The 111393-nt window shown below is 65.9% G+C and carries 109 protein-coding genes and 1 pseudogene (1 of these 110 only partly in view); 59 read left to right on the top strand and 51 right to left on the bottom strand.

Features of this window, described 5'->3' with window-relative positions:
• Positions 1-358 precede the first annotated feature (358 nt).
• The 6 genes from M4J40_RS08055 to M4J40_RS08030 all read left to right on the top strand — a co-directional run bounded on the left by M4J40_RS08055 (position 359) and on the right by M4J40_RS08030 (position 7462).
• Positions 359-1120, top strand: a complete 762-nt coding sequence (locus M4J40_RS08055; protein ID WP_251753513.1) for a DeoR family transcriptional regulator — start codon at positions 359-361, stop codon at positions 1118-1120.
• A 30-nt stretch (positions 1121-1150) separates the two neighbouring features.
• On the top strand, positions 1151-2650 hold the full coding sequence (gene fucK / locus M4J40_RS08050) for an L-fuculokinase (protein WP_251753511.1): 1500 nt from the start codon (positions 1151-1153) through the stop codon (positions 2648-2650).
• A gap of 192 nt (positions 2651-2842) precedes the next feature.
• Entirely contained in the window at positions 2843-3832 is a 990-nt protein-coding gene (locus M4J40_RS08045; protein ID WP_251753509.1) for a substrate-binding domain-containing protein, read from the top strand.
• A gap of 144 nt (positions 3833-3976) precedes the next feature.
• Positions 3977-5482: a sugar ABC transporter ATP-binding protein gene (locus M4J40_RS08040; protein WP_405030728.1), complete on the top strand. Its 1506-nt coding sequence runs from the start codon at positions 3977-3979 to the stop codon at positions 5480-5482.
• Positions 5475-6470: an ABC transporter permease gene (locus M4J40_RS08035; protein WP_251753505.1), complete on the top strand. Its 996-nt coding sequence runs from the start codon at positions 5475-5477 to the stop codon at positions 6468-6470. The genes M4J40_RS08040 and M4J40_RS08035 overlap by 8 nt, the downstream gene beginning before the upstream one ends.
• The gene (locus M4J40_RS08030; protein ID WP_405030727.1) at positions 6467-7462 is read left to right on the top strand and encodes an ABC transporter permease; all 996 of its coding nucleotides are present in this window, start codon (positions 6467-6469) and stop codon (positions 7460-7462) included. Before M4J40_RS08035 ends, M4J40_RS08030 begins: the two co-directional genes overlap by 4 nt.
• Positions 7463-7516: 54 nt before the next feature.
• Here M4J40_RS08030 and M4J40_RS08025 read toward each other — a convergent pair whose 3' ends face one another.
• Both M4J40_RS08025 and M4J40_RS08020 read right to left on the bottom strand, forming a co-directional pair.
• A complete protein-coding gene (locus tag M4J40_RS08025) occupies positions 7517-10633 on the bottom strand; it encodes an efflux RND transporter permease subunit (protein WP_251754243.1) in 3117 nt (1038 codons plus the stop codon).
• On the bottom strand, positions 10633-11877 hold the full coding sequence (locus tag M4J40_RS08020) for an efflux RND transporter periplasmic adaptor subunit (RefSeq protein ID WP_251753503.1): 1245 nt from the start codon (positions 11875-11877) through the stop codon (positions 10633-10635). Before M4J40_RS08020 ends, M4J40_RS08025 begins: the two co-directional genes overlap by 1 nt.
• Before the next feature lie 582 nt (positions 11878-12459).
• On the opposite strand from M4J40_RS08020, the gene M4J40_RS08015 reads away from it, so the two are divergent.
• Positions 12460-12744 (top strand): HlyU family transcriptional regulator, encoded by a 285-nt coding sequence (locus M4J40_RS08015; protein ID WP_251753501.1) that lies wholly within the window; start codon positions 12460-12462, stop codon positions 12742-12744.
• 58 nt (positions 12745-12802) lie between these two features.
• Here the strand turns inward: M4J40_RS08015 and M4J40_RS08010 are convergent, their stop codons facing one another.
• Positions 12803-13453, bottom strand: coding sequence for a CGNR zinc finger domain-containing protein (locus tag M4J40_RS08010; protein WP_251753499.1), 651 nt, complete (start codon positions 13451-13453; stop codon positions 12803-12805).
• A 97-nt stretch (positions 13454-13550) separates the two neighbouring features.
• Here M4J40_RS08010 and M4J40_RS08005 point away from each other — a divergent pair, with 97 nt between their 5' ends.
• Together M4J40_RS08005 and M4J40_RS08000 are read left to right on the top strand one after the other, a co-directional pair.
• Positions 13551-14363, top strand: a complete 813-nt coding sequence (locus tag M4J40_RS08005) for a DUF2066 domain-containing protein (RefSeq protein ID WP_251753497.1) — start codon at positions 13551-13553, stop codon at positions 14361-14363.
• A 73-nt stretch (positions 14364-14436) separates the two neighbouring features.
• The gene (locus M4J40_RS08000) at positions 14437-14820 is read left to right on the top strand and encodes an acyl-CoA thioesterase (protein ID WP_251729992.1); all 384 of its coding nucleotides are present in this window, start codon (positions 14437-14439) and stop codon (positions 14818-14820) included.
• 59 nt (positions 14821-14879) lie between these two features.
• Here the strand turns inward: M4J40_RS08000 and M4J40_RS07995 are convergent, their stop codons facing one another.
• Together M4J40_RS07995 and M4J40_RS07990 are read right to left on the bottom strand one after the other, a co-directional pair.
• Positions 14880-15608, bottom strand: coding sequence for an SIMPL domain-containing protein (locus tag M4J40_RS07995; RefSeq protein WP_251753495.1), 729 nt, complete (start codon positions 15606-15608; stop codon positions 14880-14882).
• Positions 15609-15810: 202 nt separating this feature from the next.
• Positions 15811-16605, bottom strand: a complete 795-nt coding sequence (locus M4J40_RS07990) for an SDR family NAD(P)-dependent oxidoreductase (protein WP_251753494.1) — start codon at positions 16603-16605, stop codon at positions 15811-15813.
• A gap of 95 nt (positions 16606-16700) precedes the next feature.
• Between M4J40_RS07990 and M4J40_RS07985 the strand changes: the two genes are divergently transcribed.
• Positions 16701-17612 carry a LysR family transcriptional regulator gene (locus M4J40_RS07985; protein WP_251753492.1) on the top strand — a complete coding sequence of 304 codons (912 nt, stop codon included), beginning with the start codon at positions 16701-16703 and terminating at the stop codon, positions 17610-17612.
• A gap of 7 nt (positions 17613-17619) precedes the next feature.
• Here M4J40_RS07985 and M4J40_RS07980 read toward each other — a convergent pair whose 3' ends face one another.
• Positions 17620-17991, bottom strand: a complete 372-nt coding sequence (locus M4J40_RS07980; RefSeq protein WP_251753490.1) for a hypothetical protein — start codon at positions 17989-17991, stop codon at positions 17620-17622.
• Between the two features lie 265 nt (positions 17992-18256).
• On the opposite strand from M4J40_RS07980, the gene M4J40_RS07975 reads away from it, so the two are divergent.
• Complete coding sequence (locus M4J40_RS07975; RefSeq protein ID WP_251753488.1) at positions 18257-18823, top strand: cytochrome b; 567 nt, start codon at positions 18257-18259, stop codon at positions 18821-18823.
• Positions 18824-18904: 81 nt separating this feature from the next.
• Here M4J40_RS07975 and M4J40_RS07970 read toward each other — a convergent pair whose 3' ends face one another.
• From M4J40_RS07970 to M4J40_RS07940, 7 genes are all read right to left on the bottom strand, one after another.
• The gene (locus M4J40_RS07970; protein WP_251753487.1) at positions 18905-19741 is read right to left on the bottom strand and encodes a carbohydrate ABC transporter permease; all 837 of its coding nucleotides are present in this window, start codon (positions 19739-19741) and stop codon (positions 18905-18907) included.
• The gene (locus tag M4J40_RS07965) at positions 19738-20631 is read right to left on the bottom strand and encodes a carbohydrate ABC transporter permease (RefSeq protein WP_251753485.1); all 894 of its coding nucleotides are present in this window, start codon (positions 20629-20631) and stop codon (positions 19738-19740) included. The genes M4J40_RS07970 and M4J40_RS07965 overlap by 4 nt, the downstream gene beginning before the upstream one ends.
• 69 nt (positions 20632-20700) lie before the next feature.
• Positions 20701-21972, bottom strand: coding sequence for an ABC transporter substrate-binding protein (locus tag M4J40_RS07960; protein WP_251753484.1), 1272 nt, complete (start codon positions 21970-21972; stop codon positions 20701-20703).
• On the bottom strand, positions 21969-23129 hold the full coding sequence (locus M4J40_RS07955; protein WP_251753483.1) for an ABC transporter ATP-binding protein: 1161 nt from the start codon (positions 23127-23129) through the stop codon (positions 21969-21971). Before M4J40_RS07955 ends, M4J40_RS07960 begins: the two co-directional genes overlap by 4 nt.
• On the bottom strand, positions 23126-23899 hold the full coding sequence (locus M4J40_RS07950) for a DeoR/GlpR family DNA-binding transcription regulator (RefSeq protein WP_251753482.1): 774 nt from the start codon (positions 23897-23899) through the stop codon (positions 23126-23128). The genes M4J40_RS07955 and M4J40_RS07950 overlap by 4 nt, the downstream gene beginning before the upstream one ends.
• A gap of 175 nt (positions 23900-24074) precedes the next feature.
• Positions 24075-25148: a DUF2336 domain-containing protein gene (locus M4J40_RS07945; RefSeq protein ID WP_251753481.1), complete on the bottom strand. Its 1074-nt coding sequence runs from the start codon at positions 25146-25148 to the stop codon at positions 24075-24077.
• A 348-nt stretch (positions 25149-25496) separates the two neighbouring features.
• A complete protein-coding gene (locus M4J40_RS07940) occupies positions 25497-26213 on the bottom strand; it encodes a S24 family peptidase (protein WP_251753480.1) in 717 nt (238 codons plus the stop codon).
• Positions 26214-26334: 121 nt separating this feature from the next.
• Here M4J40_RS07940 and M4J40_RS07935 point away from each other — a divergent pair, with 121 nt between their 5' ends.
• From M4J40_RS07935 to M4J40_RS07920, 4 genes are all read left to right on the top strand, one after another.
• Positions 26335-26532 carry a hypothetical protein gene (locus tag M4J40_RS07935; protein WP_251753479.1) on the top strand — a complete coding sequence of 66 codons (198 nt, stop codon included), beginning with the start codon at positions 26335-26337 and terminating at the stop codon, positions 26530-26532.
• A 132-nt stretch (positions 26533-26664) separates the two neighbouring features.
• Entirely contained in the window at positions 26665-27102 is a 438-nt protein-coding gene (locus M4J40_RS07930) for a DUF669 domain-containing protein (protein ID WP_251753478.1), read from the top strand.
• A 52-nt stretch (positions 27103-27154) separates the two neighbouring features.
• A complete protein-coding gene (locus tag M4J40_RS07925; RefSeq protein WP_251753477.1) occupies positions 27155-27361 on the top strand; it encodes a hypothetical protein in 207 nt (68 codons plus the stop codon).
• Positions 27358-27870 carry a helix-turn-helix domain-containing protein gene (locus M4J40_RS07920; RefSeq protein WP_251753476.1) on the top strand — a complete coding sequence of 171 codons (513 nt, stop codon included), beginning with the start codon at positions 27358-27360 and terminating at the stop codon, positions 27868-27870. The genes M4J40_RS07925 and M4J40_RS07920 overlap by 4 nt, the downstream gene beginning before the upstream one ends.
• 10 nt (positions 27871-27880) lie before the next feature.
• On the opposite strand, the gene M4J40_RS07915 is transcribed toward M4J40_RS07920, so the two are convergent.
• The gene (locus M4J40_RS07915) at positions 27881-28180 is read right to left on the bottom strand and encodes a hypothetical protein (RefSeq protein WP_251753474.1); all 300 of its coding nucleotides are present in this window, start codon (positions 28178-28180) and stop codon (positions 27881-27883) included.
• A gap of 147 nt (positions 28181-28327) precedes the next feature.
• Here M4J40_RS07915 and M4J40_RS07910 point away from each other — a divergent pair, with 147 nt between their 5' ends.
• Both M4J40_RS07910 and M4J40_RS07905 read left to right on the top strand, forming a co-directional pair.
• Entirely contained in the window at positions 28328-28660 is a 333-nt protein-coding gene (locus M4J40_RS07910; RefSeq protein ID WP_251753473.1) for a DUF6511 domain-containing protein, read from the top strand.
• Positions 28661-28662: 2 nt separating this feature from the next.
• The gene (locus tag M4J40_RS07905; RefSeq protein ID WP_251753471.1) at positions 28663-30939 is read left to right on the top strand and encodes a bifunctional DNA primase/polymerase; all 2277 of its coding nucleotides are present in this window, start codon (positions 28663-28665) and stop codon (positions 30937-30939) included.
• A 5-nt stretch (positions 30940-30944) separates the two neighbouring features.
• Here M4J40_RS07905 and M4J40_RS07900 read toward each other — a convergent pair whose 3' ends face one another.
• On the bottom strand, positions 30945-31829 hold the full coding sequence (locus tag M4J40_RS07900; protein WP_251753469.1) for a type II toxin-antitoxin system death-on-curing family toxin: 885 nt from the start codon (positions 31827-31829) through the stop codon (positions 30945-30947).
• A gap of 229 nt (positions 31830-32058) precedes the next feature.
• Between M4J40_RS07900 and M4J40_RS07895 the strand changes: the two genes are divergently transcribed.
• Positions 32059-32193, top strand: a complete 135-nt coding sequence (locus M4J40_RS07895) for a type II toxin-antitoxin system PemK/MazF family toxin (protein WP_251753467.1) — start codon at positions 32059-32061, stop codon at positions 32191-32193.
• A 2-nt stretch (positions 32194-32195) separates the two neighbouring features.
• On the opposite strand, the gene M4J40_RS07890 is transcribed toward M4J40_RS07895, so the two are convergent.
• Positions 32196-32411: an AbrB/MazE/SpoVT family DNA-binding domain-containing protein gene (locus M4J40_RS07890; RefSeq protein ID WP_251753466.1), complete on the bottom strand. Its 216-nt coding sequence runs from the start codon at positions 32409-32411 to the stop codon at positions 32196-32198.
• A 305-nt stretch (positions 32412-32716) separates the two neighbouring features.
• Positions 32717-33073, bottom strand: coding sequence for a helix-turn-helix transcriptional regulator (locus M4J40_RS07885; protein WP_251753464.1), 357 nt, complete (start codon positions 33071-33073; stop codon positions 32717-32719).
• 45 nt (positions 33074-33118) lie between these two features.
• On the opposite strand from M4J40_RS07885, the gene M4J40_RS07880 reads away from it, so the two are divergent.
• The 4 genes from M4J40_RS07880 (at position 33119) to M4J40_RS07865 (ending at position 36801) form a co-directional block, all read left to right on the top strand.
• The gene (locus M4J40_RS07880) at positions 33119-33922 is read left to right on the top strand and encodes an alpha/beta fold hydrolase (RefSeq protein WP_251753462.1); all 804 of its coding nucleotides are present in this window, start codon (positions 33119-33121) and stop codon (positions 33920-33922) included.
• Between the two features lie 46 nt (positions 33923-33968).
• Positions 33969-34355, top strand: a complete 387-nt coding sequence (locus M4J40_RS07875) for a cupin domain-containing protein (RefSeq protein ID WP_251753460.1) — start codon at positions 33969-33971, stop codon at positions 34353-34355.
• A gap of 418 nt (positions 34356-34773) precedes the next feature.
• Positions 34774-35394, top strand: a complete 621-nt coding sequence (locus M4J40_RS07870) for an AAA family ATPase (RefSeq protein ID WP_251753459.1) — start codon at positions 34774-34776, stop codon at positions 35392-35394.
• Positions 35395-35865: 471 nt separating this feature from the next.
• Entirely contained in the window at positions 35866-36801 is a 936-nt protein-coding gene (locus tag M4J40_RS07865; protein ID WP_251753457.1) for an alpha/beta fold hydrolase, read from the top strand.
• Between the two features lie 56 nt (positions 36802-36857).
• Here the strand turns inward: M4J40_RS07865 and M4J40_RS07860 are convergent, their stop codons facing one another.
• On the bottom strand, positions 36858-37604 hold the full coding sequence (locus M4J40_RS07860) for a prephenate dehydrogenase (protein WP_251753455.1): 747 nt from the start codon (positions 37602-37604) through the stop codon (positions 36858-36860).
• A 210-nt stretch (positions 37605-37814) separates the two neighbouring features.
• Complete coding sequence (locus tag M4J40_RS07855) at positions 37815-38621, bottom strand: glycoside hydrolase family 25 protein (protein ID WP_251753453.1); 807 nt, start codon at positions 38619-38621, stop codon at positions 37815-37817.
• A gap of 148 nt (positions 38622-38769) precedes the next feature.
• On the opposite strand from M4J40_RS07855, the gene M4J40_RS07850 reads away from it, so the two are divergent.
• Entirely contained in the window at positions 38770-39066 is a 297-nt protein-coding gene (locus M4J40_RS07850; protein ID WP_251753451.1) for an addiction module antidote protein, read from the top strand.
• An 18-nt stretch (positions 39067-39084) separates the two neighbouring features.
• Here M4J40_RS07850 and M4J40_RS07845 read toward each other — a convergent pair whose 3' ends face one another.
• Together M4J40_RS07845 and M4J40_RS07840 are read right to left on the bottom strand one after the other, a co-directional pair.
• Positions 39085-39990, bottom strand: a complete 906-nt coding sequence (locus M4J40_RS07845; protein WP_251753450.1) for a hypothetical protein — start codon at positions 39988-39990, stop codon at positions 39085-39087.
• A 1-nt stretch (position 39991) separates the two neighbouring features.
• On the bottom strand, positions 39992-40768 hold the full coding sequence (locus tag M4J40_RS07840) for an SDR family NAD(P)-dependent oxidoreductase (protein ID WP_251753447.1): 777 nt from the start codon (positions 40766-40768) through the stop codon (positions 39992-39994).
• A gap of 155 nt (positions 40769-40923) precedes the next feature.
• On the opposite strand from M4J40_RS07840, the gene M4J40_RS07835 reads away from it, so the two are divergent.
• Complete coding sequence (locus tag M4J40_RS07835; protein ID WP_251753445.1) at positions 40924-41775, top strand: class I SAM-dependent methyltransferase; 852 nt, start codon at positions 40924-40926, stop codon at positions 41773-41775.
• Positions 41776-41858: 83 nt separating this feature from the next.
• On the opposite strand, the gene M4J40_RS07830 is transcribed toward M4J40_RS07835, so the two are convergent.
• Positions 41859-42014 carry a DUF3563 domain-containing protein gene (locus tag M4J40_RS07830; protein ID WP_251753443.1) on the bottom strand — a complete coding sequence of 52 codons (156 nt, stop codon included), beginning with the start codon at positions 42012-42014 and terminating at the stop codon, positions 41859-41861.
• Between the two features lie 715 nt (positions 42015-42729).
• Here M4J40_RS07830 and M4J40_RS07825 point away from each other — a divergent pair.
• Positions 42730-44151 (top strand): diguanylate cyclase domain-containing protein, encoded by a 1422-nt coding sequence (locus M4J40_RS07825; RefSeq protein WP_251753441.1) that lies wholly within the window; start codon positions 42730-42732, stop codon positions 44149-44151.
• Between the two features lie 75 nt (positions 44152-44226).
• On the opposite strand, the gene M4J40_RS07820 is transcribed toward M4J40_RS07825, so the two are convergent.
• Complete coding sequence (locus M4J40_RS07820; protein ID WP_251730029.1) at positions 44227-44385, bottom strand: DUF3563 domain-containing protein; 159 nt, start codon at positions 44383-44385, stop codon at positions 44227-44229.
• A gap of 151 nt (positions 44386-44536) precedes the next feature.
• Positions 44537-45424 carry an AraC family transcriptional regulator gene (locus tag M4J40_RS07815; RefSeq protein ID WP_251753439.1) on the bottom strand — a complete coding sequence of 296 codons (888 nt, stop codon included), beginning with the start codon at positions 45422-45424 and terminating at the stop codon, positions 44537-44539.
• Here M4J40_RS07815 and M4J40_RS07810 point away from each other — a divergent pair.
• The 9 genes from M4J40_RS07810 to M4J40_RS07770 all read left to right on the top strand — a co-directional run bounded on the left by M4J40_RS07810 (position 45423) and on the right by M4J40_RS07770 (position 54774).
• Complete coding sequence (locus M4J40_RS07810) at positions 45423-45830, top strand: DUF2000 family protein (RefSeq protein WP_251753437.1); 408 nt, start codon at positions 45423-45425, stop codon at positions 45828-45830. The two genes, M4J40_RS07815 and M4J40_RS07810, sit on opposite strands and share 2 nt — an antisense overlap.
• Before the next feature lie 99 nt (positions 45831-45929).
• Positions 45930-46199 (top strand): hypothetical protein, encoded by a 270-nt coding sequence (locus M4J40_RS07805; RefSeq protein ID WP_251753435.1) that lies wholly within the window; start codon positions 45930-45932, stop codon positions 46197-46199.
• Between the two features lie 409 nt (positions 46200-46608).
• Entirely contained in the window at positions 46609-47571 is a 963-nt protein-coding gene (locus tag M4J40_RS07800) for a hypothetical protein (RefSeq protein WP_251753433.1), read from the top strand.
• 164 nt (positions 47572-47735) lie between these two features.
• Positions 47736-49040 (top strand): J domain-containing protein, encoded by a 1305-nt coding sequence (locus M4J40_RS07795; protein ID WP_251753432.1) that lies wholly within the window; start codon positions 47736-47738, stop codon positions 49038-49040.
• A gap of 104 nt (positions 49041-49144) precedes the next feature.
• Entirely contained in the window at positions 49145-49558 is a 414-nt protein-coding gene (locus tag M4J40_RS07790) for an MbcA/ParS/Xre antitoxin family protein (RefSeq protein WP_405030726.1), read from the top strand.
• On the top strand, positions 49558-50268 hold the full coding sequence (locus M4J40_RS07785) for an RES family NAD+ phosphorylase (RefSeq protein ID WP_257235149.1): 711 nt from the start codon (positions 49558-49560) through the stop codon (positions 50266-50268). Before M4J40_RS07790 ends, M4J40_RS07785 begins: the two co-directional genes overlap by 1 nt.
• Positions 50269-50503: 235 nt before the next feature.
• Complete coding sequence (locus M4J40_RS07780; protein WP_251753429.1) at positions 50504-52465, top strand: S1C family serine protease; 1962 nt, start codon at positions 50504-50506, stop codon at positions 52463-52465.
• 73 nt (positions 52466-52538) lie between these two features.
• Positions 52539-53867 (top strand): S1C family serine protease, encoded by a 1329-nt coding sequence (locus M4J40_RS07775; RefSeq protein ID WP_251753428.1) that lies wholly within the window; start codon positions 52539-52541, stop codon positions 53865-53867.
• A gap of 70 nt (positions 53868-53937) precedes the next feature.
• On the top strand, positions 53938-54774 hold the full coding sequence (locus M4J40_RS07770; protein WP_251753427.1) for a DUF3626 domain-containing protein: 837 nt from the start codon (positions 53938-53940) through the stop codon (positions 54772-54774).
• Positions 54775-54796: 22 nt separating this feature from the next.
• On the opposite strand, the gene M4J40_RS07765 is transcribed toward M4J40_RS07770, so the two are convergent.
• The 7 genes from M4J40_RS07765 to M4J40_RS07735 all read right to left on the bottom strand — a co-directional run bounded on the left by M4J40_RS07765 (position 54797) and on the right by M4J40_RS07735 (position 61278).
• Entirely contained in the window at positions 54797-55183 is a 387-nt protein-coding gene (locus tag M4J40_RS07765) for a nuclear transport factor 2 family protein (protein WP_251753426.1), read from the bottom strand.
• A gap of 275 nt (positions 55184-55458) precedes the next feature.
• Positions 55459-56091, bottom strand: a complete 633-nt coding sequence (locus tag M4J40_RS07760; RefSeq protein WP_251753424.1) for a LysE family translocator — start codon at positions 56089-56091, stop codon at positions 55459-55461.
• Between the two features lie 144 nt (positions 56092-56235).
• Positions 56236-57252, bottom strand: coding sequence for a biotin synthase BioB (gene bioB, locus M4J40_RS07755; protein ID WP_251753423.1), 1017 nt, complete (start codon positions 57250-57252; stop codon positions 56236-56238).
• Positions 57249-57848 (bottom strand): biotin transporter BioY, encoded by a 600-nt coding sequence (locus M4J40_RS07750; RefSeq protein ID WP_405030725.1) that lies wholly within the window; start codon positions 57846-57848, stop codon positions 57249-57251. The genes bioB and M4J40_RS07750 overlap by 4 nt, the downstream gene beginning before the upstream one ends.
• A 133-nt stretch (positions 57849-57981) precedes the next feature.
• Complete coding sequence (locus tag M4J40_RS07745) at positions 57982-58608, bottom strand: GntR family transcriptional regulator (RefSeq protein WP_251753421.1); 627 nt, start codon at positions 58606-58608, stop codon at positions 57982-57984.
• A 506-nt stretch (positions 58609-59114) separates the two neighbouring features.
• Positions 59115-59627 carry a DUF1543 domain-containing protein gene (locus M4J40_RS07740; protein WP_251753419.1) on the bottom strand — a complete coding sequence of 171 codons (513 nt, stop codon included), beginning with the start codon at positions 59625-59627 and terminating at the stop codon, positions 59115-59117.
• An 82-nt stretch (positions 59628-59709) separates the two neighbouring features.
• Positions 59710-61278, bottom strand: coding sequence for a methyl-accepting chemotaxis protein (locus tag M4J40_RS07735; RefSeq protein WP_251753417.1), 1569 nt, complete (start codon positions 61276-61278; stop codon positions 59710-59712).
• 421 nt (positions 61279-61699) lie between these two features.
• Here M4J40_RS07735 and M4J40_RS07730 point away from each other — a divergent pair, with 421 nt between their 5' ends.
• Positions 61700-63793 carry a methyl-accepting chemotaxis protein gene (locus M4J40_RS07730; RefSeq protein WP_251753415.1) on the top strand — a complete coding sequence of 698 codons (2094 nt, stop codon included), beginning with the start codon at positions 61700-61702 and terminating at the stop codon, positions 63791-63793.
• 11 nt (positions 63794-63804) lie between these two features.
• Here the strand turns inward: M4J40_RS07730 and M4J40_RS07725 are convergent, their stop codons facing one another.
• The 4 genes from M4J40_RS07725 to M4J40_RS07710 all read right to left on the bottom strand — a co-directional run bounded on the left by M4J40_RS07725 (position 63805) and on the right by M4J40_RS07710 (position 67020).
• Positions 63805-65091, bottom strand: a complete 1287-nt coding sequence (locus tag M4J40_RS07725; protein ID WP_251753413.1) for a ferric reductase-like transmembrane domain-containing protein — start codon at positions 65089-65091, stop codon at positions 63805-63807.
• A 247-nt stretch (positions 65092-65338) separates the two neighbouring features.
• The gene (locus M4J40_RS07720) at positions 65339-65785 is read right to left on the bottom strand and encodes a cyclophilin-like fold protein (protein ID WP_251753411.1); all 447 of its coding nucleotides are present in this window, start codon (positions 65783-65785) and stop codon (positions 65339-65341) included.
• Positions 65786-66184: a cupin domain-containing protein gene (locus tag M4J40_RS07715; protein WP_251753410.1), complete on the bottom strand. Its 399-nt coding sequence runs from the start codon at positions 66182-66184 to the stop codon at positions 65786-65788.
• Positions 66185-66267: 83 nt separating this feature from the next.
• The gene (locus M4J40_RS07710) at positions 66268-67020 is read right to left on the bottom strand and encodes an SDR family oxidoreductase (protein WP_251753408.1); all 753 of its coding nucleotides are present in this window, start codon (positions 67018-67020) and stop codon (positions 66268-66270) included.
• A 206-nt stretch (positions 67021-67226) separates the two neighbouring features.
• Between M4J40_RS07710 and M4J40_RS07705 the strand changes: the two genes are divergently transcribed.
• The 3 genes from M4J40_RS07705 (at position 67227) to M4J40_RS07695 (ending at position 71262) form a co-directional block, all read left to right on the top strand.
• The gene (locus M4J40_RS07705) at positions 67227-68120 is read left to right on the top strand and encodes a LysR family transcriptional regulator (protein ID WP_251753406.1); all 894 of its coding nucleotides are present in this window, start codon (positions 67227-67229) and stop codon (positions 68118-68120) included.
• A gap of 165 nt (positions 68121-68285) precedes the next feature.
• Positions 68286-70316 (top strand): autotransporter outer membrane beta-barrel domain-containing protein, encoded by a 2031-nt coding sequence (locus M4J40_RS07700; protein WP_251753405.1) that lies wholly within the window; start codon positions 68286-68288, stop codon positions 70314-70316.
• Between the two features lie 217 nt (positions 70317-70533).
• Entirely contained in the window at positions 70534-71262 is a 729-nt protein-coding gene (locus M4J40_RS07695) for an autoinducer binding domain-containing protein (protein WP_251753402.1), read from the top strand.
• A 271-nt stretch (positions 71263-71533) separates the two neighbouring features.
• On the opposite strand, the gene M4J40_RS07690 is transcribed toward M4J40_RS07695, so the two are convergent.
• On the bottom strand, positions 71534-72424 hold the full coding sequence (locus M4J40_RS07690; RefSeq protein WP_251753400.1) for a LysR family transcriptional regulator ArgP: 891 nt from the start codon (positions 72422-72424) through the stop codon (positions 71534-71536).
• A gap of 81 nt (positions 72425-72505) precedes the next feature.
• Positions 72506-73132 (bottom strand): TetR/AcrR family transcriptional regulator, encoded by a 627-nt coding sequence (locus tag M4J40_RS07685; protein ID WP_405030724.1) that lies wholly within the window; start codon positions 73130-73132, stop codon positions 72506-72508.
• A 66-nt stretch (positions 73133-73198) separates the two neighbouring features.
• On the opposite strand from M4J40_RS07685, the gene M4J40_RS07680 reads away from it, so the two are divergent.
• Positions 73199-74368 (top strand): serine hydrolase, encoded by a 1170-nt coding sequence (locus M4J40_RS07680; RefSeq protein WP_251753398.1) that lies wholly within the window; start codon positions 73199-73201, stop codon positions 74366-74368.
• A 152-nt stretch (positions 74369-74520) separates the two neighbouring features.
• Here M4J40_RS07680 and M4J40_RS07675 read toward each other — a convergent pair whose 3' ends face one another.
• Positions 74521-75375, bottom strand: coding sequence for a universal stress protein (locus tag M4J40_RS07675; RefSeq protein ID WP_251753397.1), 855 nt, complete (start codon positions 75373-75375; stop codon positions 74521-74523).
• Positions 75376-75598: 223 nt separating this feature from the next.
• Between M4J40_RS07675 and M4J40_RS07670 the strand changes: the two genes are divergently transcribed.
• Complete coding sequence (locus M4J40_RS07670; RefSeq protein WP_251754240.1) at positions 75599-76177, top strand: LysE/ArgO family amino acid transporter; 579 nt, start codon at positions 75599-75601, stop codon at positions 76175-76177.
• Between the two features lie 6 nt (positions 76178-76183).
• On the opposite strand, the gene M4J40_RS07665 is transcribed toward M4J40_RS07670, so the two are convergent.
• Complete coding sequence (locus M4J40_RS07665) at positions 76184-77014, bottom strand: AraC family transcriptional regulator (RefSeq protein WP_251753394.1); 831 nt, start codon at positions 77012-77014, stop codon at positions 76184-76186.
• A gap of 379 nt (positions 77015-77393) precedes the next feature.
• Here M4J40_RS07665 and M4J40_RS07660 point away from each other — a divergent pair, with 379 nt between their 5' ends.
• Both M4J40_RS07660 and M4J40_RS07655 read left to right on the top strand, forming a co-directional pair.
• On the top strand, positions 77394-80279 hold the full coding sequence (locus tag M4J40_RS07660) for an autotransporter domain-containing protein (protein WP_251753392.1): 2886 nt from the start codon (positions 77394-77396) through the stop codon (positions 80277-80279).
• A gap of 172 nt (positions 80280-80451) precedes the next feature.
• A complete protein-coding gene (locus M4J40_RS07655; RefSeq protein ID WP_251753390.1) occupies positions 80452-81096 on the top strand; it encodes an invasion associated locus B family protein in 645 nt (214 codons plus the stop codon).
• A 57-nt stretch (positions 81097-81153) separates the two neighbouring features.
• On the opposite strand, the gene M4J40_RS07650 is transcribed toward M4J40_RS07655, so the two are convergent.
• The 3 genes from M4J40_RS07650 to M4J40_RS07640 all read right to left on the bottom strand — a co-directional run bounded on the left by M4J40_RS07650 (position 81154) and on the right by M4J40_RS07640 (position 83896).
• Positions 81154-81387 (bottom strand): hypothetical protein, encoded by a 234-nt coding sequence (locus M4J40_RS07650; RefSeq protein ID WP_251753388.1) that lies wholly within the window; start codon positions 81385-81387, stop codon positions 81154-81156.
• Complete coding sequence (locus tag M4J40_RS07645) at positions 81384-82790, bottom strand: MFS transporter (RefSeq protein WP_251753386.1); 1407 nt, start codon at positions 82788-82790, stop codon at positions 81384-81386. Before M4J40_RS07645 ends, M4J40_RS07650 begins: the two co-directional genes overlap by 4 nt.
• Before the next feature lie 185 nt (positions 82791-82975).
• Positions 82976-83896 carry a dihydrodipicolinate synthase family protein gene (locus tag M4J40_RS07640; RefSeq protein WP_251753385.1) on the bottom strand — a complete coding sequence of 307 codons (921 nt, stop codon included), beginning with the start codon at positions 83894-83896 and terminating at the stop codon, positions 82976-82978.
• 151 nt (positions 83897-84047) lie between these two features.
• Between M4J40_RS07640 and M4J40_RS07635 the strand changes: the two genes are divergently transcribed.
• The 4 genes from M4J40_RS07635 (at position 84048) to M4J40_RS07620 (ending at position 87511) form a co-directional block, all read left to right on the top strand.
• Positions 84048-85085 (top strand): substrate-binding domain-containing protein, encoded by a 1038-nt coding sequence (locus M4J40_RS07635; protein ID WP_251753384.1) that lies wholly within the window; start codon positions 84048-84050, stop codon positions 85083-85085.
• 169 nt (positions 85086-85254) lie between these two features.
• Positions 85255-85485, top strand: coding sequence for a tautomerase family protein (locus M4J40_RS07630; RefSeq protein ID WP_251753383.1), 231 nt, complete (start codon positions 85255-85257; stop codon positions 85483-85485).
• Between the two features lie 132 nt (positions 85486-85617).
• Positions 85618-86433 carry an APH(3')-I family aminoglycoside O-phosphotransferase gene (locus M4J40_RS07625; protein WP_251753382.1) on the top strand — a complete coding sequence of 272 codons (816 nt, stop codon included), beginning with the start codon at positions 85618-85620 and terminating at the stop codon, positions 86431-86433.
• A gap of 412 nt (positions 86434-86845) precedes the next feature.
• A complete protein-coding gene (locus tag M4J40_RS07620; protein WP_251753381.1) occupies positions 86846-87511 on the top strand; it encodes a spermidine synthase in 666 nt (221 codons plus the stop codon).
• Positions 87512-87516: 5 nt separating this feature from the next.
• On the opposite strand, the gene M4J40_RS07615 is transcribed toward M4J40_RS07620, so the two are convergent.
• Both M4J40_RS07615 and M4J40_RS07610 read right to left on the bottom strand, forming a co-directional pair.
• The gene (locus M4J40_RS07615; protein WP_251753380.1) at positions 87517-87744 is read right to left on the bottom strand and encodes a hypothetical protein; all 228 of its coding nucleotides are present in this window, start codon (positions 87742-87744) and stop codon (positions 87517-87519) included.
• A gap of 178 nt (positions 87745-87922) precedes the next feature.
• The gene (locus M4J40_RS07610; protein ID WP_251753379.1) at positions 87923-88300 is read right to left on the bottom strand and encodes a hypothetical protein; all 378 of its coding nucleotides are present in this window, start codon (positions 88298-88300) and stop codon (positions 87923-87925) included.
• A gap of 175 nt (positions 88301-88475) precedes the next feature.
• On the opposite strand from M4J40_RS07610, the gene M4J40_RS07605 reads away from it, so the two are divergent.
• From M4J40_RS07605 to M4J40_RS07585, 5 genes are all read left to right on the top strand, one after another.
• The gene (locus tag M4J40_RS07605; RefSeq protein WP_251753377.1) at positions 88476-88808 is read left to right on the top strand and encodes a hypothetical protein; all 333 of its coding nucleotides are present in this window, start codon (positions 88476-88478) and stop codon (positions 88806-88808) included.
• 114 nt (positions 88809-88922) lie between these two features.
• The gene (locus tag M4J40_RS07600) at positions 88923-89492 is read left to right on the top strand and encodes an effector binding domain-containing protein (protein WP_251753375.1); all 570 of its coding nucleotides are present in this window, start codon (positions 88923-88925) and stop codon (positions 89490-89492) included.
• Positions 89493-89578: 86 nt separating this feature from the next.
• On the top strand, positions 89579-90601 hold the full coding sequence (locus M4J40_RS07595; protein WP_251753373.1) for an ATP-binding cassette domain-containing protein: 1023 nt from the start codon (positions 89579-89581) through the stop codon (positions 90599-90601).
• A 3-nt stretch (positions 90602-90604) separates the two neighbouring features.
• The gene (locus M4J40_RS07590; protein WP_251753371.1) at positions 90605-91393 is read left to right on the top strand and encodes an ABC-2 family transporter protein; all 789 of its coding nucleotides are present in this window, start codon (positions 90605-90607) and stop codon (positions 91391-91393) included.
• Between the two features lie 3 nt (positions 91394-91396).
• Positions 91397-92194: an ABC transporter permease gene (locus M4J40_RS07585; RefSeq protein ID WP_251753369.1), complete on the top strand. Its 798-nt coding sequence runs from the start codon at positions 91397-91399 to the stop codon at positions 92192-92194.
• Between the two features lie 15 nt (positions 92195-92209).
• Here M4J40_RS07585 and M4J40_RS07580 read toward each other — a convergent pair whose 3' ends face one another.
• On the bottom strand, positions 92210-92740 hold the full coding sequence (locus tag M4J40_RS07580) for an AAA family ATPase (protein WP_251753367.1): 531 nt from the start codon (positions 92738-92740) through the stop codon (positions 92210-92212).
• 156 nt (positions 92741-92896) lie between these two features.
• Between M4J40_RS07580 and M4J40_RS07575 the strand changes: the two genes are divergently transcribed.
• Positions 92897-94099: an MFS transporter gene (locus tag M4J40_RS07575; RefSeq protein ID WP_251753365.1), complete on the top strand. Its 1203-nt coding sequence runs from the start codon at positions 92897-92899 to the stop codon at positions 94097-94099.
• Here M4J40_RS07575 and M4J40_RS07570 read toward each other — a convergent pair whose 3' ends face one another.
• Both M4J40_RS07570 and M4J40_RS07565 read right to left on the bottom strand, forming a co-directional pair.
• On the bottom strand, positions 94100-94951 hold the full coding sequence (locus M4J40_RS07570; RefSeq protein ID WP_251753363.1) for an aminoglycoside phosphotransferase family protein: 852 nt from the start codon (positions 94949-94951) through the stop codon (positions 94100-94102). It lies immediately after the preceding gene.
• An 81-nt stretch (positions 94952-95032) separates the two neighbouring features.
• Entirely contained in the window at positions 95033-95950 is a 918-nt protein-coding gene (locus M4J40_RS07565) for a LysR family transcriptional regulator (RefSeq protein WP_251753361.1), read from the bottom strand.
• Positions 95951-96075: 125 nt separating this feature from the next.
• On the opposite strand from M4J40_RS07565, the pseudogene M4J40_RS07560 reads away from it, so the two are divergent.
• The 3 genes and pseudogenes from M4J40_RS07560 to M4J40_RS07550 all read left to right on the top strand — a co-directional run.
• Positions 96076-96711: pseudogene (locus tag M4J40_RS07560) on the top strand (NADPH-dependent F420 reductase); the annotation flags it as partial.
• A 217-nt stretch (positions 96712-96928) separates the two neighbouring features.
• On the top strand, positions 96929-97495 hold the full coding sequence (locus M4J40_RS07555; protein WP_251753358.1) for an ester cyclase: 567 nt from the start codon (positions 96929-96931) through the stop codon (positions 97493-97495).
• A gap of 165 nt (positions 97496-97660) precedes the next feature.
• The gene (locus M4J40_RS07550; RefSeq protein WP_251753356.1) at positions 97661-98338 is read left to right on the top strand and encodes a type 1 glutamine amidotransferase domain-containing protein; all 678 of its coding nucleotides are present in this window, start codon (positions 97661-97663) and stop codon (positions 98336-98338) included.
• 286 nt (positions 98339-98624) lie between these two features.
• Here the strand turns inward: M4J40_RS07550 and M4J40_RS07545 are convergent, their stop codons facing one another.
• Positions 98625-99152 (bottom strand): GNAT family N-acetyltransferase, encoded by a 528-nt coding sequence (locus M4J40_RS07545; protein ID WP_251753355.1) that lies wholly within the window; start codon positions 99150-99152, stop codon positions 98625-98627.
• 160 nt (positions 99153-99312) lie between these two features.
• Between M4J40_RS07545 and hsdR the strand changes: the two genes are divergently transcribed.
• The 3 genes from hsdR to M4J40_RS07530 are packed head-to-tail and all read left to right on the top strand — an operon-like array spanning position 99313 to position 104873.
• Entirely contained in the window at positions 99313-101688 is a 2376-nt protein-coding gene (gene hsdR, locus M4J40_RS07540; protein ID WP_251753352.1) for an EcoAI/FtnUII family type I restriction enzme subunit R, read from the top strand.
• A gap of 12 nt (positions 101689-101700) precedes the next feature.
• On the top strand, positions 101701-103170 hold the full coding sequence (locus tag M4J40_RS07535) for a class I SAM-dependent DNA methyltransferase (protein WP_251753351.1): 1470 nt from the start codon (positions 101701-101703) through the stop codon (positions 103168-103170).
• Complete coding sequence (locus tag M4J40_RS07530; protein ID WP_251753350.1) at positions 103167-104873, top strand: restriction endonuclease subunit S; 1707 nt, start codon at positions 103167-103169, stop codon at positions 104871-104873. The genes M4J40_RS07535 and M4J40_RS07530 overlap by 4 nt, the downstream gene beginning before the upstream one ends.
• Positions 104874-104974: 101 nt before the next feature.
• On the opposite strand, the gene M4J40_RS22520 is transcribed toward M4J40_RS07530, so the two are convergent.
• The 3 genes from M4J40_RS22520 to M4J40_RS07505 form a co-directional block, all read right to left on the bottom strand.
• Complete coding sequence (locus M4J40_RS22520; RefSeq protein WP_311134080.1) at positions 104975-106645, bottom strand: methyl-accepting chemotaxis protein; 1671 nt, start codon at positions 106643-106645, stop codon at positions 104975-104977.
• A 559-nt stretch (positions 106646-107204) separates the two neighbouring features.
• A complete protein-coding gene (locus tag M4J40_RS07510) occupies positions 107205-108230 on the bottom strand; it encodes a LacI family DNA-binding transcriptional regulator (protein WP_251753349.1) in 1026 nt (341 codons plus the stop codon).
• Positions 108231-108868: 638 nt separating this feature from the next.
• On the bottom strand, positions 108869-110281 hold the full coding sequence (locus M4J40_RS07505; protein WP_251753348.1) for an L-fucose/L-arabinose isomerase family protein: 1413 nt from the start codon (positions 110279-110281) through the stop codon (positions 108869-108871).
• A 559-nt stretch (positions 110282-110840) separates the two neighbouring features.
• Between M4J40_RS07505 and M4J40_RS07500 the strand changes: the two genes are divergently transcribed.
• Positions 110841-111393, top strand: the 5' portion of a protein-coding gene (locus M4J40_RS07500) for an AAA family ATPase (protein WP_251753347.1). 839 nt of this gene lie beyond the right edge of the window; the window shows 553 of its 1392 coding nt (coding positions 1-553); the start codon lies at positions 110841-110843; its stop codon lies off the right edge, out of view.

Raw genomic sequence — 111393 nt, 5'->3', positions numbered from 1 at the left:
TTACGGGGGCGGTCGAGCTGTTCGGGTCTAGTGCCCGTTTATGCCCGTTTGGTTCCGTATATGCCCCCTTTAGCACGCGACATATCGGTCTACAATAGGTAGTCCGGTCATCTGCGGTCACGATGGAGGCTGCATTGCAGCAAGGCGGAACTGTCAGGGAAAGCCTATAGCTGTGTTTGTAATTTGCTGATTTTATGGTATTTTCTATATCGATCGCGCCGGTTGATCGATCTGGTCGCGACGAAAGTCTCATCGAAGGGAGAAAAAAACAAGTGCGCTCCCACGACTCTTGGCCTAAAAGGAGACGACCGAATATGACTGTTTATGTTTGGTTTTGCTGGATTGAAGGGTTCGTATCGTGCTCTTTGGCCGCCTGAGGGAAATCGTCAATCGCGTCGACCATCTGGGGTCGGTGGTCGTCACCGATCTTGCCGAGCAGTTCGACGTGTCGGTGGAGACCATCCGCCGCGATTTGCGGACGCTCGAAGAGTCCGGCTATCTGCGCCGCACCCACGGGGGCGCCGTGTCGCTGCTGGAGACCGGGGTCGAGGCGCTGGCTTTCGGGTCGCGCAAGCAGGAAAACCTTGGCGCCAAGAAGGTCATCGCCCAGTCGGCGGTCAAGCTGATCCGCGACGGCGACGTTCTGATGATGGATCAGAGTTCGAGCGCCTGGTACCTGGCGCAGTCCCTGCCGGACATCAACCTGACCATCATCACCAACTCCGTGCGGATCGTCTTCGACTTCGTCCAGCGGCCGAAGATCAAGGTCATCTCCGTCGGTGGCGAGTATTTCGAAAGGTACGGCGCCTTCCTCGGCGCGATCACCATCAGCAACATTCTCGGCTTTCACGCCGACATCTGCTTCCACTCCTGCGCCGCCTTCCAGGAGGGCGAGGGAGCCTGGGACAACAACGAGCTCAACGCCGCGGTCAAGAAGGCGATGCTCCGCCGCAGCAAGAGCAACGTGCTGCTCTGCGACAAGAGCAAGTTCAACCACACCGGCTTCGCCCTGGTGAACCCGGTCGACCGCATCGATTGCATGATTACCGAGGAGGGGGTGACGGGCGAGGTTCGCCGCGGCGCCGACTCCCCGCGCAAGGAACCGCGGCGCGGGCTCTAGGCCCCTGCCGATCGAGTGGAAACAAGGTCGGTGACGGAGCGCCACGGTGGCGGTCCGGTCGCCGGCTCGCTGATGGCACATGCTGCCGCAGGTGCCGCCAGCGTCAGACCCGGTGAGATCATGTCACAGGATGTCGTCATCGTTCTGGATTGCGGAAGCACCAACCTGAGGGCCATGGCGGTCGACGGGCAAGGCCGCATCGTCGCCCGGTCCAGCGAGAAGAGCGGCACCGAGCCCGATCCGGAGCAAAAGGACTGGCACTACTGGCCCTTCGAGGGGCTCTACGATAAATTGTGCCGCTGCGCGCGCGACGTCGCCTCCCAGATCGATGTCGCCTCGGTGCGCGCCCTCACCGTCACCACCTTCGGCGGCGACGGCAGCTTCCTCGATGCCGACGGGCGCATGCTGTTCCCGGTCATCAGCTGGAAATGCACGCGGACGCTGGAATCGCAGCGGCACATGAACCGCTACATCGATCCCGATCTCGTCGTGCAGATCAGCGGTGTCGGCCATTTCTCCTTCAACACGCTGAACAAGTTCATCTGGTTCCGCGAGCACCGGCCCGACCTGTTCGACACGGCGAAGCACTTCGTCTTCGTGAGCTCGCTGTTCACCCATCGGCTGACCGGACGGCTTACCAACGACGCCACGCTGGTCGGCACCTCCCAGATGACCGATCTGAAGAGGCAGGATTTCAGCGACGTCATTCTCTCCGCCGTCGGCGTGGACCGGTCGTTGTTCCCGGCGCTGGTCTTTCCCGGCGAGGTCATCGGGCCGCTCCTGGCGGACGCCGCCGATGCGCTGGGCCTGCCGGCGGGCGTTCCGGTCGTCTCGGCCGGGCACGACACGCAGTTCGCCATCTTCGGGGCCGGCGCGGCGCCCAACCGTCCGGTCCTGTCGTCGGGCACCTGGGAGATCCTGATGGCCCGGTGCGCCAGCATCGCCATCCCGCCGACGGGCGCCATCGACGACGCCTTCACCTGCGAATGGGACGTGCTGAGGGGGCACTACAATCCGGGCTTCCAGTATGTCGCCTCGGCCGTCATCGAGTGGATCGGCCGCAACATGTACGGGGAGCTTTCCGGCAGCGCCAAATACGAGGCCATGATCGCCGAGGCCAAGGCCTCGCCGGCCGACTGCCGCGGCGTCACCATCGACCCGGACATGCTGGTCGGCAAGGGCGCCATCGCCAACCTGTCGCTGGATGTCGACCGGGGAACCCTGTTCCGGGCGACGCTGGTCGGCCTGGCGGGGCGGCTCAAGCACGGGCTCGGGGTGCTGGAGACGGTCGGCGGCTTCAAGGCGGACGAGCTGACGCTGGTCGGCGGAGGTACGCGCAACCAGCTCTGGACGCAGATCAAGGCCGATACGCTCGGCATTCCGGTTCGCACGCTGGAAGAGCCGGAGATCACCGTGCTCGGCGCCGCGATGTTCGCCCTGAAGGGCGCCGGCATCTACGCGTCGGCGGAGGAGGCGCGCGAGGCGTTCCGGCTCGACTGCCGCTACACGCAGCCGGGCGCGCCTGCATAGGGTGCCGGTGGCGGGGAGGGATTGGAGCAACCTGCCAGTGGTTTCAAGATGTGTTTGCCCGTCGGTCGGGTCGTTATCGGGAGGCTTTCGTATTCGTTCGCATATCTATCCGGCCGATGGGGAAAAAGAAGCGTCGCGTTTCGCTTCTGAGGGTCTGGAACAGGCTGATAAACATAAAAGATGGAGGAAAACATGAAAAAGAGTTTTCTGCTTCTTGCCGCCAGCGCCATCGCTACTCTTGGCATGACGTTCACGGCCAGTGCCGAGGGCGCGACGATCGGTGTCGTCGTCAAGATCGGCGGCATTCCCTGGTTCAACGCCATGGAGGATGGCATCAAGAAGCGGGCGGCCGAGCTCGGCGTCGAGGCCGAGATGATCGGTCCGGTCTCGGCCGATCCTGCCTTGCAGGTGCAGGCCATCGAAGATCTCATCGCCAAGGGGGTGAAGGTCATCGGCGTGGTGCCGAATGACGAATCCGCGCTCGAGCCCGTGCTGAAGAAGGCGCGGGACGCCGGCATCAAGGTGATCGCCCACGAAGGGCCGAACCTCAACAACGTCGACTGGGACTTCGAGCTCGCGTCGACCAAGGGTCTGGGCGAGGCCCATGCCAAGCTCCTGGCCAAGACGATCGGCGACACCGGCAAGTATGCCGTCTACGTCGGCTCGCTGACGGTGCCGCTGCACAACGCCTGGGCCGATGCCGCCATCGCCTGGCTGAAGGCGGAAAAGCCCGGAATCCAGATGATCGGCGAACGCTACGGCGTCGGCGAGAACGTCGATGCCGCCCGGTCGACGGCGCTCGACCTGATCGCTGCCAATCCGGACCTGACGGGCTTCCTGGCGTTCGGCAGCCAGGGGCCGATCGGCGCCGCCCGCGCCGTCGAGGAGCGCCGCAAGATCGGCGACATCGCCGTGGTCGGCATCTTCTCGCCCGGCCAGGGGCAGAAGCTGGTCCATGAGGGCGCCCTCACCGGTGGCTACATGTGGAGCCCGGCGCAGGCCGGCGAGGTGTTCGTGACGCTCGGCAAGATGCTGGCCGAGGGTGAAGAGGTGAAGGACGGCGCGGACATCCCGGGCCTCGGCGTCGTGCATCCCAACTTCGAGACGCGCGACATCATCACCGACAACATCCTGGAGATCAACAAGGACTCCATCGACGCACTGGCCGATCAGGGTCTCTGATTTCCCCTGCACGTGCCTGACCGAAACGGCGCCGGGGCGCGGATCCTTCCTCGACCTCGCCCCGGCGAGCTTCCACTCAGGTTTTAGGCCAAGGCGCGCGGGCGGCCCGACGGCACTCGCGCGCCGGTCATGAGGCTCATCACGATGACGGATGCCAATACGGAGCGCTTTGCGCTGCGCCTCAAGGGCATATCGAAGACCTTTGGCGGTTTGCAGGCGCTCGACGACGTGGATTTCGAGGTTCGCGCCGGTGAGGTCCATTGCCTCGCCGGGGAGAACGGCTCGGGCAAGTCGACGCTGATCAAGATCATCACCGGCGTCTACCAGCCGCAGAAGGCGGAGCTGTTCGAGCTGTTCGGCGAGGCGGTCCGGTCGATCTCGCCCACCGGCGCGCGCAATCGCGGCGTTTCGGTGATCTGGCAGGATCTGGCGCTGTTCAGTCACATGAGCGTCAGGGAGAACATCTGCTTCGACGACATGGTCGGCCTGACGCCGAAGGGCGTCCATTACGGCGAGATGGACAGGAAGGCGCGCGCCGTGCTCGAACGGCTGGGCGTTCCCCTCGAACTCGACATCCCGCTCGAGGCGCTGTCGATCGCCCGGCGGCAGATCGTCGCCATCGCCCGGGCGCTGATGAACGACGCCCGGCTCATTTTCATGGACGAGCCGACGGCCTCGCTGTCGAGGTCGGAGACCGACCATCTGCTCGACATCGTGCGCAAGCTCTCGGCCGACGGCGTCGCCGTGGTGTTCGTCAGCCACCGCCTTGCCGAGGTCCTGGAAATCGCTTCGCGGGTGACCGTGCTGCGCGATGGCCGGCTGGTCGGCGTCTACGATTGCGCCGACATGACGCAGGTGCGGCTCGGCGAGCTGATGACCGGCCAGCTGATCGAGAACAAGGTGGTGGCGCGCGACCGCGTCGACGCCCCGAAAGTCATGGAGGTGCGCGGACTGAGCCGCGCCGGGGAGTTCGAGAACGTCTCCTTCGACCTGCACGCCGGCGAGGTGCTGGGCCTGATCGGCCTGATCGGCGCCGGGCGGACCGAGCTGGCCCACGTGCTGATGGGCATGCGCGCCCCGACGGCCGGCGACATGCGCGTCGAGGGGCGACCGTTCCGTCCCTCCTCGATCCGCGACGCCATCCGGCAGGGCCTCGCCTACGTGTCCGAGGACCGGCTGTCGCTGGGGCTTCTGCAGAAGCAGCCCATCGAGGACAACACCGTCATCTCGGTGCTTCACAAGCTGCTGACGCGGTTGCCGCTCTTGTCGATGCGCAAGCGCGACGCCCTGGTTCGGAGCTGGGTCGACAAGTTGGGCGTCAAGATCGGCCGCCCGAGCGACCTGATCTCCACCCTGTCGGGCGGGAACCAGCAGAAGATCGTGCTGGCCAAGTGGCTGGCGACCGAACCGAAGCTCCTGATCCTCGACAGCCCGACGGTCGGCGTCGACATCGGGGCGCGCGCCGGCATCTTCCGCATCGTGCGCAGCCTGGCCGACAGCGGGCTGGCCATCCTGCTGATTTCCGACGAGGCGACCGAGGTGATGTTCAACTCCGACCGCATCCTCCACATGGCCGAAGGCCAGATCGTCGCCGAGTACGATCCGCGCAAGATGACGGTTCCGGAGCTCGAGGAGCGGGTCTATGCATAACCTTCTCAACAACAGGAAGACCGAGATCCGCCTCGGCATCGTGCTTCTGGCGATGATCGTCGGCCTGTCCCTGGGATCCGACTCGTTCTTCACCCTCAACAACCTGACGTCCCTGCTCAACAACAACGCCATCAACCTGATCTGGGCGGTCGGCTTGCTGGTCGTGCTGATCGCCGGCGGCATCGACATCTCGTTCGCCGTCGCCTCGTCGGTGGTTCAGTATCTTGCCGTGCAGGTTCTCCGTCAGATCGGCGGGGGCGACTGGGTGACCGGCATTGTGGTCTGCGGCGTGATCGGCATCGCGCTCGGCCTCGTCAACATGTTCTTCATCTACCGGTTCCGCATCGTCTCGATCGTCGTCACCATCGCCACCTACAACGCCTACTTCGGCCTGTTGATGTTCTTCTCCAAGGGGCGGAACATCTACAATCTGCCGGACTGGCTGACCGACCGCGTCGTGATGTTCGAATACGAGGCGGCCGATGGCACGTGGTCGGAACTCACGCTCGCGGTGGGGGCGATGGTGGTCTGCGTGGTCGCCACCTGGCTTCTCATCCAGCGCACCAACCTCGGGCGCCAGCTCTATGCCTTCGGCGACAATCCCGAGGGCGCCCGTCGCGCCGGCGTCAATGTCGCGGCCATGCAGGCGCTGGCCTTCGGCTGGATGGGGCTGATGGCCGGCATCGCCGGGCTCATGCAGGCCAACATCGTCAAGGAGGTGGTTCCGAACGCGCTCATCGGACGCGAGATGGACGTGCTCGCGGCCATCGTGCTCGGCGGCGCCCGCCTCGGCGGCGGCAAGGGCACGGTGCTCGGTTGCGTCCTGGGCGTCATGTTCGTCGCCGTCACCCAGAATGGTCTCAACCTGCTCGGCGTTTCGCCCTTCGCGTTCAAGATGATCATCGGCGGCGCGATCCTGGTGGCCATCTCGACATCCAACATCGATTTCGCCGATCTCTTCCGTCGTCGGCAGGAGGCTGCAAAGTGAAGACTAGCCTGGGCACCATCCGCTCGGGGCTCGGCACCGACACGTCGAGCCTGATCGCCCTGCTGATCGTCGTCGTTCTGGGCTTCAGCATCGCCAGTCCGCAGTTCATGACGGCGGCCAACCTCGGCTCCATGGGCTTCCAGATGCCGCTGCTCGGCCTCTTGACGCTGGCCATGCTGGCGCCGATCATCTCCGGCGGCTTCAACCTCGCGGTCACCTACACCGCCAACATGTCCGGGCTGACGCTCGCCTGGGTCCTGTTGCAGTTCGGCGGCAAGGACGCGGGCGTCGGCGCGCTGGTTCTCGGCTGCCTCGCCGCCATCGCCGTCGGCATGCTGGCCGGCGCGATCATCGGCTTCGTCGTCGCCTATGTCGGCGCCCACCCCATCCTGGTGTCGCTGGCGATGATGATCTTCCTGCGCGGGCTCGGCGAGTTCCTGACAAGGGGTGGCGACATCTCCGGCGTGCCCGACTACATGCGCGTGCTCGGACACGAGACGCTGATCGGCATTCCGGTTCCGCTGCTGCTGTTCGGCGCGGTGGCCATCGTCTGGCACATCCTGCTCAGGCGGACGCAACACGGCTTCTCCGTCACCATGACCGGGTCGAACCAGATGGCGGCGGAGTATTCGGGCCTGCACACCAAGCGGACGCTGGTGCTGCTCTACACCCTGTCGGGGCTGCTCTGCGCCATCGCCGGCATCCTGATGCTGGCGCGGTTCAACTCGGTGCGCGTCGGCCACGGGGAGGCGCTGCTCTTGGTCACCGTGCTCGCCTGCTTCCTCGGCGGCGTCGATCCGTTCGGCGGCTACGGGCGGGTCGTTCCGGTGGTCGTCTCGCTGGTCATCCTGCAGATCCTGTCGTCGGGTCTCAACCTGATCGGCGCCAACCAGCACATGGCGACGGCCGTGTGGGGCCTGTTCCTGATCGCCGTCATGGTGCTGCGGTCCGAGCAGGTGAAAATGGTGCTGGGCTTCTTCAAGAAGAGCTGAGGGGGCGGCGGATCCCCCCGCCCCTCGGGGAGTCCTTCTCGTTGTCGCCGAGCCTCAGTTTCCCTGCGGGGCTGTGGGGCGAATGTCCTCGAGCCGGTCGGCGGCGGGGGCGCGCGCGGCGAGCCGGCGCAATCGCTCGCAGCCGATGAAAATGACCGGCGTGATGTAGAGGGTGAGGAACTGGCTGACCACGAGGCCGCCGACGACGGCGACGCCGAGGGGTTGGCGCAGTTCGGCGCTGGCGCCGTGGCCGATGGCGATCGGCAGCGTGCCGAGCAGGGCGCAGAAGGTGGTCATCATGATCGGGCGGAAGCGGCGCGTCGCCGCCTCGTGGATGGCGTCCCTGGCCTTGGCGCCGTCCTCTCGCATCAGCTGCAGCGCCACGTCGACCATCATGATGGCGTTCTTCTTGACGATGCCGATCAGCATCAGGATGCCGATCAGCGCGATGATGGAGAGGTCCATGCCGGTGAGCTTGAGGGCAAGGAGGGCGCCGAGGGCGGCCGACGGCAGGCCCGACAGGATGGTCAGCGGGTGGATGAAGCTCTCGTAGAGTACGCCGAGCACCACGTAGATGGTGAGGATGGCGGCGAGGATCAAAAGCGGCGTGTTGGCCGTCGAGTCGGCGAACACCTGCGCCGTGCCGGCAAACGAGGTGAACACCGTCGACGGCAGGCCGATCTCCTGCTTGAGGGTCTCGATGCGGGTGGTGGCGGTGCCGAGCGACACGCCCTGCGGCAGGTTGAAGGACACGGTGATCGAGGTGAGCTGGCCCGTCTGGTTGACGGTGACGGGGCCGGCCTTCCGCTCCACCGAGGCGAAGGCGGTGAGCGGCACCAGCGCGCCGGTGGTGCTGGAACGGACGCGCAGCTCCGACAGGCGGTCGTTGCTCCAGGCAAGGTCGGAATCGTACTCGAGGATCACCGAGTAGCTGTCGCCGGTCGACTGGATGTCGGCCACCGACTGCTCGCCGAAGCCCTCGCCCAGCGTCTTGCGCAGCGTCGCGGCGTTGATGCCGAGGCTTTCCGCCCGGTCGCGGTCGATGACGATGCGGGCCTGCAACGCGTTGTTCTGCAAGTCGGTGGCGACGTCGGTGAAGGTGGCGGGCTCCCCGGCCATGGCCTCGCGCAGTCGTTCGGCCCAGTCGCCGAGTTCAGTGGCGTCGAGCGACTGCACGACGAGCTGGTACTGGCTCTGGCTGGAGCGGCCGCCGAGGCGCAGGCTCTGCGAGGGGGTGACGAAGCTCTGGAGACCGACGATGCGGCCGAGCGACTGGCGCAGCCGGCCGACCACCACGTCCATGGCGTCGCGCTCGTCACGAGGCTTCAGCTGCACGTTCATGTTGCCGGAGTTGAGCTGCGAGGTGCCGACCCGGGCGTTGACGTGGGCGATGGCCGGGTCGCGGGCAACGACGTCGGCCGCTTGCCTCTGCAGCATGGCCATGGCGTCGTAGGAAATGTCCTGCCGGGCCTGGGTGGAGATGGAGAGCTGGCCGATGTCCTCCTGCGGCAGGAAGCTCTTGGGCAGGTCGGAGAATAGCCAGGCGGAACCGGCGAAGGTGGCGAGGAAGACCACCGCCACGGGCAGCGGGTGGCCGAGCGTCCAGCCGACGCTCTTCGAGTAGCCGGCGAGCACCCGCGCGAAACCGGCGTCGAACAGGCCGGCGAGGCTGTAGCGGGCCGGCGGCTTGCCGATGCCGGCCGGCAGGCGGGCAGCCAGCGTTGGCGTCACGGTGAGGGAGACCAGCGCCGAGGCGGTGATGGCCAACGACACCACCATGCCGAATTCGGTGAACAGGCGACCGACGACGCCGCCCATCAAGAGGATGGGCAGGAAGACGGCGATCAGCGACAGCGACATGGAAATGATGGTGGAGGTGACCTCGGCGGCGCCCTTGAAGGCGGCGGCCATCGGCTTCTCGCCCCTTTCGATGTGGTGGACGATGTTCTCCAGCATGACGATGGCGTCGTCGACGACGAGGCCGACCGACAGCGTCAGGGCGAGCAGCGACATGTTGTCGATGGAATAGCCGAGCACGTACATCGCCCCGAAGGCGATCAGGATGGACAGCGGCACGGCGATGGCCGGGATGGCGGTGGTCAGAAGCTTGCCGAGGAACAGGTAGATCACCAGGATCACGAGGCCGATGGTGAGCAGCAGCGTGAACTGCACGTCGGCGACGGCGGCGCGGATCGGCGCCGAGTTGTCGTTCATCAGCGACACGCTGACCGAGGCCGGCAACTGGGCGGTGATGGCCGGCAGGGCCGCCTTGATGGCGTCGACCACCTCGACCGTGTTGGCGTCGGGCTGGCGCTGAACGGCCAGGGTGATGGCGCGCGTGCCATCGTACCAACTGGCGGAGTTGCGGTTCTCGACGCTGTCGGTGACGGTGGAGACGTCGCCGAGGCGCACCGGGCCGGCGGAGTTGGATGCGACGATCAGTGTGCGGAAGCCATCGGCCGAGGTCAGCTGGGTCGGTGCGTCGAGCGTGATGGTCTGCGCGGCGTTGCCCATGCTGCCGACCGGCGCCTGGTTGTTGGCGTTGGCGATAGCGGTGGCGAGCTGGTCGAGGCCGATGCCGCGGGCGGCGAGGCGGTCGGGATCGGCCTCGACGCGGACGGCGTATTTCTGCGAGCCGAAGATCTGCGCCTGGGCGACGCCGCTGATGGTGGAGATGGCCGGCGACAGCACGTTCTGGGTCAGAGAGTCGAGCTCGGTGAGCGGCACCGTCGGCGAGGTGATCGACAACAGCAGGATCGGCATGTCGGCCGGGTTGACCTTCCGGTAGCTCGGGTCGGAGGTCATGTTGTCGGGCAGGCGGCGGCGCGCCGAGTCGATCGCCGACTGCACGTCTGCGGCGGCGCTGTCGATGTCGCGCGTGAGCTCGAACTGCAAGGTGATGGAGGTGGAGCCGAGCGACGACCGGGCGGAGATGGTATCGATGCCGGAAATCGTCTGGAACTGCTTGATCAGCGGTGTCGCCACCGCCGTCGCCATGGTTTCCGGCGAGGCGCCGGAGAGCTGGGCCGACACGGTGATGGTGGGGAAATCGACGCGCGGCAGGGCGGCCACCGGCAACAGCCGATAGGCGAAGAAGCCGGCGAGCGACAGGCCGAGCGCCAGGAGGATGGCGGCTACCGGCCGCCGGATGAACAGGGCCGGGAGGCTCATCATTTCGCCCCCGCCGTGTTGGTCGGCTTGTCCGCGCCGGGCTTGCCGTTGGCGGCCTCAGCCGAGGTGTCGATCACCTTCATGCCATCGGCAAGGCGCACCTGTCCTTCCACCACCACCCGGTCTCCGGCGTTTATGCCCGAGGACAGGCCGGAGCGGTCGCCGACGGAAAGCGCGACCGTCACCGGTTTCGCGGCCACCGTTCCATCGGCGCCGACGACGTAGACGATGCTGCCCTGCTGCGTCGCCTGCAAGGCCACCGTCGGCACCGCCACCACCGGCATCGAGCCGATGGCCGCCTCGACGGCGATCGACTGGCCCGGCACCAGCCTGTCGGCGACGTCGTGAAGCGTCGCCCGTGCGAGGAAGGTGCCGGATGCGGCGTCGACGGCATCGTCGACGAAATCCACGGTGCCGGTGAAGGCATCGGTGGCGCCGAGCGGGGTGACGGACACCTCGATCGGCTGGCCTGCGGCGCGCGCCGATCGGACCAGGGCGGCGTCGCTTTCGGAAAGCGAGAAGCTCGCATAGAGCGGGTCGAGCCGGGTCAGGCGGACGATGGCCGTGCCCGGCTGCACGAGGCTGCCTTCCACGACGCCGACAGCACCGAGGCGGCCGTCGAACGGGGCGCGGATGGTCTTCTGGTCGAGGGTGACGAGGTCGGATTTCAGCGTTGCCTGGTCGACGGCCACCGTCGCCTCGGCGGTCTTGACGGCGGCGTCGGCGTCTTCCAGCGACTGCTGCGACACCGCTTCGTTGCTGAGAAGCTTCTGCTGCCGGGCGGCGGTTTCCCGGGCATGGTCGAGTGTGGCCTGATCGCGGGCGAGCGCAGCCCGGTCCTTCTCGACGTTTGCCTCGGCGATGCGGCTGTCGAGGCGAACCAGCACGTCGCCGGCCTTCACGTCGGCGCCGTCGGCCACCAGAATGTCGGTGACGAGGCCCGAAGTCTCGGTCGTCACGGTGAGGTTGGCCGGCGAGGCGATGGCGCCGATGGTGCGGCGTTCGATCGGCATGTCCTCCGCTGTTGCCGCCACGGTGGCGACGCGCGTCGGGGTGGCGCCACGGCGTTTGCCGGAGGTGGCTGGCGCGGCCTGTCCATCGCCCGGGTCAACGGGCGTCGCGGTGGGCGACACGGCTGCGAACGCGCTGGAAACGTATGGCGTGGTGACGGCGACGAGGCCGTCGCGCCAGTAGAGGCCGGCCGCCGCAGTGGCGGCCAGAATGATTCCAAGCGTTCTTTTCATCGCCGATGGTCCGTTTCGTCTTGTCGGTCTGGAACGAGCCGCACACCGTTGTGGCGGGTGTCGCCAGCCTATGTCGACTTTGGTCGATGAGTGACGAAACAACTGTGGCAAATCATGGAAATCGCCGTCGGTGTTACACATTGATGCAATTTCGTTGGCGGGGAACAAGCGGTCGTCGTGATCGCCCGGCGTCACCGGAAGTTCCCGCTGTCTCGATACCGACGAGTTGGTATGCGGTTTTGCAAGGAGACGAGGCGAGTTCAGGCTGGCCGCGAAGATGGGTGCCCGCTCGAAGCTGCGGGATGCCGCGCTGTCGGTGATCCGGCACAAGGGCTATTCGGCGTCGCCGCCTCCGACCACTGGTCGGAGACCAACTCGGCGCTGTTTGCCGAGGCGGCCTATCACCGACATGCCGACCCGCTCGACACCGGGGTCTCGCCTGGGGTCTCGCCTATGTCGACTTCCGCAAGGGCCTCATCACCGGCGGCATGACGAGGGGCGCTGCCCAGGACGGTCGCCCGCCGCCTTGCCCTTCCGCCTTCGCGGCCTTATTGCTGGGGGAACGCGAAACGGAGGAAGCTCATGTCGTTCCTGAAGAAACTGTTCGGCCTCGGTGGCGGTGCGCCGGCGGCGGATAAGCCGGCCGAAACGCAGGACTACAAGGGCTTCAAGATCGCCGCGACGCCGTTCAAGGATGGCGGGCAGTGGCAGCTCTGCGGCGTCGTCAGCCTGGAAGAGGATGGCGTGACCCGCGAGCACCGCTTCATCCGCGCCGACAAGTTCTCCGACGCCGACCAGGCCAAGGAGATGGCCTTCGAGAAGGGCCGGCTGATCGTGGATCAGCTCGGCAAGTCCGTCTTCGAGTAGGAGACGGTTCGGTCATTCGGCTCTGGCGGGCGGCTGGCCCCCCAGAGCATTTTCTCAATCATCCTTGGTTGTTGCCTTTGGGCGGCTCCACCGCTTCCGCCTTCATGCGGAGCCGGTGGCGCTGGGCCTTGACGCGGTTGCCGCAGGAATCCATGGCGCACCAGCGCCGCTTCTGCGATCGGCTGGTATCGAGGAAGACGCCACCGCAGGGATCGGCCTCGCACATGCGCAGCGTGCCGGCGTGCGGCAGGGCCAGGAAGGCGCCGATGGCGAGCGCCGCACGCGCCAGCGGCAGCGCCATGTCCGCACCGGCGAGCGCCTCGGCCGGCAATCCGGAGACGGCGAGGTCCGGCGGGCCCAGCGCGGTCGTCACCATGCGGCGCAAGGCCTCGGACGGCTGATGGGTGGGGTTCAACGCGCGCGTCGCCTCGCCGAGATGGATCTTCCAGCTGTCCCGAAGGCGGACGGTGGCCGAGAAGACGTCGGCCGCCTGCAAGGGCATGACCCCTTCGGCCTCCCTCAGACGAGCGCCTTCCCCCTCCGACAACAGGCCGGCGACGACGGCCCAATCGACCAGCGCCGGATAACCGGTCAGGAAGTCGATCTCCCGGCCGTCGCGCCAGTGGCGTGTGTTGGCGAAATCGAGCGCCGCGTCGCCGCCCAGCATCCTGAGCCGCCCCAGTTCCGAATAGTAGGCCGCGTCGTCCATTGATCGCTTCTGTGACATCATGTAACCTTTTATGGGGTTACTTCATCCCCGTTTCGCGTCTTCGCCAGTGTTGCACCCAAATTTGCCGAGGGGAACCATGCGACGCATACCGTTGTTTTCGACCGTCATCGGGCTGCTTGTGGCGCTGGCCGGTCCGGTCGCCGCCTTCGAGCCGAGCGATATCTACACGTCCCAGGTGGTGGTGAGCGGGCAGGGCGAGGCCAACCGCCTGACCGGCTTCGGCATCTGCCTCGAACGGGTGCTGACGCGCGTCACCGGCGACGCCGCGCTGGCGGGCAAGCCGGAGGCTCGGGCGGCGATGGCGCGGGCGGCCGACTATGTGGCCGCCTATTCCTATCGCGACCGCCTCGAAGGCCGGCCCATCCACGACGAGCAGGGCACCTACGACCGGCCGCACAACCTCACCTGCCGTTTCAAGGCTGGGCCGCTCGATGGGCTGATCGCCGATCTCGGCGGCAAGCCGTGGCTGATGCGCCGGCCGGTGCTCGCCGTGTTCCTCGACGTCGAAAAGCCGGCGGCCCGCTACACGGTGGCCGCCAACAACGAGCGCGACCTCGCCATGCGCCAGTCGTTCGGCAACGCCTCCAACCTGATCGCCCTCGACGTGGTGTTCCCGCCGGAGACGGCGGCGCTCAACCTCGATCCCGCCCATCTCGATCCGGCGTCGCCGGTGCTGAAGCAGGCGGCCGAGGCGGCGGGCGGCGACCTGCCACTCGCCGGCAGGCTCGTCTGGAGCGATGCCGATCATGGCTGGGTGGCCGACTGGGCGCTTGAGACGGGTGGGGCGGTTCATCGCTGGTCGGTGCGCGGCGTCAGCTTCGACGATGCCTTCCGCGTGGCGCTCAAGGGCGCGGCCCGGATCCTGTCGGGGAGTGGCGAGCCGCTGTGAGCCGGTTGTTGCGCGGAGTAGGTGGTTTGGCTTAGAACCGCTTCACGCGCTAACAATTCCGGGTCGGAAAATCATGTCGGACGAGCCGCATGGCGAACTCACCATCCGCACCATCGCCATGCCGGCGGACACCAACGCCAATGGCGACATCTTCGGCGGCTGGCTGATGAGCCAGATGGATTCGGCCGGCGGCATGGCGGCGGTGCAGCGCTGCGGCGGCCGGGTGGTGACGGTGGCCGTCAACGCCATGGTGTTCCACCGGCCGGTGAAGGTGGGCGACATTCTCTGCGTCTACACCGACATCGTCCGCGTCGGCCGCAGCTCCATGCACATCCGCATCGAGGTCTGGGTGCGCCGCTTCATCACCGACCAGCACGAGAAGGTGACCGAGGGCGAGTTCACCTATGTGGCGATCGACGAGAACGGCCGCTCCCGGCCGGTCGATCCGGTGGCCTGACGGCAAAACGGCGAGCCCCGCGAGGCTCGCCGAATGAAGTTTCTTGTCCGCGCGGGGGCTTATTTTGTGGCCGGCTCGATTTCCCACGTCATGTGAACGGTGGCGCGGATGTCCTGCTGGCCGGCCATGAAGGGCACGGCTTCGGCCTGCGTCGTCATCTTGGCCATCATCATCGGCACCGGCGGGGTGTCGGCGCCGCCCTCGGAGATCGAGAGGATGCGCTTCAGCGTGAAGCCGCCGGTCTTGGCGTAGAGCTCGGCGCGGGTTTCCAGCGTCTTCATCGCCTCGACGCGCGCTTCGTCCATCAGGCTGTCCTGGTTGTCGACGGTGAAGCTGACGCCGCGCACGTCGTTGGCGCCGACGCGGATCACCTTGTCGAGGAGGCCGCCGGCCTGGGTGATGTCGCGCAGCTTGACGGTGACGGCGTTGGAGACACGGTAGCCGGTGATCTTCGGCGCGTCCTGCGAGCCGTCGTCCTTCTGCGGCGGGTAGACCATCACCGGGTCGATGGCGAAGGAGGAGGTGGCGATGTCCTTGTCGTCGACGCCGGCTTCCTTGAGGGCGGCGAGCGTTTCCTGCATCGCCTTGTTGTTGGCCGATAGCGCCTCGTCGGCGGTGTCGGCCTGCTTGACCACGCCGAGCGAGACGATCGCCATGTCGGGCGCGGCGCTGACCACGCCGTCGGCCGAGAGCGTCAGCGTCGCCGTCGCCGGATCGGCGGCAAGCGCGGCGGCGGGCAGCAGCACCAGGCCGGTGGCAACAAGGAGCGGGCGGGAAAAGGCGATCATCGTCGGTCTCTCCGTCGTCTTCTTTGGGGGCGTGGCCCCGAGGGCAGAATCGGTCGGGGCAAAGCCCCTCGGCTGCCGACCATCACCCGCCATTGAGGCGCTTTCGTGGGGAGAGCCCATCGCGGAAGGTAGCAGCGCGGGCCGGCCCGCCGACCCGCCTTTCCCGGCGCAAAGCCGACCAGCGCCTTGCCGAGAGTGCGACCTAGCGCAGCCCGGGAATGGCAAAGCCGCCGTCGATCAGGAAGCTCTGCCCGGTGACGAAAGCGGCCTGATCGGAGACGAGCCACAGCGCGGCGGCGGCGATGTCGTCGGGCTGGCCCAGCCGCTTCAGGGCGGCGTGGCCCGCCAGCGCCTGCCGGAAATCGTCGGGCACGCCGGAGCCATTGAACATCTCGGTTTCGATGACGCCCGGCGCGATGGCGTTGACGCGGATGCCATTGCCGCCGACCTCCAGCGCCAGCGCGCGCGTCAGGGCGTCGACTCCGGCCTTGCTGGCGGCGTAGGCGGTGGTTCCGGCGCTGGCGGCACGGGCCACGAAGGACGAGGTGTTGAGGATGGCGCCCTGCGTGCCGGCGGCCAGCATCGCCCGCACCTCGGCGCGCGCCATCAGCCAGACGCCGCGCAGGTTGGTGGCCAGGATGGCGTCGAAATCGGATGCCGCCATGTCCGCAAGGGGGGCCATGGTGCCTAGCACGCCGGCATTGTTGAAGGCGATATCGAGCCCGCCGAGACTGGTGACGACCTTGCCGACGGCCGCATCGACTGCGGCCTCGTCGGCGACGTCGGCGACGATGGGGAGGGCCTCGCCGCCCGCCCGGCGAATCCTTTCGGCCACGGCCTCGAGCTTGTCGGCGGTCCGGCCGATCAGCGCCAGCCTTGCGCCCTCGCGGGCGAAGGCCTCGGCGGTCACCGCACCGATGCCGCTGCCGGCGCCGGTGATCAGCGCTACCTTGCCGGCCAGCATGCCCTGGTCATTGGGGGTGTGATCTCTGGTCATGGTCTCATCCTTTCTGTTGTCAGCAGATAGATGATTGGGATCTCGTGATATACAATGAACGGAAATCGCAGCTTTATGATGAGCAGAGAACATCAATGCGTGGCGTTGAATATGCGGAGCTGGCGACCTTTCTCGCCGTGGCGCGCCTTCACAGTTTTCGGCGGGCGGCCGAGGAACTTCTGGTATCGCCGTCGGCGGTCAGTCACACCATCAGGGCGCTGGAGGAGCGGCTGGGCAGCCGCCTTTTCCATCGCACCACGCGCAGCCTGTCATTGACCGAGGAGGGAGCCCGACTGGCCGAGCGCATCGCGCCCGCCTTCGCCACCATCGCCTTTTCCGTGGCGGAGATGGCGCGGCAGGCCGGCACGCTGTCGGGGACCGTGCGGCTGACGGTACCGCGCGTTGCTTCGCAGATGGTTCTGGCGCCGCGCCTGCCGTCCTTCCTGCGGCGCTATCCGGACATCTGCGTCGAGGTGGATATCAACGACCAGCTGATCGACAGCGTGGCGGAGGGTTTCGACGCCGGAATCCGCCTCGGTGAGGCGCTGCGCAGCGACATGGAGAGCGTGGCGATCTCGCCGCCCTTGCGCGGGCTGTTCATTGCCTCACCCGAGTATCTCGAGCGCCATGGCCGGCCGACGGAGCCTGAGGATCTCCAAGGGCACCGCTGGCTCAACTTCCGCCTCGGTGCGGGGCGGGTGCTGCCCTGGGAACTGCGACGCGGCGAGGCCGGAGTGGACAGGAGCGTGGACATGAGCAAGGCCGGACCGCTCGCCACCAATGATGCCGACCTCTTGATCGCCGCCGCGCTCGACGGCTGCGGCATCGCCTGCGTGACGGAGGGCACCGTCGAGCCGTATCTGCGGTCGGGGCGACTGGTGACGCTGCTGGAGGCGTGGACGCAGCCCTATCCGGGCTGGCACATCTACTATCCCAAGGGGCGGCTGCTGTCGCCGGCGCTGCGCCTTCTCTGCCAGCATCTCGGCGAAGGCGCACCGCAGGGCTGATCGCGGCTCAGGGGCTGCGGGCCTGCCGGGTCGCCGCGTCGGCCAGCGCGTTATACTGGGCGTCGACGAGGCGGAGGATCTCGCGCTCGGCGAGGTCGGCCAGCGTTCCCTCGGGGCTGCGATTGCGCAGCCGCGCCACGTCGAAATCATGGCTGGCGCCGCCGAACTCGGACCGATAGGCCACGGCGGCGATCGCCCAATCGTCGCCGTCATGCTCCATGGTGACCACGCAGTCGATGCCGCCGAGCAGGACGCCGGCCCGTCCGAACAGCTCGACATGGGCGTCGACGTCCACCGACGCGCCGTCGAGATCGGGGCCGTCGAGGCGATTGGGGTAGGTGGCGAGGCGTCCCGCCCAGATGGCTTCGGTGTCGAGCATCGGTCTTTGTCTCCTGTCGCCGATCTTGCGATGGGCTGACCGCCATAATGGGCAAAAGACCGTTTCGCCGCTGGCGCACCATCGGCGAGGGGATGCGGTTGCGACTTTCGACCTAGATACAATTGACCAGGATCAATGCGTCCCGCCGGGCTGTCCATAAACCTGACAATGAGACGCAGTTGAGGGACGGATGCCCGCGCAGCAGGACTGTCGCCGCGCCGTTTGCGTTTCCGACGGGGGGCTCTTGCAAAGGACGGATTGGCAAATGAGCACAGCAGAGACGAGAGACTACAGCGGGCTCGCCAAGCTTTTTCACTGGCTGATGGCGGCGATCATCGTGGTCGCCTGGCTGGTAGGCTACTATGGCGGCGCCATGCTGCACTACGGGGTGAGCGATCAGGAGACGGCTGAGAAGATCTGGGCGATCACGCTGCACAAGTCGATCGCCACGACGACGCTGTTCCTGATCGTCGGCCGTCTGATCTGGCGCGCCTATCGCCGCCCGCCGGCGCTGGTCGACATGCCCCCGATCATGAAGCACCTCACCCACCTCGGCCACGCCGCGCTCTATCTGCTGATGATCGCCGTGCCGCTGTCGGGCTGGGCCAACAGTTCGTCGGCTGGCTACTCCATCCCGGTGGCCGGGCTGTTCACCATTCCCGGGCTCGGGCCGAAGAACCCGGAACTGACGCCCTATCTGGTGTCGGCGCACTGGTTCCTGTCCTGGGCGCTGGCGATCACGGTGCTCGGGCATTTCCTGTTCGCGCTCAAGCACCACTTCCTCGACAAAGACTCGACGCTGCGGTCGATGATGCCGAGCCGGAGCGCCTGACGAGAAAAGGCACTTGCGAGGCAAGGGGCCGAAGAGACATGGGGGGGCGTGGCAGCTGGCCGCGCCCCTTTCAACATAGGCCTACTTGATGCCGGCCCGCAGGAAGCCCTGGATGAACTGGCGCTGGAAGATCAGGAAGGCGATCAGCAGCGGGGCGATGACCATCACGGTGGCGGCGCTGACGATGGCGATATCGACGCCGCTCTCGGGGGCGCCGAACAGCGACAGCCCGACGGTGAGCGGGCGCCGGTCCGGCGAGTTGGTGACGATCAGCGGCCACAGGAAGTTGTTCCAGTGGGTCGCCACCGAGACCAGGGCATAGGCGAGATAGACCGGCCGCGCCGCCGGCACGTAGACCCGCCACAACACGCCCAGCCAGCCGCAGCCCTCGATGCGCGCCGCTTCCTCCAGCTCGATCGGCACCGACTTGAAGGCCTGCCGCAGCAGGAAGATGCCGAAGGCGCTGGCGATGTAGGGCAGGCCCATGCCGGCGATGCTGTCGAACAGCGACAGGCGGGCGATCATCGCGTAGTTCTCGACGATCAGCACCTCCGGCAGGATGAACAGCTGCATCAGGATGACGACGAACAGCACGTCGCGGCCGGGGAAGGCGAAGCGGGCGAAGGCGTAGCCGGCCAGCGTGCACAGGACGAACTGGCCGACCAGCGTGAAGCTGACCAGCATCAGCGTGTTGGCGAAATAGGTGAGCCAGGGGGCGGCGTTCCAGGCGTTGCGGTAGTTGTCGAGCGTGAAGCCGACGTCGCCGAATCCGAGCGCGGCGCCGGAGGGGCGCAGCGAGGCCCAGATGGCGAACATGAGCGGCGCCACCCAGAGGAGCGCCAGCAGCCAGGCGCCGATGGTGTCGAAGGTCTGGCCGGCGCTCGGCCAGCGGCGGCTTGGGGAGAGAGACAGGGTCATCGATAGTGGATCCGCCGGTCGAGGACGCGGAACTGGAACACGGCGATCAGCCCGAGCACCAGTAGCACCATGACGGTCATCGCAGCGGCGCGCGGGGCGTCGAAATAGGCGAAGGCCATCTCCCACACCCAGTAGAGCACCAGCTTGGAGGCGTTGTTCGGCCCGCCCTTGGTGAGGATGAACAGGTGGTCGATCAGCTTCACCGAGTTGATCAGCGCGTTGATGAAGATGAAGGCGGTGGTCGGCATCAACAGCGGCAGCAGAATCCGGCGCGTGTAGGTGATCCGTCCGGCGCCCTCCACGGCGGCCGCTTCCCGGAGGTCGGGCGGAATGGTTTGCAGCGCGGCGAGATAGAAGATCATGAAGAAGCCGGCCTCCTTCCACACCGTCACGACGATCACCGCCCACAGCGCCGTCTGCGGCTGGCCGAGCCAGTTGACCGGCGGCAGGCCGAACAGGCCGGTGATGGCGTCGATCACCCCGAGGCCGGGCGTGTAGAAGAACAGCCAGATGTTGGCCGCCGCGATCATAGGCAGCATGGTCGGCGTGAAGAAGGCGCCGCGCACGAAGCCGCGCAGGGGGATCTTGGCGTTGGCCCACAGCGCCATGGCCAAGGCGATGGTGATGGAGGCGGGAATGGTGACGCCGGCATAGAGAAGGTTGTTGCCGACCACCGTCGCAAAGCTCGGATCGGCGATGAGATTGGCGTAGTTGTCCCAGCCGCTGAACGCCGACGGGTGGCGGATGGTGCCGCGCGAATGCAGGCTGGCCCACAAGGTGGCGATGGTCGGCGAGAAGGCGAACAGCGTGAGCAGGATGAGGGCGGGCGACACCAGCATCCAGCCGTAGAGGGCCTGCCGGCGCCGGTGGTAGGAGGCGAGCTGTTCCATGATGCGCCTTCGCGAGGGACAAAAAGCTCCGGCGGGGGCGGATTGCGCACCCCCGCCGGCTTTGGACGATCAGTTCTTGTAGGGCTTCAGCAGCCGGTCGGCGGTCGCCTGGGCATCCTTCAGCGCTTCTTCCGGCGTCTTGGTGCCGGTGAGCGCCGCCTGCACCGCGTTGTTGAGCGCCTCGCGCACCTGGGCGGTCTGCCAGGTGGAGAACTCGGCGACGGCCACCTTCAGCTGGTCGCGGGCGACCAGCGCCTGCGGGAAGCTCTCGCCGTAGGTCTTCAGCGCCGGCGTCTCGTAGGCGGCCGGGCTGGTGCCGACATAGCCGGTGGCGACGGACCACTCGGCGGCGCGCTCGGGCGCCGTCATGTACTTGATGAGGTCGAGCGCCGCGGCGCGCTCCTCGTCGCTGGCGTTCTTGAACAGGTAGAAGTTGCCGCCGCCGGTGGGCGAGCCGGGCTGCTTGTGGGCCGGAAGCTCGGCGACGCCGAAGTCGAACTTGGCCTCGTTCTTCACGGCCGTCAGGTTGCCGGTGGTGTGCCACATCATGGCGGTCTGGCCCTGCACGAAGGCCTGGCGCAGCGTACCCCACTCGACCAGCCCGTCGGGCGAAACCTTGTGGTCAGTGGTCAGCGAGCGCCAGAAGCTCAGGCCGTCGATCACGGCCGGATCGTCGAAGTAGACTTCCGTGCCGTCCTTGCTCATCAGCTCCTTGCCGTTCTCAATGGCGAAGCACTGGAGCATCCAGTAGGGGTAGCCGGTCGACGGCACCATGATGCCGTAGCGGCCGTCCTTGGCCAGGGCCTTGGCGTCGGTCACCAGCTCGTCCCAGGTCTTCGGCGGCTTTTCGGGGTCGAGGCCGGCGGCGCGGAACATGTCCTTGTTGTAGTACATGACGATGGTCGAACGCTGGAACGGGATGCCCCAGGTCTTGCCCTCGATCTGGCCGTTGGCCATCAGCGCCGGGTAGAAGCCCTGCAGCCAGGCCTTGTCGGCGTCGGTCTTCACCACGTCGTCGAAGGGGACGATCAGGTCCTGCTCGATCAGGTCGTAGGCGTCGATGGAGAACAGCACCGACAGCTGCGCCGGCTGGCCGCTCTTGATGGCCGACAGGGCGCGGACGCGCGTGTCGTCGTAGTTGCCGGCGTAGACGGCCTCGACCTTGACGTCGGGGTGCTCGGTCTCAAAGCCGGCGATCATGCCGTCGATGACCTTGGTTAGCGGTCCGCCGACCGAGACGGGGTAATACATGGTCAGCGAAACGTCCTTGGCGGCGGCGGGGAAAGCCACGCCGGTGGCCAGCATCGCGGCGAGCAGGGCGCGCCTGTTGAGCGAAATCATGGAAGTATCTCCGTCTGGAAATGGGGAGGATGACCTGTCGCGTCCCTCGGTCGTGGAGGGGCGCTCCCGCCATGCGAAGCCCCCGCCTCGGCATGGCGATACTCGCGGGCCGGCGGCGCGAGGCGCTTGCCGGTGGCTCGTTCGAACAGAGTGGCGGCGCCGGGCGCCCAGTCGATGCCGACCGGCTCGCCGGCACGGATCGTCAGGCGGCCAGGCAGGCGGGCGATGGCCTCGCCCGTTCCGGTCGTGAGATAGACGAGGGTTTCGGCGCCCAGGAACTCGGCGTCGCGCACCGTCGCCCGGTGGCGGTGGGGCGCCGGCTCGGCCAGCGAGATGGCCTCAGGGCGGATGCCGATGTCGAGGCCGGAGAGGGCGCGTGGGGCGCCCTGCGGCAGCAGGCGTTCCGGCACGCTGGCCGCCGGCATCAGCACCATCGGCGGGCTGCCGAGAAAGGTGGCGGCGAAGGCGGTGTCGGGGTGAAGGTAGAGCGCGTCCGGCGTGTCCGCCTGCTCGACGCGGCCGCCGTTCATCAGCACGATGCGGTCGGCCATGCCCATGGCCTCGGTCTGGTCGTGCGTCACGTAGACCACGGTCATGCCGAGCTCGCGCTGAAGGGCGCGGATGTCCTGGCGCACGGCGTGGCGCAGCTTGGCGTCGAGGTTGGAGAGCGGCTCGTCCATCAGGCAGATCGGGTGGCCGGCGACGATGGCGCGGGCCAGCGCGACGCGCTGGCGCTGGCCGCCGGACAGGGCGGCGGGCTTGCGCCCCTCGAGACCGGCCAGGCCGGTGAGCGACACCGCCTTGGCGAGCGCGTCCTGGCGCTCGCGGCGCGGCACGCGGCGGACCGACAGGCCGAAGGTGATGTTGTCGGCCACCGTCAGATGCGGAAACAGCGCGTAGGACTGGAACACCATGGACAGGCCGCGCGCGGCGGGTGGTTCCGCCGTTATATCCCGGCCGGCGATGACGACGCGGCCGGTGTCCGGCGTCTCCAGGCCGGCGATCATGCGCAAGGTGGTGGACTTGCCGCAGCCGGACGGCCCCAGCAGCACGACGAACTCGCCTTCGTCTATGGCGAGGTCGACGCACTCGACGCCACGGTTGCCGCCCCAGCTTTTCGACACGCCGTCGAGGCGGATGAAGGGGGGCTTGCTCATTGCGATACTCCTTCGGCCACGATCAGCTCGGCGCCGGCCTCGCCGATCAGGCGGGCGATCGGCTCCGGCGGCGGCCGGTCGAAGACCACGGTGTCCATTTCGCCGAGCTCGCCGCCCCGGCAGGGTGCGGCGCGGCCGATCTTGGAGAGGTCGGCGACCAGGATCGAGCGGCGGCAACCCTCGCGCATGGCGCGGCGGGCCGAAACTTCCTCGGGGCTGAAGTCGAGCAGGGCGCCGTCGTGGTCGATGCCGCCGACGCCGAAGATGGCGAAGTCGGCCCGGTAGGCGCGGAACAGGCGGTCGCCGTCGGGGCCGAGCAGGTCGCGGTCCGGATGGCGCAGCGTGCCGCCCGGCAGGATGATGCGGCTCGATCCGGTGATCGCCAGCGCGTCGGCGACGTTGAGATTGTTGGTGACGACCGTCAGCTCCTCATGGCCGGCCAGCGCCACGGCCACCTGCTCGGGCGTGGTGCCGATGCCGATCAGCAGCGAGGCGCGGTCGGGAATGAGGGCCGCGACGGCGCGGCCGATGGCGCGCTTGGCGTGGACATTGATGATCTGGCGCGCCTGATAGGCGAGGTTGCCGCTGGCGTTGACCGTCTCGACCCCGCCATGGCGGCGGCGCAGCAGGTTCTCGCCACAGAGCGCATTGACGTCGCGGCGGATGGTCTGCGTCGTCACGCCATAGCTGGCCGCGAGCGTTTCGATGCTCACGAAGCCCCTCTGGCGGACTTCCACCAAGATGCCGTTCTGCCGCTCGCTCAGGTTCATGTGCGTCCCGTCATGCTCAAATGAACATGAGAAACGCTATCCGGCCTCCGTGACGGTGCATTGAAGGCACAATGACATTCATATGAAACTTGGGGGGCGATCCCCGCCCGGCGCCGCGCTGGGTGCGGTCGGCCATCTGCCGAACCCCTTGGGGATCCGGCAGTTCCGGACGTGCCTACTTCTTCTCGGCCTTCAGCACGGCCATGCGCATGCGATGGAAGTAGAGGGCGCGGTCGGCCGCCTGCCGGTCGATTTCGGCGTAGTTGGCGATCCAGGCGTCGATATCCACCGCCGCCGGCGTCAGGTGGCTGGCGCGCAGCTGCGACAGCTTCACGTAGGCCTTGTCACCGATGCCGAGGCTGCGGCAGACGACGGCGATGCCATAGCCGTTGTCGTGGTTGAGCACGTTGGCGATGTGCGATTCCTCGAGGCCGCTCACCTGGACGAGCAACTCGGCCACCGCATCCAGCCGATCGTCCCTGGCGAAGTCGTCGATGGCCTCGTCGAGCGTGCTGAGGCGCTGGCCGATCCGGCGCACGAGGGCGGTGATTTCCTTTTCGAGCTCCTGCTTCTGCCGGCGGGCGATGTCGGCCGCCTCGGTCACCAGAAGCGCCGCGAAATCGGGCGACAGGGCCACGAGGTTTTCGAGCTTGCCGCGCGCCTCGGCGTCGAAGGCGGCGACGGCCCGGGCCAGCCGCTCGGCGGGCATGTCGGCCCGCTTGCACAGCGCCCGCAACACCGTGGGGTGATCGAGGCCGCGCGTTGTCAGCCGCTTCAGGCCGAAGTCGGAAAAGCGGGCCGTCTCGTTCCTGGTCACGCCTTCGAGCACCTCGGCGTTGCCACGGTCGGCCAGCACCTCGGTCACCGTCTCGCTAAGGTTCTTGCGGCGGGTGATCGCCAGAAGATGGCCCTGCGACAGCGCGCCGGCGATCTCGCAGAGGTCGGTGTCGGTGAGGACGTCCGATTGTTCCAGCATGACGCCGGACACGACAAGCTCTTCATCCTGGGCAAGGCGCAGCGCCACGGCATGCGGCGTGCAGCTGAGCGGCGCCATCCGCTCGGAAAACTGGGCCCGCACATCGACGGACACCTGATCGACGAGGCGACAGAGAATGTCGCCGAACAGCCGGGTCTCGGCGTCGGTGTGGTTCTCCGCGCCGTCGGTGAACAACTCGGAGATCAGGACAAGGAGATCCCGGCGTTTTTCGCGGGACTTTCCCTGGCTGAGAGCAATCAATCTTTCGAACATCACTGTCTGTCGGCCCTTGGGGGAGCATCCGTCGGCCACCGGACCCGGTGTGGTCGGAGGCGACTGCTCCGGCATTCGAACGGCGCGTCTCCACCCCGGAAGATCGAGGTTTCCGCTCCGCCGAATGCCAACTACGCAAATACCAATAGGGGGAAGGTTGGATGTACAGGATTAACGTGCGGTTGAATGCCACAGATGCCGCAATTCAGCGTTACGAAAGTCTTTCGGGGATGATTCAAAATGTCGGGAATCGCCGCAGGCCGCAGCGGCGCTTCATGCCGGGCTCGGCGCCTCTTTCGGACCGGGGTCCTCTGCCGCACGCAGAGGAGGGCGGCATGATGGAGCGCCCTACATCCGCGACCACTTGCCGATGACGAGCCCGATGACGCGCACCAGTTCGGCCGGGCGGCGCTTGGGCGGCACGGCGGGGTTTTCGGAGATGATGTCGACGGTGCGCGGGTTGTCGTCGTGGTTGAGGCGCAGGCGCTTCACCGAGGGGCCGTCGCCCTCGTCGATGACGTAGATCTCGGCGTCCTTGATGTCGCTCACCGTGGTGTCGACGGCGACCACGTCGGACGGGTTGAGAATGGGCTGCATCGACGTGCCGATGACCGGAATGAAGATGACGCGGGCCGGGTTGGCGCCCAGATGGGCGCGCGGCACCACCCATTCGCCGGTGACGAGGTGGCCCGACTGGATGCCGCCGGAGCGCAGCGTCAGCACCTGGCCCATCGCGCCGTCGCCGGCGCCGGCCCGCGCGTCGACCTCGGCCGAGCCGCCGGGCAGGCGGGCCTGCCAGCCTTCGGCCCAGCCATTGTCGCTCGCCTCGTCGAAGGGAACGCGCTCGGGCGCATCCGCCTCGCGAAAGCCGCGGTCCTCGCTGTCGCGGGTGACGGTGTAGGGCTCGCTCATGATCTCGTTGAGGCGTACGCCGAGCACATCGGCCAGCGCGCGCATCTTCTCGACGCCGGGCTCGCGCCCGCGCTTCAGGATATCGCGCACGTAGGTTTCGCCGAGCTCGGCCCTCAGCGACAGCGACTTCATGTTGAAGCCCTTCTGGCGCATCAGAAGATCGAGGCGTGATTTCCATGTCTGTTCCATAGTGGGATTATGCCCATTGTTCAGCGCCCCGTCAACGGGTATTTGCCCATTGACACGATGGGATTTTGACCATTACAATTTGTGCATGAACCCGATAACCGATCTTCTCCTTCGCATTGAGTCACACTGCGCGAAACGAGGCATCACGGAGAGCACCTTTGGCCGCTACGTCGTCAACGACGGCAAGTTCGTAGGGCGCCTCAGGGCCGGCCGGTCGATGACGCTCAAGACCCTGGAGCGCGTCGAGGCGGCGCTCTCGCACCAACCCCGCCGGCCCGGCTGAACGGGCGGCTTCAACACACAGGAATTCGACGGCCGACAGGCACGTCGTGGGGCGGGGGAGGCTGACCTTTCCGGCGATGCCTCCCCCATATTCCCGCGGCTCGCGCCGCACTGGCCGGCAAGGACAACCGCAATGGCAACGCTCGCCCAGGCCGACACCGCGTCGGCGCTCATTCCCAAGGGGGACTATCAGGCGATGGTGGTGGACAGCGCCGTGCTGCCCACCGCCTCGGGCAGCGGCGAGCTCCTGAAGCTCGTCTTCGAGATCGGCGCGGGCGCGTTCCGCCGTCGCCGGATCGTCGAGCGGTTCAACATCGTCAATCCCCACGCCACGGCGCAGCGCATCGCCCAGGAAATGCTGGCGCGCCTCTGCGCGGCCGCCGGCCTCGCCGGCATCGCCGACAGCGAGGAACTGCACGGCATCCCCGTCATCATCCGCGTCGATATCCGGCCGGGCGGCGAGGGCTACGGCGACCAGAACGTCATCAAGGACTATCGCCCGCTGGTGGTGGCAAAGCCGCCGCCGAAAAGCTCGGTCAGCGCCCGCCGGCCGTGGGATCCCGCGGCCTAACCCCTTCCATTCAACATCCCCGATCCACCCCACATCGCACGGAGGCGTGACGATGACCGCCGAACCCATGCCCGACGACAAGACCATGCTCGCACTGAAAGCCACGGCCGGCGTGCTGGAAGCCATCCGGCCCTATTGCCTGCTCGAACTCACCACCCGCTACACCGTGTCGCACGACGGCCATCGCCTCGGCGCCTTCACGGTGGACGACGCGCTGGATTTGGCCGATGCCGCGCTGGCGAAGGGAGCCAAGCCATGAACCACCCCTTGCGCGGCACCTTCGTGGGCAACTCCATCGTGCGCCTCGCCGACGAGGGCGTGCCGATCGGCGCGCTGAGCCGCACCTTCAAGATCCCTTACGACAGCGCCCACGGCATCGTGCGGCAGGCGCTGGAGGATGGCGTGATCGTGGACATGCCGCAGGCCGACTGGCCGGCCGGCTCGCGGTTGCGCAAGCCGACGACGGCGCCGATCCGCCTCGACGCGCGGCCGGATTTCCTCGCCACCTGCAAGGCGGCCTTCGGCCTCACCCCCGCCGAAAGCCGGCTGCTGCAATGCCTTCTGCGGGCGCGCGCCTGCACCCGGCCGCACCTTCACGCCGTGGTGGCGCCGGAGGCCGAGCCGAAGATCGTCGACGTGTTCGTCTGCAAGATCCGGGGCAAACTGAGGAAATACCAGGTCCGGATCGACACCATCTGGGGCCAGGGCTACGCCATGGACGAGGAGAGCAAGCGCCTGGTGCTGGCGCTGATCGGCGAGCGATCGTGACGGTTGCCCATCACAGGACGTCCCTTGGCTGCACGAGGAAACGAACGATGCCGTGGTCGGGGTCCGTTGCCGCGATCCTCACGCCGAGCCGGACGCCCGCGTGGTGGATGTCGATGCGCCCGCGGGAGCCGATCATCAACGTCAGATCCTCTTCGGTGCTGGTCGTGCCTTCGACGATCAGGCTGCCGTCGCTGCGGAACCAGGCGTTGGCCCGGAAGGCGAGCGGTATGGGAGAGCGCCCATCGAGCTTGAGGCGAGCCGTAGGCTTGTGCGCGGAGGGTGCAATCAGCGGTCGTTCTCCCTTCGGCAAAGCGCTGGACGCGGTGGCGGGAACGACGGTCGGAATGCCGGCAAAGCGCCGGATTCCTTGCGACCGGTTAATAATGACTTACTCACTCCACAAATGGAGGCGCAATTTTGGGCTGTCACGCGGCCGAGCCTGCCTCAGGCGCGCGGCATGAGGGGGCCCGCGTCGCGCCATTTCTCCACCTGCGGCATCTGCGGCCGGCGGGCCGACGGCATTGGTTACGCGCCCGAGGGGCGGATGCCGGCGGTGTGGGTGTGCAACGACTGCGGTCCCGGCCGGGCCCGGCGGGCGGCGCGCATGCGCGACTTCGACCTTTATGAGCGAAAGGCTTTCGCGCTGGCCGCGCAGCGGGCCGGGCAGTTTCTCGACACCATCGGCAAGACCGACCTCGCCTGCCTCTCGCCCGAGGAATACGAGGCCTTCCTCAAGACGTTCCAGACGCATTTCGTCGAGGAAATCCGCCGGCTGGTGGAGCCTGCCTGACCATGGCCCCGCTGACAACGCCCTTTGCAATCGCCGCGCTGCCGCCCGCCCCCAACAGGGCGCTGGCGCTGGAACTGGCGCGGGCGGGGCTGTCGATCTTTCCGGTGCGCGGGGCGGGGCCGGACGCCAAGAAGCCGTGCCCGACCATCCGCTGGGGTGACGACGCCACCGCCGACGCCCAGGCCATCGAGCGCTGGTGGCGGCGCTGGCCCGACGCCATGCCGGCCATCCATCTGGGGCGGTCCAATCTCCTCGTCGTCGATCTCGACCGTCACGAGGGCGGCGCCGATGGGCTTGCCGCCTGGAGCGAGGTGAGCCGGGGCGTCGATGCGCCGGCCGTCGACACGCCCAGTGGCGGCCGCCACATCTATTTCCGCCAGCCGGAGGGCCGCGCCCATGGCAACCGCGAGGGGGTGCTGAAGGGGCGCGGCATCAACATTCGCGGCCAGGGCGGCTATGTGGTGGCGCCCGGCGCGCTCCGGGCCGACGGCGAGGGCGCCTATCAGCCTGTTGCTGCCGGAGCCATCGTCGCCGCGCCGCTGGTGCCGGACTGGCTCTATGCGCTGATTGATCCGCCTGCGAGCGCCAAGCCGAAAGCCCCCAAGCCGGATACCCGCCCGCTCGCCGACGCCCGGCTCGGTCGCTATGCCGAGGCGGCCATCGCCGCCGAGATCGCCGCCCTCAAGAACGCCGGCAAGGGCGGCCGCAACAACCAGCTCAACCGCAGCGCCTTCGCGCTGGGGCAAATGGTGGGCGCCGGCTGGCTCTCCGAGGCGACGGCGACTTCGCTGCTGATGGCGGCGGCGGCCGATTGCGGCCTTGCCGCCGACGACGGCTTGCCGGCCTGCCTTGCCACCATCCGCAGCGGCCTGAAGGACGGCCGCGCCCTGCCGCGCGAGGCGCCGCGCGACACGCGTCCCGAGCCGCCGCGTACTGGAAAAGGTCCGCGCCGCCTCGTCAAGGAGCGCTCCGGCGCGGTGGTCGACCAGGAGACCGGCGAGGTGGTGCATGAGGCGAAACGCGCCCGCGCCGCCGTGGAGTTTCCCGAAGCGCTGACCCACGTGCCCGGCCTCGTCGGCGACATCGTCGACTGGATATGCGCCACGGCGCGTCGGCCCAACCGGGTGTTGGCGCTGGGGGCGGCGCTGACGCTGGTGGGCACCGCCATGGGCCGCTTCTGGTCCGGGCCGACGCTCAGTTCCACCGTGCTCTACATGCTGGCGCTGGCGCCCTCCGGCGTCGGCAAGGACCACGCGCTGCAACAGATCAAGCGGCTCTTGTCCGCCGCCAAGATGACCCGCACCATCGGGCCGGACGAGTTCATCTCCATGCCGGCCGTCATCCATTTCATCGAGCGCGAGCCCTTGTCGCTCTGCCCGATGGACGAGTTCGGCGCTTTCCTCAAACGCATCAACGCCAAGCGCGCCTCCGGTTTCGAGCGCGGCATTTCCAAGATCATGCGTTCGGTGTGGGGCACCAACTTCGGCCTGATGACCACGCCGGAATGGGCGGCGACGCCGGCCCGCACCATCCGCGCGCCGGCGCTCTCCATCTATGGCGCCTCGACGCCGGAGGATTTCTTCGAGGCGCTGGATGGCGGCGACGTCTCCAACGGCTTCCTCAACCGCTTCACGCTCTTGACCGTGGCAAGCCGCACCGAGGACCGCGAGCCGGCCGAGCCGCCGCTGGTGGTGCCCGAGAAGCTGTCGGAAAGCCTGCGCCGCCTGTTCGGCGGCGGCAACCCGCTGGTGGTCGCCTCGAAGCTGCACGAGACCGATGTGGAGATCGAGCCCTTCGTCATCCCCTGGGGGCCGGGCGCCGAGGCGGTCTACACGAGCTTCCAGCGCGAGATCCTCGCCTGGCAGGATCGGGATGCCGACGCCGAGAACTTCATCGGCCGCGCCGCCGAAATGGCCGTCCGCATGGCCACCATCCGCGCCGGCGGCCGCGACCCGGTGATGCCCCGCATCAGCGAAGACGACATGCAATGGGGCCGCGCCGTCGCCCTCTGGTCGGCCCGCACCCTCTACCGCATGGGCCGCCTCTACATCTCCGAAACAGAGTTCCAGGCCGAGGCGAACAGGGTGCTGCGCATCATCGACAAGGAAGGTGGCGAGATCAGTCAGGAGACCTTGAGGGCGCGCATGAAGAACCGGCTGAGGGCACGGGAGCTGAGGGAAGTGATCGAGACGCTGGAGGATACGGGCGCGATCACAAGGGAGAGCGTGGCGACGGAGGGCGGAGGGCCAAGGAAGACGCTGTATTTCTTGAGGGGGTAGAGTTACTAGCGGTTTGCGAGGTTCATTAGCGGCTGGTGATATACTCCAACTAGAGATTGCATTGAGTCCACACCATGGAAAAAGGCCGCACTGTCGACGCCTTGTTTTGCCGTGAGTCCCGTGACCTCTCGCACCGTTTTTAGCGCTCCTTGTCGAACTTGCGCAGTCCACCTTGGAAAGCCAATCTGGCCCAGCCTATATTCGACGGTGCGTTCAGTTCCGAAGAAACCTAGGAATTTCCCTCTTTTTTCTATCCTGACGATGTTAATATAGTTGTTGTTCGGGTTTACAATATCAAACCCGTATCTCTTCAGGATGGCCTGTAGCTGTTTATAAGTTACGGTATATTCTCTTTTGTCTATTTTTCGCGTACTGCTTTTTATGAACCACGAGATGAAGTTTATTTCAGGATCTGTGTCCCCGGATTTTTTTAGGTCGCAGTATCTGCTATATCTATCAAGTTTATTGTCTGATATTTCGACAGTAAAATCCTCGAATGTTTTGCCTGGAACAGAAAGACACCAGCCAAATTTTTGCAATTGAAATACCGCACATAGAAACGCCGTGCGCTTATTTGCATCATGGAACGGATGGTTTTTAATCAGGCCGTACAGTAAGGTGGCACACACCTCGAACGGTGTTGTCCATTTCTTTTTTCCATCAAATTCAAATACTTGCCTGAAGACGGCGGAATGGAGTAACCCTAGATCCTTAGGTCCGACACCGCCTAAGCCATTTCCTTCTAGATAGAAGTGATTCGCTATTTGGAAATGTGCGGTTATTACCTCCCTTGTCGAAATTGTGTTTGGTCCCGACGGCTCAGGAAAATTCTCTACTGCAGCAATCGCTCTTTCGAATTCTACTTGTATCTTTGGCTCGAATTCGAACATTTTGCGGACTCAAGGTCTATATTTTTGCTTGAAGATTGCTGCTGGATTCAAAATTTAGACTACTAGGATGCTTTGCCGGGTAGCAGAGTTTGGCTCTGCAATCTATAGGTAAGAAGTCTCGGAACAGGCCCCGTCTGCTTAGGAGCAGTGACTTTGGGCAGCCGCCGCGAAGGGGTTCAACGGGAGGCGGCTCACCCTTGAACCCACCATCGGCAATGGCCTCAAGGCCGTGTCGCAGGTGATGGTGGACAAGGTGCTGGCCTATCCGCGCGCCAAATGCGGCCCGGTGATCGGCCGGCTTTCGCCTCAGGACATGCTGGTGCTCAACAACATGCTGCTGGTGATGATCGGCCTTGCCGACTGAGCTCAAAGATCCCGATAGGCAGTCCGGTCTGCGTCGCTATCCCACTCGTTGAATGTCCCGAACGGAGCTTTGGCGCCCGTGTCCGGACCTTTGCGCAAGGTCACCCCGTTGCCCTCGATGCTGTAGGAAATCTCGTCGCCTTCGCGAAGACGCAGGGCCTGTCTGACTGGCAGCGGTATCGTCGTCCGTCCCTTGGCAGTCAGCTTGCCTGTGATCATCGAAAACCTCCGAAATGGCTTTCTATTAACCACGCTTGATGGCCGACCTTTGCGAGCCGTTTGGGTGTTCGGCCTTGCCGACTGACGCGGCATTAGGTAGCAAAAGCCACCAGAGTTGGTTCAAACCGTTGGTAATGATGGCGTTTCATCGAACGAAAGATGACGGTGGGAACGACTGCAACGGGTGGAAACCTGCCATTCGCGTGGTCGCCGGCTAACGGCAGCTACGCGGGACGAAATTGCCATTCATCCTGCCAATGACGGTATCAACGTGCGGCGCTTACCGCTTCCTCCTACCGCGGCCATCATTCCTCCTTTCCCTTTGAGGGTTCGGCCAACGCGGAACCCGGCGAGATCTCGGCACGCAACCAGTCGAAATAATCGCCAAGGGCGGCTTCGTCGCGCCGGCAGTAGGACCATTTTTGATGGCGTCTGATCGTCAGGAAGCCAGCCTGGCGAAGGAGATCGATATGCCGGCTGGCCGTCGGCTGACTGACACCAAGGGCATCGGCGATGAGCGTGACGCAGACGCCGAACTCCACCGGATCGGCCGACTCCTGAACCCTGAACCGGTCTCCAGGAGACTTGAGAAGCCGGAGAATGTCGAGGCGCTGCTCGCTGGCCATCGCGCGGATTTGAGTTGACCGATCATTCATACCCATACATATATCGCAATATCGCTAATTGTAAATGGGTGGAGCCCTGCTATGGAGCTGGATCGGACATTTCTTTTCGAAGGCCAGCGCGTCGCTTGGACCAGATTCGGCGAGGGCCCGCCGCTCGTCCTGATCCACGGCACGCCGTTCTCTTCGCAGGTGTGGCGGCGGATCGCGCCTCACCTCGCAAGACGATGGACCGTGTATCTCTTTGATCTGCTGGGCTACGGGCAGTCCGAAATGCGGGACGGTCAGGACGTCTCGCTCGGCGTGCAGAACAGACTTTTGACGACCCTCTTCGCTGAGTGGGGTCTGGAACGTCCCGACGTTCTTGCCCATGATTTCGGCGGCGCGACAGCTCTGCGGGCCTATGTCCTAGATGGCCTGCGCTACCGATCTCTAACCCTGATCGATGCGGTCGCTTTGGCACCATGGGGATCGCCCTTCGTCTCCCACGTCCGCACCCATGAAGCCGCCTTCGCCGGGCTTCCGGCCTATGCTCACGAGGCGCTTCTGCGGGCTTATCTTCAGACCGCGACCCATCATCCGCTAACGGATGAGGCCTTCAACATCTACGCTCGGCCATGGCGCGGCGAGTGCGGTCAGAAGGCGTTTTGTCGTCAGATCGCACAGATGGATCAGCGCTACACCCACGAGATCGAGACGGCTTACGAACGCCTCGACTGTCCCGTAACGGTTCTATGGGGCAGGGAAGACGGCTGGATTCCGATCGCCCAGGGCCATCGGCTCGTTGAACTTATCTCGGATCGACCTCTCGTCATCATTCCGAACGCCGGTCATCTCGTCCAAGAGGACGCGCCCGAAGCCATCATTGCCGTCATGCTGTCGTCTTAAGGACCTCACGGCCATATCTCCCTTTCGTCACCTTGGAGACCTCGTCATGCCCCGCCCCCTGCTTTTCGATCCCAAAGATTGCGCCGACGAGGAATGGTCCGACCCAAACAGGGGGAGCTACCTGTATCGCCAGATGCTCTCATCAAGCGTCACGGACAGCGATAGTTTCGCTGCGGGCATCATGACCTTCTCTGCCGGCGACCAATGGGCTGTTCACCGTCATCCCGAAGCTGAGATCTATTTCGGTCTGGAGGGCGAAGCCGACGTCGAAGTGGACGGTCGGCTCTATCGGCTTAAGCCGGAAACGCTGCTCTTCATCCCGGGCGGCTCGTTTCACGGGGTGCCACCGACGCCCGGCCGCTTACGCTTCTTCTATGCGTTCGCGACCGATCGGCTGGAAAACATCAGCTATACGTTTCGGGACGAAGCTTAGTGGCTCGAAGCGGACATTCACGCGGAAACGCATGAACGTCTCATCTGGGTCGAACCCCTCCGACCGGTACGGGTGAGGTGGCTCGGTTTGTTTGAACAGGTTCCAGCAACTTTATAAGTGGTTCTTGGCGCCTTTCATGCCGCAAGCTGCGAAGGCTGCGGCTGGTTGAAGTAAGCCTGATCTGCGTCTCGATCGCATGTCGACCTTGTCTCAGCTCGTCCTCGAATCCCATGCCATGCGCTCCCGTATGCCATTCGGATACATACCGGGAACTTGGGATTGGATCTGGTGGCTTTTGCTACCTAATGCCGGACTGACGCCCATCGCGCGGCCCTGCCGGTTTCCCGATGGGCTATAAATGGTTCATAAAGGGGGCTCGCGGTCCGTTTATGGATCACGGCAGAAGCGCGAGGTTCCCATGCCCTTCTCCTTGCAGGCCATTCTGATCGGCGGCACCTCGCATGTCGGCAAGTCGACGCTGGCGGATCGGCTGGCCGAACGGCTCGGATGGGCGCGGCTGTCGACCGATGGGCTGGGGCGGCATCCGGGGCGGCCGTGGCAGGATGCGCCGGCGCCGGTTCTGGAGTTCTACGAGCGGCTGTCGCCCGAGACGATCCACTGGTTCCTTGGGGTACACCACGAGAACATGTGGCGGCAGCTGCGGCCGATGATCGAGGCGGAGCGGGCGGCGGGGCGGCCGTTCGTGCTGGAGGGCGCGGCGCTTCGGCCGGCGTTCGTCGCCCCGCTTCTCACCACCCAGGTGTTCGGCGTGCTGCTGCACGCGCCCGACGCCTTCCTTGTCGAGCGTATGCGGACGGCCGCCGCCTATGAGACGCGTGGGGCCGCCGAGCGCGTCCCGATCGATGCCTTCATCGACCGTTCCCTGCGCGAGAACGCCGCCCTTCTCGCCGAGGCGCAGGAGGTCGGGCTCCGGGTGGTCGACGCGTCGGACGCGCAGGCGGTGGCCGATCTCGTCGACGAGCTCGCGAGCCGGGCGACGGTGCCGCCGATACCCGGCCCGCTGACCCCGCCGCGCTGAGAGCCTGGCTCGAAACTCTACTGGGGCGGGCATCCCTGGGCATCCGCTTGGCCCGAAAAGTCTGCAACTTTTCGGGCGGATGCCCTTGGCTTAGTCTTCTGCGCTTCCGGTGCTCACGGACGGGAAGTCCGCTCCGCTCCGGTTCTCGAAGCCGTCGCCATCTGCCTCGCCCCAGCGAGTTTTGAGCCAGGCTCTTGGGCGGCTATCTTTTCGCGATCCGCTGACTCCACATAGGCGCGGTTGGACTCCCATGGACTCCCAAGAGGGACCTGTGGCGATCCGTCTCTTGCCCGCGCGTCGCTCTCGCGCTATCTCTCCCCTCGGTCGGCAGTTCACCGAGGCGTCGCTGGTCCCGTTGAGGGACAGCTAAACCTGCCCATCTCGATCGTTGACGGACACTCTCCCGTGCCTCGTCGCAAGGCAGCGACCACGACAATCGTTTTTCGATTTCGGCACCCCTGAGGATGAGTCATGTCCAAGACCCTTTCCCGTGTGGCCGACGCACGCCTGTCCCCCCGTCTCGTTTCGCCCGCCAAGACGCCGGCCGTGCTCTTCACCAGGACGCGGCTCGGGGTGGTGCAGCACAGCGACGACGGCGATGGGCCGGCCTTCCTGGCGCTGCATGGCGGCATGGGCGGTTACGACCAGAGCCTGATCCTGGCCGAGGCGCTGCTCGGCAAGTCGCCCGGCTACCGGGTGATCGCCCTGTCGCGCCCCGGCTATCTCGGCACGTTGCCCAGCCCTGGCGACAGCAGCCCCGAGCAGCAGGCCGATCTCTTCGCCGCCCTGATGGATACGCTTGGCATCGAGCGGGCGATCGTGGCGGCGGTGTCGGCCGGCGGCCCCTCGGCCATTGCCTTCGCGGCTCGCTATCGCCGACGCTGCGCCGGGCTGATCCTCGTCTCCACGGCGAGCGGCCGCCTCGACGTGCCGGATCATGTGCTGAAGCGGCTCAGGTGGTTCGGCTGGCTGATCCGCGTGCCCGGCCTTCTGCCGCTGCTCACCCGGATGCGCGGGCGGCGGCCGGAGACGGCGGCGGCGCGGGCCGTCGGCGATCCGGCGCTGGCGGCGCAAACGCTCGCTCACCCGGAGGCCGGGCCGCTGCTCACGGCGCTCCTCGACAGCACCTTCGACCGGCTGGCCGCGCGGATGCCCGGCACGCTGGCCGACACCATGGGCTTCGCCAGCCTGCCGCCGCTGCCCTTTGCCGGGGTGACGGCGCCGACGCTGGCGATCCATGGCGACGCCGACAAGGTGGTGCCGTTCTCCCACGGCGAGAGATCGGCGCGCGAGATCGCCGGGGCCACGCTCCATGTGGTGCCGGGGGGAGGGCACACGTGCCTCTTCACCCATCTCGACGAGGTGCGGGAGAGCGTGCGGGCGTTCCTGGCGCGGCTGGGTCGTTGAACCGGGGCGAGCGGCGGTTCAGGAAGGGGCTCAAGGGGAAAAGGAGCTCCATTCTCCTACACCCCCGGATCGTCCAGCGTCGAGGTCAGCGACTTGAAGCGCCTGAGCACCTCGCCGGCATAGGGGTTCGCCGCGAGGATGGCCCGGCGCACTTCCGGCGCATCGTTCCTGACCATGTCGACGGCCGACATCATCAGCTCGAAGCTCCGCGTGGTGAGACGCGTCGGGTGGAGGTCCATCCGGGTGAGCAGGCTCGCCACCAGATGCGTCAGGCCTTGTACCTCGGCGGCGTCGCGATCGTGCTGTTCCGGTGTGGTCAGGATGACGTCGAGGCCGAGCCGCCGGCAGAAGGCGGCGACGCGGAAGCGCCGGCCGCGCAGCGGGCAGATGGCGATGCGCGCGCCCCGGAGCCCGGCGCGGGCGCTCATCGGCCCGAACAGCGGATGGGTGGCGACGATCTCCACATGGTCGGGCAGCGCATCGAGCAGGATGGCGGCGGGCTCGACCTTGACGCTTCCGACGTCGAGCACCAGCGCGCCGGGCTTGAGGTGCGGCGCCAGCCGCGCCGCCACGCCACGCATCTCGCCGACCGGCACGGCGAGGACCACCATCGGGCAGGTGGCGGCGATCTCGAACGGCACGATCGTGGCGCCCAGCGCCTCGGCGCGGGCCGGATCGGGCGCGATGTCGTGGGCGTAGATGGTGAAACAGGCGCGGAGATGCTCGGCCATCAGCTGCCCGAAGGCGCCAAAGCCAATGATGCCCAGGGGGCTATCGGATCGTCTCATGGGGGCGTCTGACATGACATCCTCGCGCTGGCGTGCCGCCAGGGTGGGTGTCCGTCACGTCAACCGCTGGTCAGGCCGCGGTTGAACAAGCAAATGATGCCCTCGCCGCTATGTCAGCAGCGCATAGTACAGGCCGGAAAGAGACTGGCCGGAAAGGGGCGGGGTCACCATCATGGCCGTGCGATAGCAACTGGCCCGCGCCAAGTCAACGTGGGGCTGGCGCGCTCACCTTTCCGCCACCATGGCTGGCCGGACGACGCTTTCGGCGAGGAACGTCTGGAAGTCGGCGTCCGAGCCGTAGAAGACGTTGCGGTCGGCGTCGCCCTTGACGCCGGCGACGCGGCCGGTGGAGGTGTATTGCCAGAAGTGCCAGTGGCGGTCGCCATAGGCCTCCCTCGGCTTGACGGCGGTGGAGCGCACCCACAGCGGATAGCGCTCGAAGGCGCCGACAAGCCGGTCCTGGTAGAAGTCGACCGAGGTGTAGATCATCGGACGCTTGCCGTAATGGGCCTCCAGCGCATCGAGGAAGGCCTGCATGTCCCGGTGGATCTCGGCGGCCGGCGGGCGCTTGGTGCAGGTGGGCGAGGTGGGTGTCCACTCGATGTCGAGCACCGGCGGCAGGGCGCTGTCGTCGCGCGGCACGTTCTGGATGAACCAGGCCGCCTGCTCTATGCCGGGGCGGCAGTGATACCAGAAATGGTAGGCGCCGCGCAGCACGCCGGCCCGCGCCGCGCCGGCAAAGTTCTCGTTGAAACGCTCGTCCAGCCGGTCGCCGCCCTCGGTGGCCTTGATGTAGGCGAAGCGGATGTCGTCGCGGGCCACCGCGTGCCAGTCCACCGCCTCCTGGAAATAGGAGACGTCGATGCCCTCGATGGTGCTCTTCGAGGGATGGCGGATCTCGAAGGTGTCGCCCCGGAAATGCGGCGTGGCGCGCACCGGGCCGTCGTCCATGTTCAGGGCCGAACAGCCGGCGATCAGCCCGGTGAGCGCCAGTGCGGCCGAGCGGACGAGAAACGAGCGGGAGAAGGCCATCGACAAACCCTTGAAAGACGAAACGCGACGGTGGAACCGTCGCGACGCCCAAGCATCCCAGCAGATGGATAAGGATTTGTTAACCACGACGAGGGCGTTGCCGCTCACCCCAACGTTCTGTAATCTGTAGTTCACAGCGAGGCTCTGAATGGCGCACTCAACAAGCAAATGGGACCCCGCCGAGTTCCTGACCAGCGACGAGGCGATTGCCGCTTATCTCGAAGCCGCCTTCGAGGATGGCGACCCGAAGATGATTGCCGTCGCCTTGGGCGATATCGCCAAGGCCAAGGGCATGTCGGCTATCGCGAGAGAGGCGGGCGTGACGCGGGAAGCGCTCTACAAGTCGCTGAGTGAGCGGGGCGATCCCAAGCTGTCGACGCTGATCGGCGTGATGAAAGCGCTCGGGCTGCGGTTCACGGTGACCAAGGCGGACGAGGCCGCCTGACCGGCCGCGCCGGGGCCGTTATCCTCCATACTTTCGGATCGCTGCGCGGAACAGCGCCCGGTCGGCGCGGGAGTAGTAGAGCCAGGCGTCGTTGCCTTGCCGGGGGACGACCGACGCGGCGAAGGCGATGTCGGTGGCCAGGCGGTTCGGCGAGGGCGGCGGGGCGATCAGCGGCTCGATGCAGCGGTCGATCACCTTGCGGTACTCGGCGTCGAAGGCGATCCAGCCGATGCGCCAGCGCGCATCCTGCGTCGCGCCGTTGTAGAACATCACCGGCTGGTTCTTGTCGGTGGTGAGCAGCGGGCCGGTGGAGAGGTGGAAGTTGTCCCACATGCCCTCGCGCGGCGCGAAAGGCTGGCGTTCGTGCTGCCAGGGACCGTCGACGTCGGGCCCTGTCGCCAGACCGATCAGCGAGGCGCCGTTCGTGGCATACTCATAGAACATCCGCCAGCGGCCGGCCTTGGTGCGGTCGACGGTGGCTTCCTTGACGTTGCCCTCGGACGGGGTCGAGGCCATCGCTACGCCCTTCTTCTTGAGGTGCTCTATGCCGGGACCGGCCGCATAGAGCATCTCGCCATGGCGGCGGTCGGCGGCGACGCCGGTGTAGTAGACGACATAGCCGCCGTCGGGCAGTTGAACGACAGTCGGGTCCTCGCAGCCGCCGGCATCCTCCGGCCTCGGTCCGGGTGCGATCACCGGCTTGTCGGTGGCGGTGAAAACCAGCCCGTCGTCGCTTTTGGCGTACCAGATGGTGCCGGTGTCGCCCTCCTCGCCCATGCGCGGCACGGCGCGCACCATCATCCGGTAGCCGCCCTGCCTGTCCTGCCAGACATAGGGGCTCATCAGGTCGCGCTGGGTGATGGCGTCGGGGCCGTGCAGCACCACGGGCTCTATCGTCTCGACGTTGAAATCGATCTGGACCATGTCAGGCTCCCAGCGCTTGTTCGAGCATCAATCCGCCGTCGATGGTCACGACGGCGCCGGTCATGTAGCTGGCCTTGTCCGAGCAGAGGTAGACGGCGAGGGCGGCCACCTCCTCGGCTTTTCCTGCGCGCCCCCAGGGAATGTGATCGCGCGCCGCCGCCAGCACGCGGGGGTCCGATTGCGCCTCCCTGTTCATCGGCGTCAGGATCATGCCGGGGGCGATGGCGTTGACGCCGATCCGCATCGGGCCGCACTCGACGGCCATCGTGCGGGTCAGGCTGTCGAGCCCCGCCTTGGCCGCGCAGTAATCGGCGCCGCCATAGCGAACCGCCGTCGAGTGGATCGAGCTGATGTTGACGATCCGCCCCGGCCGTCTCGCCTCGCGCAGGCCGCGCACGAAGGCGCGCGAGGTGAGGAAGGCGCCGGTCAGGTCGGTGCGGATCAGCCGGTTCCACTGGGACAGCTCCATGTCGGCGACGGGGACGCCGCTCATGTTGAGCCCGGCGCTGTTGATCAGGAGGTCGGGCAGGCCCAGCTCGGCGGTGACCGTCGCGAAGGCGCGCGTCACCAGGGCCTCGTCGCCGACGTCGGCCTTCACGATCATCGCCTTGCCGCCCTCGTCGACGATCGCGTCACGGACGGCGCTTGCTGCCTTGTCATCGGTGTGGAACAGGACCGCAACGGCCGCGCCCTCGGCTCCCAGTGCTTTCGCCGTGGCAGCCCCGATGCCGGACTCGCCACCGGTGACGAGCGCGACACGGCCATCGAGCAATCCCATCGAGACCTCCTGATCCGCCCCAGCAGCCTTGGGGAACGCGCCATGCACGGAAAAGTTCCCTCGGCGGTCGATCGATGGGTGAGGCCTTGAGTTCAAGGCAGGCGGCGGGCATGGTCCCGCGTGCAACTCATCGTTTACGTCGGAGGCGGGGCATCATGCGCACGGATCTTCATGAGGCGAACCGCCTGTCCTGGAACGCGGCGACGGCGGCGCACAACAGCCACAAGGGCGATCAGGCGGCGTTTTTCCGAAATGGCGGCTCGACGCTGTTTCCCGAGGAAGTCGACCTTCTCGGCGACGTCGGTGGGCTGAGCCTCGTTCACCTGCAATGCAATTCGGGGCAGGACAGCCTCAGCCTCGCCCGGCTGGGCGCGGAGGTGACGGGCGTCGACATTTCCGACGAGGCGATCGACTTTGCCAGCCGCCTGTCGGTGGAAAGCGGCGTCGCCGCGACCTTCGAGCGCGCCGACGTCTTCGCCTGGCTTGAGGCGGCGAGCCGCGCCGGCCGGTCGTTCGACCGGGCGTTCAGCTCCTATGGCGCCATCATCTGGCTGTCGGACCTCATGGCCTGGGCGCGCGGCGTCGCCGGCGTGCTCAAGCCGGGCGGCCGCTTCGTGCTGGTGGAGTTCCACCCGATGGTGATGGTGTTCAACGAGCACTGGCAGCCGCACTACGACTATTTCGGCGGCGCGGTGATTGAGGAGCCGGGCGTCGGCGACTACGTGGCGCAGTCGGGCGACGGCCTGATGCCGGACGGAACGCTGGCCGGCGTCGATGACTTCCGGAACCCGCATCGCTCCTACGAGTTCGCCTGGGGTCTGGCGGATGTGGTGTCGGCGCTGCTTTCCGCCGGGCTCAGGCTCGAGCGGCTCATCGAGTATCCCTACGCCAACGGCTGGCGCGGCTTCGAGCGGATGCGCGATCTCGGCGGCCGGCGCATGGCGCCGCCGGAGGACATGCCGAGCCTGCCGATGATGTATGGGCTCGTTGCGAGCAAACCGGCCTGACCACATAGGACAAAGCGCCCGAACCGGTCAGGTTTCGAGCGCTCGACGTCGTATCGAAGTGTCGGCGTGTTGCCGTCCTGTCCTCAGAGGCCGAACCCACGGCGGGCGCGGTTGTTGAGGTTCCGCTCGCGTGCCTCGAGGTCGAAGCGGTCGCCGGCTTCGTTGAGGTAGGCCATGTCGAGCTCGGCCTGGGTGGGAACGCGGAGGGCCTTGGCGGCGCGCTTGAGGGTGGCGAACATTTCGGTTTTCCTTTCCTAGAGCATTCGCCGACCAAATCGAAACATTTGGTCGTCCAGCGAATGCTCCAGGTTCATTTGCTGGAGCAGCCGCTCTTCGATCAGGTTGATTCAACCTGATCGGCGGGTGCTCTAGACCGGAGGTTTCCGGCCTCTTTTCTCTGATCTCTTTGACGCCCTCACTATAGGCCCGGAAGGGCTTGCGACCTAATCGCAAGTTCTGAAGGGCGCTTTCAGTTTTCCTGTCGGGAGCGTCTCGTTGACGCGCTCTATCCCCTTGTTTCACGCAGCTCGGGACGCAAAACCGGTTCCCACTTTTGCTCGAGTACTCTACCCCGCACTTTCGTCAGAATCTTCGATATCCGCCGGGGCGCCGGCTGCAACCCGGGGTCACTGCGATGGTGATGTTACTACCGGGTTTCGGTCAAATCTGCGGATGGTAATAGTCCTTTTGAAATCAGCGAAGAGGAACAGGGCGGCTTGTCGCCGACAATACTTTTGTCTGCCGGCCGGCTTAACCGATATTTATCGCAATGGCCGATAATCTATCCTTGGAGTGGCCTTGATCAGCCTCAACCAAAACTTGCAAGGGTGGCTGATGCGAATTCGGCTTGTTGTGGTGCTCGTTATCTCTCTCTGCCTCGCACCATTCCTGGTGGAGCAGATCTTTGTGGCTCACAGGGAGAGGGCGGAATCGCTGGTGCAGATGGAGCACAGCATGCGCACCTCCCTGGAGCGCGTCCAGGACATGCTGCTCGAAAGCCAGGCCGATGCGGAGAACGTGGCGTCCAGCATCTCCATCAGCAACTCATTTCAGAACACCTCTCCGGAGCAATGCTCCAAGCGGCTTGCCAGTCTGAAGAGCCTCTATACGAGCATCGACCACCTTTCCATTTTGACGCCGAAGGCGATCGTCTATTGCTCGTCCGCCGCCGATGTGCCCGGCATCCAGGTGAAAAGCTCGAGCAAGCTGTTCAAGAGCGTCCACAACAACGGCACCTATTGGGGGGACCCACAGGTCAGCCATATCACTCAAAATCTGGTCATCCCGTCCGTCACGGCCATTCGCAACAACCTCGACGTCGACTATCTTGTCGTCGCCTCGCTGAAGGCGGAGACCGTTCTCAACAAGGCCCTGAGCCTTTTCGACGTTACTCTGGCCGAGGCGGCGCTCATCAGCACCGAGGGCGGCAACCTCATCTCGTTGCTCCTGTCGACCGGAGAGCCGGTCATCGGTGGCGAGCTTGTCCGGAAAAGCCTGAACGGCTATCTCGACGTCCGGCAGGAAAACCTGAGGGACGACAGGCCCTACTACGTCGGTACGCTGAAGCTGCCGATGAACAATGCCAGGTTCCTGGTGCTTTCCTCGCTCAAGGAAGCCAACGATCGCGCCTGGCAAAGGCTGAGGACGGTGGTCCTGACCTCGGTCGCCGAAACGGTGGTGCTCGCCGCCATCATGATGCTGCTGGCCGAGTTCTTCTTCATCCGGAATCTGCGCCGGATCGGCGCTCTGGCGGGCGAGATCACCGCCGGCAAGCAGGGGCAGCGGATCTCCATCCGCTCGCCCATCGCCGACTTCAACCGGCTGACGGCGGCGCTCAACCTCATGGTCGACACGCTCGAGGATACCAGCCTGCATGACGCGCTGACCGGCATCGCCAACCGCAGGGCGCTCGACGGTCATCTCGGCGAGTGCGACCGGCTGCTCGCCGAGGGCAAGGGGCCGATGGCGGTGGCCATGGTCGATATCGACAATTTCAAGCTGTTCAACGACCGCTACGGCCACGCGGCGGGCGACAGGACGCTGCGCAGCGTCGGGCAGACCCTGAAGCGGTTCGGCAAGCGCCAGGGCGAGATGGTCGCCCGCTATGGCGGCGAGGAGTTCACGCTGGTGGTCGGCGATAGCGATCCCGATCAGCTCCGGGCGCATCTCGACGCCTTCCGGCGGGCGGTCGAGGAGCTGAACATCCCGCACAGGGACTCGCCGCATGGCCGGGTCACGGTGAGCGTCGGCTATGCCGTGGCCTTGCCGGGAACCTCCATGCAGCAGGCGATCGAACGCGCCGACGAGGCGCTCTACCGTTCCAAGGACGGCGGGCGAAACCGGGTCAGCGGAGAAGAGCAACTCTGCCCGGCCTGATGGGCCGGATACGACAAAGCGCCCGAACCGGTCAGGTTTCGAGCGCTCAACGTCGTGTGGTCAGTCAGCTTTGCCTCAGAGGCCGATGGTCCGCTGGAAGGCGCGACTGTCGAGGTAACGCTCGCGCGCCTCGAGGTCGTAGCGGTCGGTGGCTTGGTTGAGGTAGTCCATGTCGCGCTCGGCCTGGGTGGGGGCGCGAAGGAGCTGGGCGGTACGCTTGAGAGCGTTGAACATTTTGTCTTCCTTTCCAGACCGGCATATTCCGGTCTCTTTTTCTTTTCTCTCTGACACCCTCCATATAGGCGCAAAACCGCCTGCGACCTAATCGCAAGTTCTGAAAGCCGCCTTCAGATTTTCTATAAGTGAAAGTTCGGAGGTCGGCGTCTCATGCCGCCGTTTGCATGGCCAGCCAGCGGCCGGGCGTCATGCCGAAGGCGGCGCGGAAGTGGCGGGTGAAGTGGGCTTGGTCGGCAAAGCCGGCATCGAGGGCGGCATCGGCGAGGCGGGTTCCCAGAGCGATCAGCCGCTTGGCGCGGTCGAGCCGGCGCATGACCTGAAAGCGGTGCGGGCTGGTGCCGGTGAGGCGGCGGAACTGGCGGGCCAACTCGTAGCGGTCGAGGCCGGTCACGGCCTCCAGCGTCTCCGAGCGGACGGTCTCCAGGGCGTGGGCTTCGAGATAGTCGCGGGCGCGCCGTACGGCCGCCTCGGCGGTGGCCGACGATTGCCGCCGCATCGTCCCCGCCTGCCGGGCGAGACCAGCGGCGACCCGCATCAACACGTCGTCCATCTGGAGGTCGCCGGGTTCGCCATTCAAGTCGGCGAGGATGTCGGCCAGCGCCTGCCAGAGGCCGGCATCCTGCACCACCGGATCGGCGACGAAGGGCAGGGCGCCGGGTGAGGCTTGGGTGGCGGCGATCATCTCCGGCGGCAGGTAGATCATGCGGTAGATGAGGCCGGCCTCGTCGCCGGCCGCGCCGTCGTGCACCTCGTCGGGGTGCAGCACGATGACGTTGCCGGGGCGGCTGAACCGTTCGATCCCGCGATAGCGGAAGGTCTGCACGCCGTGCAGCGTCAGCCCGAGCGCATAGGTGTCGTGGCGGTGCGGCGAGAAGCCGTTGCCGTGAAAGCGCGCCTCCAGCCGCTCGACGCCGCCATCGTCGATGGAAACCCGCAGGCGATCGCTGAACAGCCCGCACGAACGTTCAAGACCGGCGGCGGTGCCGGGCGCTAAAGCGTCGGCTCTTTCGACCCCTCGCACGGAGTTTGCCGGCATGTTCGACACCAAGATCGTCCTCGTCGTCCGCGATGACCTCGCCACCTGGCAGAAGCTCAACGTCACCGCCTTCCTGACGAGCGGCATCGTCGCGCAAACGCCAACGATTATCGGCGAAGCCTACCGGGACGCGGCGGGCCATGTCTACAACCCGATGTCCATCCAGCCGATGGTGGTGCTGGTGGCCGACCAGGAAACGCTGCGCACCATCCACAAGCGGTCGCTGGATCGCGGCGTGACGACGTCGACCTATGTCGAGGAAATGTTCGCCACCGGCCACGACGCCGCCAACCGCGAGGTGTTCGCGACGTTCTCGCCGGAGGACGCGAGGCTGGTGGGGCTGGCGCTGCGGGCGGAGAAGAAGCTGGCCGACAAGATCACCAAGGGGGCGAAGATGCACCCGTGAGGGGAGCGCTTCATCAATAAGTTGTAGCCGTCACTGGCGCATGTTTCGAGCCTCACCATATGGTGAGCGGTGACAGTCAGGCATGCGCCAGAGGTATCGATGTATGAGAAGGACCCGTCCGGCTTCCATGAAGCCTTGGGTTTAGCGCGGTCCGCCGCACTGGAACACATCCGGGCTCCTCATCGCAACTTCGACTATGCGCCTTCGGGTGATGAGCCCGAGCAAGGCTCTGCCGGCCAACTCACCAAGGCTCCGGAGTTTTCCGATGGGCAGGAAACTGGCTCCAAGCGATCCCTTGGCGAAAAAATCATCGATGGCATTGGGTTCGGGCTGATTTACGGAATACTGAACGCCTTGTTTCCCAATTAGTGACTCGGCAACAGGCTGTGATGGCGCGCTGTTCGCGCAGCGTGCATAACAAGGCTGTTACAATCTGCTGGGCGTTTCCGAGGCGTAGATGGACCATAGCGACCCTTTCGGACTTTACCGCGCCCTCGATTTGACGCCGGCAGCCACGACCGAAGAGCTCAAGCGGGCTGTCAGATATCCCTTTTTCGTGCGTTCGGGGGACGAGTCCGACAAGCCGTTCGAGGAAGCTCTTCGCTTGGTTCCCATGGCCTATGACATCCTGAACGATCCGGCCCGCAAGGCCAATTACGACTGGTTCGCCCGCAACCCGCCCGAGGCGGACGGCGAAACCGACTGGGCTGACAAGTTCGATCTCAGGTCCATCGTCGACGGTCCGACCCATTGTTCCAGTTGCGGACGAGTGACGCCTTTGCCGCGCCATGTCCAGATCTCCGAGGTCACGAGATCGTTCAACGCTTACGCCCGCACGACACAGGAAGAAGGGCTGCTTTGCGCCGACTGCGCCAAGACCTTTACGCGGAAAAGCGCGCTCACGACGCTGTTTTTCGGCTTCCTGTCGAAGGGGGGACCTTACAAGGCCACCTGGAGCTGGTTGAAAAACGGCCAGCGCGGGCATCATCTCAAGGCGACCGACGAGCGATTGGCCTTGCACAACGCCCGTGCCTATCTGGAGCGGCGCGACGTCAAGCTGGCCTACGCCCTGGCCAGGATTGCCGCGAAGTCCAGGGATGAGGATGTTGCCGGTCAGTCGGCGGCGATCATGCGGGAAATCGAGGCGGCAGGGGGCGATTACTGGAACTACAAGTTGCCGGACCCCTGGGTCGTGCCGGCAGGCGAAAGGGCCGTCTATGCCATCCTGCCGTTCGCCATTGTGACGGCCTTTATCGCTTTCATCTACGGCTACGCTGCGCGGCAGAATGAGCGTGCCTTTCGTCCGGTCGAGGTAAACGGCGTCTCCATCCCGGTGTGCAGGGAACTGCCGCGAAATGGCGACATCCTGACGCGCCAGAGGCCCGGCGGCGGGGAGATTACCCTCAGGATCTGGAACAAGACCAACCAGAACGCCATCCTGAAGATCAGGGACGGTCAGTCAGGGACGGTGTTGGCCTCTGTTTTTGTTGCGTACCAGAACAGCTATGATTTCGAGGCTTTCACGGGGCGGGGCTATAGACTGCAATATGCCCTTGGCGACAGGTTGGACGCTTCTTGCAAGGAGATCATTGATCCGGATTGGGAAGCGGAGTTTCGAAAGATGGACGCGGAGTCATTTTATATTGAATATGGAAACAGGAATATTGACGCTTATCAGATAGAATATGGCAGCCACCGTGTTGGCCGTAGAATAACAAGCACGGAGTTCGACAAGCCCTGAGGCGGCTGGGACGGATGCCGGTGGGCAGTCTGCCGTCGTCTCGGTCGGTAAAGGGTTCTCTTTCCGAAATCACAGCCAACACTTCGGCGCAGTAACGAGATCGCAGCCCAACGGCCGGAGTTCCCAAAGGGCGATCCACCTGCAGGCGAGTTTCCGAGACCTGGATGAAAACGCACGACCCCTTTGGATACTATCGCCTGTTGGGCCTGCCTACGTGGGCTCCGATAAAGAGGATCAGGGAGGCCAGTCATAGCCCCCACTACATTCCCTCGGGCGATGAATCCGACAAGGCGTTCGCCGAGGCGTTTCGCCGAACGACCGAGGCCCACGAGGTTCTCAGCGATCCGGTGCGCCGGGCCAATTACGACTGGTTTGCCCGCAACCCGCCCGCTGAAGCCATCGAGCCCGACGGCTCGGTCCGCTACGATCTCAGCCTCATTCCCGACGGGCCGCTCCACTGCTTGCGGTGCGGCAAGGTCACGCTTCAGCCGCGTTACGTCACGCTCTCTCATGTCGTGGGGGGCGATTACGAGGACAGGATCGTCGATAAGACCGAGCTGCTTTGCGTGGCCTGCGCCGGGGTCGGAGGGCGGCTCAAGGCGGTTGCCTGGATGGCGGATGCTCTGCTCATGCCTTTTCTGGGGGTAAACAGTGCAGGTGCACGCCGCCGGTTTGGTTACTTTTTCTATGCGCTCTTCAAGGTCGTGCTCGGCAGAAAGCATGACCGGTTCACCGACGAAAAGCTGATCTTGCACAACGCCGGGGCCCTTCTGGCGCAAGGCGACAAGAAGACGGCCTATGGCCTGGCGAAACTTGTCCAGAAATCCCGGGACAAGGAGATCGCCGGAGCGGCGGCCGAGATCCTTCGCGCCATCTCGACCGCTGGCGGCTATTATCCGGGCTATGCGCTCAAGGATGATTGGGCGCGGTCGGACCGCAGGAAGCTGCTTTATCGGCTGATGGCAATCGCCGTGCCGGTGCTGATCGTCGCCCTTATGTATGCCAGCGACGTGCGAAGGGCCGCGCGTGAGCGTGAGGCCCTTGCAGCGAGGGGCGAGGCTACGTTCTGCGAGTATCCGCCAGAGACGAGCACTATTCTGACGCGCCGGGCGAGCGCGCAGGGTGACCTCACCTTGCGGATCAGGAACGCAACCGGCCGCAAGGCCATCGTCAAGGTCAGAGACCGGAACTCGGCGCTTGTCGCCACGCTCTTCCTGAGGGGAGAGGACAGCATCGACCTCTCGGGTTTGCCGGGCGGCAACTACCGTATCCAGTTTGCCACGGGTGTCACACTCGACCCGACCTGCAAGGCCCTATTGGATGCCAGCGCGATTTTCGAGCTGAACCCCTACAACAAGCGGGTCATCTCGTCCTTTTCCACCGGCCGGGAAATCATCGGCTATGACCTTGAGACCGATATCCCCACCCATCGCCGGCTGTCTCAGGCGGAGTTCGAGCGAGGCGATTAGTCGGTCACCGCATATGAAGTCACGCCAAGGTGCCTTCTGCTTGGTACAACGTCTTGCCATTTGGCGTGATACGCCTATATTCATGTCAAATGACAGGGCGGACCGTGATGCTGCAACCCATCGAAGCCACGCCGATCGAGCGGGCTGAAAGCACCGCCATCACCGACGCGGAAGCGGCGGCGTTGGCGCGGGCGACGGTCAACCTTTTCAGGGCTTGGAAGCTGACGGACGTCGAGGCGACGACGCTTCTAGGTGGCATGTCGGCGCGCACATGGGCGCGCTGGAAGGACGGCAGCATCGGGCGGATCGACCGCGATCTCCGCATGCGGATGGCGCATCTGATGGGCATCCACAAGGGCTTGCGCTACCTCTTCAAGGAGCCGGCGCGCGGCTATGAATGGGTGCGAAAGCCCAACGATACCTTCGATGGTCGGTCGGCGCTGGACCTGATGCTGCGCGGCGAGCTGTCGGATCTTCAGGACATGCGCGCCTATCTCGACGCCGAGCGGGGCGCGTGATGACCGGCGTGACGGGGGTGGTCCGGCGGCGGGTGGCGTGGCCGAGGACCTACCGCATCATCCGCTCGATCCATCCGCCGATCGACCTGTTCGAGGATATCGCCGACCCGCGCGACTGGGAGGCGCTCGCCGCCGTCGAGGAGAAGACCAATCCGCGTGTACACGGTGTGATCGGCGATCTTGCCAAGGTGCCGAAACACCGGCGCGTCGGCGGCGCCGGCGCCAGCTATCTGATGGCCCCTTTCGTCCATTGCTCGCCGCTTCGCCCCGGCCGCTTCACCGACGGCAGCTATGGCCTCTATTACGCCGGCGACAGCGAAGACGTGGCGATCGCCGAGACCATCCACCACCATCAGCGCTTCATGGCGGCGACGCGCGAAGCGCCGGGCTGGACCTCGGATTTCCGCGTGCTGGTGGGGGCGGTCGATGCCGACCTCGACGACGTCGGCGCCGTGCCGGGCGCGCTCGACCCCGACGACTACACCGCCTCGCAGGCTCTGGGCCGCGCGTTGCGCGCCGCCGGCAGCGACGGCGTGGTCTACCCGAGCGTGCGGCGGGCCGGCGGTTGGTGCATCGGCATCTTCTGGCCGGATGTGATCCCCATCCCGGTGCAGGGCGCCCACTACTGCTACCACTGGAACGGCGCACGGGTGGATTTCGTCAAGCGCTACGAGGCGGACGGAGCGAACGCGGTGTTCGAGGTGGTTTAGAGCGCTGTTCGATCTGACTGAATCAGATCGGCGCTCCAAGATTTTGTTCCTGAAGCATCATCTTGTCGATCCTCGTTTCACTCCGGTCGGATGATGCTCTAAACTCGTTCTTCGCAACTTTCGCTATATGATCGCGGTTCTCGCCAGAAGGAAGTCTTGGGGGGCGACGGTCGCCCGATCCCGTGCTGGTGGGCATGAAGATCCGGAGTGTCGACGGGGTGCGGCTGTGTCCTTGATGTCTGTTCTGAGCCGCAATGCCTGGCTCGTCGTGTTTCTGGTCCTGTCGCCCGGCTCGGCCTCGGCCATGGCGTCGGAGTTCTACGATAACGACATAACCTATTATGGCAACGACAACTGGACTGTCGCGGTCAATCTGGCGCGCAAGTCGTGCTACATGTCCAATCTTTATGAGCACAGGTTTAGGGTTCTGCTTGGAACGGATCGCAGCGGCGGCGAGACGTCCTACGATTTCCTGTTCATCGACACGTCATGGACGTATGAGGCGGGCAAGACGTATGAGGTGATCACCAAGTTTGGCGAGCATCCTGCTTGGGCGAGTGACGGCATTGGCCTGAGTGACTATTATTCGGGTGGGATAGCCGTTGAGCATGTCAAGGCGGAAGCGGTGGAGGAGTTTGTTGCCGCGCCATCTTTCACTTTGGAGATCGCTGACCGCGACTATGGCAGCTTCAGCTTGGGTAAGGCCCGGAATGCATTCGCCAAGATGGTCGAGTGCAGCCAAGGCATTGAGACCGGACGCATTTCGCTGGTGTCGGTTGCCAAGGGGTACGGGGCAGATGTCCCCTGGCGGTCGCCGCCGACACCACCGGTGGTTTCCTCGCCCGATCCGACACCGAAGGAGGACGAAGGCAAACGCGGTGATGTTCTGACCGGCGGCGCAGAGGATGGCTCGTCCTTTGGAAACGGCAAGGAATCCATCCCGGCATCCACCGCGCTCGGCGAAGACTATTACGCCAGTGACAGGATATACGCCAAGGAGGGCAACTGGTGGGTTTGGGTCACGCGAGCCCGAAAATCCTGTTCCATGGCTGCCACCTTTGCGGGCGACGCCGAAATCACGGTCGGTGGCGACCATCGTGGTGGCAAGCTGGCTTACTTCTTTCTGTTCTCCAAGGCGTCATGGGACTACGAGCAGGGGAAAGACTATGAGGTGACCGTCGAATACGATGGACACAGCACGTGGGCTGGCGATGGGGTCGGCGTGGTGCACACAGGGCAGAATGGTGTTGCTCTCGAGGGTGTCCATGCGGAGGCCGTCGATGAGTTCGCCGCTGCGAGGACTCTCGGCCTGAAGATCGGCAGTCGCGAACACGGCGTGTTCGACATCAGCGGCAGCCGGGCGGGCATTGCCAAGTTGCGCGAGTGCATGGCGGCGGTGGATGACGGGCGCATTTCACTGGAGGCAGGCGTCCTCGGCGGTGGGCCGGACTTCCTGTCTCCGCCGACGCCCGCTCCGACCCCGAAAGAGGACGAAGCCCGGCCCAATGATGCGCCACGCGGCAGGGGCAAGGGCGGACCGGTGCCCGGCAAGGGCAAGGAGCCCGTCGTGGTGAGCGGTTCCGGCTTCTTCGTCGACAAGGCCGGCTACCTGCTGACCAACGCCCATGTGGTCGAGGGCTGCGGCACCGCCAGGCTGCGGTTCGAAGGGCGCACCGAGCCAGCCATTATCGTCGCGCGGGAGAGAGACCATGACCTCGCTCTCCTGAAAATGCGCGGGCGAAGCCCCGCCTTCGCGACGTTCCGTGGCGGGCCGTCGATCCGCCTGGGCGAATCCGTGGTCGTGTTCGGCTATCCCCTTTCGGGCTACCTGTCGAAAAGCGGCAACCTCTCGACCGGTCTCGTGGCCTCGCTGGCAGGTGTCGAGGACAACGAGGCGGAGATGCAGATTTCGGCCCCCGTTCAGAGTGGCAACAGTGGCGGTCCGGTGGTCGACCAGTCGGGCCATGTCGTCGGCGTCGTCGTCGCCAAGTCGAACACGACGACCGTCGACGACGACTATGTCGAGGTGATCCAGAACGCCAACTTCGCCATCAAGGCCGACGTGGCCAAGGCTTTCCTCGATGACAGGGGCGTCGCTTACGAAACCGAAGCGCCAGGCGAGGAGCTGAAGACGCCGGACGTGGCGGATATCGCGCGCGCCTTCAGCGCCCAGGTGATCTGCGAGTTGAGCGAGTAGGGCCGGCTTCCGCCTCTTGTGCCTTGCGGGCAGTTCCTGTTGAACTTGCCATTCGTCAAATCGCGGGTGTGTCATGGCCGTCTGTTTCCTTCCCTCCCCAGGGCAACTCCAGCAAGGGTTGGGGCGCCTCTGGCGTCGGGCGCTGCGCGGATACGGCGCGGCGCGGCGCTTCGTCTGGCTCCCGGCTCTTCTGGCGCTGGTGTGTGGGCCGGCTCTCGCTCTCGATGCCGACTATTACAAGACCCGCAGCACCGCCTTTGCCGAGGGCGACCACTGGAAGGTCACCGTCAACCTCGCCCGCAAGTCCTGCCTGTTGACGATGGACTACCTGGATGACTCGGTGGTCAAGGTGGGCGGCGACAACACGGGCGACCGGCCGAGCTATTTCTTCCTCTACGGCAACCCCCACCTGACCTTCGAGGCGGGCGAGGACTTCGAGGTGGTGGTCGACTACGGCGGCGACAGCGCCTGGTCGGGCGAGGGTGTCGGCGTGGTGGGGGAGGGCCTGAGCGGTGTCGCCGTCGAGCGCGTCAAGGCTGCCTTCCTCGACGACTTCGCCGCCGCCGAGGCGCTCGATCTGACGATCGACGGGCTCGATTATGGCGCGTTCGCGCTGACCGATGGGCGGACGGGCGTCGCCAGGTTGCGCGAGTGCTTCCAGTCCATCGACGACGTCCGCAAATCGGTGGAGGAGCTCAACCGGGCGCTCGAGGGCGACGACAGCAGGCCGACCGCCCGCCCTGACGACGGCGCCGAGGACGTCACCTATTCCACCGGCACGGGCTTTTTCGTCAACGGCGACGGCTATCTCCTCACCAACGCCCATGTCGTGGAAGGCTGCGGGGCGGCGGAGGTCCGGCGCGACGGCGGCGTGCTGGAGCCGGCGACCATCGTGGCGCGGGACGAGGCGGGCGATCTCGCCCTTCTGAGGATCGAGGAGGACAATCTGCCCTTCGGCGCCTTCCGCGGAGCGCCTCCGATCCGCCTCGGCGACACCGTCGTGGTGTTCGGCTATCCCCTGACCGACTACCTGTCGAAGACCGGCAACCTCGCCACCGGCCTCGTCGCCTCGCTGGCCGGCGCCGGCGACGACGAAACGCAGATGCAGATCTCGGCGCCGGTGCAGAGCGGCAACAGCGGCGGCGCGGTGGTCGACCAGTCGGGCCGCATCGTCGGCATCGTCGTCGCCAAGTCGAACATCCAGAGCTATGAAGACGACGACGACATCGAGGTGATCCAGAACGTCAACTTCGCCATCAAGGCCGGCGAGGCGCGGGATTTCCTCGACGCGCACAAGGTCCGCTACACCGTGGAGCCGCCGGGCGAGGAGATGAAGACCCCCGACGTGGCCGAGATCGCCCGCAAGTTCAGCGCCCAGGTGGTGTGCGAGGTGAGGAAATGACCGCGTCGCCGGGTCTGTTGGCTCGGCTGCGTGTGCTTACAGGGTTGGCGTCATCGCCGAGGGTGAGAACATGACGCCGTCTCCTGTTGCCGCCGCTCTCGCCCATGTCCGCGACCGGTCGCAGGGCGGACCGCTGCCCGGGCCTGCGACCGTCACCATCAACTTCCACCCGGATGCGCTCCACGATGGGCGGTGGGTGATCGAGGCGCTGGCGGAGGAGGGCGTCTATCGCTCGCAGTTCGAGACCGGCATCAGCAACGGCGGGCTGACGGCTCATCCGGGCGGCGAGCGCTGGCTGTGGGAGCAGGATATTTTCGGCGGCGCCTATGATGTGGCCGACCCGGCGATGCGGCCGAAATATGGGGCGCTCAACTACCTTCAGCGGGCCGTGGGCGGCTCGCCGCGCTTCGGCTCGGCCCATCTGAGGCTGCGGCCTCATGTGCTGGAGCGGACCACCTTCTGCTACCCCGACAGTTGCTACAGCCCGGCCCATTTCGGCGTTGCCGACCGCATGGGGCTGGTGGCGCTGGCCGACGAGCGGCGGGCGTCGACGGACGTGCTCGACGACTATGTCGAGGCGCACGTCCACGGGCCGCTCACCCTCGGCAAGGACGTCGAGGCGCTGGTGCTCGACGCCAGCTATCGCGGCACGGAGATCGAGGCCGTCGCCGGAACGCTCGCCTGCCCGGTGGAGTGGCACCCCGGCTTTCGCATGCCGGCGGCGCGATTGGCCGATTGCGCCGCCTATCGCGGCCAGGCGTTCGCCGACCTCGCGGCGTCACTGATGACCGACGGCATCCTGACCCCACGAGCCATCGGCCTCGCCCGCCGCGATGGCCGCGCCGACTGGCAGTCGCTGAAGCGCGTCTGGCATTGCGTGGCGCGGTTCGGCAGCCCGGCGGAGTAGGGGATCTCCGCCGAGCGGGCCGTCACCCATCCAGCAGCGTCGTGCCATAGGAGTTGTCGACGGCGCAGAGCCAGCGGCCGGTGTCCGACTTGCGGAAGACGTAGGTGGCGCGGCGGACGATGGGGTCAGGCTGGCCGTCGACGTCGAGCAGCGTTTCCATCAGCACCAGGGCGGTGTCGGCGCCCTCGATCACCTCCATGCGGCCCTGGCGGACCTTCATGGTGTTCTTGAAGTGGGCGGCGATGGCCACGAAGGCCTTGCGGATGGCGGGCTTGCCGGTGGCGACCATGCCGGGCTTGATCACCAGCGCGGCGTCTTCGGCGTAGAAGTCCATCAGGGCATCGAAATCCTCGGCGGTGATCGCCCGGTCGGCCGCTTCGATCAGCTGTTTCAGGTCGTGGTCGGACATGGTCGTCTTCCAGTTAGAGCATCATCCGACCGGAGTGAAACGAGGGTCGACAAGATGATGCTTCAGAAACAAAGGCTTAGAGCGGCGATCTGATTCAGTCAGATCGAACAGCGCTCTAAGGCCCGGAGACGGCATGAAAAAACCCGCCTCGCGGGCGGGTTGCTTGCAAAGGACAAGTCGCTACGCCCACCGTTACTCGATGGTGCGAATAATCGACAGGGCGGGGGCGCGGCGGTTGTCCATGGGGGGATAGGTAGCACGGACCGGCGCCCGGCTCAATCCCGCGCGCCGAGCGCCAGCCGGCAGGCCAGCCCGGTGAACACCGTTGCCAGCAGATACTGCGGCAATCTCGGAAAGCGGCGCATGGCGGACAGGCGCGCCCGGATGTGGCCGCCGAGCAGGATGACCGTGCCGTTCACCAGGAAGCCGATGGCGTTGAGCACGGTCGCCAGCAGGACCATTTGCAGGAGAACGGCGCCGCTGGCCGGGTCGACGAACTGCGGGAAGAGGGCCAGAACGAACAGCGCCATCTTCGGGTTGAGGAGGTTGGTGGCGAGCCCTTCGGCGAAGATCTGCCGGCTCGAGAGGCGCCTCAGCGCTGCCGACGGGGAGAAGGCGGAGCCTTGCGAGCGGAGGGTCTTGTAGGCGAGGAAGAGCAGATAGCAGCAGCCGGCCCAGCGCACCGCCTCGTAGGCGGCGGGCACGTTGACGAACAGCTGCGACAGCCCCAGCCCCGCCGCGATGGCATGGCAATAGGTGCCGACGGCTATGCCCGCATAGGTGAGAAAGCCGGCGGATCGCCCCTGGCTGACGCTGCGCGAGGCGATCAGCAGCATGTCGGGGCCGGGCGTCGCGGTCAGCACCAGCGAGGCGGCGGCAAAGAGCGTGAGTGTCGAGAGGTCCGGCATTGATCTTCCTTCTTGGAATGGAGCCGGAGTTCCCGTTTATCATCGCCGCGCCGGCTGGCAACCCGATTCTGATAATTTGCGGAAAGGAGTCCGCTTTTTTGATGAGAGGCGCCCGGCTCGATCGGGCCGGCGCGCCCGGCGTGCTTAACCCACGGCGCGGCGGCAGGCGTGGGTTTCGTGTCGGCCCTTCAGCGGGCAGGCGTGCGGTTGTTCGCCGATGGCGGCGAACAGGGCGGCGTCCTCGCCGAGGTCGGCATTGGGCGTGGTCAGCAGCGTGTCGCCGTAGAACAGCGAGTTGGCGCCGGCTACCAGGCAAAGGATCTGCGCCTCGCGCCCCAATGCCGAGCGGCCGGCCGACAGCCGCACGGTGGAAGCGGGCAGCACCAGGCGGGTGGTGGCCACCATGCGCACCAGCTCCAGCGGGTCGATGGGCGGCCGGTCGGCGAGTGGCGTGCCCTTGACCGGCACCAGCGCGTTGATCGGCACGCTTTCGGGGTGCGGGGCCATGGCCGAGAGCACGGCCAGCATGGAGGCGCGGTCGCGCACCGTTTCGCCCATGCCGATGATGCCGCCGCAGCAGAGATCGACGCCATAGGCGCGCACGGTGGCCAGCGTCGCCAGCCGGTCCTCGTAGGTGCGGGTGGTGACGATCTCGCCGTAGAACTCCGGGCTGGTGTCGAGGTTGTGGTTGTAGGCGGTGAGGCCGGCCGCCGCGAGGCGCTCGGCCTGATGCGGTTTCAGCATTCCCAGGGTGACGCAGGCCTCCATGCCCAGGGCGCGGACGCCCTTGACCATGTCGATGACGGCGTCGAACTCGGCGCCGTCGCGCACCTCTCGCCAGGCGGCGCCCATGCAGAAGCGCTCGGCGCCAGCCGCCTGCGCCGTCTCGGCCATGGCGATCACCTTGGCCGGGTCCATCAGCCGATCCTTGGTGAGCGCCACCTCGCGGTGGTGGGCCGACTGCGGGCAATAGCCGCAGTTTTCCGGGCAGCCGCCAGTCTTGATGGAGAGGAGGCTGGCCTTCTGCACCCGGTTGGGGTCGTGGTGCGCCCGGTGAACGGCGTTGGCCCGGCCGATCAGCTCCAACAGCGGCAGCTCGTGCAGGGCGGCGATTTCGTCCACCGTCCAGTCGTGGCGGAGGGTTCCGTCGGCGGCGGTCACTGGCCGATCCCCCTGAAGCGGGCGATGAGGCCGGGCACCAGCGCCGAGGCGGTCGCGACGAGGGCGATCTTGATCAGGTCGCCCGGCAGGAAGGGCGCAAGGCCAAGGGCGATCAGCCGCTCGGCCGGCACGTAGGCGGCAAGCCAGACGAGGCCGAAGCCGTAGATCGGCGCCAGTCCGGCCAGCATGGAGAAAAGCCGCCCCATCGGGCCGCGCCCGGCCGCCAGCGCGCCGACCAGCCCGGACGCGATGAGGTAGCCGAGGAGATAACCGCCGGTCGGTCCGGCCATGTAGGCAAGGCCCAGCCCGCGCTCGGGCGAGCCGGAGAAGACCGGCAGACCGGCGGCGCCGGCGGCGAGATAGGCGAGGAAGATCGCCATGGCGCGGCGCGGGCCGAAGGCGACGGCGAAGGCCATGACGGCCATGGTGTGCAGCGTCATCGGCACCGGCCAGAAGGGGATCTGAACCTTGGCGGCCAGCGTCATCAGCGCCGCGCCGGCAACGATGGCCAGTGCCGCGCGGGCGACTTGCGCGCGGCGACTTACAGCGTGGCTTTCGATGCTGCTTTCAGGCCGGCTCACAGGGGCATCGCTCACTCTGTTTCTCCTTCAGCAAAATTATAGATAATTCAGAGAATCTATCGCTAAATGAGTCCACAGATATACGATCTTGGCAAGGGCCAAGCGTGAAGCGTCGGTGGAATGGTGGTGAGGGCGGCCGAAAAGCCGGCTATTTCGGCCGTTTCTGGCCGATCGTCTGGACGTGCCGGGTGAGCACGGCGGCGGCCAGATCGGCCTGTCCGGCCCTGAGGGCGTCGAGAATGGCGCGGTGGTCGCGGTCGGTGGGGGCTTCCCACTCGGCCCGCCAGCCGGAGAACAGGAAGCGGGCGCTGGCGACCTGCAGGTCGTCGATGGCCTTGAGAAGGCGCGGCATGCCGCAGGGCGTCAGGATGATGCGGTGAAAGGTGCGGTTGGCCTCTTCCCAGGCGTAGACGTCGGGCGCCCGGTCGCCGGCCCGGTTGGCCTCTTCCGCCTTGTCGAGAATGGCTTTCGTCATATGCGGGAAGGCCTTGCGCAGCGCCAGCGCCTCCAGCGCCGCCCGGATTTCGGCCACCTCGCGCACCTCTTCCAGCGTGAAGCCGGCCACCCGTACGCCCCGGCGCGGCTCGCTCACCACCAGCCCCTGCGATTCCAAGAGGCGAAACGCCTCGCGCACCGGCACGTGGCTGGCCCCGAACTCCTCGGCCACATGGTCCTGTCGAAGGCGGCTCCCGGCCTCGATCGCCCCGGAAATGATCCGGTCGGCCAGCGTCTTGCTGATCCGCGTGGAAATGGTGTCCGATTTCGCCGTGCTCATGAATTATAGATAATTGAGGGGCGGGGACGTGTCGAGGGGGAGGCTGGGTGCGGTCGAAGGTGGCGGGCCGTCAGCGTGATATCGGCGGCTCGCCCTTTTCGGCCCGAGGTCCACCTTGCATTCGCACACGAATGCTAGCGGCCTTCGCGCAGGATCTCGGGCAGGTAGGGGCACGACGCCTGTATCGGCCAGTCATGGCGCAACTCCGGAGGGACGTGGCGCGCTATTTTTGCCAAACGGGCACGCGCCGTAACAAGGCAATCAATTTTGGGCCGGGAGCGGGGGGAGTGTCGAGGGCGGCGAGGAAAGCGTCATAGTGCGACGGCTCCAATGCATACGCCCGCTCGCTATATGGAGCGTCGTCTGCCGGGAATGGCGCGTTGGCACGATCAACGGGAAATGAGGCCGGTGTCTTTGACATGCCAGCAGTATCCCGCTGGTCAACTCGGGCGTCAATCACTGGTCGCCCGAGAAAGATATGCGGCCCGCCTCTCCGCCCAGCACCCTCACGCCCCGTCGATGCGGATGTAGTCGGCCACGAACTGGAACGGCTTTTCCTTGCTGGCCTTGGTCAGGCGGATGTGGACGCCGTATTGGCTGAGGACTTTGGAGAGGTCGACGGTCTGGTCGACTTCGAACAGGTTGTCCTTGTGCGGGCGGGCCCAGTCCTGCACCAGCGCCAGCGCGCGGGCCTTGGCGGCGTTGGCGTCTTCGGCGACGATCAGCACGTTCTTGTGCAGTTCGGTGAACTCGGCCGGATCGTAGCCGCCGAGGTTGACGAAGAACAGGCGGTCGGTCGTCGCCTCGGGCGCGTCGGTGGTGAGCGTTACGTCATGGCCGTCGGCCTGTTCGACGGCGCCCCAGCAGTCGACGTGCAGCTTGGCCTGGTCGCCCCACCACTGCGCCCGGAGGTCGGCGTAGCAATCCTCCGGCGTGTCGCCGACCGAAAAGCGGATGTCGTGCAGCTCGACGTTCGAGTTGCGGAAGTTTCCGCCCAGCTGGAACATGAAGAGTTTCAACGCAATCTCCCTGGGATGATGATGGGCTCCGTATCACCCCAGGGGTTGCCAATTGGTGTCAGCAGAGGCGGACAGCCGCGCCTCAATCGCAGGCGAAGGCCGTCTGTCCCAGGTCGGTCAGGCGCTTGAACACCTCGTCGCCGGCAGCGTTCAGCGTCACGAGGTGGGCGATGGCGTCCTTGGCGCGGCCGGCTTCGAACAGCTTCAGGGTCTCGGCCGCCTCCTGGTGAACGCGGGCGTGCGGGGCTTCGATGGCGCGGAACTCGGCCGTGCCCTTGATCTTGGGGTCGGTCACCTTGTCGTACCAGAGGCCGAGGCGGCAGCAATGGTGGTCGGGCAGCCTGGCGCTTTGCAGGCTGTCGTAGCCCAAGAGCGTGTCGATGACCTTCTTCTTGAACAGCACGTGGTCGATCTTGGCGATTTCCAGGAGCAGTGCCGAGTTGGTGGCGTCGGTGAACAGGCGGGTCGATTCCTCGGTGTTGCGCTTGTTGCTGGCCTCGATCTTGTCGGCCATCTGCTTCAGGAGATCCTGGTTGTGCTTGGCGAGGAAGGCGGCGGCGTCGACGGCGGTGGCGATCTCGGCGCTGGCGGCCTGCTGTTCCTCCAGCACGGCGGCGATGGAATCGATGCGCGTCAGCACCGCGCCGACGCGGTCGCCGATGACGCCCATGGAGGCCGACACCTCGTCGATCACCGTCTCGCCGGAGCTGACGGCGGTGTTGGTGTGGCCCATGGCCGCCGTCATGCCCTCGATGACGTGGCGCATGCTTTCGATGCGGGCGTTGATGTTCTCGGTGGCGCTGGCGGTCTGGTTGGCCAGCACCTTCACCTCGGAGGCGACGACGGCGAAGCCCTTGCCGGCCTCGCCGGCGCGCGCCGCCTCGATGGTGGCGTTGAGCGCCAGGAGGTTGGTCTGGCTGGCGATGGTGTCGATGACGCTCAGCGTCTCGGCGATCTGGTCGAAGGCCGCTTCCAGCTCGGTGACCTTGGTCCGGGTGTCCATCGTGGTGGCGCTGATGTTGCCCATGGCGCCGCGCAGCTTCTCCACCGCGTTGGCGGACTGGACGGCGGCGTCGGAGGCGTTGCGCGATTCACCCAGCGCCTCGTGGCTGGCGCGGGAGATCTCGCCGATGGAGGCGACCATCTCGGCGGTGGAGCTGGCCATGGCCTGCGAGGACTTGGTCAGGTCGTCCATGTTGTAGGCAAGGCCCGACAGCTCCACGGCGATGGCGTTGACGTCGGAAATGGTGGTGGCGAGGCGACCGATGGTGTTGCGCGTGTAGCAACCCTCCAGGGCCTCGGTCTCGACGCGGCGGGCGCGCTCGGCCTCGGCGCGCTCCAGCGCCTTGGTCACGCGGGCGTAGGCGAGGCAAAGCTCGGAGGCGGCGCTCGCCCGGCCGAAGGACAGGGCGGAGCGGCGCATCAGCGCGGGCAGGGCGGCGGCCATATGCGCTTCCACGGCGGCGGCGAGGGCGACGGGGTCGGCGCCCCCGGCGATCAGGCTGGCGATGCGGCCGTCGGGCTCCTTGGCCTCGAACAGTCCGACCACGGCGGCGGCGAGATCGGTTGACGCGGACGAGGTCGCTCGCCCGGCAGGGGACGAAAGCGCGGGGGAAGGGGCCATGGTGGCCGAAGCGGACGGGGTCGCCATGCAAAGTCTCCAGATAGGTCCGGAAACTCTGCTGGCGAAAGGGTTAACGGAGCGTGGAGGGGATCGTAGCCGAGTAAACAAATTTCATAAGCAAAACATTTGTTACCTTTGAAAGTATAGTTTACGGCCCGCCTGATGGCTGGGGAAAGGTGCTCTCCGCGGTTGCTGGCTGGGTGGTGTGTTCAGCATCGCTTGGGCTGTACGACCTCCGTCGCCTCAATCCACGGTAGATTTTTGCTTGTGTAGTAATTCCAAGTCTGTACTGGTTTACCCATAGTTTTTCGGGGGGCGATCTCTTGTCCGTTGGAAAGGCAACCCATTGGTTTGTCTTGGCGTGTGACAGTTATGTGTAGTTCGTCTTCACGGAGAATTAGGGAATCGCGCGCGATGGTGCTTCATGCAAAGAAATTTGGGGGCATCCATGAGCCGACTGTCGGTCAATCTCATTCTGAAGGCAGTTGTCGGGCTTCTGCTCGGGGTCATTCTGGTTCAGTTTTCCTTGGGGGCGTGGCAGTCCTGGAAGCATGTGACCAATAGCGAGCGCATCGAGTCGGTGGCGCGGGCCACCGCCGCCATGTTCGATGCCTTGCCGAACCTTCGGGTCGACCGCAGCAATACCATGCGCGCCCTGTCGGCGTCCGGAGACGAGGCGGCGGCCTACATCGAGCGTACGGAAAACGCGCGCAAGCTGGAGATGGCGGCCATCGAGGAGGCCATCGGGCTTCTGAGGGGCTCCAAGATCACCGATGCCGACAAGCTGGCCGACAAGCTGGAGGCAGAGACCGCCGCGCTGAAGGCGGCGCAGGCCAAGACGTCCGAAGCCTTCCGTCTGCCGAAGGACAGCCGTCCGGCCGATGCCGGCGCCGCCTATTCCGACCTCGCCTCGGCGATGATCGACAGGCTGAGCGAAGTGTCGGCGGATATCTCCCACGACGTGCGCTTCCTCAACGGCTGGACCGATCGGCTGCTTGACGTCAAGAGCCAGGCCTGGGCGCTGCGCGATGCGGCGGGCGATGCATCCGTCATTACCGGCGGTGCGCTGGGTCCGAAGGGGGCGTCTCAGGAAGCGTTCGAGGCCTATCTTTCCAACATGGCCACCGCCAGGGCGGCCTGGGCCACCATCAGGGACCAGGTCGGCGGGCTGGACCTGCCGCGCGGCCTCGCCGATGCGCTGGCCAAGGCCGACAGCGAGTATTTCAAGTCCGGCGTCATCGAACAGCAGGCCGACATTCTCGCCAAGGTGATGGCCGGCGCCAAGGTGGAGATGCAGCCGATCGACTGGAGCAAGGGCAACCAGCCGCGCCTCGAAGCGCTGCTCGGCATCGCCACGGCGGCCATCGAAGCGGCGAAAGCCAACGCCGCGGATGAACGCATCCAGGCCTTCGCCACCTTCTGGATGCAGGTTGCCTTCCTCATAGGCGCGTTGCTGTTCGCCGCCGCCGTCGTCGCTCTCGTGCAGGGCCGCGTGGTTCGTCCGCTCGGGGTGATCCGTGACCGGATGATGGCCCTCGCCAATGGCCGCTTCGAGACCGAAGCGCCCTATACCGATCGTCACGATGAAATCGGCGCCCTCGGCAAGACCATGGCCGTGTTCCGCGACAACATGCTGGAGACCGAGCGGCTGCGCGCCGAGCGGGCCGACCAGGAACGTCTCGCGGCCGAACAGCGGCGGGCCGACATGCACGCGCTGGCCGATCAGTTCGACCACGCGGTGGGCGGCATCGTCGAGATGGTCGCCTCGGCGGCCACCGAGCTGCAGGCGTCGGCAAGGTCGCTGACCGCGTCGGCCGAGGCGACGCAGGGCCAGTCGGCCACCGTCGCCGCCGCCTCGGAACAGGCCTCGGCCAACGTGGCGTCGGTCGCCTCGGCGACCGAGGAGCTGTCGTCGTCGGTGGTGGAGATTTCCCGTCAGGTCGGCAAGTCGTCCGAGATCGCCACGCGCGCCGTCTCGGAGGCCGAGCACACCAATCAGCAGGTGCAGGGGCTGGCGGCGGCGGCCGAGAAGATCGGCAACGTGGTCGACCTCATCAACACCATCGCCGGGCAGACCAATCTTCTGGCGCTGAATGCCACCATCGAAGCGGCGCGGGCGGGCGAAGCCGGCAAGGGCTTTGCCGTCGTCGCGGCCGAGGTGAAACAGCTCGCCGACCAGACCGCCAAGGCGACGGCCGAGATCGGCGCCCAGGTCGCCGCCATCCAGGCGGCCACCACGGAAGCCGCCACCGCCATCCAGGGGATCGGCGGCACCATCGAAACCATGAGCGACATCGCCGCCTCGATCGCCGAAGCCGTCGACGGGCAGGGCGCGGCGACGACGGAAATCGCCCGCAACGTGCAGCAGGCGTCGATCGGCACCACCAGCGTTTCCGAAAGCATCACCAGCGTCACGGTGGCGGCCGGCGAGTCCAGCACCGCTTCGGTGCAGGTGCTCTCGGCAGCCTCCGAGCTCAGCCGGCAGGCGGAAACGCTGCAGCTGGAGGTCGACAAGTTCCTCGGCACGGTGCGCGCCGCCTGATCGGGGGCGCGTCAGCGCATTTCGAACAGTTCCTGGTGGAAGTCGCTTGGCGACAGGCCGGTCGCCACCAGGTCCTTGCGCAGGCTGTCGCCGAAATCGGCCGGGCCGCAGAACCAGACGCTGGCCGCGTTCCAGTCGGGCACGGCATCCATGATCTTGCGGGCGTCGAGGCGACCGTCGCGGGCGCTGATCCAGACGTGGAGCCGGACGCCGGCGTTCGCGGCGTCGGCGCGGAGGTGGGCGAGGGCGTCGTCGGACACGTCGCGCGTGGCGTGGAACAGGTCGACGGCGGGGCCTGAGGGATTGCCGGCGCGTTCGCGCAGCTTGGCGACGAAGGGCGTGATGCCGATGCCGGCGCCGACCCAGATCTGGCGCGGCTTGCCGTCGTCGAAGGTGAAGCGGCCGTAGGGGCCCTCGATGCGGGCGCAGGCGCCGTCGCGGAAGGTGCGGCGGAGGTCGGCGGTGAAGTCGCCCAGCTCCTTGACGATGAAGCCGATGCGGCGGGTGGCCGGGTTCCAGACGGTGGCCAGCGTGAAGGGGTGGGCGCCTTCCTTGGCGTCGGTGGTGACGAAGGCGAACTGGCCGGCGCGGTGGCCTTTCCAGTCGTCGCCGACCTCAAGCTCGACCTCCAGCGCCTTCACCTCCGGGAAATAGCGCGTGCCGACGACGCGCGCCTCGGTGCCGGGGGCGCCACGAAAATGGCGGACGATCAGGTCGAGGGCGGCGGCGGTGCCGGCGGCCGACAGCGCCAGGGTGGCCCAGCCGAAGGGCGTCGGCCACAGTTCCGGCCGCATCAGCACCAGCGAGTGAAAGGCGAAGAAGACGAACAGGCCGGCCATCGCCAGGTGGCAGCGGCGGAAGAAGCAATAGGGAACGAGCCGGGCGAGCGCCACGGCGACCATCACGATCATCACCACCAGCAGCGGTTCGGCGAGGCCGCGCGCCGGGCCGGCCAGGGCGGGGAACAGCGTGTCGGCGCCGCCGGTCCAGCCGAGCGCGCCATAGCGGTGGTGGCCGCCCCGGATCAGCCAGTGGACGAGGGCGGCGAAGAGCGCGCCGATGCCCAGCCACTTGTGCAGCCGGTACATCTTGTCGAGCCCGCCCATGCTCGGCTCCATCCAGCGGGGGCGGGTGGCCAGGATCAGGGCGAAGGCCATCATGCCGAGAGACAGCAGACCGGTGAGCTGGGTGAAGCCGCCGCCGGAGCCGACCCCGTTCGCCACGCCGGCGACGCTGACGACGAACAGCCCGAGAAGCGCGAGGTTGAACAGCCCCACGGTGGCGGAAATCTTGCTCATCGCTGCCTCCGAAGACGAACGGCCGCCGACCGGATCGTCCAGCCCAAGGCCGACACGCCAGTTGTCGCGACAGGACAAGATGTAGTGTCAATCTCCCGTGTCGTCTGTATCGAAGTGTACAAAGCTGTAATGGGGTGTCGCGCCGTATTGGGCGCGAGTTATAAACCTGAATTCTATGTTAAACTTGGAATCGTGTTGTGTTCGATGAGTATATTCTGCGCTTCGCGTCAGGTTAAACGTTGGGGCGTCAGTCGGTCATGCGCTCGATGGTGACGGGCACGGAACCGGCGCGCCCGATGTGCCTCAGACCCGAGGTGATCCGGCCGAGTTTGACGAGGCCCCGCGAATGGCTGAAATCCCGGATGAAGATCGCGAGGTTGCCCCAGGGCGCGTAGTAGGCGATGTCGCCGACGACGGGCGTCATGCCGGGCGGACTGCCCTCGGTGGAGAGCTTGCCGGGCAGGTCGCTGATCTTCTCGGTCTCCGCGTAGTCGGTGAGCGTGAGTTTCAGCGGCAGCAGGGCGAGGAAGTCGCGAGCGGCGGCGCTGTCGTCGAGTTCGCCGAGGGCGACCTCGCTTGCTGTGACGATCCTGATCTTCATGGCGGGGGCCTGTTGCCGGGCATGGGCCGGGGCGAGGGCGATGATCGCCGTGAGGGCGGCGGTCGCCAGTTTCGGGAGGATGCGGGGCGTCATTTACGCCGGCGCGTACTGGGTGTCGCTGACCTGCTCCATCCAGGTCACGGCCGAGCCGTCGATGGCTTCCTGAATGGCGATGTGGCTCATGGCGACCTCCGGGGCGGCGCCATGCCAGTGCTTTTCGCCGGCCGGGAACCAGACGACGTCGCCGGGGCGGATTTCCTCGATGGGGCCGCCCTCGCGCTGGACGCGGCCGAGGCCGGAGGTGACGACCAGCGTCTGTCCGGCGGGGTGGGTGTGCCAGGCGGTGCGGGCGCCGGGCTCGAAGGTGACGGTGGCGCCGGTGACTCGGCCGGGCTCTTCGGCGGCGAACAGCGGGTCGATCCGGACGGTGCCGGTGAACCAGTCGGACGGGCCCTTTCCGGACGGGGCCGTGCCGACGCGGGAGATTTTCATGATCGTTCCTTTCGTGGCGGTCGCCGGAGGATGGCGGCCGGACAGGTCGGGCGGGGCGGGGTCACGCCCGCCCACGCCGCTGTTCACCAGGGCTGGCTGGCCGGCCCGACGGTGAACTCGTTGACGGTGGTGTCGGCCGGCAGGTCGAGCGCGAAGGCGACCACGCTTGCGATGCGGTCGGGCGAGATGCCGTACTGGGCGTAGAGGCCTTCCATGCCTTTTGCGGAGCCCTCGTCGGTGATCGTCGTCAGCAGTTCGGTGTTGATGGCGGCCGGGTAGACGACGGCGGTGCGGATGCCGGTGCCTTCCATGGCCGATTCCATGCGCAGCACTTCCATGAAGTCGCGCACGAACCACTTGGTGCCGCCGTAGACCGCGCCGCCCGGATAGGCCTTGAGGCCGGCGACCGACGAGTTGGCGATGATGTGCCCGGACTTCTGCGTCGTGAAGGTCGGCAGCACGGCGGCGACGCCGTTGAGCACGCCCTTGATGTTGACGTCGACCATCTGGTGCCATTCGTCGGTCTTCATGGCCGACAGCGGCGACACCGGCATGACGCCGGCGTTGAGGAAGATGGCGTCGAGTTTGCCGAAGCGGTCCTTGGCCAGCTTGACGATGGCGTCGTTGTCGGCCTGGCTGGTGACGTCCAGCACCTGGTAGGCCGCCTCGCCGCCGGCCTTGACGATCGCGTCGGCGATGGCCTTCAGCTTGTCCGCGCGGCGGGCGCCGAGCACCACCTTGGCGCCCTTTGCGGCCAGAAGCTTGGCGGTCGCCTCGCCGATGCCCGACGACGCGCCGGTGATGATGACGACCTTGTCCGTGATGTTGCTAGTCATTTCGCATCTCCTGGTGGGATTTCGGCCACATTCCGGCGCGGCGGCCTTCGCCTTGCCGGGTGGCTTGTCGATGCGGAATCTAGGGTCGTCCCCATGGTGCGACAATCGGCCGGCAGGCCATTGCAAGCATGAATGCCACTCATCGATATGGCGTGACTGAACAGCGCTTTCCGCGTAATCTGTCGAGGTTTCGCGGGGGTCCATGAATGAAGCGAGAGGAACTGAGCGATCTGGCCGTGTTCCAGGTGGTGGCGGAGGATCGCAACTTCACCCGGGCGGCGGCGCGGCTGGGCATCTCGCAATCGGCGGTCAGCCACACCATCCGCCGCCTCGAGGCGTCCATCGGCCTCAAGCTTCTCAACCGCACCTCCCGCCACGTGACGACCACCGATGCCGGCGAGAAGCTCTTGGCGGCGGTGCGGCCGGGCTTCGGGCAGATCGATGCGCGGATCGAGGAGCTGCGGCAGCTGGGCGACACGCCGCGCGGTCTGGTGCGGGTGACGGCGAGCCGCACGGCGGTGCGCGCCATCCTGTGGCCAATCCTGTCGCAGATCGCGCGCGACTACCCGGAAGTGCGGATCGAGCTCAGCGTCGAGAGCCGTCTGACCGACCTCGCCGAGGATCGCTTCGACGCCGGTGTGCGCCTCGGCGAATATGTCGGGCCCGACATGGTGTCGGTGCGGATTGGGCCGCCGGTGCGCATGGCGGCGGTGGCCGCGCCGGTCTATTTCCGGGGGCGGCCGCTGCCCGGCCATCCGTGCGATCTCGACGATCACGACTGTCTGGCGCTTCGCTTCAACCCGCACGCGCCCCCCTATGAGTGGGAGTTCGAGAAGGACGGCGAGGCGATCGTCCGCAAGGTGGCGGGGCCGTTCATCTTCAACGACAGCGACCTCTGCCTCGACGCGGCGCGGGCCGGGCACGGCATCGCCTTCGTGCTGGAGACCGAGGTGACCGCCGATATCGCAGCGGGCACGCTGCGTCGGGTGCTCGACGACTGGTGCCCGCCCTTCGACGGCTTCCACCTGTTCTACTCCGGACGGCGGCAGGTGAGTTCGGCGCTGCGCCTGGTGATCGACCGCCTGCGCTACCGGCCGTGACAGGCGTCGGCAGGGCGGCTTCGACCGGCGATCGGATTGTTATCAATTGTTAAAAATACTGATGAAATGCGCGTAAATGTTGCTTAATGTATCTGTTAAGTGACTGGACATGCGCCCGCTGCCGACTTCGGTCGAGCCTTCGGCCGGACAGTCGGAGGGCGGGGCATGGCGGAAGCGATTTATTCGCGGCGGTTCCTTCGCAGCTTGGATGTGGCGTCGTCGGCGCTGGCCGTTGGCGTTGTGGCGGCGTCATTTCCCGCCTGTCAGGCCTGGGCGGGCGATGTCGACGTGAACACGGCGAAGACCGTCGTCTACGGCAACAGCGACCCCAGCGATCCCCAGACGCTCGACACTTCCGCCTCTTCCAGCAACAACACATTGCGCCTTTTGACCGGCGCCAATGTCACCCAGAACGCCTATGGCGGATACGCCGATGCCACCACGCTGGAGGATGTCGCCAACTCCAACGTGTTGACCATGTCAGGCGGGACCGTCGACCAGAATGTTTATGGCGGCTACTCCAACCAGGGGAGCGCCAGTTCCAACACGGTCACAATCTCCGGCACCTCGGCCATTGCGGGAGACGTCATCGGCGGTTGGACCAACACAGGCAATGCCGAGAACAACACTGTCGACATCAGCGGCGGGGCCTTCGGTGCGGGCACCATCGTCGGAGGCCGCACCGAGAATATGGCGGCCTCAGGCAACACGGTGACGATCAGCGGCGGAACCTTCGCCTCGAGCATCATCGCCGGTGGCATCTCCGAAATGGGAGCGGTCACCGGTAACACGGTGACGATCAGTGGGGCGACGACGACATTCAGCAACAGCAACATGTCCCTGTATGGCGGCCTGTGTCAGACGATGTGCGCGGGCGGCGCGTTCTCGGGCAACACGCTCAACCTCAAGATCGCCGGCCTCACCGTCGGCACTCTGGCGGGCTTCCAGTACCTCAACTTCTATCTGCCGACGGCACTCTCCGCTGGCGACACCATGCTGAGGGTGACCAACTGGGCTTATCTCACCAACTTCAACAGTGTGTCGTCCGTCATCAACGTCGGCATCAATGGCGCTTCGTCGGCGCTTGACGTGGGCGACAGCGTTACGCTGATCCACGCCGGCACCCTGTCGTATAACGCCGGGCTCAACGGCACGGCGACCGGGGTGGGCATGCAGGGCGTGACGCTGAGCTATGTGTTCGACATCACAGCCACGTCGACCGACCTGATCGCCACCGTTCAGTCGGCCCCCACTGTCGCCGACCAGAGCAAGGTGGTGTCGGAGGGCTTCGTTTCCGGGGCGTCGCTGGTCAACGAGGGGGCCGATCTCGCCGCCGGCAAGGGCATGGCCAACGCCATCGGCGGCGCCGGGGCCGACTGGTCGCCCTTCGCGGCGGTGTCCGGTGGATCGATCCGCACCAACACCGGCTCGCATGTGGACGTCGACGGCGTGTCGCTGGTGGCCGGCCTGTCGCGCGGCGTCGACATCTCCATCGGCCGGCTGACGGCCGGCGCCTTCGCCGAGTTCGGCAGCGGCAACTACGACACCTTCAACGGCTTCGCCTCGGGCGACATTCGCGGCCACGGCAACAGCCACTATGTCGGCGGCGGCCTGCTGGGCCACCAGGATTTCCGCCCCATGGGGCCGGGGCATGCCTATGCCGAGGGTGCGGCCCGCGTCGGCGTCGCCAACAACAACTATTCGAGCGCCGACCTGACCTCGGGCGGCGTCGCGGCCGGCTACGACACGTCCTCGTCCTATTATGGCGTCAGCGCCGCCGTCGGCTACGTCTGGTCGGTCGGCGAGGCGATGACGGTGGATGTCAGCGGCAAGTATATCTGGTCGCGGCTCGGCTCCGACAGCGTGCAGCTCACCACCGGCGAGACGGTGGACTTCGAGGCGGTGACCTCCGAGCGCACCCGCCTCGGCGCCCGCGTCTCCTACGCCCTTTCCAACAAGGTCACGCCCTATGCCGGCGCGGCCTGGGAGCACGAGTTCGACGGCAAGGCCCGCGCCAGCACCAGCGGGTTCGCCATCGACGCGCCGTCAATGGCCGGCGACACCGGCATCTTCGAGGCAGGGCTAACGCTGAAGCCCTCCGACGACCTGCCGCTCTCCATCGACCTCGGCCTCCAGGGCTTCGTCGGCCAGCGCGAGGGCCTGGCCGGCAGCTTCCAGGCCAAGCTGGCGTTCTGAGACGGCAAGCGTGGACAGGTGCAAGGTCGGCGAGTCTCGCCTTTCAGGTGATTGATAGGTATATTTACGGCTGTATTTTTAGCATTGGACTGTACCTTTGGGTTCGGTCAGCGAGCATTCCCGCCATGAATGTCGTGTTTTTTGTCGCGATGTCTGCAACCTGTGCCTTTCGGGGCGTGGGGCCGATGCGTGCGCGGCTGGCGGCGGGATAGCCGCGATGCTGACGCACTCCCGCTACCAGACGCTTCAGGCGTTCATCGAAACCTCCAACAAGTGCCGGAACGAGGGTGAGCTCAGCGCCGTGTTCGGCGACCATCTCGCGCGCCTCGGCATAGACCAGTTCGTCTTCAGCTACGTGCACCATCAGAACGACATCGCCGGCCACGGCATGCTGTCGAACTATCCCGAGGACTGGCTCGACCATTATGTCGGGCACAACTACATGGCCTTCGATCCCGTCTACCGGCTGGCCTGGGAGAGGAGCTGCGTGTTCGACTGGGCGTCCATGGGCAAGACGCAACCGCTTTCCAGGGACGAGGCGCGGCTGATGAACGAGGCCGCCGACGCCGGTCTGAAATCCGGCGCCTCCGCCTCCATCCATCTCGGCTTTGGCAGTCTCATCGGCTTCGGTTTCGCCAGCCGGAGCCGGCAGTCGTTCGGCCGCGACCATCTCAGCACGCTCTACGCCATGGCCGGCCAGTTCCAGCTGGTCTACACCTCGCTCGTCCACAAGCCGGAGCGCCCGGAGGTCAAGCTGTCGGCCCGGCAGAAGGAGGTTCTGCGCTGGACGGCGACGGGAAAGACGCGCGCCGACATCGCCGAGATCATGGGCATCTCCGAGGACACCGTCGACGACCACCTGCGCCATGTCTTCCGCAAGCTGCGCTGCAACGACAAGGTGGTTGCCGTGCTGCGGGCGGTGCAGATCGGCGCTATTTCGATTTAAATCGTCGGCAATCCGGATGTGGCCCCCGGCGCGAGCTTTTCGCTAAATGGCTGATTCCTAGCGATCAACGAGGACTCGCATCCTGGTTGCACCACGGATTCCCGTGGTATTCAGGGTCGATTCCGCCGCTATTGTCGATCCCGCAAGGCGAGGAGGGACCTCGTTGACGCGATATTTTAGTACTAGGGCGCGAGCCGCAGGTCATAGTTTCACTGCAAATACTCAAGACGGCCGCTTCCGGACCACGGGGGCGGCTGTTCTTGTTGGATCCTCACGCCAGCGCTTGCCTTGCCGCGTCCAGCACGGCGCGCGAGAGTTCGGGGAACTGGCCGGAGACGAGGCGGCTGACTTGCCAGTAGAGCGTGACGTCCAGGCTGGCGCCGGGCACCAGCTCGACGAGGCGGCCCGTGGCGAGGTGGCCGGCGACGAGCTTGGTCGGGTTGAGGCCCCAGCCCATGCCGAGCAGGGCGGCGTCGACGAAGCCCTGCGTCGAGGGCAGCCAGTGGGTGGGGCCGGCGTCGGTGGCGCCCAGCGTCTGTCGCGCCCAGTCCCGCTGCAACCCGTCCTTCTGGTTGAAGGTGAGGGCCGGCGCGCGGGCCAGCGCCTCGGCCGTGACGCCATCCGGGAAATGGCGGGCCATGAAGGCGGGGCTGGCGGTGGCGTGATAGCGCAGGCGGCCGAGCGGGCTGACCTTGCAGCCGGCCACCGGCTTTGACAGCGAGGTGACGGCGGCGACCACGTGGCCGCGCCTGAGCCAGTCGGCGGTGTGGTCCTGATCGTCGACGGCGATCCTGAGCAGCGCATTGGACCGTTCGGCGAAGGCGGCGGCGGCCGGCATGAACCAGGTGCCCAGGCTGTCGGCGTTGACGGCGATGTCGAGCGTCAAGGGGGCGGACAGCGGGTCGCCGAGGCCGGGCAGGCGCTCCAGAAGGTCGCTTTCCAGCATGCCCACCAGCTCTATGTGGCGGCAGAGCCAGGCGCCCTTTTCGGTGGCGACGCAAGGATTGCCGCGCTCGATCAGCACCGCGCCGAGCCGCTCCTCCAGCTGCCGCACTCGCTGGGAGATGGCCGACGGCGTGACCGACAGCTGCCGCGCCGCCTTCTCGAAGCTGCCGGTGCGGACGATGGCGGCGACGGCCTGCGCGGCGGAATAGTCGATCATGATTAGCCCGGCTGAACTGAGGAACGGCAGATCAGATCTTCTAATCCCCAGCCGTGGCCAAGCGCAACGGAGAGGCCGGGCTCAGGCGCGGTGGCGCCCGATCTCGGCGACGGCGTGGTCGACGATGGCGCTGAGGGCGGCCTCCGACGCGCCATCCTGCGCCTGCACCGACATGCCCTGGATCATGGCGCCGACGAAGCGGGCGAGGGCCTGGGGATCGGTGTCCGGCTTCAACTGGCCCTCGGCGATGCCGCGCTCGATGCGCGCCCTGAGCCGGTCGATCGAGGCGGCCCTGAGGCCCTGGACATGGCGCGCCACCGGCTCGTTCTCGACGGCGCACGTCAGCACCGAGGTGGAGACCATGCAGCCGCGCGGCCGGCCGGGGCGGGTGAAGGTGTGCGCCGAGCCGGCGAGCAGGGCGGCCATTTCCGAGACCACGTCGCCCGCCTCGCCCAGGTCGGCGCCGGGGCTGCCGATGTGGGCCTGATACCAGGCGAGCGCCTCGCGGTAGAGGTCGGCCTTCGAGCTGAAGGCGGCATAGAGGCTCTGCGCCGTGATGCCCATGGCCCCGGTGAGGTCGGCGATGGACGTGCCTTCGTAGCCGTGCCGCCAGAAGGTTTCCACGGCCTTTTCCAGTGCCGCGTCGCGATCGAAGGAGCGGGGGCGGCCGCGCCGCGTGGCTTGTCCTTCATTTTTCACAATGGTCACTCTGGAATTACCTTCATGCCTGGGGTATTCAGGAATGGTCATTGTGATTATAGGAGATTGTCCGCCATGAGTCTCTCCGATATTTCCCCGGCCCGCATCGATGCGGCCATCGACAGGGCGCTCGCCGAACGGCGCGTCGTCGGCGCCGTCGTGCTGGTCGCCCAGGGCGGCGAGATCGTCCACCGCCGCGCCGCCGGCCATCTCGACCGCGAAGCGGGGGTGCCGATGCGCGAGGATGCGATCTTCCGCCTCGCCTCGATCACCAAGCCGCTGGTGACGGCGGCGGCCATGCGGCTCGTCGAGGAAGGGCGGCTCGACCTCGGCGCGCCGGCGACGACCTGGCTGCCGGACTTCCGCCCCGCCTTGCCGGACGGAACGGCGCCGGAGATCACCATCCACCAGCTTCTGACGCACACCGCCGGCCTCAGCTATGGCTTCCTGGAGCCGGTGGACGGCGCCTACCATCGGCTGAACGTCTCTGACGGCCTCGACCAGCCGGGCCTGTCGCTCGGCGACAACCTTGCGCGCCTCGCGGCGGCGCCGCTCTCCTTCGCGCCCGGCTCGGGCTGGCGCTATTCGCTTGGGCTCGACGTGCTCGGCGGCGTGCTGGAGGCCCTGGAGGGGCGAAGTCTCGCCGATATCGTCCGCGACCGGGTGACGACGCCGCTCGGGCTCGTCGACACCGACTTTACCGTCCGGGACGCCGGTCGGCTCGCCAAGCCCTACGCGGATGGCACCCCAGAGCCTGTCGCGATGACCGACGGCATGCGGGTGCCGATCTTCGGCACGGTGGCCCGTTTCGCGCCGTCGCGTGTTCTCGATGCCGCGTCCTACCCGTCGGGCGGCGCCGGCATGGCGGGTACCGCCGGGGACGTGCTGGCCTTCCTGGAGGCGATCCGCAAGGGCGGTGCGCCCATCCTCGATGCCGCGACGGTGGAGAGGATGGCGACCGATCAGGTCGGGACGGCGGCGGAGACGCAAGGGCCCGGCTGGGGCTTCGGCTATGGCTGGGCCGTGCTGGTCGATCCCGCGCCGACCGGTACGCCACAGGCGGCGGGCACGCTGCAATGGGGCGGCGCCTACGGCCACAGCTGGTTCGTCGACCGGGCCAACGCGCTCACCGTGGTGGCGCTGACCAACACCGCCTTCGAGGGAATGGCCGGCGCGGGCGCCTTCCCGGCCGAGATCCGCGACGCCGTCTACGGCCGGGAGCGACAGGCCTTGGCGGCGGAGTGATACCGTTTCCGTCGGGTTTCGACCTTTCGGGCGGAACCTGACGGAGCGGAAGCGCCCGACCGGGCGCCGGCCGGTCAGGCCGAAACCCGCTTGAGCCGCCCGCTTGAGCCGGATGGGTCCGGATCAAGCGGAACGCGTATGAGCCGGGCTCGTCAGCACATCATGAAGACGGGGAGGCGGGCGGCGGCCAGAACGTCGCGGGTGACGCCGCCGAGGATCGCCTCCCACAGCGCGCCGTGCTTGTAGGCGCCGATGAGCAGGCTGTCGGCGCCGAGCCGGTCGGCGGAGGCGAGCAGTTGCAGGCCGACGCTGCCGCTCTCACGCCGGAGCTCGATGCAGTCCACGGCGATGCCGAGTTCGGAAAAGAGCGCGCGGGCGGAGGAGAGGTAGTCGGCGCCGGGCTTTTGGACCGCGACCACCGTCACCTTGTCGGCGCGCCGTAGCCAGGGCAGCGCGGCGCGCACCGCCCGCTCGACCTGTTCGCCCGGTTTCCAGCCGACGACGATGTGGCGGCCGATGGCGCGCGCGGGGCGTAGCGTCGAGCCCGGCTCCGTCCTGGCGTCGGGCGGCGCCACCAGCAGCAGGCGCTTGGACCAGAACAGCGTGGCGTGGAAGGCGTCGCGGCCGTCGAGGCGCACCGGGTTGCCCATCACGACGAGGTCGGCGCGGGCGGTCTCGCGGGCGACCAGTTCCTCGACGTCGCCCTCCTCGCTCTGCCAGCCGACCGGCGCGTCCGGCCGGTCGGCGCGCCAGGCGTCGAAGGCGGCCCTGGTGCGGGCGAGGCGGTCGGCGACGGTGCCCTCGCGCAGCTCGCGCAATTGCTGGATGGCGATTTCCTCCGGCGGCACGAAGGCGAACCTGGGATTGAAGCCGACGTGGACGGCCGAGATCGAGGCGTCAAAGCCCTGCGCGGCGGCCAGCGCACAGTCGAGGCAGGTGGCGACCGTCTCCGGTTCCGGCAGCAGCGCGACGACGATCCTGGGGCGGGCTGTATCCTGGACGCTCATGGGCGCCTCCATCCGGCGAGGCCGTACCCCGCCGATCCGATGCCGAAACGGTAGTCCCCGGCCGCCGGGCTGTCAAAGCGACGTTGTGCAGGAACAGTCTGGCTAATCCGAGCTAAGCATCTTTAATTTGTCTAAACCGTTCGATGCGGCTAGGGGAACGCATCGAACGGGGGCGACAGTGGATTTCTCGGCTTACCTTTCACCTTATCTTGCCGGGCTCGGCATGGGCCTCAGCCTGATCGTCGCCATCGGCGCGCAGAACGCCTTCGTGCTCCGGCAGGGGCTGAAGGGTGGGCATGTCTTCGCCGTCTGCCTGACCTGCGCGCTGTCCGACGTGGCGCTGATCGTGCTCGGCGTCAGCAGCTTCTCGCGCATCGTCACGATGCTGCCCTGGCTCGATCCGGTGATGCGCTTCGGCGGCGCGGCCTTCCTGGGTTTTTATGGCCTAAGGAACATGATGTCGGCGCTGAAATCGCATGGCGCGCTGGACGCCGGCGGCGGCAACGGGGCGACGCCGCTCATGCCGACGCTTCTCGCCTGCCTTGCCATCACCTGGCTCAACCCGCACGTCTACCTCGACACGGTGGTGCTGCTCGGCACCATCTCCACCCAGTATCCCGGCGGCGAGGCGGCCTTTGCGCTTGGCGCCATGACCTCGTCCTTCGCCTTCTTCTTCTCGCTCGGCTATGGCGCGGCCAAGCTCCGCCCGATCTTCGCCCAGCCGACGGCCTGGCGGCTCCTCGAAGGCGCCATCGCCTTGATCATGTGGACGATCGCGGGGAGCCTGCTGTTGGGCGGCTGACCCTGCTCAGCTCCGGACGCGGATGAGGCGGGGAGGGCGGCCGAAGTGGTGGCGGAAGCGGGTCGAGAAGCTCGATGCGTGCTCGTAACCCAGTTCGAGGGCAATCGCCGACACGGACATGTCGGTGTCCCGCAGCAGGACGCGCGCGCGTTCCATCCGCTGCTTTTCGGCAAACTGCATGACCGACATGCCGTAGAGGTCGCGAAAGCCATATTGCAGCTTGGTGCGGTTGATGCCCACCTGCCGGCTGAGCGCCTGGATGTTGGGCGGAGCGGCGAGATTGCCGAGAAGGATGTCGCGCGCCTGCTCTATGGCAGCGATGTCATTCGGCGACAACCGCGCCGGTCGCTGCCGGTGATCGTCGGCGAGGCTCTCGAGCGACAGCAGCAGCGTCTTCTGCGCCAGCGTGGCGATGCGGGCGCCGCCCAATCCGCTTATCGGCTGGGTGGCGATGGTGTTGACCAGGGACCGGATCGGTTGGGTGAAGGCCAGTTCCTGGTACAGGAATGGGGCGCTGTCCTGATCCCGGCGTTCGACATGGTCTTCCAGGCGGAAGTTGAAGAAGTCCGACAGCCAGCGTGGGTCGCAGGCGATGGTGACGAAGCTCTGGCGCCGCTCCCGGGGGATGTGATCGACCATCATCCGGTCGGGCTGCATCATCAGGATGCCGGCACTGTGGTTGACGATCTCCGCCACCGCCGTGTCGTCGGCGCGGCTGTCGATCGAGACGTCGAAGTTGAAGTGGAAGCGAACGAGGCCGTCGTCGCTCACTTCGTAGTGCCGATCCTCGTGGAAGGCGCAGTCGGCTATCAGGATGGCGCAATCGGGCGTTCGCACGAAGCTCAGCGTGCCCTCGCCCTCGCTCTCGGATAACGTCTTGGTCGCAAACTCGTATCGGCCGCTATGCTTTCGGGTGATCTGGGACTCGTTGACAATATTTGCGCTTATAAGTTGAATAAAATTGTGCCATTGGAAAATATTGTCCACGAAAACAGTCCCTTATTTCCCTTTTATCATACTCAAGTTTTGCTCGCCAATGCGACAGGACCATCGCGTTTTCCGCGCCATTCTGCGATTGGCAAAGGTTTTCGTGCGTTTGGCGAAAGACCGCCGGCTCGGCAGCGTGCCCTAATCAACGATAAACGGATTCGTCTCCCCAACATTCTGCGCTTTGCGTTTGGGTGGGCGCCGCGCTGGATTGTTTTTGGGGGTTGTGATGGGGCGCTATGCTATCGGCGGTCGTTCAGTTCGTTCTGCGACTGGCAGGTTTGGTCTTTCCCGCGCACTGATGGCGTCGACGGCGCTGGTGCTGGTGACGACGCCGGCCGCCCTGGCCGAGACCAACTGGACGGGCAACCTCAACAACGAGTTCAACGTCTACGAGAACTGGGACAGCAACTTCAACGGTGGCGACCTCGTGATCGACGGGGCGCATAACGTGACGACGTCGTCGGCGACGATCGCCACCGATATCAACTCGGTCAACGCCCCTGGCTACGGACCGCGCTCGCTGGTGATCTCGGGGGGCGCCACGCTGACCAGCACGATCACGGGATACGCGGCCATCGCCATCGGCTGGTCGTCGGGCGTCACCTCCACCATGACGGTGACGGGGGCGGGCTCCAAGCTGGTGGTCGAAGGTACCGACGGCTCCTGGACCAACGTCGGCTTCAAGGACGGCGCGACCGGCATCCTCACCGTCTCCAACGGCGGCACCTTCGAGACCAACTACCATGTCGCCGTGGGGCAGGGCGCCGGCTCGACCGGCACGATTGAGGTCGACAACGGCACCCTCAACGTCCTGAACTCCGGCGAGCTCATCATCGGAAACGGCGACAACAGCACCGGCACCGTCAACATCGCCAACGGTTCGACCGCGAACCTCACCGGCCACGTCTTCGTCGGCAACGCCGATGGCGTCACGGGCAACCTCAACATCACCTCCGGCTCGAACGTGACGGTGGGCGGGCAGATCGTCGCGGGCGCCTACGCCGCCACCGGCGATATCACCGTCTCCGGTGGCTCGTCTCTCACCGTCGAGGATGCCGTGGTGCTTGCCTATGCCGGAGGTTCCTCCAGCACCCTCACCGTGACCGGCAGCGGCACCACGGCGACGCTGAAGAACGGCCTCTATGTCGGTTACGGCAACCTTGGAAAGACCGTGGTCTCGGAGGGTGCGAGCGTCACCGTCTCGGGCGAACTGGTGGTGGCCTATGATACCGGCTCGGCCGGCGAGCTGATCGTCACCGGCGCGGGCTCGACGCTCAAGGCCAACGGCACGGTCTACGTCGGCAACATGGGACCCGGCAGCCTCACGGTGTCCAACGGTGGCGCCTTGAACGCCGGAACGGTCGAGGTCGCCGCCGTCTCGGGGTCGACCGGCACGGTCGTCGTCGGCGCCGCCGAGGGCCAGACGGCGACATCGGCCGGCAAGCTGAACGTCGACACCCTGGCCTTCGGGGCCGGAACGGGCAAGCTGGTGTTCAACCACACCGACAGCGCCTATGTGCTGAGCGCGGCCGTGACCGGCGCCGGAGAGATCAAGTCGCTGTCGGGCGTCACCAGCCTCACCGGCGACTACAGCGCCTACACCGGCGCGGTGACGGTCTCCGGCGGCCTTCTGTCGGTGGATACGTCGAGCTTCACGCAGAACGCCTTCACCGTCAACGACGGCGGCGCGCTGCGCGTGACGGGCGCGGTGTCGAACGCAACCGATACGGTGACGCTGAACGGCGGCTCGCTGATCAACACCGGCTCGATCGACGGCAACAGGTTTGGCATCGAGCTCTCCAGCGGATACGCCAGCGCGATCACGACCTCAGGCTCGATCGACGGCGACCTGGCGGCGATCCATTACTCCGCTGGCGGCAACAGCCTGACCATTCTGTCCGGCGCCAGCTTCGGCAATGTGGTCGACTACAGCCTCACCAGCGGCAACACGACCAGCTTCGGCGACGGCAGCTTCTCGGTGCCTGTGGCCTACTACCTCGAGGCCAGCAACACGGTCACCCTGAGCAACACCCGCCAGACGGTGCTCTATTCGGCTGCCGCCTCCAGCAATGGCAAGATCAACGTGGTCGACGCGGGCACCGCTGCGTCGCAGTTCTCCAGCGTGCAGACGGTGACCTCGTCCATCGCCACGACGGCGGCCGACGTGCTGTCGGTCGATGTCGACCGCAGCGGCGGCATCTCGTCGCGGGTCGCCATGGCCTATGACGACGTCGAGCAGAAGAGCGAGGGCCAGAAGGCCATTTCGACCATGGTCGGCGAAGGGCTGGCGGTCGATCCCAATGGCACCCTGTTCTGGATGCGCGCTTTCGGCGGCGTCAGCCACGACGACTATTCCGACACGTCGGCCCGCCACTTCGGCTTGGCGTTCGGCGCCGACCACATCTTCGACACGACCCGAGTCGGCGTGATGGGCGGCGTCGGCAAGCTCAGGAACCAGAGCGGCGACGATACGGCCACGGCCTCGGGCGACACGGTGTTCGGCGGCGTCTACCTGCGCCAGCCGCTGTCGGACTTCACGCTCGACGCCTCGGTGGTCGCCGGCGGCATCTTTGCCGACACCACCCGCGAGGTCAACGCGGGCACGGAAACGGCCCGTGGCGACTACAACGGCTGGTTCGTCTCGCCGGAGATCGCCCTGTCGCGTGCCTATGCCCTGTCGGGCGGCTGGACGCTGACGCCGCGCGGCTCGGTGCGCTACACCTATGGTTCGTTCGAGGGCTACACCGAAACCGGCTCGACGATGAACCTGTCCTATGACGACCGCGAGACCCAGGCCGTCGAGGGCGCGTTCGAGCTGAAGCTCAGCAAGGCGCACCGGCTCGAAAGCGGCAAGGTGGCGACGCTGTCCGTGACGGCCGCGGCGCTCGACACCTACAACCTCGGCGACGCCGACCTCAACGCCTCGCTGTCGGGGACCGATCTCACGGTGTCCACCATGGGCGACCGCAACCAGTTCGGCGGTCGTTTCGGTCTCGGGGCCGAGCTGAAGCTGGATGCGAGCGCCACGCTGTTCGGCGGCGTTGCGGCCACCGGCTACACCGACGACAGTTGGTCCGTCACGGGCAATGCCGGGCTGAAGGTCCAGTTCTGATCCTGGCGCGGACGCGCCTTCGATGCGGGGGCGCCTCCGGGCGCCCCCGTCTTGCTGTCCGGCCTCGGCGGGGGCGGGAGCCGATTCCCCGGCCGAAGCTATTTCCTCGCACAGAGATAGGGCTTATTCGGTGGGTGTGACCTTACCGGTTTCGCTTGGGGGAGAGTTTGGAATGCTTCTGTCGACGTCTCGCGCCTTTTGTCGCCGTTCCGGGCTGACGCTGGTCCTGGCCCTGGCGGTCGGGGGAGCGCCCGGCACCCTCCTCGCTCAGACGCCGAAGGCAAAGCCCCCGACGGCCTCTCAGGTGGACGCGCCCCAGGAGACGACGGCGACCTACGGCGACTGGGTGTTGCACTGCGCCCGCTCCGGCCCCGTGGCGACCGCCGACGCCAACACCAAGACGGACGCCGCGCCGACGACAAGTTGCGAAGTGGTGCAGACGATCACGACCGACGGACAGACGGCGCCGGTGGCCAAACTGGCCTTCGGCTATCCGACGATGGAGGCCGAGCAGCTGGTGGTCACCGCCGTCCTGCCGGTGAACGTGGCGCTGCCCGGCCGCGTCGGCCTTTCCGGCAATGGCAAGGCCGGCGACGAGGAGAGGGGCGCGCAGGCCCTGGCCTGGAGCGCGTGTCTTCCCGGCGGGTGTTACGCCCGAGCCAACGTCGAGGCCGGCGTGATCGACGTGGCCAGGAAGGAAAAGACCGGCGCTCTGCGCTTCGTCAGTGCGCAGGGACAGACCGTCGTCATCACCCTCTCGTGGGCCGGCTTCGCCTCGGCGATCACCGCGCTCGACGCCTACGTCAAGGCGCACTGACAGGCTCTCGGCCGGCTGCCCGCCGATGCGGAGGGCAGAGCGGTTATGCCCGGACCGTCAGCGCGGCCAGTACTGGTCGAACATGCAGGACGGCCAGGGATCGTCTTCGCCGGGCGGCATGTTGAACACCGGCGCCTCGCCGGTGGCCTTCTGGCGGGCCCGTTCCTCGGCGGTGAGCGAGGAGAGAAACAGAAAGACGAACAGGTTGCCGGCGGCGCGGAGGACGCGGGCCGGCAGGGACGGAAGGCGCGAGGCGCCTTCCGTGTTGGCGTGAGACCGGACGAAGGTCACGGGGAAAGTTCCTCGAGCGCGCGGCCCTTGGTCTCGATGGCGAACAGCAGGGTGACCATGGCGCCCACCACCAGCACGCCGGCGAAGGCGGCGAACACCACGCCGATGCCGGAGGCGGCCATGATCCAGCCGACCACCAGCGGGCCCGTCGACGAGCCGAGCCGGAGCCAGGCGCTGCCGAGGCCGGTGCCGAGCGCCCGCATGCGGGTCGGGTAGAGTTCGGCCGAGTAGAGGTAGAGCGAGAAGGTGATGGTCTGGATGATGGCGTAGGACAGGCCGGCGCAGACCAGCACCTGTTCGGCGGTGGCGGCGCCGGTCCAGGCCAGCACCAGGAGCGGCACCGGGGCGGCGAGGAAGGCGGCGGTGTACCAGCGCTTGCGGCCGACCTTGTCGATCAGGAGGGCGCAGGCGACCGAGGCGACGACGCCCATCACCGAGGTGGTCAGGCCGTAGCTGATGCTGGTTTCGAGCGGCAGCTTGTAGGTCTGGCGGTAGAGCGTCGGCAGCCAGGTGATCATGCCGTTGGCCACCATGTAGGAGGTGAACCACATGGCCCAGATGGTCAGCGTGCGACGGCGGTAGATGCCCTGGAACAGCTCGCGCCAGTTGGACTGGCACTTTTCGGAGGCGTCGGTCACCGGCTTCGGCTCTTCGAGCGCGTGACCACGGGAGACGGCGCTCCGCTCCAGGTCGGCGACGATGGCGTCGGCCTCGGCGACGCGGCCCTTGGCGGCGAGCCAGCGCGGCGATTCCTTCATGAAGAAGCGGAAGGGGATCAGCACGAAGGCGGGCACCAGGCCGACGATGAACATCGCCCGCCAGCCGTAGGTCGGCACCAGACCGCGCGCGATCATGCCGGCGGCGACCAGACCGAACAGGAACATCACCTCATAGAGCAGGAAGAAGCGCCCCCGGCCGCGCGAGCCGATGTACTCGTTGATGTAGGCCGAGGCGACGGGCACTTCGCCGCCAGTGCCGATGCCTTGCAGGAAGCGCAGCACCATCATGGTCAGCGCGCCGGCCGCGAACAGGCAGGCGACATCCATGCTGACGAACAGCAGGATGGTGAACAGCAGCACCTTGAGGCGGCCGATCCGCTCGGCCAGCCAGCCGAAGAAGATGGCGCCGATAAGCTGGCCGATGTAGCCGGCCGACAGGATCATGCCGGTTTCGGACGGCGACAGGCCCCATTCCCTGACGAGGACGGGCATGGCGTAGGCGATGCAGATGACGGTGTAACCGTCGAAGAAGGTTGCCGCGCCGATGATGTTTCGGGTCCAGAAGACCCGTGGGGTGATCGGCAGTCGCTCAATTCGGGCGCTGATGTTGGCGCGGTCGAGGACGGTGGCATTGCCCGGCGCGTCCGACGGGACGTGCGAAAGCGTGGATGCCGGCGTGGACATCTCGTGTTCCTCCCTTGATCTCTTTGCTCACCAGAAGGGCGACCTCATGGGCGCCTCGACAGTGCCTCCAGCGCGTTCCTGCCCTTGTGCAGGCATTCCTCCGCCAGCCGCAATCCCTCTCTCCGGTGCGATTGGGTTCCGAATGGAAAGGACCGGCGCCTCCGCGCCGGTCCTCCCGTGTTCGATCAGATCAGGCCCGACGCCTTCAGGGCGGCGGCGATCTCTTCGTAGGCGCCCGGGGCGAGCGCCTTCAGCGGCTCGCGGACGGTGGCGTCCTTGATCTTGCCGCGGGCGAGCAGGCCCAGCTTGAGGGCGACGGTGCCTTCCATGTGCGAACCGCGATGGTAGACCGTCTTGGTGATCGGCAGCAGCTTGTCGTGGATGGCCTTGGCGGCGTCGTAGTCGTGCGCCTTGCCGGCCTTGATGTACTCGACCAGCGGCTCGGGGGCGAGACCACCGTAACCAACCAGCAGGCCGTCGATGTCGAACATCGTCGGCAGCAGCCACTCGTCATGGCAGGACAGGATCTGCAGCTTCGGGTTGGCCTTCTTGATCTCGGGAATCTCGGTGTACCAGCGCTTCATGTTGCGCACGCCGTTCTTGGTGGCGACGACGCCGGGCTGGCAGGCGATCTCGAGCTGCGTCTCGAGGTCATAGGAGGCCTTGGTGGCGTCCGGATACTGGAACAGGATCTCCTGCAGGCCGGACTCTTCCCAGATGGCCTTGTAGCGGGTCTGGGGCGCGCCCTTCTGGAAGCCGAAACGCAGCCAGCCGTGGTTCGGGTAGACCAGCGCGCCGGTGGCGCCGGCGTCCTTGCACTTGCGGGCTTCCTTGGCGGCCACCTGCGTGCCCTCGCCGACGATGCCGGTGATGATCGGCAGCTTGTCGCCAACGGTGTCCTTGTAGAGGCGGATCATCTCGAGCCGCTCGTCCTCGGTGAGGAAGGTGCCTTCACCGGCATGGCCGAGGATGACGAGGCTCTTCACGCCCTCGACAGAGGCCAGCCACTTGGCGAGGTCGGCGTTGGCATCGAAGTCGACGGAGCCGTCGGCCTTGAAAAGGGTTACGGGCGCGGGGTTGAGGCCGCGAAGGTCCATGACGTCCATTATCTTCCTCCCTGAGCGGGCGATTTCGAGAACTGGAACCGGCGGGGCGATCTATAAGATCGTTACCGGGAACGTTCCCAAGTTAGGACTTGTGCTCCTGCCCTGTCAAGCGCTATCGGTGTAGGGACGATTGCAGAGAAGCGAGGCGAACGTGGTTGCGAAAGATCAGGCGACGGAGCGTCAGGGCCGCGTCACCATTCTCGACGTGGCCGCTGTCGCCGGCGTGTCCAAGTCCACGGTGTCGCGCATTCTCGACGAGCGGCTGCCGCGCTCGGACAGCGACACGGCGCGGCGCGTCCGGCAGGTGGCCGCCGATCTCGGCTATTTCCGCGACGTGTCGGCGGCCAGCCTCCGGCGCGGCAAGACGGGCACCATCGGCGTCATCGTGCCGCGTCTCACCGACACCGTCATGGCCATGCTCTACGAGGCCGTCGCCCAGGCCTGCGCCAAGCGCGGGCTGTTCGCCATCGTCGCCACCACCAACGACGACCCGGCGGCCGACCGGGCGGCGGCGGAGCGCCTGATGAGGCAGGGCGTCGACGGACTCGTGCTGTCGACGACCCGCGACGACGACGACATGGCGCAGGAACTGGCCGACCGTGGCATCAGCTACGTGCTGACGCTCAGGACGGACGGCAAGAGCCTGTCGTCGGTGGGCGACGACGACTTCGGCGGCTATCTCGCGACGCGGCATCTCCTCGATCTCGGCCACCGCCGGATCGGCATCATCGCCGGCCCCGACTATGCGTCGAGTTCGCGCGGGCGCCTGGAGGGCTATCGCCGGGCCATGGCCGAGGCGAACATAGCCGTCGACCCCGCCTGGGTGGCGCCGTCGAGTTTCGACATCGACACCGGAGGCGCGGCGGCCGAACGGCTGATGACCGGCGCCAACCCGCCGACCGCGATCTTCGCCATCAACGACAACACCGCCATCGGCGCCATGTCGAAGCTGACGCAGATGGGCCTTTCGGTGCCCGAGGACGTGTCGCTGGTCGGCTACAACGACATTCCCATCGTCTGCCGGCTGCCGACGCCGCTCACCACGGTGCGCGTGCCCTTCGACCAAGTGGCCATCGCGGCGCTCGACCTTCTGGAGGCGAGCCCGCCGTCGGCCGCCGATCGCATTCGCAGAGTGACGCCGACGCTCATCCCGCGCAAATCCACCGTGCCGCCGAAGAGGGGCACCTGAGGGCGGACGGAACGGAGCGCGCCGTTCAAGTGTCCCTGGGGCGCCTGATCGAGCTCGACGAGTACGCCGCTATTCTGTGCCTCGGTCTTTCATATGGAATGGCGCGGCCGATCGGGGCAATATGCGGCGACAGATAGCGCCGTTGTGCCGAGTCCCCAAGGAGAATGTCATGCCGCACGTCGTCGTCAAAATGAAGGAAGGCCGCAGCGAAGAGCAGAAGCAGCGGCTGGCCGAGCTGGTGACCAAGGCGATCATGGACGGCGCCGGCTGCAAGGACAGCGCCGTTTCCGTCGCCATCGAGGACATCCCCTCGGACGACTGGGTGAGCACGGTCTACCGGACGGAGATCGAGCCGCAGATGGATACGCTCTACAAGAAACCGGGTTACAAGCCGGACTGAGAGGGGCCCGACGACGGTCGCTCGCGCCCGTCCGCAAGACGAGGCGAGAGGCCGGTATCGGCCACCTCGGGGCCTGGGCCGGGAGATGGTGCGTCCATCTCGCCGGCTTTCGGGGCCTCCATTGGAATCGAGATGATCGACAGCGATCGGGAAGAACCTTGCGCCGCGCCGGCCGTTCCCGCCGGCATGGCGCCTGACGTGGCGGGCTATGCCTGGGCGCGTGACACCATCGGCGAGGCCGGCGCCGCCGTCTATCGCCTCTCGGGCAAGCCCGGCGCGCCCGACCTCTACCTCAAGCACGGCCGCGACGCGGTGGCCGACGCCATCGCCGAGGAGATGGCGCGGCTGCGCTGGCTCGCCGGCCGCTTGCCGGTGCCGCGCCTCGTCCGCTTCGACTGCACGGCCGACGAGGCGTGGCTGCTGACGACGGCCATTACCGGCCGCACGGCCTATCAGGTGCTCGCCTCCGACCCCGCCGGCCGCCCGGCCGTGGTCGACGCGCTCGCCGTCTTTCTTCGCCGCCTGCACGCCATTCCCGTGGCGGCCTGCCCGTTCATCGGCGACCACGTCCACCGGCTCGCCATCGCTCGCGCCCGCATCGACGCCGGCCTCGTCGACGCCGGCGACTTCGACGAGGAGCGGGCCGGCTGGACGGCCGAACAGGTGTGGGAGGGGCTGCAAGGCCTCGTGCCGTTCGCCGCCGATCCGGTGGTGGCCCATGGCGATTGCTCGCTCGACAATCTGATCGTCGAGAGACACGCGGTGGTCGGCTCGATCGACGTCGGCCGCGCCGGCGTCGCCGACCGCTACCAGGACCTCGCCATCCTCTGGAACTGCCTCGACGAGTTCGGCCCGGCCATGCAGCGCCGCCTGTTCCGCGCCTACGGCATCGCCACGCCGGACGAGCGCAAGCTGCGGTTCCACCTGATGCTGGACGAGCTGTTTTAGGGGCGCTTGAGATGGAGGGCGGGCGTCGGCATGGGGGGAGGGGTCGCCGTGCGAGCGGCCAATGGGAGACCGATATCGGCGTTGCGCCCCTTCCGGCACGAGGTCCTCGCCTGCGCAAGGATGACAACTTGATAGAAAGGAGAGACTGCTGGAGTGCGCGCCATACAGCGTGATGCCGCATGAGCGGCAAGCGTTGCGGATGACGGCGCGATGAAAGAGTGCTCCACCTAACCGATTGTCATCCCTATATATAATGCTGTCATCCTTGCGCAGGCGAGGACCTCGGGCAGGATGGAGCGATCGGCCGATATAGGTCGCCACTTTTCATCGGCGGCACTCGGATTTCCGACCCTGTCCGTCCGCTCTTCCCTCGTGTAGGGTGCCGGCTTCTTTCAACAGCGGGTGTTTCTACATGCTTCCCTGGGTAAAGCTTGGCTCCGTTGCCACCGAAGACGGCGTCGAGTTGCGGCTGATGCGGCGCGGCACTGAATTTTCCATCATGCTCGGCACCAACGAGCTGATGAACTCGCGCCTCTCCGGTTCGGAGGAGGCGCTGGCGACGCTGGCGACGACCGAGCTGGTCGGGCGGCCCGAGCCGCGGGTGCTGATCGGCGGCCTCGGCATGGGCTTCACGCTGCGCGCCGCGCTCCGCACGCTTCCCGAAGATGCCCGCGTCACCGTGGCCGAGCTGATGCCTGCGGTGGTTGAATGGGCCAAGGGGCCGATGGCCGAGGTGTTCGCCGGCAGCCTCGAGGACCCGCGCGTCATCGTCCGCCAGGAGGACGTGGGCGTGGTGATCCGCTCCGCCGCCCGCACGTGGGACGCCATCCTGCTTGATGTCGACAACGGCCCGGAGGGCCTGACGCGGCAGGGCAACGACACGCTCTATTCCACCGCCGGCCTCACCGCGACCTTGCAGGCGCTGAAGCCCGGCGGCGTCTTCACCATGTGGTCGTCGGCCCCCGACCCCGCCTTCACCCGCCGCCTCAAGAAGGTAGGCTTCACGGTGACCGAGGTGCCGACGCGCGCCGGCAAGAAGCGCGGCGCGCGGCACATGATCTGGGTGGCGGTGAAGTAGGGGGATCACTCCTCAGGCGGCAGGCGATTGGCTGCGTGGTCCTGCTCCAGGTCGGTCTTGATGGCGTTACCGTCCTGGCCGCGCGCCTTGGGGTGCAACTGCTTGTCGCGGTTGGACAGGATGTCGTTGTCGCCCACCAGATCCTTGTCGAGCTCGGTCATGGCGCCGGTGCCATCGCCCTTGCCCTGCGTTCCCTTGCCGAAATGCTTGTTGTCGCCCTTGCCGCTGGCCATCGAGCCCTCCTTCGCGTTCGGGGTTGGGCCTGGCGGACGAAGCGGGCCGCCAACGCCAGACCGAACACTACCAACCCCCAAGGCCGGCTTTTGTTCCGGAGCATTCGTGGGAGTGGCGGAGAAAGTCGTCACGCTGATGGGTGGGACAACGACATGAGACAACGAAGCTTTGCACTGCTTATTTCCCGCGACGTCGTCCCGTTGCTTTCCGATTGAGCAGTCCTTCAAGCCTCATGTCCTCTTCGGCATCGCCGGTCGTGTACTCAAAGAAAATTACGTCAGCACGCCCATGCTCATCGCTGCCTGGAGTGGATCTGATGTGCTTGCTCGCGAATGCGGCCTCCAAGACTTGGGCCTCGGTCATTCCAAGGTGAGCCATCAAGTGAAGTGCTGTTCGTCTGCCACTGTCCTGGTCTCCCTTAGCCTGTTGCAGATATGTTTCCAGGGCCTTGCGGTGTCGCCTGCGTTTCAAGAGATATGAAGCCCATGCCCACACCGCGACAATGGCCGTCGCGATGGCGGCAAGATTGGCAATGATGGCGGTGGCGCTTTCCATCGATTTCATCTCCAGATTGTGCCGCCAAGATATGTCATTCGACAGGCTTTTGTAGTGGCCAATAGCCATTTGAGTGGGGCGCCGCTTGCCTTTGCGCGGCCGCCTTCATCTTGATGAAATCCGTCCGGACACGCTAAGGTCCTTCAGAAAATCGTCCAAGCGCGGATGGCCCTGAGTGAAACGTGTAATCCTGCTTGCTCTCGGGATGATGATCGTTCTGACGCTGACGACCAAGCTTCCGCAGAACGCATGGGGCCTGCTTGAAGGACACGGGAGCTATTTCATCCCGGAAGAAAGCAGCATCTGGACCTTTCAGGTCGACGCTGACACTGCAGGCTCGGGGAGTTTCTGGCTCCGAGGGAGCGATCGTACCCGCTACTACGCGCTTTCCGAAACGACGTGGGAATATTTCCATATTGAGAAGGAGAACGACTGCGAGCGGTTTGATCCGGTCGACATCTCCACATGGTGCGAACTGCGAGCAACGCCAATTCCACTGCCGCACTGAACTGCCTGGCATCCCATCGGTCCGGCAACTCACTGCTGACATAACCGTGGGTAGCGCGTGGTAATGGTAATTCACGCAGGCGCTAATCCGGTCATGACATCAGGGGAGGTTGCGATGGGGGAGTTGAATGCCGTGGAGGCGGTTTTTCCCAAGCTTGAGGATCGGGACGTTCGGATCGTCCATCTGCCGCCGATGACGGTGGCCGCCGCCTATGCGTCGGGCGAGGGCTGCGAGGGCAGGGCGCTCGATGCGATCACGCGGTTCGTCGCGGACAGTCGGCTGCTGGAGATCAAGCCCGACGCGCGGAGTTTCGGCTTCGACTGTTCCAAGGGCGAGGCCAAGGTCGGCGAGCCGTCGCGCGTCTATGAGGTTTGGGTGTCCATTCCCGAGGGCATGGCGGTGCCGGCGCCGCTGGTCCGGCGGACCTTCCATGGCGGGCTCTATGCCGCGCATGTGCTGCGGTCGTGGGACTTCCAGGACTGGCGGTTACTCAAGGACTGGGTCGATGCCAGCGACAGATACGCCAACGACTGGGACGCCCCGCGCTGGGTGTCGCCGGAAACGGCGGCCGGCCAGGGCTTCGAGGAGACGCTGAACTTCACCAATTTCGTCCGCAAGGGCGGTCGGATGGAGGACTTGCAGCTCGACCTGCTGTTCCCGATCCGGGAGAAGGTGGTGGCCTAGCGACCGGCGTATCATTTGTCGGCTGTCGCAAAACTGGCATACAGATACGTGTATGTGCTGAAGTCCTCTTTTCCGGATTCGCCGACATGCCCCCCATCATCGAGACCGAGGGCGCGACCAAGTGGTTCGCGCAGAAGGTGCCGCAGTCCGGTTTCACGGGCCGGCTTCGCAACTTTCTGAAGCCGGTCACCCGCGACGTGAAGGCGGTGGACGGCATTTCCTTTGCCATCGAGGCGGGCGAGGCGGTCGGCTATCTCGGGCCGAACGGCGCCGGCAAGTCGACGATGATCAAGATGCTGACCGGCGTGCTGGTGCCGACGGCCGGCTCCGTCCGCGTGCTCGGCCGCGTGCCGCACCAGGAGCGCATCGTCAACGCGCGCGACATCGGCGTGGTGTTCGGCCAGCGCAGCCAGCTGTGGTGGGACCTGCCGCTGTTCGAGAGCTTCGAGCTGCACCGGCGCATCTACCGGATCGAGAGGGGCCGTTTCGAGCGGGCGCGGGCGGACCTCGTGGACATGTTGCAGATCGCGCCGTTTCTCGAACGGCCGGTGCGCCAGCTCAGCCTCGGCCAGCGGATGCGCGGCGAGATCGCCATGACGCTGCTGCACGAGCCGAAGATCCTGTTCCTCGACGAGCCGACCATCGGCCTCGACGTGGTCGCCAAGGACGTGGTGCGCAAGCTCATTTCGAGGGTCAACCGCGAGCGCGGCACCACCATCATGCTCACCACCCACGACCTCCGGGACATCGAGGAAATCTGCCCGCGGCTGGTCATGGTCGATGACGGCAAGCTGCTGTTCGACGGTCCGCTCGCCAACCTCAACGCCTCATTCGGCGCGCGCAGGAAGCTGACGCTGGAGTTCGCCAGCGAACCGGCGACGGTGATGCTGGCCGGCGCCGAACCTGCCGGTGGCGAGGGCGTGATCCGCACCTTCCTGATGAGCGACGACAAGCGCTCGCTGGTCGACATCATCGCGGCGCTGAAGTCCGACGCCGAACTGGTCGACGTGCATCTGCACGAGCCGGACATCGAGGAGGTGATCCGCACCTATTACCAGTCGCGCGAGCGGCGGGCCGCGACGGCCACGCCATCGAAGCGGGCGGGGTAGGCCATGTATCTCGCGCTCGCCGTCGCCGGTTTTCGCACCGAAGCCAGCTTTCGCGCCCAGTTCTGGTTCCTGCTGCTCAGCGGCGTGCTGAACGTCGTCGCCCGCGTCTCGATCTGGCAGTCGGTGTTCCTGCACGGCACGGGGTCGGCCGACGTCAGCCTGCCGCAGATGGTGACCTATGCCATCCTCGGCGCCACGGTGTTCTCTACCTGGGAGGCGAGCCAGCTGGTGCGCGAGATGGGGGCGGACATCCGCAGCGGCAACGTCGTCAGCCACCTGATGCGGCCGGCGAGCTATCCGGTGTCGCTGATGGCCCGGCTGCTCGGTGGGCGCGCCCACGAAACGCTGTTGATCGGGCTGCCGGTCGCCGTCGTCATGGGCGCCGTCTACGGCTTTCAGCCGCCGGCCAGCGTCGGCCATGCGGTGCTGTTCGCCCTGTCGGTGGCGCTGTCGCTGTTCCTGCTGTTCACCCTCGCCACCGCCGTGGCGACGATCGGTTTCTGGGTGATGGACACGCTGGCGCTGGACTGGTTCCTGCGCGGCACGCTGGCGCTGTTCTCGGGCGGGCTGGTTCCCCTGTGGTTCTACCCGGACGCGGTGGCGAACGCCGTCCATCATCTGCCGTTTGCCTGGATCGCCTTCTACCCGCTGGCGATCTATCTCGGCCAGCTCGATCTCACTGAGAGCCTCGTCACCCTTCTCTACGGCCTTGGCTGGGCGGTGGCCTCGGCCGGGCTGCTGACGCTGTTGTGGCGCGCCGCCTGCCGGCGCATGGTCGTGCAGGGAGGTTGAGCGATGCAGACCCTGTCGCTCTACCTCTATCTCGTCCGCCTGCAGCTCAGGACGCGCCTTCAGTATCGCGGCAATCTTGTCATCGGCTGGGTGGCGCAGGCCTTCGGTTACGCCAGCGTCTACGGCACCATCTGGATCATCGCCAGCCGGTTCGAACGGCTGGGCGGCTGGGTGTGGCCGGAAATTGCGCTGATGCTCGGCTTCCACGTTCTGGGCTATGCGCTCGGCGCGCTTTTCACCTTCGTGCAACTGCGCGGCATGGAAGAGCTGGTGCGGCTCGGCACCTATGACACGCTCATGGTGCGGCCGGTCAGCCCGTGGGCCTTCCTGGCCTTTTCCGGCATCAACATCGAGTATGGCGGCCACATCGCGCTCGGCGTCGGCATGATCGCCTGGGCGCTGCCGCAGCTCGGCATCGACTGGTCGGTGCTGACGGTGCTGCAACTCGTGGCCAGCCTGATCAGCGCCGCGCTGCTGACGGGCGCCACGCTGACCATCGTCGCCGCCATGGCGCTGGTGCTCACCCGCTCGCGCTACCTGTTCGGCATTTACTTCGACTTCTGGGAGCTGTCGCGCTATCCGCTCACCATCTTCGCCCTGCCGCTGCAGGTGACGCTTCTGTCCATCGTGCCGCTCGGCTACATGGCCTATGTGCCGGTGGCGGCGCTGCTGGGCAAGCCGGTGCCGCTGATCGGCGCCGCCGCGCCCTTTGCCGCCCTTCTCGCCGGTCCTGTCATGGTGGTCATCGCCATGCTGGTCTGGCAGGCCTGCCAGCGGCGCTATCAGGGCGCCGGCGGGTGACGCTGCCCGCCTGTCTCATCCCGCCTTGCCGCACCGCAGGAGAATGTCGTCGACAACGGAGCCGAGCGGCGCGGTGGCGTCGATGATCGTCGCGTCCGGCGGCAGATCCTCACGGGTGGCGCGCAGCCGCAGGATCAGGTCTCGCTCTTCAGGCTTTCCGCCGAACTCGTCCTCGGGCCTGCTGGCAAGGCGCGCCTTCAGGGTGTCCGCATCGACGTCGAGGACGAAGACCTCGTCGAACAGGTCGATGAACCGCCGGAAGTTCCGTGAACCGCCGCAGAAAAAGGTCATCGGCTGACTTTTGTCGGCCACCAGCGACTTGACCATGTCGACGCGCCAGAGGTGATGCGCGTGGCCGAAAGCCACATCCGCGTTCTCCGGGTCAAGGGAGGCGTCATCGAGCGGTTCGCCGGTTTCGGGGTCGCCCCGATAGGCCAGCTCGCGGTCGCCGTGGACGACGTGGTAGCCACGCTGCGCCAGTTCGGTGGCGACCGAGGTTTTGCCGGTGCCGGAAACGCCCTCGATCAAGTAGTTCCTCGCGCCCATTGCTAGCTCCGCATGCTCGACCTGCAGGTGTTGCATCGCACATCTTGCGCGATCCTGCGAACCATGTCATTCAACAAGCATAGACCTCATGAGGGAGTGCGACGTGGGAGACATTTGATCCAAAGACCTTTTTGAAGCTCTTTGGAGAATGCCTCGATGCGTCTATTGCCCCTCCGCCCGCGACATGCCGGCAATCTCGTCTTCATCTACGCCATCACGTTTTTCGGCACGCTTTACTTCTATCATCCCATCGCAACGCTCTACTACCAGGCGCGTGGGCTGGACTATGTCGAGATCAATTCGCTGTGGGCGGTGGTCGTCGGCGTTATGGCCGTCTCCGAGGTTCCCACCGGGTTGATCGCCGACAGGATCGGCCGGAAATGGGCCATCGTGCTCGCCCTGGCGCTGCAATTGCTCGGCGAGATCGTCTTCGTGGTCGCCGACAGCTATCCGCTGTTCGTGCTGAGCGCGGCGCTCGGCGGCATCGGCTTCGCCTTCTCGTCCGGCTGCCTCGAATCCATGATGTACGACAGCCTCAAGCTGGGGAATGCCGCCCACCGCATGCAGCGCACCATGGGCCTGAACGGCGCCATGGCGCAGCTTGCCGGGATCACCGGCGCCCTCGTTGGCGGCTATCTGTCGCAAGATCTCACCATGAACAGCTACGTCTACCTCATCACCATGACCATCGCTTCGGTCGCCATAGCCCTGGCGATCTCGCTGTTTCTGAAGGAGCCCAGGCGAACGACGGATCGCGACGCGCCGACGGCGCTGGAGCTTCTGGGAAGCGGGGTACAGCTGCTAAGGGCGAACCGGCAGCTTCGCCGCCTCGTCGTGCTGTCCATCCTGTGCAATCCGCTGTCGGCCTATCTTCTCACCTTCTACCAGCCCTACCTGCTTGGCGTCGGCGCGCCGCCCAGCTGGCTGGGGCCGAGTCTGGCGGCGGCCTTCCTGCTCGGGGCGGCGTGCAGCCACTTCGCATACCGGCTGGAGGCGTGGTCCGGCGTCCGCTGGGCGCTGCTGATCGCAACGGTGCTGCCGGGGCTGCTCTATCTCCTCATGGCCTTGCCCGTTGCGCCCTGGCTGGCGGCGGCGCTGTTCGTCGCCACGTTCGGGACGGCATCGCTCCAGAAGCCAATTTTCTCGGACTACATCAACCGGCACATCGAGAGCGGAAACCGCACCACCGTGCTGTCGATGATCAGCATGTTCTCCGGCGTCTACGTCAGCCTGATGGGCCTGTTGACCGGCGCCGTCGCGGAAGCCAGCCTCGCCGCGACGTTCGTGCTGACGGGCGCCGTCGTGGTGATCGTCAGCGTCGTGTTCCGCGTGGCCGTCGCGCAGGAAGAGGGCGGCTGATCACCCCGCCTCGTGTTCCGCCAGCAGCAGGGCCAGCATGGCGGCCTGATGGGCGAAGGGGGCGCCGTCCTCGATGTTCCAGGCGCCGCTTAGGGCGGTGTGGGCGACGGCCCAGGCGAGGAGATGGCGGCGGGGGATGGCGGTGCGCTCGGCCAGCGCCGTGGCGTGGCGGGCGATGCGGCCGGCGTCGAGCACCAGCGCGTCGGCCCGTTCGGGGTTCTGGAAGCTGTTGGCATAGTCGTAGGCGGGGTCGCCTAGGAGGCCCTTGGGGTCGATCGCCAGCCAATTGTCGCCGGACCGCAGGATGTTGTCGTGGTGGATGTCGCCGTGCAGCGGCGTGGCCGGCGCATCCGCGTCTAGAAGGGCCTCGGCGATGGCGGTGGCCCGCGCGACGAGCGGTCGGGCGTCCGCCGGCCAGCGCTGGGGATCGGTGCGGAACAGCGAGGCGAAGCGACGGCGGAGCGGCGTCAGCTCCGGTGGCGGCGCGTCGCGGCGGGCATGCAGGCGCTCGACCACGTCGGCAAGGATGAGGGTGGCGGCGTCGTCGCGGCCGGCGCGGGCAACGTCGCCCAGCGTTTCCCCGTCGAGCCACTCCATGAGGACGGCGTCCGGCGCAAGGCCGAACACCCGCGCCGCGCCGTTCCCGCCGAACCACGCCAGCATCGCGCCGCCCCGAGCTTCGTCGTCGCCCGCGCCGGGCTTCAAGAGCTTCAGCGCGACCGGGCCGTGGGCGGCTGCGGTGGCGCGATAGATGACGCTGGTGGCCGTCTCGGCGGCGAACACAGGATCGATCAGCGCCCAGCATGTCACGGCGTCGGCGAGGGACAGGCGAGTGGTGGCGAGGCGCGTCATGGCTGGCCTTGGGAAGGGAGCGTGGTCGGGAGCTGACACGCTATCATGGGGAGGGGCTATCATGGGGAAGGTCTGGGCCCTTCATCCTTTGCGCTCCATCGGGCTCGCGTCGTGCTTTCCCAGCGCCTCCACCAGATAGTCGATGAACACGCGCACCTTGGCCGACAGCTGCCGCCGGCTGAGATAGACGGCGTAGAGGGCGAAGGCGCCGAGCGACCACTCGGGCAGCACCTGGACGAGGCGGCCAGCGGCGAGGTCGTTCTCGACGATGAAGCCCGGCTGGACGATGACGCCGCCGCCCTCGACGGCGAGGCGGCGCAACAGGTCGCCATTGGTGGCGTGGACGCTCGGGCGGACGCGCACGGCGGCGGTGTCGCCGGCTGCGGTGCGGAAGGTCCAGGTGTCGCCGCTGGAAAGGTAGGAATAGCTCAGCGTTTCGTGCGCGGCGAGGTCGGCCGGGTGGTTGGGGTGGCCGTGCGCGGCGAGATAGTCGGGCGCGGCGCAGGTGACGATGGGAATGGGGGCGATGCGCCGGGCGATCAGGTTGGGGCTCGGCGCCTGGGCGATGCGGATCGCCACGTCGATGCCGTCATGGGCGAGGTCGACGACACGGTCGCTGAGATCGATGTCGAGCCGTAGGTCGGGGAAGCGGCGGTGGAACTCGGGCAGCAGCGCGGCGAGCACCGAGATGCCGAAGGAGAGCGGGGCGCTGACGCGCAGGAGGCCCGCCGGGGTCACCGCCTCGCGGCCGACGGCCGCTTCCGCCTCGGCAAGATCGGCCAGGATCTGCTCGGCCCGCTCCAGGAACTGCGCGCCGGCCTCGGTGAGCGACAGGCGCCGCGTCGTCCGGTGCACCAGACGCGCGCCAAGGTGCGCCTCCAGCGCTGCGATCTGCCGCGACACCGCCGCCGTCGAGGTGCCCAGCTTGTCGGCGACCGCCACGAAGCTGCCGGCGCCAGCCAGCGCGGTGAAGGCCTCCATGCCCCTGATGATGTCCATGATCGACCTATTGTTGCGACAATCGCAATAATCTCTTTCATCCAGGGCGATTTTTCAAGAGGACCGGATGCCGTAGGTATCAATCAACGCCGCCACGGCGACGCGGACATCAAACCCAACAGGAGTTCATCATGAAAGTATCCGTCATCGGCACCGGCAACATGGGTCGCGGCTTCGCCGCTCGTCTGGTCAAGGCCGGCCACAACGTCGGCGTCCATGGGCGCGACGCCGCCAAGGCCGCCGACGTGGCGCAGGCGGTTGGCGCCAAGGCGGTGAGCGCCGCCGAGGCCGGCAAGGCCGACATCATCGTGCTGGCCGTGCCCTTCGATGCCGCCGTCGACGCGCTGAAGGCGCTGGGCGATATCGCGGGCCGCGTGGTGATCGACCTGACCAACCCGCTGACGGCCGACTACATGGGCCTGACCATCGGCCACACCACCTCGGCGGCCGAGGAAATCGCCAGGGCGGTACCGGGCGTGGCGCTGGTGAAGGGCTTCAACACCGTGTTCGCCCAGGTGCTGGCGGGCGACGGCAAGGTGGCCGGCGGCCATGACGTGCCGGCCTACCTCGCCTCCGACAGCGCCGAGGCCAAGGCGGTCGCCGCCGATCTGGCCCGGTCGATCGGCTTCGGCGTGGTCGATGCCGGCGGCCTCAGGAACGCCCGCTATCTCGAGGCGCTGGCCGGCCTCAACATCTACCTCGGCTACGGCGCCGGGCTAGGCACCGCCGTGACGCCGATCTGGCTGCCGGTCGCCGGCTGAAACTCTACTGGGGCGGGCATCACTGGCATTCGTCTGCTCCGAAAAGTCTGCAACTTTTCGGGCGAATGCCTTGGCTTAGAGCCCTGCGCTTCCGGTGCTCACGAACCTTAAGTTCGCTCCGCTCCGGTTCTCGAACTCGTCGCCATCTGCCGCGCCCCAGCGAGTTTCCAGTCCCCCTGTTTTTCTCCTCTCACGCACTCTTTCAGGACGCACCATCATGACCAAGCTGATCGCCATCGCCGTTTCCGCCCTCGCCATCGCCGCCGGAGCCTCGGCCGCCGTCGCCGCCGAAGCGGCCAAGCCGGTGCCGGCGCTCCTTGAGGAGCTGTCGAAGTACCAACAGGACGAGGCCGCCGTCGCCAAGAACCTCGACACCTTCGACACGCTGGACTTCGACGTCTACACCCACCAGAAGTGGGACCGTCTCGGCGAGAGCCACGCCAAGGACATCCTGGTGCACTACCCGGACGGCTCGACGACCAAGGGCCTGCACGACCACGTCGAGGCGCTGAAGCCGATGTTCGTCTTCGCCCCCGACACGCGGATCGAGCAGCACCCGGTGAAGTTCGGCAAGGGCGAGTGGACGGGCGTCATCGGCCAGCTGGAAGGCACGTTCACCGAGCCGATGCCCATCGGCGGCGGCAAGACCATTCCGCCCACCGGCAAGCCGTTCAAGCTGTCCATGGCGACGATCGGCCACTGGACCAAGGCCGGCGTGATGGACGAGGAGTACCTGTTCTGGGACAACCAGGACTTCATGAAGCAGATCGGCCTCGGGCAGTGATCGAGGCACGACGCTGAAGCAGGGCGGGGCGAGCGATCGCCCCGTTTTTGCGTGGGGTGGGCGGATCGCGTGGGCGACACCATCTGAGTGAGGGAACGCGGCGGCCGGATGGGCGTTGTGCCCGGCAGTGGGCGCCGGCTGCGCCCGACACGCAAGGAGGCGACGATGAAGGTTCTGATGGTTCTGACCTCGCACGACAAGCTCGGCGACACCGGTCACAGGACCGGCTTCTGGCTGGAAGAGCTGGCCGCCCCCTATTACGCCTTCAAGGATGCCGGCGCCGAGATCACGCTGGCCTCGCCCAAGGGCGGCCAGCCGCCGCTCGATCCCAGGAGTAGCGAGCCGGCGTCGCAGACCGACACGACGCGCCGCTTCGAGGCCGATGCCGAGGCGACGGCCGCGCTGGCGAGCACCCTGCCGCTGCGCGACGTGAAGGCGGCCGATTTCGACACCGTCTTCTATCCGGGCGGGCATGGTCCCCTCTGGGATCTTGCCGAGGACAAGACGTCGATCGCGCTGATCGAGAGCTTCGTTGCCGCCCGCAAGCCGGTGGGGCTGGTGTGCCACGCGCCGGGCGCCCTCCGCCGCGCCAAGGCCGCCGACGGCCGCCCGCTGGTCGAGGGCCGGAAGGTGACCGGCTTTTCCAACACCGAGGAGGCGGCGGTCGGCCTCACCGACGTCGTGCCCTTCCTGGTGGAGGATGAGTTGAAGGCGCTGGGCGGGCTCTACTCGAAGGCTGGCGATTGGGGCTCCTACGCGGTGCGGGACGATCTGCTCGTCACCGGCCAGAACCCGCAGTCGTCGGCGGAAACCGCGCGCCTGTTGATGGAGGCGCTGAAGTAGGGGGGGAGGTTACCGCTCCTATCAGGCCGTCTCGCGGTTGCAGGGTGAGGCGCCCGTTCCCATCCCCCTCCCGTCATCCTGGCGAAGGCCAGGACCTCGGGCAGGATGGAACGAGGGGGGGTTATCGGGCTCGCTTGTTTCATGGAGACTGATAGTGGCCGGGAGATATCTCGTCCTGAGGTCCTGGCCTGCGCCAGGATGACAATTAAGTGATATAAACCAATGATTTGCGTCGTATTCCCTTGCCCTTCTGGGGCGTGATGGAAGATCTGGCCCCTCAGCCCCATCACCCCTCCGGCGTCGCCCTGTCATCCAGCATCAGTTGCAGGAAGGCGAGGTCGAGCCATTTGCCGAACTTCATGCCGACTTGCGGCAGAAGGCCGACCTCGCGGAAGCCGAGCTTGACGTGCAGGGCCAGCGAGGCGGGGTTGCCGGCGTCGATGGCGGCGATCATCGCGTGCTTGCCGAGCGCTTTGGCGCGGGCGATCAGCGCTTCCATCAGCGCCTTGCCGACGCCCCGGCCGCGCGCGTCGTGGCGGATGTAGATCGAGTGCTCCACCGTGTGGCTGTCGCCGTCGAACGGGCGCCAGTCGCCGAAGGCGGCGTAGCCGAGCACGCTTGCGTCCGCATCCACCGCGACCAGCACCGGATAGCCCTGGCGTTGCACGCCGGCGAGCCAGGCGGCGCGGTTGGCGATGTCGACCGGCGTGTCGATCCAGATGGCGGTGGTGTGGAGGACGGCGTGATTGTAGATGGCGGCGATGCCCTCGGCGTCGGCCGCCACGGCGTCGCGGATGTCGAAGGAAGGGTTCATGGCCCGACGTTACGCCGCGCCGGGCGGCGGAGGCAACCGGCACCGGGCCGCCACTCCGCGCTGGTGGCATAAGCGCTTGGACGTCATGCGCATTCGCCTCCCTTGCCGCCGTCGGATGTCGCGGCTAGAGTTCTCAACTGTTGGGAGAGGCGGGGCGAGGATGGACAAGAAGGCGCTTTCCGAGCGGGACATCTGCACCAAGTTCATCACGCCCGCGATAACCGGGGCCGGCTGGGACGTACAGGAGCAAGTCCGGGAAGAGGTCACCTTCACCAAGGGTCGCATCATCGTGCGCGGGCGGATGCACGGCCGGGGCGAAGTCTGCCGCGCCGATTACGTGCTTTCCCACCAGCCCAACCTTCCGCTGGCGGTGATCGAGGCCAAGGACAACAGCCATTCCGTCGGTGCCGGCATGCAGCAGGCCTTGCGCTATGCCGAGATGCTGGATGTGCCCTTTGCCTTCGCCAGCAACGGCGACGGCTTTCTGTTCCACGACCGCACCGGCCTGGGCGACAAGGTGGAAACGGAACTGACGCTCGATCTGTTTCCGTCGCCGGATGTCCTGTGGGATCGCTATCGTGCCTGGAAAGGCCTGACCGAAACGGCGGCGGCGACGGTGGTCGCCCCCTATCATGACGACGGGACCGGACGGTCGCCCCGCTACTACCAGACCAATGCCATCAATCGCGCGGTCGAGGCGGTCGCCCAAGGGCAGAACCGCGTGCTGCTGGTCATGGCGACCGGCACCGGCAAGACCTACACCGCCTTCCAGATCGTCTGGCGCCTGTGGCGGGCCAAGCGAAAGAAGCGCATCCTGTTCCTCGCCGACCGCAACATCCTGGTGGATCAGACGCGCAACAACGACTTCAAGCCGTTCGGTCCCGCCATGACCAAGATCAGCAAGCGGCAGATCGACAAGTCGTTCGAGGTCTACCTGTCGCTCTATCAGGCGGTGACCGGCTCCGAGGAAGAGAAGAACATCTACCGGCAGTTCTCGCCGGACTTCTTCGACCTTGTGGTGGTGGACGAATGCCATCGCGGCAGCGCCGCTGCCGACTCGGCATGGCGCGAGATCCTCGATTACTTCGCCTCGGCCACCCACATCGGCATGACGGCGACGCCCAAGGAAACGCGCGATGTATCGAACATCGATTACTTCGGTCAGCCGGTTTACACCTACTCGCTGCGCCAGGGCATCGAGGACGGTTTCCTCGCACCCTACAAGGTGGTGCGCATCGACTTCGACAAGGACCTTCAGGGCTGGCGGCCGGAGGATGGCAAGGCCGACAAATACGGCAATCTGATCGAGGACCGCATCTACAATCAGCGCGATTTCGACCGCCAGCTGATCCTCACCCAGCGCACCGAGCTGGTGGCCCGCAAGGTCACCGAGTTCCTGACGGCCACCGACCCCTACCAGAAGACCATCGTGTTCTGCGAGGACATCGAGCACGCCGAGCGGATGCGGCAGGCGCTGGTCAACCTCAACCCCCTCAAGGTGGCCGAGAACCGCAAGTATGTCATGCGCATCACCGGCGACGAGATGGAGGGCAAGGCCGAGCTGGACAATTTCATCGACCCGGAAAGCCGCTATCCGGTGATTGCCACCACCAGCAAGCTGATGACCACCGGGGTGGACGCCCAAACCTGCAAGCTGATCGTGCTGGACCAACGCATCCAGTCGATGACCGAGTTCAAGCAGATCATCGGGCGTGGCACCCGCGTCAACGAGGACTACAACAAGTTCTGGTTCACGATCATGGACTTCAAGCGGGCGACCGAGCTGTTCGCCGACCCCGCCTTCGACGGCGATCCCGTCCAGATCTACGAGCCGGGGCCGGGCGACCCGCCGGTGCCGCCCGACGATCCCGACGCGCCCGCCGGGCCCGAAGCGCCGGGGATGCCCGGCGGTCCCGACGATTTCACCCAGCCCGAAGGTCAGTCGCCGGGCGGGATGGCCGAGCCGCGCCGTCGCTACTACGTCGATGACGTGCCGGTGGCCGTCATGGCCGAGCGGGTGCAGTACTACGGGCCGGATGGCGGGCTGATCACCGAGTCCCTGCGCGACTACACCCGGACGCGCGTTCGCAAGCACTATGCCTCGATGGATGATTTCCTGCGCCGTTGGACGGCCGCCGAGCGCAAGAAGGCCATCCTCGACGAAATGGCCGCCCAGGGCGTGTTGTGGGAGGCCCTGGCCGAGGAGGTCGAGAAGAAGCAAGGCCGCTCCCTCGACCCCTTCGATCTCGTCTGCCACGTGGCGTTCGACCAGCCGCCGCTGTCGCGGCGCGAGCGGGCGGAAAACGTTCGCAAGCGCGACTACTTCGCCCGCTATGGCGGCATCGCCCGTGAGGTTCTGGAAGCGCTGCTCGACAAGTACGCCGATACCGGCATAGAGAACGTGGAAGACATCAAGGTCTTGCAGCTGGACCCCTTCACCGGAATGGGCAGCGCCAGGGAACTGCTCGACGCGTTCGGCGGCAAGGACCGCTATCTGCAGGCGGTCCAGGACCTTGAGAACCAACTGTACGGGTGATTTGGGGCGGGCATGTCGATCAGTGCGACGGTGAAGGCGATTCAGGACATCATGCGCAAGGACGTGGGCGTCGACGGCGACGCCCAGCGGATCGGCCAGCTGGTGTGGATGCTGTTCCTGAAGATCTATGACGATCGCGAGCAGGAATGGGAGCTGCTGGACGATGCCTATCGCTCGCCGCTGCCCGAGCCGCTGCGCTGGCGCAACTGGGCCGCCGATGCCGAGGGCATCACCGGCGAGGAGCTGAAGGACTTCATCGACAACACGCTGTTCCCCGGCCTTCAGACGCTGACGGGCAAGGGCGGCGACAAGCGCGCCTTCGTCATCCGAGGCGTGTTCGAGGACGCCTACAACTACATGAAGTCGGGCCAGTTGATCCGGCAGGTGATCAACAAGATCGAGGAGGGCATCGACCTCAACAAGGCGCAGGAGCGCCACCTGTTCGGCGACATCTACGAGCAGATCCTGAGGGACCTGCAAAACGCCGGCAATGCCGGCGAGTATTACACGCCGCGCGCCGTCACCGAGTTCATGGTCGAGCGGGTCAACCCGCGCCTGGGCGAACAGATATTGGACCCGGCCTGCGGCACCGGCGGCTTCCTCACCTCGGCCATCGAGCACATCCGCAAGAACGACGTGAAGACGGTGGAGGACGAGGCCCGGCTCCAGGCGTCGATCCACGGTGTGGAAAAGAAGCCGCTGCCGCATCTTCTCGCCACCACCAACATGATCCTGCACGGCATCGAGGTGCCCACCAACATCCGGCACGACAACACGCTGTCGCGATCCCTCATCAGCTACGGCCCGAGGGATCGGATGGACGTGATCGTCACCAACCCGCCGTTCGGCGGCATCGAGGAAGACGGCATCGAGGCCAGCTTCCCCGCCACCTTCCGCACGCGCGAAACCGCCGACCTGTTCCTGGTGCTGATCACCCACCTGCTGAAGGATGGCGGCCGCGCCGCCGTGGTGCTGCCCGACGGCACGCTGTTCGGCGAGGGCATCAAGACGCGCATCAAGGAACACCTGCTGGACGCCTGCGACTTGCACACCGTGGTGCGCCTGCCCAACGGCGTGTTCAATCCCTACACCGGCATCAAGACCAACCTGCTGTTCTTCACCAAGGGCCGCCCGACCCGGCGCACCTGGTTCTACGAGCATCCCTATCCCCAGGGGGTGAAGAACTATTCCAAGACCAAGCCCATGCGGGTCGAGGAGTTCGGCCCCGAGCGCGACTGGTGGGGCAGCGAGGCCGATGGCTTCGCCGCCCGCAAGACCACCGAACACGCCTGGTGCGTGGACATCGCCGAGATCAAGGCGGGCAACTACAATCTGGACTTCAAGAACCCCCATCGGGCCGCCGAGGAGGTGCGCGACCCCGAGGTGCTGCTGAAGCAATACGCCGATCTCCAGGCCGCCGTCGCCGCCACCCGCGACCGGATCAGGGCCGCGCTCGCCGCTGCGCTGGAGGGCAAGGCGTGACGCAGGCCCTGATCGACAATCTCCCTCTGATCGCCGCCGCCCCGGATGGCATCAAGGCGTTGCGCGGCTTGATCCTGGATCTGGCGGTGCGGGGAAAGCTGGTACCGCAGGACCCGAAGGACGAGCCGGCGAGCGAGTTGCTGAAGCGGATTGAGGACGAGAGACGGAGGCTGATTGAAGCCGGCAGCATCAGAAAAGGGCCGTCCCGTCCGTCGCGGCCCGTTGCAGAGATCGAAACTCCACAAGGATGGTCATCTGCATCTCTCGGCGACATCATTGGTTCGATCGATGCAGGTTGGAGTCCTGCCTGTTTGGCTGAACCCTCACCCTCTGAAGCAACCTGGGGCGTTCTCAAAACCACGGCCGTTCAATCGCTCAACTATCTTCAAGCGGAGAATAAACAGCTTCCTTCTAGTCTTCGTGCGAGGCCTGAACTTGAGGTGAGGTCGGGAGACATCCTCATAACAAGGGCCGGTCCAAAGAATAGGGTGGGGGTGTCTTGTCTTGTGCAACACACGCGCCCGAAGTTGATGATCTCCGATAAAATAATCCGTATCCACGTTGTGGGCGACATCATCGATTCCGGGTTTGTTTGCTTGGCCATGAATGCTGGTGTCACGGCAGAGTTCCTTGAGGCGGCCAAGTCTGGAATGGCGGAAAGCCAGATGAACATCTCGCAGGAGAAGCTGCGAGTTGCCCCTCTCGCCATCCCCCCCCTCGCCGAACAGCGCCGCATCGTCGCCAAAGTCGATGAGTTGATGGCGCTGTGCGACTGGTTGGAGGCGCAGCAGGCGGATGCCGAAACCGTTCACGCCGCCCTGGTCAAGACCCTGCTGGACACCCTGATCCAAAGCCAGGATGCCGACGACTTCGCCGCCAACTGGCAACGCCTCAGCCAACACTTCCCGACCATCTTCACCACAGAGGCTAGCGTCGATGCGCTGAGGCAGACGATTGTACAACTTGCCGTTTTGGGGAAACTGACAAGTCAGTATTCCTCAGACACGCCTGCTGGAGAGTTGATGAGTCGGGTTTTGTCGATGGGCAATCCCTCTCGAAACAGCGGGCGCTCGGCTGAGGCATATCCTCCATATCACCTGCCCGGCGGTTGGGAGTGGGTTTCGTTGGGGCAGCTTGGGCCAGAGTTTCAGAATGGCGTGAGTAGTAGAGGTGATATCGGTGGGCGACCGGTTACGGTACTTCGGCTTGCCGACGTTGAAGATACTCGAATTAGTCTTTCCGACAGCCGTGAACTGAATATAGATCGCAAATCTATACTTAAGTACGGTCTGAAGTTCGGGGATATATTAATTGTACGCGTGAATGGTAGTTCCGATATTGTAGGTAAGTTTGTTCTAGTCGATGACCCGGGAGATTCGATATATTGCGATCATTTCATAAGGATGCGTCTCTCTTCGGAAATTATCGATCCTTTTTATCTGGAAGTATATAGTCAGTCGCAGATTATGCGAGAGCGGATTCGGAAACTGTTCATTACGACTGCTGGGCAGAAGACCGTAAATCAGTCGCATATATGTTCATTGCCCATCCCACTCCCTCCTCTCGCGGAGCAGCATCGCATCGTCGCCAAGGTCGATGAGCTGTTTGCTCTATGCGACAGCCTGAAGGCGCAGATCGCCGAGTCTCGCGCCGTTCAACGGCAGTTGGCCACGGCGCTGGTCGAGCAGGCGTTGGCGGCCTGAAGGGGCAGCGTGTCGCCGCCCCTCGCTCGCGCCTGAGGAGCATTCCCATTCCACAGGAAGCCCGGGGCGGTTGCTCCGGGCCTATCGACGCGGTCCGCCGCTCACGCCGCCGCGAACTTGGTGACGAAGGTTTCCACCACCGTTTGCAGACCCTTTGCCTTGGTCGACAGGCCGGAGGAGAGGTTCATCAGCTGGGTGGAGGCGGCTCCGGTCATTTCGGCCGCCTGGCCGACGCCGGTGATGTTTTCCGTGACCTCCGTGGTGCCGACGGCGGCTTGCTGGCAGTTGCTGGCTATTTCCGTGGTTGCCGCGCCCTGTTCCTCCACCGCGCCGGCGATGGCGGAGGCCACCTCCTTGATGTTGGTGATCGTCTTGACGATGGAGGTGATGGAATGGACCGTGTTGCCGGTCGACTCCTGGATTTCCGCCACCTTGGCCTCGATGTCGCCGGTGGCCTTCGACGTCTGGTCGGCCAGCTGCTTCACTTCCGCCGCGACGACGGCGAAGCCCTTGCCGGCCTCGCCCGCCCGCGCCGCCTCGATGGTGGCGTTGAGCGCCAGGAGGTTGGTCTGCTCGGCGATGCCGCGGATGATGTTGACCACGTCGCCGATGGCGGCAGCCGACGCGGCGAGGGTGGAGATGCGGGCGTTGGAGGCCTGCGCCTCGCCATAGGCCAGCTCGGCCACCTCGGCCGAATGGTCGACCTGCGAGCTGATCTCGTTGACGGAGGCGGCCATCTCCTCGGACGAGGCGGCGACGGTCTGCACGTTGCTGGCCGCCTGTTCGGCCGCCGCGGCCACGGCCTGGGCCTGACGGGCGGTTTCCTCGGCGGTGGCGGACAGGCTGCGGGCGCTGTCGGCGATCTCCTCGGAGGACTCGGCGAAGTTGGCGGCGAGGTCGCGCATTTCGGCGACGAACTGGTCGGCCAGCACCTGCCGGCGGTTGAGCTGTTCGCGCTCGGCATGCTCGCGGGTTTCGCGTTCGATGCGAGCCTGCTCGTCGGCGATCATGCTCTGCCGGCACTGCTCCAGAACGCCGCCGAGGACGCCGAAATCGTCGCGACGGCCGACGATGGTCACCACCACGTCCTTTTCGCCTCGCCCGAGGGCGAGCACGTAATTGATGGCGACGCCCAGCGGCCGCGTCACTGAAAGGGCGCTGACGGCGGCGATGGCCACGGCGAGCAAGGCCGCGACGGCGCTGATGGCGATCTCGATGGTAATGCCCCGCTGAACGGCGGCGGCGCTATCCTGGCCGATTTGTACGCCGCGCTTGCCGTAGGCGTCGGACAGCTCGGTGCCGAGCCGGTCGATGATGGGGTAGGTGGCGGCCAGCTGCGCGCGCAGGTCGGAGTTGGCGGCGGACTGGTCGCCGCTCTGCATCTGGCCGGCCAGCGTCATGACGCCGGTGTGGTAGGTCTTCAGCGTCTGTTCCAGCTCAGCGGCCTTGGCCTTGCGGGCCGGATCGCGGGTGGACTTGCTCACCTCTTCGAGCTTGGCCACGGCGGCCGCGAAGGCCTGGTCCATCTGGCCGAACAGCTCGGCCTGCCGGGCGGGCTGGGCCGCCGCCTCGTAGAAGCCGGCGCGGCCCTTGGCGATGTACTTGAGGGCGGTCTCGATGTCGCCGGTCTGGGACAGCACGCGGACCGACTCCCGCGTGTAGGTGGCGGCGTCGGTCAGGTAAACGTAACCCACCACGCTGACGGCGATCAGCATCAGCGTGACAAAGGCAAAGCCGGCATAGAGCCGGTGGGCGATCTTCAGGCGGTCCATCGTGGCACCCTTCTGGTGATCCGAGACCCTCGCCAAAAAGCAACCGGGGCGGGCAGCTAGCCTGGAACCCCGAGCGGACCACGCCCGGGCATTCGTCGCTATCTGCCGCACCCCAGCTATGACGGTCGCGGTTGTCCGATATCCAGTAGAGAGTTGCGCTTCGGTGGTTAACGATGTTTATAGCTCTCAAGAAATTTGATAAAGTTTGATCTATATCCGTGTTTCGACGTATGGCGCGCTGAAATACTGGCGTGCCAGGCAAAAAATCGATGTCATCGAAGGTGGAGAGAACTTAAAATCGCTTCATATCAACGTGAGCGATGCGATTTCCGTGTCACACAATGTTCTATATCTCACTCTTTATTCTTGAAGGTCTTGAACGCCGGAGTGGGTGCTACCGAGAAAAGTCGGGGGTTTCCTAATCGGCGTGGCATTGGTCCATTTCAACTTGGAGTCACTTTGCGGGGCAGCTCGCAATCCGGTTTGCGTAGACCGGTCTCGCTCGAGTGGCGGGACTCATGCTTTGGTATGAATATGAATAGGGTGCGGAAAACGGCCGTCAGGGCAGGTTGTCGCGCAGGTAGATCTCGATGCGGATCGTTTCCTGGTTGGCGTTGAGCGGCGTGCCGTCGATCTGCGAGCGGAGCACGCGGATGGCGCTGCGGATCTCGTGGCCGGCGTCCTGGTTGATGACGGCGTGGATGAGGCCGTCGCGCAGGGCGGTGCGCGTCACGTCGTAGAGTTCGTGCGCCACCACCACGGGGCGGGCCTCGGGCGGCAGCTCGGCCAGCACGTCGAGAATGCCCTGGTGGCCGCCACCGATGTTGTAGAGGCCGACGATGTCGCCCTCGCGCCTCAGGCAGTCGCTGAGCGCCTGGCGCGTCGCTTCGCGCTCGTCGCGGCCTTCCAGCGTGACGGAGGCCTGAAGGCGCGGGAACTCGGCGTTGATCACCTGCTCGAAGCCCATGCGGCGCTCGACGTGGTCGCGCACCAGCATGGAGCCGGCGATGACGACGATCTTGCCCTCGCGCCCGCTGAGAAACTGGCCGAGCAGGCTGGCGGCGGTGCGGCCGGCGGCGACGTTGTCGATGCCGACATAGTGGTGGCGGGGGAAGCGCGGTGCGTCGGACACCAGCGTGACCACGGGCACGCCGGCGGCGTTGAGGCGGCAGAGCTCGGCCCGGACGGTCGCCGATTCCGTGGCCACCAGCGCCACGCCGGCCACGGCGGCGGTGTCGATGCGGCGGAGCGCGTCGGTCAGCGCCTCGCCGTCGAAGGCGGGCACGCTGCGCACCTCGATGTCGACGCGCTTGCCGGCCAGCCGCTTGCGCGCCTCGCGCGCCTCGGCGTCCAGGTGGCGCATGAAGTCGCTGGGGCCATCGGGGATGATGAACACCAGCCGGTCGATGCGCTTGCGGGCCAATGCCGCCGCCGAGGCGTCGCGCACGTAGCCCAGCCGGTCGACGGCGGCCCGCACGCGCTCGGCCGTGGCGGCGCGCACGCCGGGCCGGTCGTTCAGCACGCGGTCCACCGTGGCAAGGCCAACTCCCGCGGCTTTGGCGACGTCGTGGACTGTGGGACGCATGCGTGCTCCTGGAAACGTAAACTCACCTCAGGCGGCCGGTTGGCCGTTCCGAACGAATCCCATACTTTTCAAAGGCTTCTAGAGCCCGATACATCCCTCACCGCCCCTTCCTGCCTGAGGTCCACCTTGCATTCGCTCGCGAATGCAAGCGGCCTTCGCGCAGGATGACAGGAGAGGGATAGAAGCGGAGTCCGATAGCAACCCCTTGCTCCATCCTGCCTGAGGTCCTGCGCATAAAGCGCAGGATGACGGCCTGACGGGAGCGGGAGCCTCTTCCGGTCGCCGACCGCGCACCGGAAACGCGACGCATCCCCTTGTTTCATATCAATTAATTGTCATCCTGCGCTTCATGCGCAGGACCTCAGGACGAGAAGTCTCCCCGGCTGCCACCAAAACTGGAATATAATATTCCACATTAAGTTCGCCCGCTGTCAACGCCGGGCGAAGTCATACCGGCCATGTCGAGAAAACGGGTTCCGGCGACGCGAGCCGCCGGAACGCCTATTCAAGGCGAGACGCTGAAATTCGCTGGGGTGAGTCAGATAGCGATGAGTTCGAGACCCGGAGCGGAGCGGGCTTGAGGCCCGTGAGCACCGGAAGCGGAGAACTCGAAGCTAGATGTCCACCCCAGTAGAATTTCATTCGTGGACGTACATGTCCCAGCCGAGATACTTGGTCGCCGCTTCGGTCACGGCGGCGGCGGACGAGGAGAAGTTCGTCGCCACGTGGTGCTCGAAGGCGTTCTCGCAGATGTAGCGCAGGAGCTTCTGCAGGTTGGGGATGTCCACCACGCCGGCGCCGCCGAAGGTGTTCAGCGGATCGTCGGTGAACGAGCCCTGGCCGGTGTAGCCCTTGATCTTGCCGGTGAAGTCGTCGGTGGAGAGGCGCAGATAGGTCATGGCGCCGGCCTTCACCTTGCCGTCCAGCGTGCCATAGGTGTTCTCGGCGCCAACGGTGCCAGCGATGATCTGCTGGTAGTCCATCTTCACGCCTTCATTGAAGAAGTGCTTGGGCAGGTTCGAGCAGTGGAAGCAGACGGCCTTGTTGGGGTCGCCGCCGTAGTTGTTGTTCCAGTCGAGCAGCGCCGACGGCGTCTCGCTGGCCAGCCCCAGGGCGTACATGGAAAGCGCGCCCAGCGTGTCGACCTCGCAGGCCGACGGCAGGAGCTTCTGGCTCATCATGCTCATGACGGTGCAGGGCACGATGCCGAAGAACTCTTCAAGGCTGGTCCAGCACTGCACCGAGGTGATGGTGAGGCGGTTGGTCTCCACCCAGTTATCCAGCACGGCGCCGAGCTTGGCCATCTTGATGAGGGCGGCTTCCGGCGTGTGGCCGGTGGACACGTAGGCGCGGATCTCGGCGATCTTCTTCTCGACGGCGGCGTCGTTGTCCTTCAGCTTGCCAATGCGGCCAAGCACTTCGGAGAGGTCGAGCGTGTCGACGGTGATGCCCGAACGCTCGAGCAGCTTTTCCGAATAGCGCACGGTGTTGAAGGCGGCCGGGCGGGCGCCGACGGCGCCGACGCGCAGGTTCTTGAAGCCGCCGACGACGCGGCAGACGCCGGCGAACCACTTGAGGTCGGCCTCGAACTCGGGCGAGTCGGGCGCCTCGGTGTGCAGCGTCGTCAGCGAATACTTGATGCCATACTGCTGAAGGTTGTTGCAGATCGACATCTTGCCGCAGAAGCTGTCGCGGCGGTGGGTGATGGCCATCTTGCCGGCTTCGTCGGGCGTCGCCTGGATCAGCACCGGCACGTTGAGCCCGGCAAGGCGCACGGCGTCGGCGAGGCCCCGCTCTTCGCCGAAGTTCGGCAGGGTGATGATGATGCCGTCGATCTCGTCGGCGTGCTTCTTGAACAGGGCGGCGCAGATCTCCGCTTCCTTGTAGGTCTCCACTGCGCCGTGCGCCGTCTCCTCCGGCGTTACGACGATCGCCTTATAGCCCTGCTTCTCCAGAGCGGCGATCATCTCCACCCGGCCGCTGGCAGCCAGATGGCTGGGGAAGAATCCACGGTTTCCGACGATCACGCCGAATGTCATTTGCTTGGCCATCAGGTCTCTCCTCCGCAGTCGCTTGAAATGTTTGAGGTACGCTACCGAAAGAGAAAAGGGGAGTTTTTCGGTAGGGAATTGGGGTCAATTGAGGGGATTCAAGCGAGTGTTGATGAGCGTACATCAAGGCGGGGGAGGAGGCAAGGGTGGGGGCTAGCTCACGAATGTCGTTTGATAGTGGCGGTCTCCGGTTGCTTACGGCTGCTCTGCACGTCATAGTTGGAGGTCACGGGTGCTGTGATTTATATGAAGGACTCATCAAGTTGGTGACTGTATGGACTTCTCTGGCTTTGAGCCTACGGGGGAAACACAGTTTCGAACTTGCTCGTAAAGAATCAAAGAAGGTGCTTGCACAAATATATCGCTTCAGGCCATGTTTCTGGCTCGTAATTGAGCCAGACCTTCGTGAAGGGCGCTAACTTTGATAAGATTTTTTCTTATAAGGTCTAATGGTATTATCCCTCAATTTCACAAGAATGTTGTATTTCTTCGCATAGATAATTGGAATGATTACTCGTTTATAACGTCATTTGAGGCGATCGTTTTTGACGAGAACGGTTTGAAGCACGATTTGGGTGGGGTTAGGGTAGGATTTGTGGGCCAGACGTCGGACACTACGACATATTCTGTGCTTGGATCTGGTTTTGGCGGGCTTGACGATAGATTTTTTTCTTTGGGAACTGATTTGGATTACTATGTAAAAGTAAATAGTTTTTCTGATTCATTTAAAAATGAATACTTAAAAGCGATCCGAGATGTCGCTTTTTTGCAGGATGCCTTAGATATAGCTAATAAGCAGCATGTTTTTCATACATCTCATTTGCGTAGCTTAAGTATAAATACAATCACAGGTCAATTTCGTCGTGTTTTACATGGCGAGGCGCCCCTGACTGATTACGCTTTCCGTTTTACGCAGGAGGCGAGCGAGAGTGTCGCTGGCTTTCAGCTCACTTTCAATGTTAGTGCAAACTCTAAACCTGCTACAAATGTACATGCAGTAATCGGCCGAAATGGAGTCGGAAAGACGACGTTGCTCCATAATATGACGAGAGCGATTATTGATGCGGGTTTGACAGACTCCCGGTTCGAGAAAATTGCATGGCTTGAGTATG

The organism is Pleomorphomonas sp. JP5, assembly GCF_023721815.1.
Classification (GTDB): domain Bacteria; phylum Pseudomonadota; class Alphaproteobacteria; order Rhizobiales; family Pleomorphomonadaceae; genus Pleomorphomonas.
This window is presented reverse-complemented; position numbering and strand designations above follow the sequence as displayed.

Coding starts and splice junctions, on each gene's coding strand:
- M4J40_RS07585 (WP_251753369.1), top strand. CDS start 91,397: ATGCAGACCCTGTCGCTCTACCTCTATCTCGTCCGCCTGCAGCTCAGG.
- M4J40_RS07935 (WP_251753479.1), top strand. CDS start 26,335: ATGAACCCGATAACCGATCTTCTCCTTCGCATTGAGTCACACTGCGCG.
- M4J40_RS07535 (WP_251753351.1), top strand. CDS start 101,701: ATGTCGATCAGTGCGACGGTGAAGGCGATTCAGGACATCATGCGCAAG.
- M4J40_RS07730 (WP_251753415.1), top strand. CDS start 61,700: ATGAGCCGACTGTCGGTCAATCTCATTCTGAAGGCAGTTGTCGGGCTT.
- M4J40_RS07860 (WP_251753455.1), bottom strand. CDS start 37,604: ATGTCAGACGCCCCCATGAGACGATCCGATAGCCCCCTGGGCATCATT.
- M4J40_RS07565 (WP_251753361.1), bottom strand. CDS start 95,950: ATGGACATCATCAGGGGCATGGAGGCCTTCACCGCGCTGGCTGGCGCC.
- M4J40_RS07595 (WP_251753373.1), top strand. CDS start 89,579: ATGCCCCCCATCATCGAGACCGAGGGCGCGACCAAGTGGTTCGCGCAG.
- M4J40_RS07510 (WP_251753349.1), bottom strand. CDS start 108,230: ATGCGTCCCACAGTCCACGACGTCGCCAAAGCCGCGGGAGTTGGCCTT.
- M4J40_RS07990 (WP_251753494.1), bottom strand. CDS start 16,605: ATGACCAGAGATCACACCCCCAATGACCAGGGCATGCTGGCCGGCAAG.
- M4J40_RS07695 (WP_251753402.1), top strand. CDS start 70,534: ATGCTGACGCACTCCCGCTACCAGACGCTTCAGGCGTTCATCGAAACC.
- M4J40_RS07555 (WP_251753358.1), top strand. CDS start 96,929: ATGACCAAGCTGATCGCCATCGCCGTTTCCGCCCTCGCCATCGCCGCC.
- M4J40_RS07700 (WP_251753405.1), top strand. CDS start 68,286: ATGGCGGAAGCGATTTATTCGCGGCGGTTCCTTCGCAGCTTGGATGTG.
- M4J40_RS07950 (WP_251753482.1), bottom strand. CDS start 23,899: ATGAACCTGAGCGAGCGGCAGAACGGCATCTTGGTGGAAGTCCGCCAG.
- M4J40_RS07615 (WP_251753380.1), bottom strand. CDS start 87,744: ATGGCCAGCGGCAAGGGCGACAACAAGCATTTCGGCAAGGGAACGCAG.
- M4J40_RS07705 (WP_251753406.1), top strand. CDS start 67,227: ATGAAGCGAGAGGAACTGAGCGATCTGGCCGTGTTCCAGGTGGTGGCG.
- M4J40_RS08010 (WP_251753499.1), bottom strand. CDS start 13,453: ATGGACGACGCGGCCTACTATTCGGAACTGGGGCGGCTCAGGATGCTG.
- M4J40_RS07735 (WP_251753417.1), bottom strand. CDS start 61,278: ATGGCGACCCCGTCCGCTTCGGCCACCATGGCCCCTTCCCCCGCGCTT.
- M4J40_RS07630 (WP_251753383.1), top strand. CDS start 85,255: ATGCCGCACGTCGTCGTCAAAATGAAGGAAGGCCGCAGCGAAGAGCAG.
- M4J40_RS07970 (WP_251753487.1), bottom strand. CDS start 19,741: ATGACCCTGTCTCTCTCCCCAAGCCGCCGCTGGCCGAGCGCCGGCCAG.
- M4J40_RS07845 (WP_251753450.1), bottom strand. CDS start 39,990: ATGGTCCAGATCGATTTCAACGTCGAGACGATAGAGCCCGTGGTGCTG.
- M4J40_RS07710 (WP_251753408.1), bottom strand. CDS start 67,020: ATGACTAGCAACATCACGGACAAGGTCGTCATCATCACCGGCGCGTCG.
- M4J40_RS07570 (WP_251753363.1), bottom strand. CDS start 94,951: ATGACGCGCCTCGCCACCACTCGCCTGTCCCTCGCCGACGCCGTGACA.
- M4J40_RS07590 (WP_251753371.1), top strand. CDS start 90,605: ATGTATCTCGCGCTCGCCGTCGCCGGTTTTCGCACCGAAGCCAGCTTT.
- M4J40_RS07785 (WP_257235149.1), top strand. CDS start 49,558: ATGACCGGCGTGACGGGGGTGGTCCGGCGGCGGGTGGCGTGGCCGAGG.
- M4J40_RS07820 (WP_251730029.1), bottom strand. CDS start 44,385: ATGTTCAACGCTCTCAAGCGTACCGCCCAGCTCCTTCGCGCCCCCACC.
- M4J40_RS07770 (WP_251753427.1), top strand. CDS start 53,938: ATGACGCCGTCTCCTGTTGCCGCCGCTCTCGCCCATGTCCGCGACCGG.
- M4J40_RS07965 (WP_251753485.1), bottom strand. CDS start 20,631: ATGGAACAGCTCGCCTCCTACCACCGGCGCCGGCAGGCCCTCTACGGC.
- M4J40_RS07980 (WP_251753490.1), bottom strand. CDS start 17,991: ATGCTCGACACCGAAGCCATCTGGGCGGGACGCCTCGCCACCTACCCC.
- M4J40_RS07675 (WP_251753397.1), bottom strand. CDS start 75,375: ATGAGCGTCCAGGATACAGCCCGCCCCAGGATCGTCGTCGCGCTGCTG.
- M4J40_RS07930 (WP_251753478.1), top strand. CDS start 26,665: ATGGCAACGCTCGCCCAGGCCGACACCGCGTCGGCGCTCATTCCCAAG.
- M4J40_RS07625 (WP_251753382.1), top strand. CDS start 85,618: ATGATCGACAGCGATCGGGAAGAACCTTGCGCCGCGCCGGCCGTTCCC.
- M4J40_RS08035 (WP_251753505.1), top strand. CDS start 5,475: ATGCATAACCTTCTCAACAACAGGAAGACCGAGATCCGCCTCGGCATC.
- M4J40_RS07775 (WP_251753428.1), top strand. CDS start 52,539: ATGGCCGTCTGTTTCCTTCCCTCCCCAGGGCAACTCCAGCAAGGGTTG.
- M4J40_RS07640 (WP_251753385.1), bottom strand. CDS start 83,896: ATGGACGTCATGGACCTTCGCGGCCTCAACCCCGCGCCCGTAACCCTT.
- M4J40_RS07900 (WP_251753469.1), bottom strand. CDS start 31,829: ATGTTCGAATTCGAGCCAAAGATACAAGTAGAATTCGAAAGAGCGATT.
- M4J40_RS07620 (WP_251753381.1), top strand. CDS start 86,846: ATGCTTCCCTGGGTAAAGCTTGGCTCCGTTGCCACCGAAGACGGCGTC.
- M4J40_RS07660 (WP_251753392.1), top strand. CDS start 77,394: ATGGGGCGCTATGCTATCGGCGGTCGTTCAGTTCGTTCTGCGACTGGC.
- M4J40_RS07835 (WP_251753445.1), top strand. CDS start 40,924: ATGCGCACGGATCTTCATGAGGCGAACCGCCTGTCCTGGAACGCGGCG.
- M4J40_RS07575 (WP_251753365.1), top strand. CDS start 92,897: ATGCGTCTATTGCCCCTCCGCCCGCGACATGCCGGCAATCTCGTCTTC.
- M4J40_RS07725 (WP_251753413.1), bottom strand. CDS start 65,091: ATGAGCAAGATTTCCGCCACCGTGGGGCTGTTCAACCTCGCGCTTCTC.
- M4J40_RS07920 (WP_251753476.1), top strand. CDS start 27,358: ATGAACCACCCCTTGCGCGGCACCTTCGTGGGCAACTCCATCGTGCGC.
- M4J40_RS07875 (WP_251753460.1), top strand. CDS start 33,969: ATGCCCCGCCCCCTGCTTTTCGATCCCAAAGATTGCGCCGACGAGGAA.
- M4J40_RS07780 (WP_251753429.1), top strand. CDS start 50,504: ATGTCTGTTCTGAGCCGCAATGCCTGGCTCGTCGTGTTTCTGGTCCTG.
- M4J40_RS07975 (WP_251753488.1), top strand. CDS start 18,257: ATGAGCACAGCAGAGACGAGAGACTACAGCGGGCTCGCCAAGCTTTTT.
- M4J40_RS07545 (WP_251753355.1), bottom strand. CDS start 99,152: ATGAACCCTTCCTTCGACATCCGCGACGCCGTGGCGGCCGACGCCGAG.
- M4J40_RS07810 (WP_251753437.1), top strand. CDS start 45,423: ATGTTCGACACCAAGATCGTCCTCGTCGTCCGCGATGACCTCGCCACC.
- M4J40_RS07985 (WP_251753492.1), top strand. CDS start 16,701: ATGCGTGGCGTTGAATATGCGGAGCTGGCGACCTTTCTCGCCGTGGCG.
- M4J40_RS07715 (WP_251753410.1), bottom strand. CDS start 66,184: ATGAAAATCTCCCGCGTCGGCACGGCCCCGTCCGGAAAGGGCCCGTCC.
- M4J40_RS07505 (WP_251753348.1), bottom strand. CDS start 110,281: ATGGCCAAGCAAATGACATTCGGCGTGATCGTCGGAAACCGTGGATTC.
- M4J40_RS07885 (WP_251753464.1), bottom strand. CDS start 33,073: ATGGGTATGAATGATCGGTCAACTCAAATCCGCGCGATGGCCAGCGAG.
- M4J40_RS07905 (WP_251753471.1), top strand. CDS start 28,663: ATGGCCCCGCTGACAACGCCCTTTGCAATCGCCGCGCTGCCGCCCGCC.
- M4J40_RS07940 (WP_251753480.1), bottom strand. CDS start 26,213: ATGCGCCAGAAGGGCTTCAACATGAAGTCGCTGTCGCTGAGGGCCGAG.
- M4J40_RS07670 (WP_251754240.1), top strand. CDS start 75,599: ATGGGCCTCAGCCTGATCGTCGCCATCGGCGCGCAGAACGCCTTCGTG.
- M4J40_RS07610 (WP_251753379.1), bottom strand. CDS start 88,300: ATGGAAAGCGCCACCGCCATCATTGCCAATCTTGCCGCCATCGCGACG.
- M4J40_RS07580 (WP_251753367.1), bottom strand. CDS start 92,740: ATGGGCGCGAGGAACTACTTGATCGAGGGCGTTTCCGGCACCGGCAAA.
- M4J40_RS08025 (WP_251754243.1), bottom strand. CDS start 10,633: ATGAGCCTCCCGGCCCTGTTCATCCGGCGGCCGGTAGCCGCCATCCTC.
- M4J40_RS08015 (WP_251753501.1), top strand. CDS start 12,460: ATGTCGTTCCTGAAGAAACTGTTCGGCCTCGGTGGCGGTGCGCCGGCG.
- M4J40_RS07795 (WP_251753432.1), top strand. CDS start 47,736: ATGAAAACGCACGACCCCTTTGGATACTATCGCCTGTTGGGCCTGCCT.
- M4J40_RS07805 (WP_251753435.1), top strand. CDS start 45,930: ATGTATGAGAAGGACCCGTCCGGCTTCCATGAAGCCTTGGGTTTAGCG.
- M4J40_RS08000 (WP_251729992.1), top strand. CDS start 14,437: ATGTCGGACGAGCCGCATGGCGAACTCACCATCCGCACCATCGCCATG.
- M4J40_RS07690 (WP_251753400.1), bottom strand. CDS start 72,424: ATGATCGACTATTCCGCCGCGCAGGCCGTCGCCGCCATCGTCCGCACC.
- M4J40_RS07995 (WP_251753495.1), bottom strand. CDS start 15,608: ATGATCGCCTTTTCCCGCCCGCTCCTTGTTGCCACCGGCCTGGTGCTG.
- M4J40_RS07655 (WP_251753390.1), top strand. CDS start 80,452: ATGCTTCTGTCGACGTCTCGCGCCTTTTGTCGCCGTTCCGGGCTGACG.
- M4J40_RS07890 (WP_251753466.1), bottom strand. CDS start 32,411: ATGATCACAGGCAAGCTGACTGCCAAGGGACGGACGACGATACCGCTG.
- M4J40_RS07550 (WP_251753356.1), top strand. CDS start 97,661: ATGAAGGTTCTGATGGTTCTGACCTCGCACGACAAGCTCGGCGACACC.
- M4J40_RS07830 (WP_251753443.1), bottom strand. CDS start 42,014: ATGTTCGCCACCCTCAAGCGCGCCGCCAAGGCCCTCCGCGTTCCCACC.
- M4J40_RS07910 (WP_251753473.1), top strand. CDS start 28,328: ATGAGGGGGCCCGCGTCGCGCCATTTCTCCACCTGCGGCATCTGCGGC.
- M4J40_RS07765 (WP_251753426.1), bottom strand. CDS start 55,183: ATGTCCGACCACGACCTGAAACAGCTGATCGAAGCGGCCGACCGGGCG.
- M4J40_RS22520 (WP_311134080.1), bottom strand. CDS start 106,645: ATGGACCGCCTGAAGATCGCCCACCGGCTCTATGCCGGCTTTGCCTTT.
- M4J40_RS07645 (WP_251753386.1), bottom strand. CDS start 82,790: ATGTCCACGCCGGCATCCACGCTTTCGCACGTCCCGTCGGACGCGCCG.
- M4J40_RS07745 (WP_251753421.1), bottom strand. CDS start 58,608: ATGAGCACGGCGAAATCGGACACCATTTCCACGCGGATCAGCAAGACG.
- M4J40_RS07600 (WP_251753375.1), top strand. CDS start 88,923: ATGGGGGAGTTGAATGCCGTGGAGGCGGTTTTTCCCAAGCTTGAGGAT.
- M4J40_RS07945 (WP_251753481.1), bottom strand. CDS start 25,148: ATGTTCGAAAGATTGATTGCTCTCAGCCAGGGAAAGTCCCGCGAAAAA.
- M4J40_RS07925 (WP_251753477.1), top strand. CDS start 27,155: ATGACCGCCGAACCCATGCCCGACGACAAGACCATGCTCGCACTGAAA.
- M4J40_RS08005 (WP_251753497.1), top strand. CDS start 13,551: ATGCGACGCATACCGTTGTTTTCGACCGTCATCGGGCTGCTTGTGGCG.
- M4J40_RS07880 (WP_251753462.1), top strand. CDS start 33,119: ATGGAGCTGGATCGGACATTTCTTTTCGAAGGCCAGCGCGTCGCTTGG.
- M4J40_RS07955 (WP_251753483.1), bottom strand. CDS start 23,129: ATGAGCAAGCCCCCCTTCATCCGCCTCGACGGCGTGTCGAAAAGCTGG.
- M4J40_RS08045 (WP_251753509.1), top strand. CDS start 2,843: ATGAAAAAGAGTTTTCTGCTTCTTGCCGCCAGCGCCATCGCTACTCTT.
- M4J40_RS07855 (WP_251753453.1), bottom strand. CDS start 38,621: ATGGCCTTCTCCCGCTCGTTTCTCGTCCGCTCGGCCGCACTGGCGCTC.
- M4J40_RS07760 (WP_251753424.1), bottom strand. CDS start 56,091: ATGCCGGACCTCTCGACACTCACGCTCTTTGCCGCCGCCTCGCTGGTG.
- M4J40_RS07865 (WP_251753457.1), top strand. CDS start 35,866: ATGTCCAAGACCCTTTCCCGTGTGGCCGACGCACGCCTGTCCCCCCGT.
- M4J40_RS07960 (WP_251753484.1), bottom strand. CDS start 21,972: ATGATTTCGCTCAACAGGCGCGCCCTGCTCGCCGCGATGCTGGCCACC.
- M4J40_RS08020 (WP_251753503.1), bottom strand. CDS start 11,877: ATGAAAAGAACGCTTGGAATCATTCTGGCCGCCACTGCGGCGGCCGGC.
- M4J40_RS07825 (WP_251753441.1), top strand. CDS start 42,730: ATGCGCACCTCCCTGGAGCGCGTCCAGGACATGCTGCTCGAAAGCCAG.
- M4J40_RS07840 (WP_251753447.1), bottom strand. CDS start 40,768: ATGGGATTGCTCGATGGCCGTGTCGCGCTCGTCACCGGTGGCGAGTCC.
- hsdR (WP_251753352.1), top strand. CDS start 99,313: ATGGACAAGAAGGCGCTTTCCGAGCGGGACATCTGCACCAAGTTCATC.
- M4J40_RS07815 (WP_251753439.1), bottom strand. CDS start 45,424: ATGCCGGCAAACTCCGTGCGAGGGGTCGAAAGAGCCGACGCTTTAGCG.
- M4J40_RS07850 (WP_251753451.1), top strand. CDS start 38,770: ATGGCGCACTCAACAAGCAAATGGGACCCCGCCGAGTTCCTGACCAGC.
- M4J40_RS07720 (WP_251753411.1), bottom strand. CDS start 65,785: ATGACGCCCCGCATCCTCCCGAAACTGGCGACCGCCGCCCTCACGGCG.
- M4J40_RS08040 (WP_405030728.1), top strand. CDS start 3,977: ATGACGGATGCCAATACGGAGCGCTTTGCGCTGCGCCTCAAGGGCATA.
- M4J40_RS07680 (WP_251753398.1), top strand. CDS start 73,199: ATGAGTCTCTCCGATATTTCCCCGGCCCGCATCGATGCGGCCATCGAC.
- M4J40_RS07870 (WP_251753459.1), top strand. CDS start 34,774: ATGCCCTTCTCCTTGCAGGCCATTCTGATCGGCGGCACCTCGCATGTC.